This window comes from Microbulbifer sp. TB1203 (genome assembly GCF_030997045.1).
GTDB lineage: Bacteria > Pseudomonadota > Gammaproteobacteria > Pseudomonadales > Cellvibrionaceae > Microbulbifer.
The window spans coordinates 3000001-3115343 of the sequence record NZ_CP116899.1 but is presented as its reverse complement, the minus strand read 5'-3'; the positions used below and the strand labels follow the sequence as shown (position 1 = coordinate 3115343).

The window sequence follows — 115343 nt, the reverse complement described above, 5'->3', positions numbered from 1 at the left end:
CCAGGCGGCGGTCGATGCCGTCGCGGGACAGACGGCCACCGACCGGGCCAACATCTTCATCGCGCCGGGCACTTACAACGAGATTCTCACCGTCGGCAAGCCCTATGTCAGCTTCGTCGGCCAGGGCGCATCACCCGCTGATGTCACGGTTGCGTTTACGCGCACCCCTACGATGGACGCTACTGGTCAAGGCGAGGTGGTGAGCATCCGGGCGAGCGCCACCGCCTTTATGGCCCGCAATGTCACTTTCGAAAACACAACGCCTGATCAAAATGTGACCCAGGCCTTAGCAGTCCGGTCCAGGGCGGACAAAACGATCTTTGACAACGTGCGGTTCCTCGGCTACCAGGACACGATCCTTATTGACGGCAATTCGCGGCAGTACTTCACCGATTGCTTCATCACCGGCGACACCGATTTTATCTATGGCGATGCCACGGCTGTCTTTGATCACTGCCTCATCGAGAGCACCAATCGCGGCTACATCACCGCGGCCAATACCAAGCGGACCACGGCCAATGGCCTGATCTTTCTCGACAGCACATTGGTCCCGGGCACTGACCGCAATGAGCTCGACGACGGTACGACGGCTGGAGATAACTCGGTTTTTCTCGGAAGGCCCTGGCATTGGTATGACGAAGACACCATGCCAAGCGTGATCTTCATCCGCACGAAGATGGACTCACACATCCGCATCGATGCGTGGGATCCCTGGAATGGCACCGGTGATGCCACCGTGGACCCCGACGAAGATCGCGACCCGCACACGCGTTACTCGGAGTTCGCCCCCATGGATCTGGAAAGCAACCTGTGGCCTATCGACCCCGTGACGGGGCTGCCCGAGGGCCGCGTGGAGTGGGCTGACGCCATGACCGACGATCACGCCCAGCACTACACCCTCGACAAGATCTTCGGCACCGTCGACTTCTGGAACGACAATCCATTAGCCCAGCCGGAAGGCACCGGCCAGACCTATCTGCCCCAGGGCGATGGCCTCGCGTGGGATCCCCTGGCCCAGTTGGCGTTGCTGCCCGACCCGGTTTTTCCCGAGCCCGGTTCGTGGAAGCACAAGAGAAACAACAGGAACTCGTGCGCCGAGAATTGAGGCGATCTTCTTTTCGGGGCGTTTCAGGTTTGGCCTGAACGAATCCACCTCATGGATGGCCGCGCATGTGGTGCGGATCGCTTGTGGGCCATGCGGTTAATTCGGTAACCAAAGCACACAGGCTCCAGGGCAAGGCGAAAAGGCGCAGGACTGGCAGCGCTAGTTCAAGCTTTTTCAACGCAGCACTGGGGCCTGTGGCAAAGTGATCGGTTACAGAATTTGCCGCATGGCCCACTGGGCGACCGGCCAAACGCATCGGTCCGCGTGCCCATCAAGGCCCGGAAAATGGGCAAATCGCTGCGCTCCGATCCCCGCTGTAGGGTGCGCCGTGCGCACCATCCCTGAGTTGACGCGAACTCCAGCTCCCATGGTGCGCACGGCGCACCCTACGTTCGAAATTTATAGAGATCCTTGATTACTCTTTCTGCAGATTTAGCCGCCATTTTGCGAAATATTTTCCGGGCGCTCGCCGTTGAGGGTGAAGCGGCTCGCTTCCAACCATCTCGGGTGTAACTCCACGCCAACAGGCTTTACAAGTTTATTACACAGGACTAGCCTCTCAAATGAATTTGGCTTTGCCAATTTATCTTGTTGGCAACCAGATTCCTCCAGCGGTACAGCGATGATGCCGCGGCAGTCCCCTCCCGCGGCCCCTATTCAATAATTGAAAATAAATAAGGACCGTATCATGAAAGTACTCTCCAGAGCGCCGGCCCTCCTGGGCCTGGTGGCAGCGGGCATGCTATCCGTCGCCGCCTGGGCACAGCCGGTGGGTTATGCAACTTTAAACGGAGGCACTACCGGCGGCGCGGGCGGCCAGGTCGTCTACGCAACCACCGGCACCCAGATTCACGCGGCATTGTGCAATCGCGCATCCAGCGACACTCCCATCATCATTCAGGTGGAAGGTACCATTAATCATGGCAACACCAGCAAAGTCTCGGGTGACAGCTGCAATACCGCCGACGACAAAATCGAAATCAAAGAGGTCAGCAACGTTTCGATCATCGGCGTCGGCAGCGGTGCCCTGTTTGATGAGCTTGGCATCCATGTACGCAGCGCGTCCAACATCATTCTGCAGAATCTGCATGTGCGCAACGTGAAGAAGTCCGGCTCGCCGACTTCCAACGGCGGCGACGCCATCGGCATGGAAAGCAATGTGTACAACGTATGGGTGGACCACGTCACACTGGAAGCTTCCGGTGGCGAGAGTGAGGGATACGACGGGCTGTTCGATATAAAAGCCACCACCAAGTACGTGACTCTTTCCTACAGTATCCTGCGCAACTCGGGCCGCGGCGGCCTGGTCGGCTCCAGCGACAGCGACAGCACCAACGGGCCGATTACCTACCACCACAACCTGTTCGAAAACCTGGACTCAAGGGTGCCGTTGTTGCGCCATGCAACCGCGCACGCGTTCAACAATTACTATCGGGGAATTTCCAAGTCCGGCATGAACCCTCGCATCGGCGGGCGGATCAAGGCGGACAACAATTATTTCGAGAACTCCAAGGACGTGTTGGGAACCTTTTATACCGACGATATGGGCTATTGGGATGTGAGCGGAAATATCTTTTCCAATATCACCTGGTCCTCGGAGGGTTCAGACAATCATCCGGCAGGCCCGAACCCTGTGTCGACAACATCCATCAGTATTCCCTACAGCTATACGCTGGACGACGGCGGTTGCGTGCCGCAGGTGGTGTTGGCCACCGCGGGGGCCAATACCGGCCTGCTGGAATCCGACGGCAATTGCCAGGGCGGCGGCGGTTCTTCAAGTTCCAGCAGCAGTTCTTCGTCCAGCAGCTCCAGTTCCTCCAGCAGCTCATCCGGCGGTAGCGGTGAGCTGGGCCCCAACCTCTCCATCGGCGCCGGCTCCGATGGCAGCAGCAAAGCCAACGGCACCAGCTACGGCAATGTGCGCGACGGGGATCCGCAGAGCTACTGGCAGCCCAGCTCCAGCAGCGGCGAGCGCATTTCCGTGAAGTGGACCAGCGCCACCTCCTTCAATACCGTGATCATCCGCGAAATCGGCAATGCGGTGCAGAACTGGCGGCTGGTAAACCACGACAATGGCCAGCAACTGGCCTCCGGTAACGGCATCGGCTCCGCCCTGCAGGTAGTTCTCGGCGATGTGAGCATGAATAAGATCAATCTAATGATCGACAGCGCCAGCAGCGCGCCGCGAATCGCCGAGTTCGAGGTCTACAGCGCCAGTGGCAGTGGTGGCGGTGGCAGCACCGGCACCATCACCCTGGAGGAAAATGCCAGCGGCTTCTGCTCGGTGGACGGCGCGGTGGAAAACGAGTGGGCCGGCTACACTGGCGGCGGTTACGCCAACACCGACAACGCCTCCGGTAATGGAGTGAACTGGGCGGTATCCGCCCCCGCCAGCGGCGTCTACACCCTGCAGTGGCGCTTCGCCAACGGCGGCAGTGACAGGCCGGCGAATATACTGGTGAATGGCAGCATCGTCGCCAGCCTCACCATGGGCACCACCGGTGCCTGGAACAATTACGCCGACAGTGGCACCGTGGACGTAGGCCTGAATGCCGGCAGCAATCAGGTGCGCCTGCAGGCCACCGGTAGTGCGGGCCTGGCGAATATCGACCATCTGGATATCACCGGAAACGGTCCACAGCCGGGCAGTTGCAACTGAGGCTTCCTGATCTCACTCCATCCTCACAGGATGCGGGCGCCCCTCGCGGGCGCCTGTTTCATTGAGGCAGCCAGCTCACCCGACTGCGCTCAGAGGGGCAAGATTATGATCAGGCTCGAGGGCGAGGCCGGAGGCGAATTCAGCGGGCTTCATTCCTCCGCCGGGTATAGGATCGGCCACTCGGACGGTGCCACTGGTTCGCCCCCGCATTCACGGGCACGAAACTCGACAAGTTGAAATGTGCCGGTGCGCAAGAGCCACTTGCCCATGGAGCCGCAGTCGCCAATCCCGCGGGCTTTGTTGAAACTGGTCAGCACACCACTCTCCGGATTGAATTCGACGTTGACCAGGACTTCCGTTGGTGTGCGTTTACCATCCGGCAGATATTCGTCAAACGTAACCAGCTGCGGTTCCCCACCCTGTGCCTCCGTCATGAAAACCAGGCTGCCGAGATTGTAGGCGCCAGCCCAGCAGGGGACGATATGAAGTAGTTGGCCGGCGCCGAGGGAATGGGTCGTCGGCTCAAGTCCTTCCGGGAGTTCTTCGTGTCGGCATTCCGCGTGGCTGTCGCGAAGCTCGAGAGGGAATCCATCGGTGGAAGCGTTGTCGGTTTTGTTCCCTGGGTTGGCGTAAGTGGCCGCTGCGGCCGCAGCGAAGGCTACCGCGACGGCGATGAAAAGAACAAAGTTTCTATTGGAAATCATAATGGGTATCTCTTCTTCCATGTCACCCGCGTAGTATCGGATCTCTGTCCAGAAAATTCTTTCCCTACTATAAACTGCCTGTCATCGATAGGCATCCGCAACAGTTATTTGTCTTTGGTAATCAGCACCTGGGACTGACGCAGGCAGCCGTCAGCGCGGAACTGGTCGTGAGCCAGCTAACTGGAAAAAATACCGCGGCCATTGATACCGCGCCGTTTAGCGTTGACAGGTTTTAGAGGTATCGGCAGAACCGAAAAACACTGGGACAAAAAAAGGCGCCCCGAGGGCGCCCAATAGATCCTGTGAGAGAGAGGATTTTACTGTTGACCGGCGCTGTACCGGCGCCGGGTGGTGGGATGAAAGCCCCGGCCGTTTACTGGCATGACACCTTGCCCAGTCCCAAAATGAAGGCCTGGTCGTTGGCCAGCGGCGAGTTGAACGGCATTTCGCCGTATTTGCCCGCGGTGGCGCTTACGTAGTCGGCCAGGTCCTGGCCGGCAGCGGTTTTCTGGACACTGATCACATCCCGCGATGCCTGTGAGTAGTTCTGGGAGAGATCGCCTACGGTGCCGGAGGCGTTCAGGATGTCCCGGGATGAAGTCGTATTCAGGTTGCAGGCGCTGTCGGAGAACCACAGGCGCACGCCGTCGGCGCGGAAGTTACCGTCGGTGATATCGCGTGCCAGCTGGGCCTGCAGGCCATCCAGGGATGCATCCAGTGTGTCCCCTTCCATATGTGTTTCGTTCACCAGGAACATATTGTCTTCCCACAATACGCTGGCGCCGACCCGCACACTCAGCACATCTTTGCGGTAGTTCATAAACAGATTGTTGAACATATGCGAAGTGCCGCGGCGGATCAGCGGTACCCGACGGGCGGTATTGCCGAAGGTGAAGTACTTGTCATCGCGGGTGACGAATGCGTTGTGATGCATGGTGGTGGTGATCTGCTCGTTGATGGTCCGGCTGTCGCTGGAACCATGGAGGCTGGAGCGTTTCACATCCGCCACCCGGTTGAAGGAGATGGTGATGTCATGCGCACCCACTTTCACATCGAATGCCGCATCGCCGGTGAGATCGAAGTTGTTCTTGTGAATCCAGATATCGTGGGAGGCGCCGGTGGAGCGGATCATATCCGGGTCCAGGCCGTGGTCCTCGGTGTGTCCCGCACCGCGGAATTCCAGATGGGTGAGAATCACACTCTCGGCGGTCTGGGTGGGAGTGCCGGAGCTGTCCTTGCCGATGGCGAAGCCGCTGAAGCGGAAGTAGGCGTTGCTCAGGCGGCCGTCGATGGTGGTGTTGGAACCGATCACCGGGTTGCGGATGGGCAGGCTGTTGTCGTTCAGGCGGTTGTTGAAGAATTCCGTCAGGCAGGAGTCGCCGGAGCCGAAACCATTGTCGGCGCACCACTGCTGGTAGTCGATACACTGTGCCTCGGTGCCGCCGATGGCGCTCTGTACTGAGGAATCGCCACAGAAATTGCGGTACATGGCGACTTCGGTTTCATTGGCGAAATCGAATTTGTCGAACACGATCCAGTTGTGTTCGTCGCCGGTGATGGCGTCGAGGACCTGCTGCTCCACCGAGCGGCCCTGGGAATCGTTCTTGGTGATCACCGTCAGCACGCTGTTGCCGTTGGGGTCATAGCCGCCGAGTGCGTTCTCGCCGTAACCCACAGCGCGACCCAGGGTCTGCGACAGGCACTCGACAATTTCCTGGTCGGTATCCAGGGTCGCGGAGTCGCGCCAGTTGACATTGGGGTCGGTGGCCAGGGTTTGGCACTCGGTGCTGATACCGGCCGAACTACCGCCGGAAGAGCTGCTGCTGGAAGAAGAGCTGGAGCTGGAAGAGCTGGAACTGGAAGAGCTGGAGCTGCTTGAGGAAGAGCCGTCGTCACTCAGGTTGTAGACCTCGAGTTCGGCTATCTGCGGCGCGCTGCTGGCGCTGTCGATCATCAGGTCGATTTTGCTCATGCTCACGGTGCCGAGGGAAACCTGCCGCTCCGAGCCAATGCCGTTGCCGGAGGCCAGTTGGTCGCCGGTGTCGTGATTCACCAGCCGCCAGTTCTGCGCCGCGCTGCCGATTTCGCGCAGGATCACTGTATTGAAGGTTGTGCTGCTGCCCCATTTCACCGAAACACGCTCGCCGCTGCTGGAGGCGGGCTGCCAGTAGCTGGCCAGGTTGCCGTCGCGCACATTGCCGTAGCTGGAGCCGCTGGCTTTGCTGCTGCCATCGGACCCGGCGCCTATGGCGAGATTGGTCTGCGCCAAAAGGTTGGTAGACAGAAGTAATCCGCCCAGCAATGCGCCGAGCATTACGGACTTTTTCGTGTTGCTGTTCATCTAGTAGTGTTCCGATTTTATTTTGGAAGGTCAGAAGCGTCCGGCAGTTGGCCGCGGTGGGGAAGCCCGCTGGGGGTAACTGGCCGCCGATCATCGCTTAACCGTTGCTTCAGATTTCGGCCTGCCCGATCCTGGAATTGGCAATACCAAAATCAGGAAAAAGGTTAGTCAGGTGGTGAATTTTTGTAAAGTCTGTTATTGGAAGGAATATGCAAATTGGCAGGAAAGCTGAGAGAGTTGCGCGCTGGTGCACGGTAATAGGTTGATTTTCGCGCCAATGGCACAAACGGAATCTGACGTCTAGTCTTCGTAGAGTGGCGTATTTTTCGCCCGGTACCTTACCGATTGACACCGATTGACCAGTAGTTCCGAGAGAGGTAGACCATGACCAAGGCCGCCAAGAGAGAAGTGCACCGGAAAGAGCCCCCGCAGCTCAAAACCCCCACCGCCCTGGGTGAGAACGCAAGAGAGGATATTTCCGCGGCAGTCAATGCCCTGCTCGCCGACACCTTCGCCCTCTATATGAAGACAAAGAATTTCCACTGGCATGTAAGCGGTCCCCATTTCCGGGACTATCACTTGCTGTTCGATGAGCAGGCGGGGGAGATTCTGGAGACGACAGACGAGTTGGCCGAGCGCGTGCGCAAGCTCGGTGGCACCACCCTGCGCTCCATTGGCCACATCGCCAAGCTGCAGCGGTCCTCGGACAATGACGCGGACTTTGTCGATCCGCAGGACATGCTTGCGGAGTTGCGCGAAGACAACCTGACGCTGGCCGAGCGCCTGCGCGAGACCCACGAATTGTGCGACGAGCACCGGGACCTGGGCACCAACAATTTGTTGGAAGAACTGATCGACCAGGCCGAAGAGCGCGCCTGGTTCCTGTTCGAAGCCAGTCGCGAGGGCCCTGTAATTCGACACTGACGGGTGTGGCGGCTGCGATACCAACAAGGAGTAGTATGAGACATCACTGATATGTCACAGCGAGATGACCTTCTGCTCTGGATCGGCGGCCGCTATACCTCCGCCAGTGGCGGGAAATTCTTCGATACCCTGAACCCCGCCACCGGCGAGGTGATCTGCCGGGTCGCCGAGGCCAGCGCCGAGGATGTGGACCTGGCGGTGGAAGCCGCGGCGCGGGCGCAGCCCGAATGGGCCGCCATGGGCGGCGCCGCGCGGGGCCGGATACTGGCGCGGGCCGCGCAGTTGCTGCGCGATCACTGTGACGAACTGGCGCGGCTGGAATCCCTGGACGGGGGCAAGCCGCTGGTGGAGACCCCGGAAGCGGATGTAGGCTCCGCCGCGAACTGCCTGGAATTCTTCGCCGGCCAGGCATCCTCCCTCGCCGGGAAATACCAGCCTGTGCCCGGCGGTTTTTTCTATACCCGCCCGGAGCCCCTGGGTATCTGCGCCGGCATCGGCGCCTGGAACTATCCGCTGCAGATCGCCGCCTGGAAGTCCGCGCCGGCCCTGGCGGCGGGCAATGCGATGATTTTCAAGCCGGCGGAACTGACCCCGCTGTCCGCATTGCGTCTGGCGGAGCTGTTCCGCGAGGCGGGCCTGCCGGACGGGATCTTCAATGTGGTACAGGGGTTTGCCGAAACCGGCCGCGCGCTTACCCGTCACCCGCGCATCGCCAAAATCTCTCTTACCGGAGAGGTGGGCACCGGCAAGGCGGTGATGCGCGACGCCGCCGAGGGCCTGAAGGCGGTGACGCTGGAGCTGGGAGGCAAGTCGCCGCTGATCGTGTTCGAGGACGCCGACCTGGACAACGCCGTGGGCGCGGCCATGCTGGGTAACTTCTACACCCAGGGGCAGATCTGCACCAACAGCACGCGGGTATTTGTGCACGAGTCGGTCAAGGATGCCTTCGCGGAAAAACTGCTAGCGCGCACTGCAAAGCTCAAAGTGGGCGACCCCCTGGACCTGGATACCGACGTGGGACCGCTGATCAGCGCCGAGCATATGCAGAGTGTCCTGAATTACATCGACAAGGGGCGTCAGGAGGGCGGAAAACTACTGCTCGGTGGGAGCAGGGTCAGGGTGCCGGGCTTCGAAGAGGGGAATTTTGTTGAGCCCGCCATCTTCGACGGCCTCGATGACGATATGACCATCGTGCGCGAGGAGATCTTCGGGCCGGTACTGTCGCTGCTCAGTTTCCGCAACGAGGATGAGGTGCTCGCACGGGCCAATGACACCGCATTCGGCCTCGCCGGCGGTGTGTTTACCCGCGATATTCAGCGCGCCCACCGGGTGGCGGACAACCTGGACGCGGGTATCGTGTGGATCAACCACTACAACCTGACCCCGGTGGAAATGCCCTTCGGTGGATTCAAGCAGTCCGGTATCGGTAAGGAGAACAGCCGCCGGGCCTTTGAGCACTATACGCGGCTGAAAACCGTATATGTCGCCCAGGGGGATGTGGAAGCGCCTTATTAATGCGGAATGCGGAATGCGGAATGCGGAATGAACGGGTGCGTGGATGTCCCGGGAACGCGGAGCTCCAGCTCCGCAAGCGGGCCGGAGGCCCGCCTGAATAAAGGTTCGGTCTTCGCCGGTTATTCCGATCGCGGCCAGCGGCGGATGGCCGCCCCGCCACTCCTACAAAATCTTCGAAATTAATTTACTTCGGCGACCGATCCGGTTCCCTTTCTCTCTGGGTATTTTCCCAATTCTCTGCCACATAGCTCTCCGCGGAAGAAGGCTCCAGTAACTTTTTCCCCAGAATATGATCCGCCGCTTTCTCCGCGATCATAATCGTCGGTGCATTGATATTGCCGTTGGTCAGCGTGGGCATGATGGAGGAATCCACCACGCGCAGGTTTTCCACCCCGCGCACCCGGCACTCCGGGTCCACCACTGCCATGTCGTCGGTGCCCATGCGGCAGCTGCCGGCTGGGTGGTAGGCGGTTTCGCAGCTCTCCGCCAGCCAGTTGTCAATTTCGTCGTCGCTCTGCACCTCCGGCCCGGGGGATATTTCGCGGCCGCGGTAGGGGTCCATGGCCTTTTGCGCGAAAATCTCGCGGGTGAAATGCAGGCCGGCGCGGAAGGCCCGCTTGTCCTCTTCGTGGGAAAAATAGTTGAACACCATCTCCGGCGGCTCCTCCGGACTGGTGGATTTCAGTTTTACCCAGCCGCGGCTCAGGGGTTTGTTCGCCCCCAGGTGCACCTGGAAGCCGTGTCCCTTGACCGCGCTGGAACCGTCGTAGGCGATGGCGCCAGCGAGAAAATGATACTGGATATCCGGGTACTTGAGTCCGGCGCGGCTGCGGATATAGCCGTTGGATTCGAAGTGGTTGGAAGTGCCGAGTCCGCGCTTGAAGAACAGCCAGTTGGCGCCGATCCAGGCCTTGGCCAGTGGATTAAGCCAGCCGTTCAGGGTGATTTTCTGCGTGCACTTCTGCTGCACCCAGCATTCCAGGTGATCCTGCAGGTTCTGGCCCACCCCGGGCAGGTCCTGTACCACCTCGATGCTGTGCTCCTTTAAATGCTCCGCCGGCCCTATGCCGGAGAGCATCAGCAGTTTTGGGGAGTTGAATGAGCTGGCGGAGAGGATGACTTCTTTTTCCGCCTTTGCCCTGAAAGTTTTACTGCCCTGACGGTATTCCACGCCCAGGGCTTTTTTCCCCTGCATGATCACCCGGGTGGTGAGCGCATGCATTTTCAGTTCGAGATTTTTGCGCGAGTAGGCGGGCTTTAAATACGCCAGCGCGGTGGAGCAGCGCACGCCGTTGCGCACGGTCATATCCATGCGCCCGAAGCCCTCCTGGCGGTAGCCGTTGTAATCCTCGGTAAAGCCGTAGCCCGCCTGCTCACCCGCCTCGATAAAGGCGCGGTACAGCCGATTTTTCATATTGTTACCGTTGCAGATGGTCAGCGGCCCCTCTGTGCCGCGGTATTCGTCGGCGCCGTAAACGCAGTCCTCGGCGCGTTTGAAATAGGGCAGCACGTCCGCATAGCCCCAGCCGGTCGCACCCTGTTCCACCCACTCTTCGAAATCCCCCGCGCAGCCGCGCACGTACACCATGCCATTGATGGAAGAGGAGCCGCCGATTACCTTGCCGCGGGCCTGGTGGATGCGACGCCCGTGCAGGCCGGGCTCCGGTTCGCTGTAAAAACCCCAGTCGAAGCGCGGCATATTCAACGGAATGGAAAATGCCGTGGGCATTTGGATATAGATGGAATTGTCCTTGCCGCCGAACTCCAGCAGCAGCACGGTATTTTTGCCGTCTTCACTGAGGCGGTTGGCGAGCACCGCACCGGCGGAACCGGCGCCGACGATGACGTAGTCGAATGCGTGGTCGAAACGGATTGCGTTCATTACCGGTTTCCTATGTCGGGCCGGGTTGGCCCTCTTCCCCCGGCGTGCGGGTGGCCCTCTCGCGGCGCGTATACAGATACTGCAGATGGGCTTCGAAGTGATCGACGATATCGCCGATGACCTGGTCTCTGGTGTAACCCATAAGGTTGTAGGTGAGGCCGCCCTCTCGCAGGTGCGGCTCCAGTCGGTAGTAGCTGGAGCGCGGTTTCTCCGCGAGCAGGGTAAAGGCGGGCATGGAGCATTGACGCGGCCACACCTGATAGGTGAAATCCACCTCCTCTCCCAGGTCCACGTCCAGTTTCAGATGCAAATCGTCACCGGTTCCGCCGCTGATCCGGACGGGATAGCCTTTTTCGGTGAGTTCCTCCTTTACCGCCTCGAAGGCCGGCTGCACTTCGCGCTGGATGTACTGCTCCACTTGCTTCAGGGTTGGGCAGCTTATCGCCCGCGACAGCCGCTGGGCCCAGTTGCTGGGGCCTTCCCGGGAGATGGTGCGGCCCGATAGATGGCCGGAGAGGGCCTCCTGCATGCTGGCGGATTTCAGCCCCTCCAGACTCAACGCCCTGTACAGGCTGAGCATGATCAGGATCAGCACAATGGCGAATGGCAGGCCCATGATCACCACCGCGCTCTGCAGCGCTACCAGCCCGTCGGCCATCAGCAGAGCCACGGTCACTATGCCGATGATCGCTGCCCAGACGATGCGCATCCACGGCGGCGCGTCGTGGTTCGGGTCCTTTAGGCGGCTGGTGAGGTTGGACAGTACCAACGAACCGGAATCCCCGGAGGTGACGAAAAACACAATGGACAGGATGGTGACTGAAATCGTAGTAATCAGCACCCAGGGCAACTGTTCCAGGAAAAGATAGATCGCCGAGCCCGGGCGAGCTATCGCCTGCTCGCCGAACGCGGTGGCGCCGCCCATCACCATGTCGATCGCCGAGTTGCCCATGATCGCCATCCACGCGGCCATAAAGGTGAATGGCAGTATCAGGGTGCCGGCGACAAAGGCGCGGATGGTGCGCCCGCGGGATATCCGCGCAAGGAAGAGCCCCACAAAGGGCCCCCAGGCGATCCACCAGGCCCAGAAGAACACCGTCCAGGCGTTCAGCCAGTCGGTGGGCGGGTCGAAGGCGTAGGTGTTGAAGGAGAGCTGCACGAAATGCTGCAGGTAGTCCCCCAGGTTGGTGACAAATGCGTCGAGCAGGAAGCGGGTCTTGCCGCTGACCAGCACGAACAGCATCAGCAGCACCGCCAGCAGCATATTGAACTCCGACAGGCGGCGGATACCCCGCTCCACCCCGGTGGCGGCGGAAATGGCGGAAAACAGCACAATCATCACCGCCAGCGCCGCCTGGGTGGCGGTGCCCTCCGGGATGCCGAACATATAATTGAGGCCGAAGTTGAGCTGGATAATGCCGATGCCCAGGCTGGTGGCCACCCCGAACACCGTGCCCAGCACCGCGGCGATATCCACCGCGTTGCCCACCGACCCGTAGATCCGCTTGCCGAACAGCGGATAGAGCGCGGAGCGGATGGTGAGCGGCAGCCCGTGGCGGTAGCTGAAAAAGGCCAGTGCCATACCCACCAGGGTGTAGACCCCCCAGCCGGACAACCCCCAGTGCAGGAGGGTCAGCTCCATCGCGTGGCGCGCCGCTTCCACGGTACCACCCTCCATCTCCGGGGGCGTCAGGAATTGGGTCACCGGCTCCACGATGCAGTAGAAGATGAGATCGATGCCGATACCGGCGGCGAACAGCATCGCCGCCCAGGTGACCACATTGAACTCCGGCTCCGCGTGGTCCGGCCCCAGCTTGATATCGCCAAACTTGGACACCGCCACCACGATCACGAACACCAGGTAGGCCACCACCGCGAGAAAATAGAACCAGCCGAAGCTGCTGGAAATCCACGACAGCACCAGGCCGATCACCTCGTTGGCCTGCTCGGTAAAAAACATGACCCAGAGGGAGAAGAGCACTATGCCGATCACCGAGCCGTAGAACACCAGCGGCTTGATATGGGCTTCTTCTTCTGTGGCTTTGGACGTCTCTGGTGAGGACTTCTCGGCGTGCATGGCACATTCCTTTGCCGTGATCCGTTGATGGACGCTCATAGGATAGACGACTGGAAATAACGGGTCATTCTTCAGCCTTGTTGTGCACTATATGTAGATCATTAAAGGGATATATGATCTACATATAAGCCAGAAAGCTTTACAGTCGTTGAAATGGATATTAGTGTTCCATCTATAGAGCGTAAAAAGGGTTCATGAATTATGTATGGAGCATTACTCATGCCGAAATCCAGCCCCAGGACCTATTCCAAGCACAGTCAGGCCGCGGTCGCTCTGCTCGGCGAATTGATCCGGGCGGCTCGGATCGAACGCAAAATCCCCGCCCAGGAACTGGCCGACAGGATAGGTATTTCCCGCGGACTGCTGCAGCGGATCGAAAAGGGAGATATGAAATGCGAGATAGGCGCCGCCTTCGAGGCGGCCGACATTTTGGGGGTGGCGCTCTTCGATGCGGACGAGCGCACCCTGGACAACTATGCCCGCCAGGCCCGGGCCCGTCTCGCTCTGCTCCCCAAGGCCGCGCGCAGGCCGGCCAGGAAGATCGACGATGAATTCTGAAAGGCGCTACCGGGAAGCCTATGTATGGATCTGGCTGCCGGGGCAGACCGAGCCCGTTGTTGCCGGGAAGCTGGAAGCGGATCGCGGCCTGGTGCACTTCAACTACGGCCGGAGCTACCTGGACCGCGCCGACGATCCGGTGTCCGCAATACCGATCTACCTGCCCGAGCTGCCGCTCAAAGCGGGGCGAATCTCGCTTCAGGACGATCTCCGCGAACCCGGGTGCATCCGCGATGCCGCACCGGATGCCTGGGGCCAGCGGGTTATTCTGAACAAACTGATGGGCGCCAGGGGAGCCGGAGCCGACACCGCGGAATTGGGGCTTCTGGCCTATCTACTGGAGTCCGGTTCGGACCGGATCGGGGCTCTGGACTTTCAGGCGTCCCCCTCGGAGTACCTGCCGCGGACCGCGGATGGCGCTCCCTTGGAAGAACTGATGGAATCCGCGCACAAGGTCGAACAGGGAATTCCACTTTCCAGCCCATTGGACCAGGCACTTTTTCACGGCAGTTCCATCGGGGGCGCCAGGCCAAAGGTGCTGATACAGGATGAAAGCGGCAAGTATATCGCCAAGTTCTCATCCACCAGTGATCTCTACAACGTGATCAAGGCGGAATATATCGCCATGCGCCTGGCCGCCCTGGCTGGAATTACCACCGCAAAGGTGAAGCTGGTGAAAGCTGTAAACAGGGAGGTGTTGCTGGTCGAGCGGTTCGACCGGGAGAAAACCCCGGCGGGGTGGACCCGTAAAATAATGATTTCCGCCCTGACCCTGCTGGGCCTTGACGCCATGCGCGCCCGCTACGCCAGCTACGCCGATCTCGCCGAGATCGTCCGTCACCGATTCGACAACCCGAAGGAAACGTTGCGCGAACTGTACCGCCGCCTGTGCTTCAATATTCTCTGCGGCAACACCGACGACCACGCCAGGAACCACGCCGCCTTCTGGGACGGCAAGTCGCTGCAGCTCACCCCCGCCTACGATATCTGCCCGCAGTCCCGCACGGGCCAGGAGGCCTCCCAGGCGATGGAAATATCCGGCGGAAACCGGATGAGCTGCCGCAGCGCCTGCGTTGAGGCCGCGGCGCATTTTCAACTGGAGCCCGCGGCGGCGGCAGCCGTGTTTAATGATATGGTGGGAGTGATTGAGGGGGCCTGGAAGGCCGTATGTGATGAAGCAGAGTTGGGAGAAGTCGATCGCAAGTTGCTTTGGGGTAGGCAGTTTCTGAATCCGTTTGCCTTTGGCTGAGTTGTCTCACTTGCAGACTTGTCAGTGCCATACAAACGGGAACGCCTTATTCACCGTTGAAAAGGCGGTCGTCAAATATATCCTGTATGGATTCGACGAGGGTAAGATCGCCGGCACCTGAGTGGTCCGGGTTGAGCAATAGGTTGGTGCAGGCTCCCAAGGGTTTGGCTACCACGCTCGGGACGCGTAGCAGGCAGCATTCCATGAGACTCGAATCCCCTAATTTTTGTATCTCGGCCAGCCTGGGTATGGTGGCCCACCTTTCGTTCGTGCGATTCGCCTGCTCAACCGTGATCTCGCGAGTGAGTAGAGAGTCTGGGGCCTCATAGGCTCCGAGGCGATAATCATCGGGAATGAGCTTTGGGCTGGGCAGATAGTTACCCATTTCCAGCATGGCTGTTGCCGGGCTGTCAGAGAAGTACACGACAGGTGTTCCGGGCAGATTCCAGCGGCCGCCACGGCGGAAACTGGTGCCTTTGCCGCTGAGATCCGCCAGGTAGCGTTCCGGGGCTATCCGGTAAAGCCTCACGCAAAGTCACCGGTAGCGATTCGATCCAAGGCCTCATCCACCATTCTGCGTCCCTGGGCATACCGCATCAGCTCCGCCGGCGTGGCTCCCTCCAGTGCGGGCACCTTACTCTGCATCCAGGCGTTGGCCTTCTCCTGTGTGCCGAAGACCTCCGCGGCGCGAAGCCACAAGCGAACCACGTCCAGAACCACCTCCGCCTGGGACTGGGTGAGCTTCTTCCTTCGAAAGACTCTGCTCAGATTGGATGAGGTCAGCCCCAGAGCATGCTCCAGAATGACCCTATGCATGTGGGACTTCAATACCACCTTCTTGGCATCGGGCCCGGAAATCCCCTTTTGGACGGCTTTCACTTGGGCGGCGGGCGACAAGAAGGTGATAGGGTCTTGGTGCAGAACCTCGGCGGCCTGTTCATAGCTAAGGACGGCGGTCATCACTCTACCTCGTATCCATTGCGCTGATTATCATAATGATAGCTTTTGATGCTCATATTGACAATCATGGTTGCAGCTATACAGATCGCCAGTCCCGAGAAAATCCTCTTCCCTGCCGGCGAGCACTGTTCTACCAGAAGCACTGCCCCTGTGGGCGCTGCTGTGCGCGTACGTGGAGGTGGGGAAAGCAGTCTGATCGCGGTGGCGGATGCCGCGGACCTGGGCGCTCTGGTGCAGATGGACGCAGTTTCACAGTTGGAGGCTGCCGCCTGGACCGGCTGGTGCTAAGGCTTTTTGCTTTGGATTTGGGCCTCCGTCAACTGAAGAAACCATAACTATCTGAAAATTTATGTATTTTCTGCTCTGTCTGGTCAGTATGTGCCCCCAAAAGAGCCCCCGAAAATGCAGGCCTGATGCGAATGAAGATCCAACTTTGTATAAAAAGCGATCGATCGCTCCTCGTCATTAATTGCAATCTACAGTGAAAGGGCTAGGATATCGCCACACAATAATGAGCTGCCAATAGGCGGCCTTTTCTTTCTGATCAAAATTTATCCGGGATGGCTGGCAGGCAGTGATTCGTGGTGGTATGAAAGTGTCTGCAAGTTCCAACGTCGCTGTGACGATGGCTACTTAATAGGGAGCGTGTTCCAAGTGAATTTGTTAGGGATAAGGGTACAGCCTCAAAAGGCGAACTTTGTAGTTGTCGATAGCTCCGGAGAGCAGTCAGAGATCATAAATAGTGAGCTATTAAAAATTCCGGCAGCTTTGGATTTCCCCGAGAAATTAAAATATGTGCGGAATAGTGTGCTGGATATTATTTCCGAATACTCTATCGAAATTGCAGGGATTAGAGTTGCAGAAGGCAACTCTAAGAACCTGAATATAACTAGGCTTCACATTGAGGGGGTGATCCAGGAAGCATTTTCTAGTAGCTCTGTTGGCTCTTACTTTGTGGGAAGAAAAAGTTCAATAGCGTCACGGTTAAACGTAAGCGTGAAAGACCTAGGGAACCTCTGATCAACTCGCCATTCCCTCGGGAATTAACCGGGAGGGTCAAAAAGTCGATCGCTTTATAGTCAAATTTCCGATGTTTTCACGTAATTCTCCCAGTTTTCCTTGCCTGAAGCCCGCTATCCGCGGATTTCAGGCGCACTGCCCCTAGGCGGGCAGGTATTTTCTCCCGATTAACAGGTTGGTGAAGCCTGCCAACAGACACAGGCGTTCGGTATTCTTCTCCAGCCCACGATAGCGTACCTTATCGTAGCCAAACACGCGCTTGATATAACGGAAGGGGTGCTCCACCTTCGCCCGAATTTGAGCTTTGATCTTTTCCATTTTCCGAACGGCGTCTTGTCCGGGAAGGGTTTTCTGCTTGCTCGGTTTAATCGCTATATGCCATTCGACTTCCCGATATTTGAGCTCTTCCCGGTTCTCTGCGCCGGTGTAGCCAGAATCACCCCAAACTCTTTTTTCTTCTCCGTGGAGAACCTGCTCAGTCGCGGTAATGTCATGCGTATTTGCGGCGGTTGTGTCCACGCTATGAATGATTCCCAACACGTCATCGACGCCAATATGCATCTTCATACCAAAATGCCACTGGTTGCCTTTCTTGGTCTGGTGCATCTCTGGATCTCGAGCCTTCTCCCGGTTCTTGGTTGAGCTCGGCGCAGCGATAATAGTGGCATCCACGATACTGCCTTCTCTCAACAGCATGCCATGACTCTTGAGATGGCTATTGATCTCCTCAAATAGCTGGCGACCAAGTTGATGCTGTTCAAGTAGATGGCGGAAGTTAAGGATAGTGGTTTCATCCGGAATTCGGTCTGTCAGTGTCAATCCGCTAAAATGGCGCATGGACTCAATCTCGTAAAGTGAGTCCTCCATCGCGGGATCACTGAGGGCGTAGGACAGCTGCATACAATGGATTCTCAGCATGACCTGTAGCGGGTACGGTTGGCGACCGCGCCCGGCCTTCGGATAAAAGGGCTCGATCTTCGCTTCCAGGCGCTCCCAGGGAACCAGAGATTCCATCTGCTCTAGGAACTTCTCGCGGCGGGTCTTGCGGCGCTTGTTGCGGTATTCGGCTTCGGCAAAGCTGACTTGGTGCATGGCTTGTGCTATTTTCGTTGGCTCAATGCTATTTTACCCCATCTGGCTGGGACTTATTCAGAGGTTCCCTAGAGCAGTTTTTTTCCGGAAAGATGATCTTTGATTTGTTAGGTCGTTGGTCTGAATTAAAAGATTCCAGCTCTCGAGAAGCGGCGTTGGTGGCTATGGGAGCTTTAGGATGATTTTTCCATATCAGAGAGCGCAAGTTTCATTTAAAAAAATTGAGGAAATCGGGCAGGAAGGGCGAAACTCTAGAGTCTACCGCGCCCATGACGAGCACCTTGATGCAGAGCTGGTCATTAAAGAAATAGATTTGAAGGGTAGGGACCCGCGAGAGTTCTTTTCTGAGGCTCAATTGCTTTACCGGGGGGCACACCCGAATATCTTGGAAGTCAAATATGCATGTCTAGATAAAGAAAGAATCTATATAGCGACGCCATTTTATAAAAATGGCTCTTTAAAAAAATTTATGGCGCATAGATTCATAACTGTTCGGGAAATAATCCGTTTTTCAACTCAAATTTTGAATGGATTGCATCATATACACTCTAAGGGTTTGATACATTTTGATGTTAAACCGGATAATGTGCTTCTATCCGACAGAAATGAGGCGCTTCTTTCAGATTTTGGCATGACGAAATTAATGGGTGAGGAGGGGGAGGCAACTCCTAATGGCTTTTATAGCAAGCATGTCCCGCCAGAAGTGTTCTCGGATACGCAGATTTCTTTTGATAATAGATATGACATATATCAAGTAGGGCTGACGATGTATCGGATGTGTGTCGGTGACTGGCAGTTTGATGCCCAGTTTGGTGAATTGATGCGAGGGGTAAAGAGTCAGGATGAGGCCAAAGTAGTGCTTGCGCGTGCCACTAGAAAAGGGGTTTTTCCTGACAGGCGGTCATATCCGCATCATATTCCACGTAAGTTGATTTCTGCTATTAGTAAATGCCTTAAGCCAAATCCTGGAGAGAGGTTTGGGTCGGCAATCGCGGTTGTCAATGCAATTTCTGATATTGATGGACCTATTCTGCATTGGCAATTCGTGCCTGATGAAAAAGTAATGCGCTGGGAGCAGTGTGTTGATGGGGCCAGGAAGGTATTAGAAGTTTGTAATACGAAGCGAGAGTCAAAGGCTTACAGGCATAGAAATGGTGCCGATCCTCGCAGAGTAGCGAAATTTTGTAAAGAAGAAATTTCAGATAAGGAAATTGTGGAGTTCTTAGAGTAATGAAGAAAATAAATGATAAGCCCGGCGTGAATTTTTTGACAAGATCTCAGTTAATAAATCAGAGGCGGAAAAGCTCTGAGCGAGAAACCCTTTCTAAGGGCTTTTCCGTTGAGCATGTAAAAGGTGGCCCCGCTTTGGATTTTACAAAGGGTCAGCACTTTGAATTGTGTTTAAAGTAAATTTTTTGAGTTATTGTTAAGTCGCAAATTTAGAGTTTCTCTTGGGTTGTGCTAGGTCTAGGGGCTCAACGAGAATTGCAAAAAACATAGCAGACTGCATGTTTGGCACGCGGGTGAATCACCTTCTGAGAGGAGAGGCGTGCCTGATGGAGCCCCTCGGAACTACCGCCAGACAATGGCACTTGAGTTGGAATTCTGGCCTGCCTAGGCCCAGTTTGCCTGGCAGCTAAATTGTTAGCAAGCGTTGTAAAGCGGCATTGTCGCAGGCTCAAAGTGCGACTTCACTAATGGAATAAGGAAACAGTGGCGCCAGATCGTATTCGAGTTCTGCAGCGCGTAACTTGATTTGTTGAAGCTTCTCTTCAAGGTTGCCGCCTTGCCTGTTTAAGGTTTCCTGTCGACTTTTCAGTTTGTCCGCCTTGGACAGAATTTCCTCTATCCCAAGTTCTAGGCGCTTCCGGAATCTAGCATCATAGGCGGGGCCGATTCCTGCATCGGCCCATGAATACCAAAGATAAAGGACAGCGATGCAGGATAAGGTTATCGTCGTTCCGGTTGCGAGCGTCTTTTTTCCTGAAAAGAACAAGAATAAATAAATGGCTGGAAGTGCTACGGCCGACGCAACTGCCACCCATTTTCTTCGGGTGCGGGCCAATTTTCGAGCCCTGTCTTTGGCTTCTTGAGCGGCCTCTTCAGCAACCCTTTCAATACGAGAAATTTCTTCTTCTGCCTCTTGTAGCTGTCTTTTTAGCGATTGGCTTTCGGCCTGGTCGCTGCTCGCCAGTCGAGATTCTAGCTGCGCGAGCTCGCTTTGAAGCTTGATATAGTTGGCAATTTTCTCTTTGTGTTCAGTGAGCTGTTCAGCACGATGCCGGATGTAATACGCCTTCGCTTTTCTCTCGTCGAAATCGGAAAAAGCGTGGGCCTTGGTCCAGAGTCCTTGCAGGATCGCGCCGTTTTCCACTTCCTGGGCAACCAGGCTATAGATCAGTTCGTCATCGTGGGTGTGCAGGTTCAGCTTGGCATGTAGTTTTTTTAAAATATTCATAGTTTGGGCACTGGCTGCTCTATCTGTTTTTCAATTTACCCATAAGGCCATCGTTGATGGCGATACCTAAGGATATTTTCAGTAGGTATCATCAGCCTGCGATGGCTTTTACGCTGGCCCTTTTCCGTCGCGTTTTCTTTCCCGGCTTGGCCATGGCCTGGATGCGCTCCAGCAGCAACGCCGCGCTGTTGTCGCCATTGATCAGATTCGGATTGTCCCGGCGCCACTGCTCGGTGAGTTCACCGCGGAAGGCCTTGGCGAGAATGGACTGGGTGAGGTCCCCCTGTGTCAGGATAGTTGTCGCCTCTACTGAACCGAAGAAGCCAAGACAGGGGGCGGTAAAGAGGAGCAAATGCCCCGTTATTCCACAGAACGCAAAGCCTCAGTGTTGAAGAAGCTGCTGCCGCCGGAGAACCGGCCCATCCCGGACGTCGCGGCGGAAGAAGGCATCAGCGAAGGCACCCTGTACAATTGGCGCCAGCAAGCCAAAGAGAAGGGTATACCGGTGCCGGGTAGTGGTAAACAGAGCGAAGATTGGTCGGCGGAAGCCAAGTTCGCGGTCGTCGTTGAAACCGCCAGCCTCAGCGAAGCCGCGCTGAGTGAGTATTGCCGCAGCAAGGGGCTGTACCCGGAGCAGGTACAGGCCTGGAGGGCGGCCTGTATTCAAGGCACGTTGACCGATGCCGAGCGCCGCAAACAGGAGCGGGAAGAGGCGCGGCGGGCCAAGAAGCGCATCAAGGAGTTAGAGAAGGATCTTCACCGAAAGGAAAAGGCCCTCGCGGAAACGACAGCGCTGCTGGTGTTGAGAAAAAAGCTGAATGCCCTCTGGGGAGAGGACAGCGGGGAAGAATGACCCCGGCCCCGGAGCGGCGTCAACTGATTGGGTGGATAGAAGAGGCTGTGGCTGCGGGTGCCCGCAGAGGCCGGGCCTGTGCGGAGGTTGGGATCAGTCTGCGGACCCTGCAGCGCTGGACTGCCCAGGGGGCGCCGCAAGAAGACCGGCGACCCGATGCACAGAGGCCAGAGCCACACAACAAACTGGCGGAAGAGGAACGGCAGGCGATCCTGGCCGCGTGCAACAGTCCGGAGTTTGCCAGCAAGCCACCGGGCCAGATAGTGCCCACGCTGGCGGACCGCGGCGAGTATATTGCGTCAGAATCGAGCTTCTACCGAACGTTAAGGGATGCGGACCAACTGCATCATCGCGGACGGTCGAAGTCCAGGAAGAAACGCAAGGCCCCCGCCACCTTTGTGGCCGAGGCGCCCAACCAAGTGTGGACCTGGGACATCACCTATTTGCCGTCATCGGTGAAGGGGCTGTATTACTACCTGTATCTGGTGGAAGACATCTATAGCCGTAAGGGCGTGGTCTGGGAAGTACACGAGAGCGAGTCCGGCGAACATGCGGCGGTGCTGATACAGCGGGCTATGCTGCGGGAGCAGTGTTTTTGCAGTCCCCCGGTATTGCACTCCGACAACGGCGCGCCGATGAAGTCGCAGACCTTGCAGACCAAGCTGTACGATCTGGGCATCCAGGCTTCGCACAGTCGCCCACGGGTGAGCAACGATAACCCCTACTCGGAATCGTTGTTCCGCACGGTGAAATACTGTCCACGCTGGCCCTCGGAGGGCTTTGCTTCACTGGACGAGGCGAGGCAGTGGGTAGAGAGATTTATGCACTGGTACAACCACGAGCATCTGCATAGTGGCATCAAGTATGTCACCCCGGCGGACAGGCATGACGGCAAGGATGTGGCCCTATTATCCGAGCGGGAGAAAGTCTACAAGCTGGCGAGGGAAAGAAATCCATCGCGCTGGTCTGGAGAGACAAGGGACTGGACACCGGTTGGTGCAGTGGCCCTAAATCCACAGAAAGAAGAACCAGAAACCAAAGTCGCAGCGTAACGAAAAAAGGCGACAACTATCTTGAAAAACGCCGAGGTGGTCGACCCGCGCCAGGGCGTTGTTAACCTGTTTTTCGATGGTGTCGGCGTAGGTGAAGAGTTGCTCGACCTGCTGTACGATTTTTTCTTGTTCCTCGAGTGATGGAATTTTGACCGGGAATGCTAAAATTTGCTTGCCGCTGATGTGAGGGATGTCGCTGCCCGTTTGATTTGGCTGTATGTAATTTGTAAACGCCAAATCGCTTAGTAGAAGGTATAAGTAATCTGCTGAAAGATCGGAAAAATCTTTAAATCGTGCGACTCGTTGAACAAGAACGCATGGGAGATCGATTGGTTTCACTCGGCCTAGCTTCAACCCCGTTGAGATTATCGGGCGGTCCATAGCCAGGATAACGTCATTTTCGCGAAGGAAAAGGTGTGAAAACTCATCAAGTTTCTGCTCAGGAAAGTACTTTGTCTCTTTCCACTTTAGTGCGCCAGGTTCAATGTTTTGGCCTCTAAGTAGGCGAATCCCGGTGTCAGTAAACTCTTTGCTTTTGAAGGCATGGCCCACATCGATCGCCACGAAATCTTTCAAAGCCCCTGCTTTAGATGCGAATTCTGACCGCCCGCGCCAATCCTCCGTCAGTTTGCCGGTAACTGCTGTCGCCAGCACAGACTGCCGGAAGCGCTTAAGGATCTGGGGGATGCGCTCGAGGCGGGCTTTGGTGTTTTCCACCTGGACTAGCAGGGTGTCGAGTTTGTCGGCGATGACTTTTTGTTCGGCTATTGACGGTAAAGCAATTGGGGCTTTGGAAAATTTTCCTTTGTTAATAATGGCAACCGTTGTTGCTGAAGCCTCAGATTCGAGCCATGGTTTCAATGTGCACAATTGATGATATAGGAATCTATAATCCAGCAGTTTGCTTGGGATAATAGAGTTTATCTGCTGATTCGTGGCTGAAATCGAAGTAGTAATGCCGACTTTTCCCAAGTTCCCAATACATGTGACAGCGATAGAATATTCTGGCAGTGTAGGAACGGAGCTGGCTCCGTTTTTAGTTAAGCTGTCAGCGGTATGCCGTATGTATCCTCCAGCATCCAAGTCGCCCGGTTTTATAAAAGGTATATCTCCCCCAAAGTTATCTGGGTTCTTCGTGCTGGGGGTTTTTCCAGTGACGATTTGACCAAGCTCGTGTAATTCAGTTGTGCACCATCCCGCCGAGAGCTTTTTGCCGGCCATTACTTAACCTCACCCAGCATTTCACCAAGCAATACCTTTTGAGCATCTGCCTCCTCCCCGGCCCCCAGCTCCCGCATCAGACCGTCCAGCTCTCCCAGTGCCTGCACCAGCTCGCCCATCGCTTCACCGGCTAGTACGGCAGGTTCTGGCAGGTTCGCCGCGTCCACGCTGTCGGCGTCCTTGAGCCAGCTGATATCTAGCGAGTCGCTCTTGTGCTCGGCGATCCACTCGCGGCTGAAGCATCGCCAGCGGCTGTGCGCCAGTCGCTCGTCCACGTCCTGATTTTCGTCGGCTCTCTGGGCTTCGGGCGCCAGATCGATCTCCTCGGCGCCGAAGCTCCACTCGCCTTCGCTGCGCTTGCTTGTGCCGTCCGCTTTCTTGCCGTACACGGTCTCGAACGGCTTCAGGTGCAGCTCGCCGAACGGGGTGCGCTTGCCGAAGCTCGGCATATTGGTGCGCAGGTCGTAGACCCACACATTCTCGGTGCTGTTTTCTTCCTGAAGCTTGTCGGTGGCACTGCCCTTGGTGAAGAACAGCACATTGGTCTTCACCCCCTGGGCGTAGAAGATGCCGGTGGGCAGGCGCAGGATGGTGTGCAGATTGCACTTGTGCATCAGGTCGCGGCGCACCTCGGTGCCGACGCCAGCTTCGAACAGCACGTTGTCCGGCAGTACCACCGCGGCGCGGCCGCCGGGCTTCAGGTTGCGGTAAATATGCTGCAGGAAGGCCAGCTGTTTGTTACTGGTCTTGTAGGTGAGGTCGTCGCGGGTGATGCTGGCCTCGCCGCCCTTGGCAGTGCCGAACGGTGGGTTGGCGAGGATAATGTCGGCTTTGGGCAGGCTGGCACCGACCTGGCCGAGGGCGTTGCCCAGGTGCACGACGCCCTCTTCGTCGCCTTCCATACCGTGTAGCAGGCAGTTCATCAACGCCAAGCGGCGGGTTCCGGGTACCAGCTCGATACCGACAAAGGCCTGGTTCTTCTGGAATTTCTGTTCCCGGGGCTTCAGGTCGAACAGCTCGTCGGTGTTGTCCTTGATATAGCGGTCGGCGGCGATCAGGAAGCCGGCAGTGCCGGCGGCCGGGTCCTGAATCACTTCACCCGGCTGAGGCTGGATACAGCGCACCATGGAGTTGATCAGCGCACGCGGGGTGAAGTACTGGCCGGCGCCGGATTTGGTTTCGTTGGCGTTCTTCTGCAGCAGTCCCTCGTAGAGGTCGCCGAGGCCGTCTTTCTGTGCGCTGAACCAGTCGATCTGGTCGAGGGATTTGACCATCTGCTCCAGGTGGCGCGGTTCGCGCAGGCGGGTCTGGGCGTCGGCGTAGATGGCGCTGATCAGCGGGTCCTCGTGCACGACGTTGCCGTAGCCGTCCTTGCCGGTGGAGAGTGTCAGCAGTATGCGCTTGTAGTCGTCCAGCAGGTTGATACCGGACTTGCCGTTGAGATCGCTCCAGCGGCAGCCCTCCGGCAGCGGGTGCTTATGCAGGGTGCCGGCCTCGGTGTTCTCGTGCACCATTTTGATAAACAGCAGCAGCACCAGCTCGGTGACGTAGTCCGAGTAGTTGATGCCGTCATCCCGCAGCACGTCGCAGAGGTTCCATAGTTTCTGGACGATGTCGTTGTTGGTCATTGGGTACCTATCAAACTTTTGAATTTGGGGGCGCTCAGGCCTGCTCGATGAGCAGGGCGCAAAGGGATTGGTTGATGTAGTAATTGCTGCGGCCGACCTTCTCCTTTATGAGAAAGCCGTATTCCACCAGCTGGTCCAGATACTTGGTGGCGGTGATACGGGTGACATCCAGATCTTCCACCACATATTCGATCTTGGTGTAGGGGTGCTTGAACAGGTTGTTCAGCAGCTCCTGCCGATAGATCTTCGGCAGTTCGTCGCGCATGCGGTGCTTGTAGGCACCCATCAGCTGTTTCATCTGCTGGATCAGGGTGATGGTGGCCTGTGCTGTATCGATGACACCGTCGAGCATGTAGATTAGCCAGGGCTCCCAGTCGCCGGTATCGCGCACTTGCTGCAGCTGGTGGTAGTAGCCGCCCTTATTGCGGATAAAGTAGCGACTCAGATACAACACCGGCAGGTTGAGCAGGTCCTGCGCCACCAGGTACAGGATATTCAGGATACGCCCGGTGCGACCGTTGCCGTCATAGAAAGGGTGAATGCTCTCAAACTGGTGGTGGATGATGGCCATCTTCACCAGCGGATCGGCGTCGCAGAGGTCGTTGTCGTTGATGTATTCCACCAGGTTGGCCATCAGCAGCTCGATCTCTTCGGCGTGCTGCGGCGGCGTATAGACCACTGCACCGGTGCGGGCATTTTTCAGGTCGGTGCCAGGCAGGCGGCGCAGGCCCGCGTTATTGCGCTCCAGGTGCTGCTGTACCGTCAGTATGTCGCCCAGGCGGATAACCTTCTGCCGGCGCACTACTGCAAAACCCTCGCGCAGGGCATAGGCGTAGTCCTGCACTTCCTTGGTGGCGGGGGTAACTGCAGCTTCGGTCAGCAGGCTGGCTTTGTAGAGTTCATCGTGGGTGGTGACGATATTTTCGATCTCGGAGCTGTCTTTGGCTTCCTGCAAACTGAGGGTGTTGATCAGGATTGCCTCGTTGGGGATGGTGGCGGCGACCCCTTTCAGTTCGGCCAGATAGCGGTGTGCCTCCGCGGTCTTCTTGAGCACGGCCCGGGTTTCCAGTGCCTCTATGTCGCTGAGCGGTAGCTTGGGGATCGTGTGATTGCTCATGTCCGGCGTCGCAGGCTCCAGGGAGGTGTCAAAAGGGCTAAATATCGGCAGTCCGGGAGAGGCTATGCATATCCGTCCCGACATGTATAACAATCGCCAACCACTATGCGCGTCGCGCGCATTGTATATAGAAAATCCATATTTCTATACATAAGGCGGCCAAAATGCGGTCTATCACGCATGCTGTGCCTCCTGTTCTGGCCAGAGAGAGCTGTTCAGCGCCCCGAGAACCGTGTCTAACTGGTCACCCAGCACCTTGTCCAGCCGTCTGGCGCCGCCTTCAAAGGCGGGCATCTGGTTGATGGTGTTGCGGTCGATGATGACCTCGTGGGTGAGTTGTTTGGCCAGGCGGCCCAGCCATCGGCGCTGGGCGGGCGTCCAGCTCTGGTGGGTGTAGATGGTGTCCATCGCCTTGGCGACTCGTTGCTCGAAGGGCACCAGCGCCTCCCCCAGCGCAGCGCGGCGGATATGGCCGATAATGCTGGCGGCGATGTCCTGGTTGGTCTGGTTGCGCACGGCGCTTTGCAGGTTGGCTTCCGAGTAGCCGTGGTTGTCCAGCAGCAGCTTCACTTCCTTCAGTTGCTCGCGAGTGAGGTCGCGGGGCCGGTTCACCACTACCGCCAGGGCGGCGGACTGGTTGAGCTGGTCTTTGATGAACTGGTTGAAGCTATCCAGGTAGTCATCCGGCCGCTGGTGCGCGCCATAGCTTTGGGTGCGCTCGCGGATCTCGTCTTCGTGCTCGGAGATCAGCGGCATCTTTTCGCTGCCGAGCAGGGTTTTGACTTCGGTGAGTTGATTTAGCAGGCCGGCGTGCTGGCGTATGAATTCGGCTGCCTGTGTGGGCCCGAGGTCGCGCAGGTGCTTGTGCAGTGATTTGGGCGCGATGCCCCACTGGTGTTCCAGATCCCCCAGTTTCTGCTTGAGTGCAGGCTTGCCGTCGGCTTTCTTGTCCGCCTTGCGCAGTACCCGCATCAGCTTTTGGCTGAGCTGGCTCAACACCACATCCGCGTGGGATTCGCCTTTCTGCTCACCGGGACTGTTCAGCGCCCGCTCAAGTTGCTCCGGATCGGTAAGTTCGTCCACCAGCTGCTCAAGACTGATGTTGGGGTCCTTCACCAGGGGTTTCATGGTGTTTACGTCCTGCAGCGCCGCGTAGATATCCACCGGGTCGTAGATGCGGAACACCGTCTTGCCGATCTCGTCGCAGCGGCGGGTGGCGCGGCCGATCATCTGCTCGTACAGGATGCGCGAACGCACCCGGCGCAGGAACACCAGGTTGCAGATCCTGGGGACATCGATGCCGGTGGTGAGCAGATCCACAGTAATGGCGATATTGGGGTAGCGCTCGTTCTTGTACTCGCGGATCAGCTGGTTCACTTTGTCGCTCTGGCCGGTGATCTTGGCTACCGCGGCTTGGTTGTACTCGCCGTTGTAGAGGTCCTTGAAGGCGTCATCCAGCAAGCGCTTGACCATGTCTGCGTGCAGGTCGGTGGCGCAGAAGATCATGCTCTTCTCGTCGCCAAAGGGGTCTAGTTCCTGCACCAGCTGCTCGCAGATTACGCGATTGAAGTTCTCGTTGATCACCCGGCGGTTGAAGGCCTCGACATCGAAGTTCAGTTCGTCTTCCAGCTCGGCCGCTTCCACGGCTCCGGTCTGGATGTTGATGGCCTGGACTGCGGCGCCCTTCTCGAATTGGATACCGTTCTGGGTCAGCAGGGTTTCGTAGCGGATGGGCGGCTCGTGGTCGATCAGCCAGTCGTCGGCCACTGCCTCGCGGTAGGAGTAGGTGTACACCGGTTTGCCGAAGATCTTGCTGGTGTGCTTGGCCGGTGTGGCAGTGAGGCCAACCTTCACCGCATCGAAGTAGTCCAGCACGCGGCGGTAGGCGGACAGGTATTGACTGGCATCGCGGGTGGCCAGCTCTCCCTCGGTCATTTCCTGGTCGAGCGTATAACCGCGGTGAGCCTCGTCCACGATGATACAGTCGAACTGGTCCACCGGCGGCGGGGTATCGCTCATGAAGACGCGCTTGACCATGGCCTGCACGGTAGCCACCTGCACGCGGGTCTCCGCCTCCGCGGCCATATCGCCCAACTCGGCCACGTTGTAGATCTTGGACAGGGTGTGGTTCTGCTCCAGCGGCGCTTCGTTGAAGGCGTCGATGGCTTGCTGGCCCAGGGCGGTGCGGTCCACCAGAAACAGGATGCGCTTGAAGCGCTCGGCTTTCAGGAAGCGGTACATCAGGCCGATGATGGTGCGGGTCTTTCCGGTACCGGTGGCCATGGCCAGCAATGCCTGGCGGACGCCGGCGGCAAGCGCGTTCTCGGTGGCGACGATGGCCTTCTCCTGGTAGTCGCGCAGCTTGAGATAGCCGAAGGGTTCCTGCTGAAGTTTCTGCTCCGCCTGTTCCTTGCTGCGCTTGAGCAGGTCGAGTAGGCCGTCCGGGGTGTGGAATTTGGGTAGCGCGCGGCGGGTATTGCTGGGTTCGCGCACATCGCGGAACCAGGTGCCGGATTGCTCCTCTAGCTGCGGGACATAGGGGCGGCCGTTGCAGGAGTAGGCGAACGGCACCAGGTAATGGCCTTCCGCCTCATCCGGCCACGCCACGGTACGGCCGGCCAGCTCCCAGGCGCCGATTAGTGGGGCGGCAACTTGAATGCCCCGGCTATAGCGTTCCGCCTGGCGGATCTTGCCGGCAACATTGGTGTTCTCTTTCTTGGCTTCCACTACCGCGATGGGCGTGAGGCCGACGAAAAGGACGTAGTCTGACCGGCCACCTTGGGTAGGCCATTCTGCAATGGCTCGATTGATGCCCTTTTCCGGCCGGGCGCCTTTCTGGTAAGTCAGCTCCTGGCTGTCGGCCTCCCAGCCGGCTTCTACCAGCTGCTGATCGATCAGAATGCGGGTTAGCTCCTCGTTCAGCACGATGTGCTGGCTGGCGGCCTGGGTCCGCTTGGCGACCTTCTGGCGCTCGGCGGTGATAGTCTTGTCGCCCTGTGCGGTCAGCTGTTGCTGTAGCGCGTTGATCTTCTGCTCGTATTCCTGCCGCTGATGCGCCAAAGCCTGCTCGTGGGATGCTGCCTCTTCGGCTTTGGCCCGGGACTCCTCGTCCATCGCCACCGCCAGGGCCTCGTATTCTGCCTTCTCCTTGGCAATCAGGTCGTTGAGCTGTTGGCTGGAGTCCAGTTGGACGTTGGCCTCCTGCAGATCGTGCTTGAGCTTCTCAATCTCGGTCTGCAGCTGGCGAAGCTGTTGGCTTGGATCAGTCGGGGGAACAAAGGGGCCGGGCTTGAACTTGGTGCCCGAGCTGCTGAAGGACTGATGGAACCAAATAGCCAGGGCCCGGGCGACTTTGAGGCCGTCCAGCGCTTCTCTGTGTTGGGTCCTGAATTCGTGAGTGGCCTTGTTACCTTCGATACGCAGGGTGTGGAACAGCTCCCGCACTACAGGCTCCAGGCGCAGCTCCCGATTGAGGCGGTAAAGCAGGTCGGCCTGGCTGGTCTGCTCATCAATCTCGACGCCCACCCGGGCTGCGATGTGCTGTGCCAGGGCTTCGCCAAGCTGGCGCAGCTTGATCAGGGTGGTGTTGGGATCACTGGAGAAGGCGCGCTCGGCGGCACCAGCCAACTGGACGAACAGCTCATCGTGCTCGGCCAGGAAGCTGAAATTCATCGACAGTCCGGTATTGGCGTCCCTCACTGCTTCCCCTTTCTTATTCTGTTGATATACCGAGAAGCCTGCCTGGCTAGGGCACCAACTTCCGTGCGCATAGCGCAATGACTCAGCCGAGCGCTGAAGCCCCTTCCTGGGGCCATGACGCCTTTGTCGGGTTATCTCAGACAACTGGATGATTCTACCGGGGAATGTGAGGGAGTTCACGCCATGAAAGCGGATACCAATTGACCAAATAGGGTTTTATAGAATCGGTCGACGCTGTTCGCTGAGCGACCAGATTCCAGAGTACCGGGTCAAAGACGAAGTAGTTCGCGATATGGCTCGTCCCCAGCGTTCAAGTCGAGGTGGTGAGAGCTGATTTGAATGTAGGGTTTTGTAAGGTGTTGTTTTTTGAGCGCATTGGGCGGGGAAGGGCTTCCGAAATTGGTGTTTCGCCTTTAAGTCCCCAATAACCGTCACTTCACAAAAACCTCTCGTGACCCCCTTGCACGAATCCGAACAGGAGCATGGTAGATATCTATAAGCCTCGTCGCGTCTTGCGGGCTTTCTTGAGGCTGGTTTCCGGGTACACACCTAGGGCGAGCTGTCGCTCTCTTCTGGTGTGGGGGTGGCGATACTTGAACCTCCAGTATTTGGCGCCGGTCTTCTTCAGCAGCAGGTCCGTGCTCTTTTCGTCGGACATCTTGTAGTCCTTGTCCTTCGGTTTTGCTTGCTTACTTGCAATTCCGTCAGAGCCATAGCGCTAGCCCTGTGGCGGCGGCTGAATTTGAGGGCACCTACTGGTGCGAAATTGCGGGGTGCACCAGATGCGCCCCCAGACCCCCGGCTTTGCGAGGGCACAGACTGGGCGCCTACCACAATATGAGAGACCGCCTACGAAGGGTTGTTTTTGGAGCGCAGGCATATGAGGAAGCCGACGGCCTTATTGCGCCGCATTGAGGCGCTAGAGCAGAAGCGGGGCGCTACTGCAAATAGGCCCCTGGTCCCGCGTTTAATGTCCTGTGATGAGTGGGAGGCGCTGGCAGTGGAGCGGCAGCAATGCCCCGGGGCGTTGTCGTATGAGCTGAGCGGTTACGGCTCGATAACGTCGTCGCTGGTGCTCAGTACCGATTCATCGAAAGCTTTTAACGCTTCCTCTTTTATCCAGCGCTTAAAGCCGCGAAGGTAGACAACGTCATTGCTGGCAAAGACTACCTCATCACTTTCTTCGTCGCCGTTCTTGATGATATCGAGCAACTTCTCTTCTCTGTCACACAGGGCGCGCCAGATTACGTTGACGTTAGTTGCATCGAGAGAAAAATCATGGCTTCTCATGTTCAGGCGCTCTTCTTCTTAAATACTTTGGTGCAGCGTAATGCCAGTTCTTCGAGTAGTCCGACGTACTTATGGTAGGGCATGTTATGGGCGGCGCAAACGTGGTAATGGCCTGCAATCTTGGGGTCTTTCCATAATCTCAGCCCCGGGGGCAGAGCTGTTCCCGTTTTGATCTCGTAGACCCAGCCGGACAGCGGTGCGTCATCCAGCCCGGTCTTGTTGTACAGGCTCACACCTTGGTCATTTGCGACAACCGTCTTAATTCCGCCCACCTCGACAATCCTTACCTCGCCCTGTCGTACGTCAGCAAGTTTGGAGGAAGATGCGTTGCCGATGCGGTACAAATCTTCTTGGGTGAGGTACAGCGTTTCCGTGTTGCTCATCAGTATATCCCTATTGGTTGTTTCGGCTGGTCATCTTGCCATAGAGCAGTCTTCCTTTACTTAACTTTGTTCACATTGCTGGTGCAGAAGGGTTAAGCGCACCGCTCCGGGCCGCAGGCCGCGCACCCTGGCGGCTACTGTGCCCTCTGCGTGGCCATGTACGCCTGTGTCAACAAATTTTGAGGGGGCCGGTCTTTGGGGGAGATGCGCTACAGCCCGCATGGTACGGGGCTTTGAGTGGTGGGCCCGGACAGACTTGAACTGTCGACCTGCCGATTATGAGTCGGATGCTCTAACCAACTGAGCTACGGGCCCGCAATTTTCAAAATGCTTACATGGTGCGAACACGGAGCAACATTGCGTTGCTGGAGGTCACTGTAAGTCGTTGTTTTTTAATGTGTTTTTTCCGCTCTGCCTTACCGTGGCCCTCCCCGATTATGAGTCGGATGCTCTAACCAACTGAGCTAAGGGCCCCCACGGCGCCCGCGGCGAGACGCGCGAGCGGGTTGGCAAATTACTCGATTTTTCCTTGTGGATCAACGCCTTTCGGCACCCGACGGCGGCCGAAGCGGCAGGCGCCATTGCGCCGGGCTGGATCGCGGGTGTCGGCAGAGAGGGAAAAAAGGCAGGGGCCTTCCGGCCCCTGCCGCAGGCGGTTACTCGAAGTCGTGTGCGTGAGGGTGGGTGTCCCGGCCCTTTTCTTCGCTGGGCCTGTCGGCCACCATCACTTCCGTCGTGAGCATCAGGCCCGCAATTGACGCGGCGTTCTGCAGCGCGGAGCGGGTGACCTTGGTGGGGTCGATAATGCCCAGCTCGAGCATATCGCCGTATTCACCGGTCTGGGCGTTATAGCCGTAGGCGTTGCTCTCTCCGGTGCGGACCTTTTCCAGTATCACGCTGCCGTCGACGCCGGCGTTGGCGACTATCTGGCGGAAGGGCTCCTCCATCGCACGCAGGGCGATGTTGATACCCAGCTGTTGGTCGTCATTGGCGCCCTTCAGGCCGGATTTGCGCAGTTGGTCCGCGGCGCGCACCAGGCTGATGCCGCCACCGGGCACTATGCCCTCTTCGACGGCGGCGCGGGTCGCGTGCAGGGCGTCGTCCACCAGGTCCTTTTTCTCCTTCATTTCCACCTCGGTTGCCGCGCCCACCTTGATCACGGCGACACCGCCGGCGAGCTTGGCCACGCGCTCCTGCAGCTTTTCGCGGTCGTAGTCCGAAGTCGACTCCTCGATCTCGGCACGGATCTGGGCCGTGCGCGCGTCTATGTCGGCCTTCTTGCCGGCGCCGTCGACGATAGTGGTGTTCTCCTTGCTGATCACCACGCGCTTGGCACTGCCCAGTTGCTCCAGCTCGACTTTCTCCAGGGCTAGGCCGACCTCTTCGGAGATCAGGGTTCCGCCGGTGAGGGTGGCGATATCCTGCAGCATGGCCTTGCGGCGGTCGCCGAAGCCCGGTGCCTTGACCGCGGCGGCTTTGAGTATGCCGCGCAGGTTGTTGACCACCAGCGTTGCCAGCGCCTCGCCCTCGATATCCTCGGCGATGAGCAGCAGCGGGCGCCCGGCCTTGGCCACCGCCTCGAGCAGCGACAGCAGGTCGCGGATATTGCTGATCTTTTTGTCGAACAGCAGGATATAGGGGTTTTCCAACTCGACCTGCATCTTGTCCTGGTTGGTGATGAAGTAGGGCGACAGGTAGCCGCGGTCGAACTGCATACCCTCGACGACTTCCAGTTCGTTTTGCAGCGACTTGCCTTCTTCGACGGTGATAACCCCGTCGCGGCCCACTTTCTCCATCGCCTCGGCGAGAATCTCCCCTATGTCGGTGTTCCAGTTGGCGGATACCGTCGCCACCTGGCCGATGGACTTACTGTCGTCGCAGGGCTTGGACAGCTCGGTCAGCTGTTCGGTGGCGGCCCTGACGGCGGCGTCGATACCGCGCTTGAGGTCCATCGGATTCATGCCCGCGGCGATGGCCTTGTGGCCTTCGCGAACCAGGGCCTGGGCCAGCACGGTCGCGGTGGTGGTGCCGTCGCCGGCCACGTCGGCGGTCTTGGATGCGACCTCCTTCACCATTTGCGCGCCCATGTTTTCGAACTTGTCTTTCAGTTCGATTTCCTTGGCGACGGATACGCCGTCTTTGGTGACCCGCGGTGCGCCGAAGCTTTTATCGAGCACGACGTTGCGGCCCTTGGGGCCGAGTGTGGCCTTTACCGCGTTCGCCAGAATGTTGACGCCGGACAACATGCGCTCGCGGGCATCGTCGGAAAATTTTACGGTCTTCGCACTCATGCTGCTTGCTCCTGTACGCTGGTTTGATCCAGTACCGCCAAAATGTCGGATTCCTTGATGATCAGGTAGGTCTCGTTGTCGATTTTGACTTCCGGGCCGGAGTACTGGCCAAACAAAATGCGATCGCCGGCTTTAACCGCCAGCGGCCTCAGTTCTCCATTGTCCAGTAGAGCACCTTCACCCACCGCGTAAACCTCACCCTGGGTGGACTTTTCAGCGGCCTTGTCCGGAATAACAATGCCGCCTTTGGTGACGGTTTCTGCAGGAAGACGTTTGACAACCACCCGGTCGTGGAGCGGTCTGATACTCATTGGATTTCCTCCTATAAGTAAACGCAACAATTGCAGGTAAAAGCAGAAATCATAAAATGGATGCAGGAAAGCTGGGGAATGCGGTATATATTCCTCCCGGCCTCCTGAACGGCAAAATAGGATCGACCCGATGCTTTTCAAGAGAGGCCAATGGGTAATTTTTATAATTTTTTTTTATTAAAAGTGACCCAATGAAAATGGAAATTTTCTAAGCTTGGTTTATAGTTTTTAAAAGGCTTCTAAGCGAGCCTGAAGAGCCCGAGGAGGTCCCAGATGTCCCTGGTGCAGCAACAAAAATTTGCAATGACCCTGGCCGACTACTTTCGCGAGCGACTGGAGGAGCACGGACAGCAGCTGACGCCCCCGCCGCACAAGGACACGCTCTGGTATATGGCCACTATGCTCGCCCGTTTCGGCGACAGTGACCAGCTCTTCAGCTACGATCGGGGCGAGGTGAGTATCCGTCCCCTGGCCCTGCTCTACAAGGACGCCTGGGAGGCCGTCGATCCCGGGGAGCGCTGCCTGATCCTGCGGCAGTTGGGTGACCTGGCGTTGTTTCTCGGGGCGCTGTTTCCGGAGAGTTTCGCCCGCCGCGGCATTCTCAAGGATTACTTTATCGGCATGGGTGGCGGTGCCTATGACTATCTCTCTGAAAATTCGCGGCAAAACCGCCATATCTTTTCCGAACTCGCGGCGATGTTTGCGCGTATGCTGGAGCTCGTTGCGCAGGTATGCGCCCGACAGAAGCTGTTCGACGCCGCCGATGTCCTGAACCTCTACCAGCGCTGGCGCCAGAGCCGGGACCCGCGACTCGCCGGCCAACTGTTGGCCCTGGGAATCAGTCTGCCCGAGTCGGACTTGCCGCATTAGTGTGGTGTAAGGTACTAAATGCGGTTATCAGAGCCCCCCAAAATGTTCACAGCAAGGCGCCGCTCGCAGGGAATGGCTCGCCCTTTTCAAGAGCGGCAACGCGGCTGTGGACATTTTGGGGGGCTCCCTTCGGGCGGGCCGCTAAGCAGCCATCTGCGGCGTTGCATTTGCACGGCTACCAGCGCCAGTCGAAACCCAGGTTGGCGCTGCCCCCCTCCCAGTCCAGGTCGTCGATGGAGCGCTGGTAGCCGATATTGGCGAAGGCGCTGCCGCCGCGCCTTTCCAGCCATACAAAGCCTGCCCCTATCTCCGCCCAACTGGCGCGGCGCTCGCCGTCCAGGCGGGTCTTGCCGAACAGCAGTTCGTCGTTGCCGCTGAGGGTGTGCCAGAGGTTGGTGAACAGGTAGTAGCGGTTGTTCCCGCGGCTGTTGTAGCCGCGCAGACCGGCGCGCAGGGTGGCTTCCGGGGTCATGTCCGGTTCCGCGAGGGAGATGCCGTCCTGAAAGGCGCTGAGGTTGGTGTAGTTGGCCACAGCCTGGAGCTGGGGCTCCAGGTTGATGCCGTCGGTGGCGGCGAAGGTGAAGCCTTTCTCCACCGAGATCGTCAACTGGGGGCCGCGCACGGTGTCGCCGATATCCCGGGTGGAGAGGCTTTCCAGTTCCAGTAAGGCGGCCCTGAATACTATGTCCAGGTAGCCTCGGTCCGCCCGGTGGTGGGTCATATAGCCGCCCAGGTAGTAGCTGTCCAGTTCGTTGTGGCCTGCGTGGTAGTCTTTGAAACCCCGGGCGAATCCGCGCACGTCGCCCCCGGTGCGGCTGCCGCCGAAAAACAGACCCCACTCCCGCAGGCCGGCATCGGTAGGCCAACTGAAGAGATTGGCCCCCAGTTGAAAGCCGCTGGTACGGCCATCGAAGCGATTTTCCACTGCGCCTCCCCAGCCGAGCCGTCCGTCCTTGTGGTGCAGGCGCACCCAGGCGCAGCTGTTCGCTTCGGTCCAGTTGCCCTGGTCGCCGCAGCGGTCGTGGTAGCTGCCGACCTCCTCAAGGGCGACCCGGTGGGCCAGGGGTTTGGCCTGGGCGTAGAGGGGGATTTCCGGGCGGTAGAGTGGCAGCGGGGCCGCGCCCGGCGGTGGTGCCGGTGCCACCAGGGTGGGAGAAGAGGTTCCGGCGGCCGGCGGTGCGCTGCCCGGTAGCACACTGGAGCGCAGGTACCAGTTGTTCTCCAGGGACCGGTTTCCGCCGGCGCCGCGAAACAGGAAGTATTCGTAGGGGCCGGCGGACAGGGAGCCCTGCATGTGGAAGGCGCCGTCTGCGGTGGAGCCGTCGCCAGTAGCCTCTACCAGGAGTATGCCGGTGTCCGTCTGCTCCCCCCTGCCGCCCGCCCAGTTGACCTGGATTTCGGTGCTACCGGTGGCGTGGCCGCCATCGATGACGAGTCTGTCCGCCGGGGAATCGTCGCCCAGGAGCACCGCGTCCAGGTGCAGGGTGCCGCTGCCGATGTAGTCGCCGCCGATGGTGAGGTGGTTCGCGGTATTTCCCCGCAGATCGATGCTCCCGCGATTTTCCACCAGCAGATGTCGTCCGGCGGGAGGGGCGATACGGGCATTGAGCTCCGGTATCCGCAGTACGCTGCCGGGGCCGACGATCAGGCGGGTGGGCAGTGAGTCGCTGTCGGCGGAGAGGGCGATTTTCGGGTCGCAGTAGCCGGCGCAGAGCGTTAAGAGGAGAACGGCAGCGCGGCGGATACGGGAAATACGCGGGCGCGTCATAAACCTGTCCCTGGTTTATAGCGGTATTGGTACTTTAGTGCAGGAAGTCTAGTGGAGTCGGGGGAAGGTGGTGGCTGCAGCGGCGGATAAAGCTCTGGATTGGGGCAGGGGGCACTAAGTTAAGATGGGGCGGGCCTGCTACCGGGGGTTCTTTGCGGGACACGCCGTGAATACGTCCTTGTAGGCTTGTCTGCGAGGTCCCTCTCGCAAACAGTCCCGCAAAGAACCCCCGGTATCAGGCCCTTCGCATCACGTCTATCGCTTAACTCAGTGTCATCCAGATCAGAGCCAGCGAGGCAGCAGGATGCAGCCCCAGGTGGTGAGCCACAGCAGGAGGGAGAGGGAGACGGCGGCGGAGCCGGTGTCCTTGGCGATTTTCGACAGCGGGTGCTTTTCCGGACCCACCCGGTCCACCACCGCTTCCACCGCGCTGTTGAGCAGTTCCACAATCATCACCAGCAGGGTGACGCCGACCAGCAGTGCGCGCTCGAGGCCGCTCTGTCCCTGCCACAGGGCCATGGGGATCAGGAAGATTGCCAGGGTTACTTCCTGGCGGAAAGCGGCTTCATTGCGCCAGGTGGCGGCGAGGCCGTGCCAGGAGTAGCTGGTGGCGTCGATCAGGCGGGCGACACCGGTTTTGCCGGGTTTGTTGACGAACTGTTCTTGCATGGGCATTTCTTTGTGTCATCTCCTTACCACCCTCTCCCGGCCCCTCTCCCGCAAAGCGGGAGAGGGGAGGGTACGGATGGCGGATTAACCTTCGTCCAGGAAACTGCGCAGGTGTTCCGAGCGGGACGGGTGGCGCAGCTTGCGCAGGGCCTTGGCCTCGATCTGGCGGATGCGCTCGCGGGTCACATCGAACTGCTTGCCCACTTCCTCGAGGGTGTGGTCGGTGTTCATGTCGATTCCGAAACGCATGCGCAGCACCTTGGCCTCGCGCGCGGTCAGACCGGAGAGCACGGAGCGGGTGGCATCGTGCAGGCCGGTCTGGGTGGCGGTGTCAATCGGCGAGGACTGGTTCTGGTCCTCGATAAAGTCGCCCAGGTGCGAATCCTCATCGTCGCCGATGGGGGTCTCCATGGAGATGGGCTCCTTGGCGATCTTCAGCACCTTGCGCACCTTGTCTTCCGGCATCTCCATGCGCTCGCCCAGCTCTTCCGGGGTGGGCTCGCGGCCCATCTCCTGGAGCATCTGCCGGCTGATGCGATTGAGCTTGTTGATGGTCTCAATCATGTGCACCGGGATGCGGATGGTGCGCGCCTGGTCCGCGATGGAGCGGGTGATGGCCTGGCGGATCCACCAGGTGGCGTAGGTGGAGAACTTGTAGCCGCGGCGGTATTCGAACTTGTCCACCGCCTTCATCAGGCCGATGTTGCCCTCCTGGATCAGGTCCAGGAACTGCAGGCCGCGGTTGGTGTACTTCTTGGCGATGGAGATCACCAGGCGCAGGTTGGCCTCCACCATCTCCTTCTTGGCGCGGCGGGAGCGGGCCTCGCCGATGGACATGCGGCGGTTGATCTCCTTGACCTGGCCGATATCCAGGCCGGCGCGCTCCTGGCACTGGGCCAGCTTGCGCTGGGCGCGGATGATGTCCTCGGCCACCTGGCGCAGGGCGTCGGAGTAGTCGCGCTTCTTCTTGATGATGCCCGGGATCCAGTCCTCGTTGGTCTCGTTGCCGGGGAACTCCTTGATGAAGGTCTTGCGCGGCATCTTCGCCCGCTTGATGCACAGGTTCATCACGGTGCGCTCCTGCTCGCGCACGTCGTCGAGAATGCTGCGCACTTCGTTGTACAGCGGGTCGAACTGGCGCGGGGCCAGCTTGAAGTAGCGGAATACCTCGCCCACGTCCTCCAGGGCCTCTCCGGCCTGTTTGGAGTCGCGGCCGTGCTTCTTGATCGCGGCGTCCGCCTTCTTCTGCGCGGCGATCAGCTTCTTCATACGCTCGGCCAGCTCTTCCGGGTCGATGCCGCCGGTGTTCTCCTCTTCCTCTTGGGTAGAGTCGTCGTCGTCATCGTCGTCGTCGGAGCTGCTGTCCTCGGCTTCGCTGTTGGTGTCGGCGCCCTGGCCGGTCTGTGCCCCCGGGGGCACGTCCTCAGCCGGGTCGAGCCAGCCGGCGATCACGTCGGGGATACGGCGCTCTTCCTTCTCGATCAGCTTGTACTCGTCGATGACATGCTGCACGGCGCCGGGCCAGTACGCCAGGGCGGCCATCAGCTCGCGCAGGCCCTCTTCGATGCGCTTGGCAATGGCGATCTCACCCTCGCGGGTGAGCAGCTCCACGGTGCCCATTTCGCGCATGTACATGCGCACCGGGTCGGTGGTGCGGCCCACGTCGGATTCCACCGCGGCCAGGGCGGCGGCGGCCTCGGCGGCGGCGATTTCATCGGCGGAGCTGTCGCCTTCGGCCATCAGCAACTCTTCGGCATCCGGTGCGGTTTCGTACACCTTGATGCCCATGTCGTTGATCATGCCAATGATGTCTTCCACCTGATCCGGATCGGAAATGTCCTCCGGCAGGTGGTCGTTTACTTCTGCGTAGGTCAGATAGCCCTGCTCTTTGCCGCGGGCGATCAGTTCCTTAATACGGGAAGTCTGCTGTTGGGTGTTGTCGGTCATGCACAACCCTGAAAAAATTTGGTGGGATAATAACGGGACAAAGACTCGGGATTATAGCGTATTTGCGATAGCAATAACCACTCTGACTGTCAAGCGACGTCTGGGTTCGGTGTCTGGAGTGCTCGGGTTTCCCGGCCCCGCCCGGGGTTGACTGGATATGGTGTTGCGTCGCGGGTTTTCAAGGGCTGCGCCGGGGTTATTCGCGACTGCGCCGCCAGTGTGCCAGCAGCGCCATCTGCTCCTCCGCGCTGAGCTGGCCGCTGCCGCCTTTCAACTGCTCCAGCAGGTCGCGGTTGCGCTGCTTCTGCTCGGCCAGCTCCAGGCGTTGCAGGCAGTCGGAGAACTCCGCCTGGGGATCGTATTCCATTTGCCTGTCGTGGTTCCCGGCAATCGGGTGGCTGGAAGACAGCCGGGTCAGGATATCCAGTGACTGCTTGTCCTTGTGCGCCATCCAGTGGCCGAAGAACTGGTTCTGGTTGCAGTTCGGGCGCTGGTGCATGACCTGAAGCACCTCGCCGAAGAGTTGCAGGTCGGGGTGATCGCTATCGAGAAACCGGCGGCTGTCGCCGATCTGCTGCGCCAGTTGGGGGTGGTGCAGCAGTAGGGCGATCAACATCCGCTCCGCGGGCAATCGATACTGGCCGCTACGGCGGGGTTCGGGGGAGGGTGATCGCCGGGGCTCGCGGGCCGGTTCGTATCCCGGCGGCGGTATATCGCCGGGGTCCTCGGGGTTGGGGGGCGGCTCGGCCCCGGCCTGTTCCGGCTGCGGTTCGCGCTGGGCCTGGGCCCTGGCCTTTTCCGCGATGATCACTTCTTCCAGGGTGTCCCTGTCCAGGCCGGTGCGCGCGGCCAACTGCTGGAACATCAGTTGGCGGTAGACGCCAGGGGGCAGCAGGTCGAGCAGTGGCGCGGCCAGTTTGGACAGACGCGCGCGGCCGTCCATGGTCTGCAGGTTGATGCCCTCGGCGAGCAGGTCGAACAGGAAGTCCTCCAGGGGGCGCGCCTGCTCTTCGATCAGCCGGGTAAAACGCTCCCCGCCCAGTTGGCGCACCAGGGTGTCCGGGTCCTCGCCCTCCGGCAGCAGCAGGAAGCGCAGGCTGCGCCCGTCCTGCATCTGCGGCAGGGCGGATTCCATGGCGCGGCGGGCGGCGCTGCGCCCGGCGCGGTCGCCGTCGAAGCAGAACACCAGCTCCGGCGCGTGGCGGAAGGCCAACTGGATATGCTCCTCGCCGCAGGCGGTGCCCAGGGTGGCCACAGCGCAGCGGATGCCGAACTGGGCCAGGGCCACCACGTCCATATAGCCCTCCACCAGGATCAGCCGCTCCAGTTCGCGGTTGGCCTGGCGGGCCTCCCAGAGGCCGTAGAGCTCGCGGCCCTTGTGAAAGATGGGGGTCTCGGGGGAGTTCAGGTATTTGGGTTTTTCGTCTCCCAGCACCCGCCCGCCGAAGGCGATGGCGCGCCCCTGGCGATCGCGGATCGGGAACATGATGCGGTTGCGGAAGCGGTCGTAGTGGTGGCGCGTGCCGGGCTTGGTGGTGCCGTCGCTGTCCTGGCGGCGGATGGCGAGGCCCGCGAGCTCCAGCTGGTCCGCCTTCTCGGCGCTGTCGCCCAGGTGGTTGAGCAGGTTGTCCCAGCCCGGCGGCGCCAGGCCGATGCCGAAGTCCCGCGCTATTTCGCCGGACAGGCCGCGCTGCCGGAGGTAGGCGATCGCGCGGCCGGCGGCCGGATGCTCGCGCAGCTGCGCGCGAAAGTAGTCCGCAGCCTTTTCGGTGACCTGGTACAGCGACTGGCTCCGACGCTGGCGCTGCTCTTGACCCGGGGCCAATTGCTCTCGCGGGACTTCCAGCCCCTGGCTGGCGGCCAGTTTTTCCACCGCCTCGGGGAAGCCCAGGCGGTCGTACTCCATCAGGAAACCGACCGCGTTGCCATTGGCGCCGCAGCCGAAGCAGTAGTAGAACTGCTTTTGCGGGCTGACGGTAAAAGACGGGGTCTTTTCATCGTGAAACGGGCAACAGGCGGAATAGTTTTTCCCGGTCTTGCGCAGTTTGACCCGGCTGTCGATCACCTCGACGATATCCGCCCGCGCGAGCAGGTCGTCGATAAAGTGCTGGGGGATCTTGCCGGCCATAGTTTCTCGATGTGTGTAAGTAAGCCCTAGCCGAGCTGCGCCTTGACCAGTCTGCTCACCGCGCCCATGTCCGCGCGGCCCTGCACCTGGGGTTTCACCAGGGCCATCACCTTGCCCATGTCCGCCATGCCGCTGGCGCCGGTTTCTTTTACCGCGGCGGCGACGATTTCACTGATCTCCGCCTCGGAGAGCTGCTCCGGCAGGAATTCCTGGATCACGTCGATTTCCGCCTGTTCCACCGCCGCCAATTCTGCGCGGCCGGCTTTCTCATACTGGGCGATTGAATCGCGGCGCTGTTTGGTCATCTTGTCCAGCAGGGCGAGAATGCGCGCGTCGTCCAGCTCGATGCGCTCGTCCACCTCCACCCGCTTGATCTCCGCATTGATCAGGCGCAGGGTGGCCAGGCGCTCCTTGGCGCGGGCTTTCATGGCGTCCTTGGTGGCTTGGGTGATGGAGTCCTTCAGTGTGCTCATGGTTCTTATTTCCGGGTGGGGTTGCACTGATTCTGTAGGAGCGGCCCATGGCCGCGATCGGGCTTTACGTTGGCAGGGAGCCCGATCGCGGCCATGGGCCGCTCTTACAGGAGGCGGCAAGCTTGTGAGTGAGTGCCAAGAATAACGCTTTCCCCAACAACAAAAAACGGCGCGCGGGTTCGGCCCGCGCGCCGTTTTTTGTTCTGTTCCGGGCCTCTGGCTTCTGGCCAGTGGCGCCTGCAGCCTCTTAGTGGTGCTGCAGTCCTTAATAAAGACGCTGGAACTTGCGGTTCTCGCGCTGCAGCTTCTTGGCGTGGCGTTTCACAGCCGCGGCCGCCTTGCGCTTGCGCACAGCGGTGGGCTTTTCGTAGAACTCGCGGCGGCGCACTTCAGACAGTACACCGGCTTTTTCGCAGGAGCGCTTGAAGCGGCGCAGGGCGATGTCAAAAGGTTCGTTGTCTTTCAGTCGTACTGATGGCATTTGTTTACCTGTAATTCGTTTCTCTCGGCCTTTCCGGCAATTGCGTCTCGCAGCTGCATTCCGGAGGCCGGTCCAGAGCGAGGGCGCAAATTCTATACACTCGCCCCGGCGATCGCAAGCCTCATTTCGGGTATGATAGCCGGCCTCGAAAATGGTCCCCAACGGAGTCGAAGTGCGAGTCCTCGGTATTGAAACCTCCTGCGATGAAACCGGCGTCGCGCTGTACGACAGCGAGCAAGGACTGCTCGGTCACGCGCTGTTCAGCCAGGTGGACCTGCACGCGGACTACGGCGGTGTAGTGCCGGAACTGGCCAGCCGCGACCATGTGCGCAAGCTGCTGCCGCTGGTGCGCCGGGTGATGGAGCAGACCGGCACCCGCCCCGGCGACCTGGACGGCGTCGCCTATACCGCCGGGCCGGGGCTGATCGGCGCATTGATGGTGGGCGCCTGTGCCGGCCGTGCCCTGGCCTACGGCTGGAATCTGCCGGCGGTGGCGGTGCACCATATGGAGGGGCACCTGCTGGCGCCCATGCTGGAGGAGAACCCCCCCGCCTTCCCGTTTGTGGCCCTGCTGGTCTCCGGCGGCCACACTCAATTGGTGGACGTGTGCGGCCTGGGGCAATACCGGCTCCTGGGGGAATCCCTGGACGACGCCGCCGGCGAGGCCTTCGACAAGGCCGCCAAGATGCTCGACCTGGACTACCCCGGAGGCCCGCGCCTGGCGGCGCTGGCGGAAAAGGGCGACCCGCGGCGTTTCACCTTCCCCCGCCCGATGACCGACAGGCCGGGCCTGGATTTCAGCTTCTCCGGGCTCAAGACCTACACCCTGAATACCGTGCGCGATCACGCCCTCGAAGACGGCCTGCCGGACCCGCAGACCTGCGCGGATATCGCCGCCGCCTTCCAGGAGGCGGTGGTGGATACCCTGGTGATCAAGTGCCGCCGGGCGATCCGGGCCACCGGGCGCAAGACCCTGGTGGTGGCCGGCGGCGTGTCCGCCAACAGGCTGCTGCGCGAGCGGCTGGAGGCACGCCTGGCGCAGGAGGGCGCAGGCGTCTACTACCCGCGTCACGAATTCTGTACCGACAACGGCGCGATGATCGCCTACGCCGGGTGCCTGCGCCTGAAGGCGGGCCAGCGCGAGAACCTGGACATCACAGTGCGGCCCCGCTGGCCGCTGACGGAACTGGCGGAGAGCTGATTGGATGGAGAGTTGAGTTGGATATCGTCTATATACGCGATTTGAAGGTGGATACCATTATCGGTATCTACGACTGGGAGCGGGAAGTGCGCCAGACGGTGAGCCTGGACCTGGAGATGGCGTTCAATATTGCCGAGGCCGCGCGCACCGACAATATCGAGCACACCCTCAACTACAAGGCGGTGGCCAAGCGCCTGATCGCCTTTATCGAGGGCAGTGAGTTCCTGCTGGTGGAGACCATGGCGGAAAAGATCGCGGCCATAGTGCGCGACGAGTTCGAGGTGCCCTGGCTGCGCCTGCGCCTGTCCAAGCCCGGTGCCGTGCGCGGCTCGCGGGATGTGGGGGTACTCATAGAGCGCGGCTCATTATCAGCCTCAGCCGCGGGCGCTTTATCGGCCGCAGGCGCCAAACCGACCGGGGCCGGATAACCGTGGCACAAGTATTTCTGAGTCTGGGCAGCAATATCGACCGCGAACGCCATATCCGCGCGGGGCTGGACGCGCTCGCAGCCCAATTCGGCGAATTGCAGATTTCCCGCGTCTTCGAGAGCGAGGCGGTGGGTTTCGAAGGCGACAACTTCTACAACCTGGTGGTCGGAGTACACACAGATTTGCCAGTGGGGCAGCTGGCGCTGCGCCTGCGCGAAATCGAGGACGCCAACGGCCGCCTGCGCAGCGGCCCAAAGTTCAGCGCGCGCACCCTGGACATCGATATCCTCACCTACGATGACCTGAGCGGCACCGTCGACGGCGTCAAACTGCCCCGCGCCGAAATCGAGAAAAACGCCTTTGTACTGCAGCCGCTGGCGGAGCTGGCGCCGGACGTCGTGCATCCACTGACCGGCAAAACCTTTGCGCGGATGTGGGCGGAGTACGACAAGTCGAAGCAGAAACTCTGGCCGGTGGAATTTATCTGGCCGTAGCCTCGTCTTTTCTCCCCTCTCCCATTTATGGGAGAGGGGCCGGGGGAGAGGGCCAGGCCGGGCCCCATTTTCTGTAGGAGCGGCCGTTGGCCGCGATCGATATTTCAGGTTTGCTCCAAGCCTGATCGCGGCCATGGGCCGCTCCTACAGGGACTATTGAGCTTCGTAGCTCCCGGCCTGCGCCAGCAGCCGGACAAGATCCAGCGATTTGCCTATCTCGCCGCGCATGGCGGCCACTATGCCGTGCATCGCCAACAGCCGCCGGTCGATGGCCTCTCCTTCTTGTTGTTGCATTTGCTGCAGCTTTTCTCCCGCCGTTGCCCTTCCCCGTTGTTCATAGGCCAGCAGTATTTCCACGGTATTTTCCGCTGGCGTGATTGCGCGCGGAACCGGCTTGTAGCCCAGCGCCGTCACCATCGCCTCCGCCACGGGCCAGGTGGACCAGGGATTCTGTCCCGTCAGCAACTGGCCGTCGATACTGACCTGCTTCAGGTAGGCCGGCCCCGGCTCGAAAATCGCACCGCTGTTGCGCAGCCGGTCTTCCAGCAAATAGGGAAATATTTCCCGCGCATCGGGAATTAGGAACAGCTCCTCTTCATTGGTGAAGCCCGTCACCCGACGGTTGGACACCAGCGATTCGCCGTTTTCCAGCGTGACATTGGCCAGCGCCGCCGGCCCGTGACACACGGCGCCGATCACCTTGCCGTCCCGGTATAGCTCGCGCACCAGGCGCTGGATCGCCGGGTTGTCGGGAAAATCGAACATGGCACCCTTGCCGCCGACAAAGAACACGGCCCGGTAATTTTCTTCGGCTACCTGATCTACCGGGATGCTGTTGTGCAGCTTCTCCTGTGCCTGTGGATCGTTGAGAAAGGCGTAGTCGAAGGGACCCATATCGTCGTTGTCGATAACGACTGGCGGCAGGCCGCCCTCGGGGCTGGCGATATCCACGTCAAAACCGTTGGCGACAAACACATAGTAGGGCCGGGCCAGTTCGGTCAGTTCGTAGCCGGTGGACTTTCCAGTGCTACCCAGGGTGCCGGTGCTGGTGACCACCGCGAGTATTCTGCCCCGGCTTTCCGCCGGCCTCTGCCGCAGGTAATCCAGGTCGGCGGGGACGGTTTGCGCCAGTGCGTGGTGATCCTGCGGCGGTGGGATCAGGCTCTTTAACCAGAACCCGGTTGCCAGCAACAATAAAAGAAAAGAGGAAAATATAAACAGCAGTTTTTTACCCATGGTGCAGTTCTCCTGATTGACAGGAGAACCTTACAAACCACCGGGTAAAATTCCGGTGAAGGATGGATACCTTCAAGCCGCAGCCGGATAGACAGCGCAGGTGAACAGCTTTTCATCGCACTTGGTGGACAAGTCCCAGCCCAGTGCATCGGCTATTCTTTTGACCAGGTAAAGGCCCTGGCCCATGCCGTCGTTCTGTTCACTTTTTTCTCCCGGGAGCAGGGAGGTATCCGTATCGAAGGGCTCGCCAATCGGGTTCTCGAAAACCAGGGCAGACCCATCTTCCCGGATGTGCAATTGCGGCCGGGACGCGTGTCGGACGGCGTTGTTGAGCAGGTTGTCGATCAGCAGGGTCGCCAAGTGGCTATTGCCGGCAATCGGGTAGCTGTCCGGTATCTCCAGCCGCACCTGGAACCGCCTTTCCGGAACTCTACGGTGCAGGGCGAGTATGCGGTTTTCCAGCAGTGGGCGGAGGTCGAATGGCCTCTGTTCGACGGACTCGGCGCGCGCCAGTGCGAGCAGCGCAGAGATGGTGTTCTCCATGGCTTCTACGGTAGTGCGCAGCTCTTTCGTCTCCTGTGGTGACAGGTTTCGCAGGTGGGAGAGCGCCAGGGTGTTTTTGACAATGGTGATCGCGGTGCGCAATTCGTGGCTGACGTCTCGGGTAAATTCGGATTCGCGCCGCAGTGCGAGTTTCAGTTGATTGAATGATCTTTCCAGGGTCCTGGCCAAAAAACCGATCTCATCCCCTGCGGAACAGGAAGGTAGAGACAGTGGCGTGTCGGCGTACTGCTGGTTTTTGACTTCCCTGGCGAGTGCGATCACCGGTCGGATGGTTCTGGATGACAGCCGGTAGGCCATCCAGATCGCCAGCGCCGAGGTCGCCAGCAGCGCGGCAACCAATAGCCATAGCAGCTCGCCGGACTGGCGGGAAACCGTCAACAGCCGGCCGACCTCCGCGGCGAGTATCGGCGAGGTATCGCCGTTCAGATTCAGCTTGCGCAAGTGGAAGTGCCGCACGCCGTCGCTGAACCACTCGGCTTTTGTCGCGCCTTCGGGCAGTGCCGCGAGGACATCGGCCGGGGGCGGGTTGCTCTCGGAATAGAGCTCGATATAAGGAAGCCGCGGCGGGGGAATTTTTCCGCTGGCCCGAAACCGCTGTTCGATATAGTGGGCCTCATCGGCTAGCAGGTTGTCCAACACCTGGTCCTCGATGATATAGGCCACCAGCACGCAGATGCCGGTGTAGACGAGGCAGAGCAGCAGGGTGAAAGCGCCGAAGGTGGCAAACACGCGCCGCTGGATGCTGCGGTCAATTTTCACCGGCTGTTTCCAGTTGGTAGCCCACATTGGTGATGGTTTTAAGCATGGGTGTGGCGAAGGGTTTGTCCAGGGACTGGCGCAGGCTGTAGATATGGGATTTCAGCGCATCGGTTTCCGGCGGATTGTCCCCCCAGAGCTGGTGCGTGATGGCCGAGCGGCTCACCGCTTCCGGGTAGGCGCGGGCGAGGATGATCAGTATGCGGAAGCCGGTGGCAGTGAGTTTCAGCGGCCGTCCGGCCCTGTGTGCAAACTGTTCGCGGTGGCGAATGGTCAGTTCGCCGATACAGATCCGGTTGCTCCGATGCAACTGGTTTCTGCGCGCCAGGGCGCGGCAGCGCAGCGCCAGTTCCCGGGGGTCGAACGGTTTGGTGAGGTAGTCATCGGCGCCGGTATTAAAGCCCTGTGCCTTGTCCGCAAAGGCGTCCCGCGCGGTGAGCATCAGCACCGGTATGTTCACCTGGGCTCCCTCCCTGATCTGCCGGCAGACATCCAGGCCGTCGATATCCGGCAGGTTGAGATCGAGGATGACCAGGTCGTAGATCTGTTCCAGTGCGAGTCCGATGCCCAGGCGCCCATTGTGGGCGAAGTCCAGTTGCCAGCCGTGCGCCTGGAGGAATTCGCCGACCTGGCGGGCGATGGTGGGGTTGTCTTCGATCAGTAGTATTTTGAGGGGAATCACCGGCGCGCTTCTTTATTTGTCATCTGCTCGCCGGGTCATTGTGACAAGGTGCGGGTGAAATTGAAGTGAAATCTGTAGCGGCCGCGGGGTAAATCTGAAGGCGCGATCGCGGCCATGGACAGATTTTTGCTCCTGCAAAATCTGCATTTCCGCCATCCCTGGCGGTCGCCGCTCCTACAGGGCAGCCATTTCTTCTTCGGGGTTTTTAAGCCTGCTCAGCAGCTCCAGGTGCTTTTGCAGGGCGGGTTTGTGCCGGGCGATTTCCTGCGGAGTGAGGCCCTTGAGCTCATGGGGAAACACCAGCCACTCGTCGGTGCGGTGCAGGTAGTAGTCGGGCTTGCGCCCGGTCTGGTTGCGGCCGGGTTTGTAGTAGGGGCAGGCCACACGGATATCCGGGGTGTTTTTCTTGCAGGCGTTCCGCAGGTCGCTGATCGCCTGTTGGATGCTCAGGCCGGTGTCGTAGACGTCGTCGACGATCAGCAGCGATTCGTGGGACTGCACCCGCTTGATCAGGTAGGTGAGGCCGTGCACCCGGACCTCTTTGCGCCGCTGGTCGATGCCGTGGTAGGAGGAGGTGCGGATGGCAATATGGTCGGCGTGCATGCCCAGGTAGTCGAACATCTCCTGCACCGCGATGCCCACCGGCGCGCCGCCGCGCCAGACGCCGACGATATAGTCGGGTCGGAAGCCGCTCTCGAATACCTGCAGGGCCAGGCCGTAGGAGTCTTCCAGCAGGGTCTGGGCGTCGATAAAGGTTTTGCTGTTCACTCCGCTTGCTCCCGCTTCAAATATTGAGGCTGCGGCCGCCGTCCACCGCGATGACCTGGCCGCTGATATAGGGCGCCTCGCTCACCAGGAAACGCAGGGTGCGGACTATATTCTTCTCACCGCCGGTGCGGGCCAGGGGAATGCGCGAGAGTATCCGCGCCCTGGCCGCGTCGTCCACCCTTTCCTGCTCCGGCCACAGAATCGCGCCGGGGGCGATGGCATTCACCCGCACCCGCGGTGCCAGTTCCAGCGCGAGGCTTTTGGTCAGCATCACCAGACCGGCTTTGGCGGCACAGTAGAGGGTGTGGCGGGGCATGGGACGCTCGGCATGGATGTCCGCCATATTGACGATGCAGCCGTTGTCCCGGGCCAGTGTCTCTGCCAGGGCCTGTGAGAGAAAGAAGGGCGCCTTCAGGTTGCTCCCGATCATCTGGTCCCACTGTTCCTCGTTCGCATCGCCGATCGGTGTCGGGTGGAAGGCGGAGGCGTTGTTGACCAGGGTATCCACTCCGCCCCAGAGGTCCACCGCTTCCGCGGCCAGCCGCTCGCAGTCGCCGGCGCCGGCCAGTTTGCTGTGCAGGGCCGCTGCGGAGTCGGGGCGAATCCCGTTGAGTTCGTCCACCAGCCCCCGCGCCGTCGCGGCGGAGTGACGGTAGTGCACTATCACCCGGTGATCCCGGTGCAGCTCGCGGGCCATGGCGCGGCCGAGGCGGGCGGCGGCTCCGGTGACAAGGGCGTTACGCATCGTAGGTTTTCCTCAGCCGGGTGAGGGCGGCGATGCGCTCCCGGTCCAGGGCTTTGCCCAGTTCGGCGCCCTCGAAGCCCTGCGCCATCAGCGCCTCCGCGGAAACTGCCGCGGCGGCCTCGCGCACCGCGCGCAGGTAGTCCACCTGCGGGTAGTCCCGCTCCCGCAGCCCTGTGCGCCCGCGGGCGTCGGCTTCGCAGGAGAGCAGGAACTGCTCGAAACGTTCCGGTCGTCGGAAGGCGTCCAGGGCCCGCAGGATCTTGAGCAGGGTTTTCGGGCGCAGTTCGAAGGCCTTGTGGCAGTGCAGGTGGTATTCGCACACGCCCAGGGCCAGGGCGGTGAGGTGCCGGGGGACGCGCAGCCGCCGGCACACATCCCGCACCAGCGGCAGGCCGGCCTGTTCATGGCCGCGGTGGCTGGGCAGTATTTCCTTCGGGGTCACCCCCTTGCCCAGGTCGTGTACCAGCACCGCGAAGCGCACAGGCAGCTGCGGTGGAGCCGCGCGCAGGGCCAGGAGTACATGTTCACCGGTGTCGATTTCCGGGTGGTGCTGTGGCGGCTGGGGCACGCCGAACAGGCGGTCCACCTCCGGCAGCAGGATTGCCAGTGCGCCACAGTCCCGCAGCACGCGGATGAATACGTCCGGGTCGGGCTCGGTGAGGGCGCGGCTCACTTCCTTCCATACCCGCTCCGCCACCAGGTGCTGGACTTCCCCTGCATCCACCATGCGCCGCATCAGCGTCATAGTGTCGTCGGCGATGGTAAAGCCCAGGTGGTGGTAGCGGGCGGCAAAGCGGGCCACGCGCAGGATGCGCAAGGGGTCTTCGGCGAAGGCGGGGGAGACGTGGCGCAGCAGGCGTGCCTCCAGGTCGGCGCGGCCGCCGTAGGGGTCGATCAGTTCGCCGTCCTCGCCCTCCGCCATGGCGTTGATGGTGAGGTCGCGGCGCAGCAGGTCCTGCTCCAGGGTGACGTCCGCCGCGGCGTGCACGGCGAAGCCGCCGTAGCCGTGGCCGCTCTTGCGCTCGGTGCGTGCCAGGGCGTATTCCTCGCCGGTGTCAGGGTGCAGGAATACCGGGAAGTCGCGGCCGACCGGAGTAAAGCCCAGGTTGCGCATCTGCTCTTCGTCGGCACCCACCACGACCCAGTCGCGCTCCTGTACCGGGCGCCCGAGCAGTTTGTCGCGCACTGCGCCGCCCACCAGGTAGACCTTCATGTTGCAGTTCCGCGGGAGGGAGTGGTTTGCCGGGTAGCGCTGTGAACTGCCATAGATTCGCTGGTACTGGCGCCCCAGAGGGGCGAAGGGAGGGAATTGGAAGAATCCGGCAAGATAAAAAAAAGGCCCCGAAATTGCAAGGGGGCCCAGGGTCTTAGGGTAATCGCTAGGGGAATATCCACTCGCCGTTCAATATAGGCTATTCTATTTAACCTGTCATAACTGTCAACTCTATCTTTCGAGGTTTTTTTGAGGGGCTTGGCTTTCTGTTCGTCACACAAATAGCAAGGCCGAGCTAAAGTCTGGTTTTGCAGTATTGAGCAGCATAATTTATAAGGTTTGTGCGGAATAACAGAATTTTTTGTGACAAAGTGCCGGTTTTGGTCATTTGCACAAAAAAATACTATCGCAATGACTTATTTAGCAATCGCAGGATGTTTGGGGGAGAAATAATAAGATGAACGAACTGCACGTGCTCACCACTGGAGAGGCGGCCAGATACTGCGGGGTGAACTTTCGCACCGTAATCCGCTGGATCGAGCGGGGCCAGTTGAAGGCCTACAAACTGCCTGGGCGCGGCGACCACCGTATCTGTGTCGAGGACTTTGTCGGCTTTCTGCGCGACAACGCCATGCCGGTACCGAACGAACTGGCCGCCGCCAGTCGCAAGGTGCTGATTCTGGCTAGCGATCCGGAGCTGACCGCCGCCGGGCGCCAGGCGTTGCAACAGGCGGGCTGTGATGTGGATGTCGCCGGTGACATCTTTGTGGCCGGCACCCTGATGGCCGGCTGCAAGCCGGCGCTTCTGGTGCTGGACGCCGGACTGGTGGGGACGGACGGCTTTCGCATACTGGACCACCTGCGCTCGCGCAGCGAGTACTCCACGGTGCGCGTACTGGTGATAACCCCGGCGGGGGAGTCGGACAGGCAGCGCTGGCTCGATGCCGGTGCCGATGCGCTGGTGGCGCACCCGGGGGAACGCAGCGAGTTGGCGGCCAAGGCCAAGTTGTTGCTGGAGGTGTAATCAGTCCATCAGTGACCAATGGCCAATAGCCGGTTCTCCGCTTTTGGTCATTAGTCAAATCGGCTTAGGTACCAGCATCGATTCCTCTTCCCCTTCCATTCTGTCGCGCCCCAGCTCCGGGCAGTGGTGACTGGCGGTGATTTCGTCCCCGTGCAGGCTGTGCAGGTGGACGTCGAACCCCCACAGCCGGTGCAGGTGGCGCAGTACTTCGCCGGTGTCCTTGCCCATGGGGCGGCGGCGGTGCTGGGTGTGGTGCAGGGTCATTGAGCGGTCCCCGCGGGTATCCACGGAGAACACCTGGATATTCGGCTCGCGGTTGCCCAGGTTGTACTGCCCCGCAAGATTGGCCCGCAGCTGGCGATAGCCGTCTTCGTCGTGGATGGCGTTGACCACGATTTCGTTTTCGCGGTCGTCGTCGCTGATGCAGAAGAGTTTCATGTCGCGCATCACCTTGGGAGAGAGAAACTGCAGGATAAAGCTCTCGTCCTTGAAGTCGCGCATGGCGAATTGCAGTGTTTCCTTCCAGTTGCTGCCGGCGATGTCCGGAAACCACTCGCGGTCCTCTTCGGTGGGGTTTTCGCAGATGCGTCTCAGGTCAGTGAAAATACTGAACCCCAGGGTGTAGGGGTTGATGCCGTTGTAATAGGGGCTGTCAAAGGGCGGCTGGTAGATCACACTGGTGTGACTCTGCAGGAATTCCATCATGAAACCTTCGGTCACCCGGCCGCGCTTGTACAGTTCGCTCAGCAGGGTGTAGTGCCAGAAGGTGGCCCAGCCTTCGTTCATCACCTGGGTCTGCCGCTGCGGGTAAAAATACTGTGCCAGTTTGCGCACGATACGCACCAGTTCCCGCTGCCAGTTTTCCAGTAGCGGTGCATGCTTTTCCACGAAATAGAGAATATTCTCCTGGGGTTCCTCGGGGAAGCGCTGCTGTTCCTTTTCCTCTTCCGCACCACCGAGGTTGGGGATGGTGCGCCACAGATCGTTGAGCTGGCGCTGGCGATATTCCTCCCGTTCTTTCTGTCGACGCTCCTCTTCTATCGCGGAAATGGGATAGGGGCGCTTGTAGCGGTCCACGCCGTAATTCATCAGCGCGTGGCAGGAATCGAGGATTGCTTCCACCTCGTCCACTCCGTGGCGTTCCTCGCAGCGGGCGATGTAGTTTTTGGCAAAGATCAGGTAGTCGATGATGCTGCTGGCATCGGTCCAGCTGCGGAACAGGTAGTTGCCCTTGAAAAAGGAGTTGTGGCCGTAACTGGCGTGGGCGATCACCAGCGCCTGCATGGTCATGGTGTTCTCTTCCATGAGGTAGGCGATGCAGGGGTTGGAATTGATCACTATTTCGTAGGCCAGACCCATGAGCCCGCGCTGGTAGTTGTTTTCCACGCTGATAAATTGCTTGCCGAAGGACCAGTGGTTGTAGCCCACGGGCATGCCCACCGAGGAGTAGGCGTCCATCATTTGCTCGGAACAGATCACTTCGATCTGGTTGGGGTAGGTGTCCAACCCGAACTCTTCCGCCAGCGCGGAGATTTCCCGATCGTATTCCTGAATCAGTTCGAAGGTCCACTCGGAGCTGGTGGAGATGGGCCGGCGCTCGGTGGGTTCTGAGGTGGTGAAGGTATCGAGCATCAGGCGGCCACCTTCTGGCTGAACAGTTGGCGAAATACGGGGTAGATGTCCTGCACGTCGACAATCTGTTCCATGGCGAAGTGATCGGGGAACACCGCCCGCACGCTCTCGTATTCCTCCCACAGTGCCTGGTGGTCCCGCGGGGTGATTTCCACATAGGAGTAGTACTGCACCTGGGGCATGATGTCGTCGATCAGTATCTTGTGACAGGTGCTGGAGTCGTCGTTCCAGTTGTCGCCGTCGGAGGCCTGGGCGCCGTAGATATTCCACTCGCTGGCGGGGTAGCGCTCGCGCATGATGCGGCGCATTAATTTGAGTGCGCTGGAGACAATGGTGCCACCGGTTTCCCGGGAGTAGAAAAATTCCTCTTCATCCACTTCCTTGGCGCTGGTGTGGTGGCGGATAAACACAACTTCGGTGTACTCGTAGCTGCGTTGTAAAAACAGGTACAGCAGCAGGAAAAAGCGCTTGGCCATATCCTTGGTGGCCTGGTTCATGGAGCCGGAAACGTCCATGAGGCAAAACATGACGGCGCGCGAGCGGGGTTTTGGCTGGCGTACCAACAGGTTGTACTTGAGGTCGAAGTCATCGAGAAAGGGTACCCGGCCGATGCGTGCGTGCAGTTCTTCGATCTTGCAGTTCAACTGGTCGATTATACGCTGGTCGCGCAGGGTGGGGTCCTTGCTTTCCTCCAGCGCGAGTTCCTTTTCCAACTCGCGGATACTGCGCCGCTTGCTGCCGGTTAGCGCGATGCGCCGGGCGTTGGCGGCGCGCATGGAGCGCACCACATTGAGTCTGCCGGGGGTACCCTCGTTGCTGATGCCGGCGCGTACCACCTGGAAGGATTCGTTGCCGGCCAGGCGGCGCTTGATCATGTTGGGCAGGCGCAAGCCTTCGAACATGAAATCGAGGAATTCTTCCTGGGATATCTGGAAGACAAATTCATCCATTCCCTCGCCGCTGTCGCTGGCGCCGCTGCCGTTGCCTCCCCCGCCGCCTTGTTGTCCCTGGCGGGGAATACGGTCGCCGGCGATGAATTCCCGGTTGCCGGGTAGCACCCGCTCCACATGACCGCCGGGGCCGTGGGTGAATACCGGCTCGTTGATATCGCGGGTGGGAATGCTGATGCGCTCCCCCTTGTCCATATCGGTAATGGAGCGGCTGTTCATCGCCTCTCCTACAGCTTTCTTGATATGGGCCTTGTAGCGGCGCAGAAACCGCTGCCGGTTGACAGTGCTTTTCTTCTTGCCGTTGAGGCGGCGGTCGATGATATAGCTCATATTACTGCCTCGCGATCTGAATGGTACTCGGCCTGCGTAGTGGCGGCCCTGCTGCCGGGCAGCATTTTGCGAGACACGCCGTGAATACATCCCTGTAGGCTTGTCGGCGAGGTCCCTCTCGCCGACAGTCTCGCAAAATGCTGCCCGACATCAGGACCTTCACATCACGGTTCGAATTCAATCAAGCACCATTACCGTCGGACCGCTCCGTTACATTACTGCGACTTGCGCACTCTCAGATACCACTCAGAAAGCAACCGCACCTGCTTCTCGGTATAGCCCCTCTCCACCATCCGCGCGACAAAATCCGCGTGCTTTTTCTTGTCGTCGGCGGAGGCCTTGGTGTTGAAGGAGATTACCGGCAGCAGGTCCTCGGTGTTGGAGAACATCTTCTTCTCGATCACCGCGCGTAATTTCTCGTAGGAGCGCCAGTCCGGGTTCTTGCCCTGGTTGTTGGCGCGCGCGCGCAGTACGAAGTTGACGATCTCGTTGCGGAAGTCCTTGGGGTTGGAAATGCCGGCGGGCTTTTCGGTCTTTTCCAGTTCTTCGTTCAGGGCGCCGCGGTCGAGAATTTCGCCGGTTTCCGGGTCGCGGTATTCCTGGTCCTGGATCCAGAAGTCTGCGTAGGTGACATAGCGGTCGAACAGGTTCTGGCCGTACTCCGCATAGGATTCCAGATAGGCGGTCTGGATTTCCTTGCCGATAAACTCCACGTAGCGTGGCGCCATGTATTCCTTGATGAATCCCAGGTAATTTTCCTGCACTTCCGGGGGAAACTGCTCCTGCTCTATCTGTTGCTCCAGGACGTAGAGGAGGTGCACCGGATTGGCGGCGACTTCGGTGGCGTCGAAGTTGAATACTTTGGACAGGATTTTGAACGCGAAGCGGGTGGACAGGCCATTCATGCCCTCGTCTACACCGGCGTTGTCGCGATATTCCTGGATGGTTTTGGCCTTGGGATCTGTGTCCTTGAGGTTTTCGCCGTCGTAGATGCGCATTTTGGAGTAGATGCTGGAGTTCTCCGGATTTTTGATCCGCGACAGTACCGAGAACTGCCCCAGCATACGCAGGGTGTCCGGCGCGCAGGGCGCCTTGGACAACGAGCTGTTTTCCAGCAGTTTTTGGTAGATTCGGATCTCTTCCTGCACCCGTACACAGTAGGGCACCTTGACGATATAGATACGGTCGAGGAAAGCCTCGTTGTTGCGGTTGTTGCGGAAGGTCTGCCACTCGGATTCGTTGGAGTGCGCCAGGATGGTGCCATTGAAGGGGATGCAGCCCAGGCCCTCGGTGCTGTTGTAATTGCCCTCCTGGGTGGCGGTGAGCAGCGGGTGCAGCACCTTGATCGGCGCCTTGAACATCTCCACGAATTCCATCAGCCCCTGGTTGGAGCGACACAGGCTGCCGGAGAAACTGTAGGCATCCGGATCGTTCTGCGGAAAATCCTCCAGCTTGCGGATATCCACCTTGCCTACCAGCGAGGAGATATCCTGGTTGTTCTCATCCCCTGGCTCAGTCTTGGAAATGGCCACTTGGTCGAGTATCGATGGGTGAACTTTCACTACCCGGAACTGGCTGATGTCCCCCTGGTATTCGTGCAGGCGTTTTACCGCCCAGGGAGACATGATGGTGTTGACGTAACGCCGGGGAATACCGTAGTCCTCTTCCAGGATCTGGCCGTCCTCATTGGGGGAGAAGAGGCCCAGGGGGGATTCGAATACCGGCGAACCCTTGATGGCGTAGATGGGAATTTTCTCCATCAGCGCTTTCAACCGCTCGGCCAGGGAGGATTTTCCGCCGCCCACCGGCCCCAGCAGGTAGAGGATCTGCTTCTTTTCCTCCAGCCCTTGGGCGGCGTGGCGGAAGAAGGAGACGATCTGTTCTATCGCCTCCTCCATGCCGTAGAATTCGCTGAAAGCTTCGTAGCGTCGAATCACTTTGTTGGAAAAGATGCGAGACAGGCGCGGGTCGCGGGAGGTGTCCACCAGTTCCGCCTCGCCGATTGCCATCAGCATACGCTCTGCGGGCGAGGCGTAAGCGCTGCGGTCGGTTTTGCACAGCTCCAGGTACTCCTGGATACTGAGCTCCTCTTCCTGAATGGATTCGTACCTTTCCAGGTAGTGGTTGAAAATCGTCATGACGGTAAACTCCCTGTCGCGTGTTCGGCAGCTCACGGCGTCCATTCCCGGAGCGCCATCTGCACAACTGCACTTATGAATCTCGCCGAGGCCTCTGGCCAGGCTGCAGTGCCAGCTTCCCGTGCTGGCGTCTCGACCGGGCTCCGGAGACCGGACTCCCGTAATACTGGAGGGCGCTCGCGCGCGGGAAACTCTATCTTTATCGCCGGCGGCGTGCCGCCGCCGTTCCATGCCCGGGAAAAAACTGGGTTTCCTCCCGTCTATTGAGCATAGCTTTCCTGTCGCCTATGGCGTCCAATAGTGGTTGAATTTCGTGGCAGTTTTGCGCTCTACTTGACACCCTCGAAAAGCGCCATGGGTTTATAGGGAGTAGCTATGACAGTCCTGGTTACCGGCGGTGCCGGCTATATAGGCAGCCATACCTGCGTCGAATTGCTGGCTGCCGGGCAACAGCCTGTGGTGGTGGACAACCTGGTCAACAGCAGCGAGGAGTCGCTGCGGCGGGTGGAGGCGATCGCTGGGCGCGATGTGCCTTTCCATCGCGCGGATATCTGCGATGCCGACGGATTGCGCAATATTTTTCGCAAGCACTCCATCGACGCGGTAATTCATTTCGCCGGTCTCAAGGCGGTGGGGGAATCCGTTTCCCAGCCGCTCCGTTATTACCGGAACAATGTGGCCGGTACCCTGGCCCTGTGTCAGGTGATGGAGGAATTCGGCGTGCGCCGGCTGATTTTCAGCTCCTCCGCCACTGTCTACGGTGACCCGGCCAGCGTGCCCATCCGCGAGGACTTCCCCACCGGCGCCACCAACCCTTACGGAGCGAGCAAACTGGCGGTAGAGAATATCCTGCGGGACCTGTGCGCGGCGCCGGACAGCTCCTGGAAGGTGAGCCTGTTGCGCTATTTCAATCCCATCGGCGCCCACGCCAGTGGCACTATCGGCGAGGACCCGCGGGGCATCCCCAACAACCTGCTGCCCTACGTGGCCCAGGTGGCGGTGGGTCGGCTGCCCCGACTGCAGGTGTTTGGCGACGACTACCGCACCGTCGACGGCACGGGCGTGCGCGACTATATCCACGTGGTGGACCTGGCCCGCGGACACCTGGCGGCGCTGGAGAAGCTGCGCCGGGGGGAGACTGCCGACGGCTGTTACACCTACAACCTGGGTACCGGTCGCGGCAGTTCAGTGCTGGAAATCGTGCGTGCCTTCGAGACGGCCAGCAGCCGCGAGATTCCCTACCAGATCGCCCCGCGCCGCCCTGGCGACATCGCGGAATGCTACGCCGATCCAACGCTGGCGGAGCGCGAACTGGGCTGGAAAGCCGAATACGATCTGGCGCGCATGGTGGAGGACACCTGGCGCTGGCAGTCACAAAACCCTAATGGTTACGTTGACTCTTAAGTTCAGATTAATTCGTCCTGAATTAATCTGAATACACCGAGTGCGGCACATGTGTTAGTCCCATCCCTGGGACTAACCCTTCGGGGCAGTCAGAGACTGCCTAAATTCGCTCCCGGCGAATTTATCCGCACTCGGCTTCCGCGGTCTGCGCCCGCGCTGGCACCTCCCTGTGCCAGCCATAATAACCCTGTAATGCAGGGTTAATATGAGCGTCACAAACTGCCGCAAGAATGATCCTCGAAAGACGATTTCGAGGGGGCTAGTGTGAACGTAACCATCTTTGGCGTGGGCTATGTGGGCCTGGTCACCGGTGCCTGCCTGGCGCAGGTGGGCAATCGGGTGACCTGTGTCGACATCGATGCGACCCGTATCGACGACCTGTGCAACGGCCGCTGTCCCATCTTCGAGCCGGGCCTGCCCGAGCTGTTGCGCGAAGGTATGCAGAACGGGCGGCTGCAGTTCACCACCGACAGCGCCGCGGCGCTGGAAAAAGCCGAACTGGTGATGATCGCCGTGGGTACGCCGCCGGACGAGGATGGCAGTGCCGATGTGCGCCACGTGCTGGCGGTGGCCCGCACATTGGGGCGCCAGCTGCGGCATACGGTGACCGTTGCGGTGAAATCCACCGTGCCGGTGGGCAGTTGCGATCGGGTGGTGGCGGTGATTCGCGAGGAACTGGACAAGCGCGGAGCGAACTTCCCCGTGGAGGTGGCCTCCAATCCGGAATTCCTCAAGGAAGGGGCGGCGCTCAAGGATTTCAACAAGCCGGACCGCATCGTGGTGGGCAGCGACAGCTCGCAGGCACAACGCCAGTTTCGCACTCTCTATGCGCCCTTCAATCGCAATCGCGACCGGCTGATGTTTATGTCGGTGCGCTCTGCGGAACTCACCAAGTATGCGGCCAATGCCCTGCTCGCCACCCGCATCAGCTTTATCAACGAGATTGCCAATATCGCCGAACATATGGGGGCGGATATCGAGGAGGTGCGCCAGGGCATAGGCTCGGACCCGCGCATCGGCCACCATTTTATCTACCCCGGCTGCGGATACGGCGGCTCCTGTTTTCCCAAGGATGTACGCGCCCTGGCCGCCGCCGCCCGCAACAGCGGCTACCGGGCGGGGCTGCTGGCTGAAGTGGAAAACGTCAACCAGCGGCAGAAGCGCACGCTGTTCCACAAGCTGGAGGAGCTGTTCGACGGCGATCTGCGCGGCAGAACCATTGCTATCTGGGGGCTGGCGTTCAAGCCGGAGACCGACGATATGCGCGAGGCGCCCTCACGGGAACTGATGGAACAGCTGTGGCGTGCGGGCGCGAGGGTGCGCGCTTACGACCCGGTGGCCATGGAGCAGTGCCGGCGTATCTATGGGGAAAGGGAGCCGTTGGTTCTCTGCGACAGCGCGGAGAAAGCCGCGGACGGAGCCGATGCGCTGGCCATCTGCACCGAGTGGCGCTGCTTCTGGGCGCCGGATTTCGCCGAACTCAAAGAATGCCTGCGGCGACCGCTGATCGTCGATGGCCGCAACCTGTTCCAGCCGGACTATATGCGCGACCAGGGTTTTTCCTATCACGGTATCGGTCGCGGCGAGTCCCTCGCGAGGCGTGAATTGCCCCGGAGGGAAGCACTTTCCGCGGTTTAACAAAATGGCAGGACTGCCATTTTGCGCAGCCGAAGGCTGCCCGTAGGGTGAGGGCCAGGGACGGCCCCAATAAAAAAACGGCCGTTTCCGGCCGCAGAGCGAGCGAAAAAAATTTACTGAATCTGGCTGATTTTCTGCGCCAGGGCCGGATCATTCATTACCGCTTGGGCTATCTCATTGTATTTCTCGCGGGAGAGGCCGGCGGCTTCCACGGTGGCGACCATCTTTACATTGGCTTCCTCCTGCAGCTTCTGGGTCTCCTGCGGGTCCTGGGTATTCTGCAGTTGGGCGGATATTTCCGCGCGAATGGCATCCACACTCTGACGCGCCTGGACGAAGGATTTCAGCTCTATATCGCTGAAGCTGGCCGCCGTGGCCGCGGGCTGCGCATAGTCCTGCGCGCCGGCGGTTGGATCGGGCTGCTGGGCCTGGACGGCGAGGCTCGATGCCAGCAGCAGAAGGGCGATCAGTTGGCCAGAGCGAAAGCTAATCCATTTGTGCATTGGTTGTACTCCTGAACGATTTTGTAGAATGATGATGTCCATCACTGATACCAACAGGAGCCATTGCCGCTCAGTTCCAAAAAATGTCCGTTTTCATAAAATTTTCCCGATTTGGGAACCCGCAACCTCTATGCGTTGTTGGCAATGCGCGCTGAGCCTCTGCGGTGATCTGCGCGACAGTGCGCTTCCAGCTGTTAAAAAAAAGCGGCCGTTTCCGGCCGCAGAGCGAGCGGAATAAAATTTACTGGATCTGGCTGATTTTCTCGGCCAGGGCCGGGTCACTCAGTGCGGCGCGTGAAATTTCGTTGTAGCGCTCCCGCGTCAGCCCGGCGTTCTCTACCGCGGCGATCATCTGCATATCCGCCTCTTTCTGCACCCGCTGTACTTCCTCGGGGTCCTGCAGGCTGCTCAATTTACTCGCGAGCTGCATCCGTACCTCATCCACCTTCTCACGCGCTTCCGCGAATGACTGCAGTTCGATGTCGGTAAAGCTGGCAGCGGTGCCCGAAGGCTGGGCGGCGGTGCCCGCGGAGTAGGGTTGTGTCTGGTCGCTTGCTCCGCTGTCAGTCTGGGCGGTTAGGCTTGCCGGCAGTAGCAGAAGAGTGGCGAGTGCGCTGCTGAGGGTGATTGTCCTGTTAATCATCGGTGTTGCTCCTGACTTTGTTTGCATGACGGCGAATAGTTGTGTCACCACTCATACAAACAGCACCCAATACCGGCGGGTTCCCTGGTGGTCGTCTGTTTGTTCAACTCGGAAAACTCCGCCTGCCGGTGGAACTTTCTCGCCCCCACCGCTGTTATTTAAATTGAGTGAAAATAACGCGCATAACGGTCAACCATGAGTTTTGAACAAAAAGTCTGCGATCAGATTCCCCATCTGCGCCGTTATGCGCGCAGCCTGTGTGGCGATGTCACCGAAGCGGAAGACCTTTTGCAGGATTGCCTGGAGAGGGCGCTGCGCAAGGGGCATCTCTGGCGCACCAGCGGCGCCATACGCTCCTGGCTGTTCCGGCTGCTCTACAATATCTACCTCAATCAGCGCGTATCCGCGCGGGCGAGACGCGAATCCACGGCCCCCGACGCGGGGGCCGCGTTGACCGTCGATCCGCGCCAGGAGTCCCACGTGCAATATTGTGATGCGGTGGCGGCGATCGATATCCTGCCACCGGAGCAGCGCGCCGCGCTGATGTTGATAGTGCTGGAAGGCCCCAGTTACAAGGAGGCAGCGCAAATCCTGGGTATCAATATCGGGACTTTGCGCTCGCGGGTGTCGCGGGCGCGGGAAACCCTGCGCCGGCACTGTGAACGGGACGTGGATAGAGCGGAAGATGCCCACCTGAGGAGGGTCAAATGATGATACGTCGAGAAAAGCAGCGCAGTGTGACCCGGGAGGATCTGAGTGCATTTGCCGACGGACAGTTGTCGCGGGGGCACAGTGCCCGGGTGGCCGCTCACCTGCGCGCGAATCCGGAGGACGCGGATCGCGTACACGCCTACTGGAAACGGGAGGCAGAGCTTTACCGCACTTTCACTTCCGCCCGCGAGCAGGCGGTGGAATCTTTTGCCCTTCCGGGCGAGAGGCGATTTCCACTCTATGTCGGAGTGGCGGCCGCGCTGCTGGTGCTGGCAATCAGTGTGCCCTGGCTTTGGCGGGACGGCAGTGGGCAACTGCCTGTAACCGCGGGGATGGGAGCGGCGGGAGTGCAGCCGGGAGGGGAGGTCGCGCCCGCTTACGCCGGCCTGGAGCTGCAGCCGCAAGTTGATGAGAGCTTTGCCCTGAACGGGAACACACTGGAGTATCATTTTACCGCCGCGGATGGTACCAGCCTGACATTCTATGAGACCGACTTACACGGCAACGCTGCCAATACTGTTCCGCCGGGTGGCATCGCGATGGTGGAATGGCTGGATGGTGGCAGGCACTACGCGCTGACCGGGCCGGAAAACGATGCGCGGCTGATCGCTATGGCCGTTCTCCTGCGCCGGCAACTGACTGTACCGGCGGCTGTCACTTCCAGCGCCAGCGCTCTCCCCGAGGCTCCCGCTGCCGATCCGGCGCTGCAACCGATGCAGGAGGAAATTTTGCCCGCCGGGGTCAGCAGAATGTAATTTATTCCACCCCTGGCCAGCGTAACAGCAGGGAACCGCTGTCCCGATCCTCTATCAGCTCTGAACCCAGCCGGCGGCATTCGCGTTTCAGGGTGCGGTGCAGCCACTCCCGCTGCTCCGCCGAAACCCGCCGCAGGCGAAAGCGATACATTTCAAACGGAATCAGTTCCAGGCGCCGCAGCGCGCCGCTGTCCCGGTCCAGGTCGACGCAGTAGAGCAGGCGCAGTTGTGACCGGTATTCCTCGTGGCCGCCGATGCCTTCGTAGTCGTTGATAAGGTCCCCGCAGCCGTAGAGCACAGCGCGTTCGCGGTAGATCTCGTTGCCCTGGGGATGGTGGGAGGAGTGCCCGAAAACCAGGTCCACTCCCGTGTGGTCGATCAATGCGTGAGCAAAGTCGCGCTGGGCCTGAGCAATCCGGTAGCCCCAGTTACCGCCCCAGTGGATGGACATCACAGTGAGGTCCCCCGGGCGGCGATAACAGTCCACCTCGTCGGCCAGCTGTTGTGCGCTCTTCTCCGACAGATCCTGCAGGACATTGACGCCGGGTTTGTCCGCCCGCGCCCTCCACTCGTCGGGGACGCCGCTGCTGGGGTGCCCGAAGGCGAACAACAGCACTCTGCGGCTGTTATGGGAGAGCACCGCGGGGGCGCCCGCCGCAATTGAATTTTCCCCGGCGCCGGCGGTTTCTATATCCGCGTTGCGCAATGTCGCAACCGTCTCCGCCAGCCCCTCGTAACCCCAGTCCAGCACGTGGTTGTTGGCCAGGCCGCAGGCGTCGATGCGGGCCGCCTCCAGGCAGGAGACATTGTCCGGGTGCATGCGGTAGTTGATACCCTTGCCCGGCCAGTAATCCTCGCTGCGAGTGACTGCGGTTTCCAGGTTGATGATTCTGAAATCAGGGGCACGGGCGTCCATTGCCGCCAGTGCATCGCCCCAGAGGTAGGCGGGTTCAGCCGGTTGGGGGATCGGGCCGCTGTGCTGTTCGGCGAGCGCTACATAGCCCTGCGCCGAGCGCATATAGGGCTCGTAGATCTGCGCTGGGGAAGGGTGCGGCAGTATCTGGTCCACACCGCGGCCGGTCATCACGTCGCCGGCCAGGATCAGACGCACCGTCTCTTCGCTCATGGCTTTATCCTCCAGCAGGATTGGCTCCCTGGGAGCGCCGAGCTCCAGCTCGGCTTGCGGGCCCTAGGCCCGCTATCGCAGCCAGCGGCCGCTCCTACAGGGGACATCCGCCGCCGGTTGGTGGATGCGCTGACGCTTATCTACCCTACAATCCTGCCCTGGTCCCGATCAAAGGGTACAGTCGCTGCAGAAAAATTTCTCGCTGCCCAGGCGCATGGCGGTGAGATAGCCGCCCCAGACACAGCCGGTATCCAATGCATAGACATTTTGGGTATCGGCGCGGCCTTCGAGGGCGGCCCAGTGGCCGAAGATGATTTTATCCTTTCGGGTCTTGCGCTCGGGGAAGCTGAACCAGGGTTTGAATTCGCCGTGGGCCGCCTGGGGACCGCGCTTGGTGACCAGGTCGAGGGTGCCGTCGGCCTTGCAGAAGCGCATACGGGTGAAATAGTTGGTGATGGAGCGCAGCCGCTCGATGCCGATCAGGTGGTCGCTCCAGCAGTGAGGTTCGTTGCCGTACATGCCGTAAAAGTAGGCCTTGGCCATGGCGTCGTCGGCGAGGGCCCGGTGTACTTCGCGGGAAAGTTCCAGGGCTTTGCTGACGCTCCAGATGGGCGGAATGCCCGCGTGCACCATGGTATAGCCCTTTTTGTGCACCGCCAGCGGCAGGCCCTGCAGCCAGCCGAGCAGTTTGTCGGCATCCTTGGCGAGCAGTATTTTTGCCAGGTCGTGCTCCTTGTCATTCAGGCGCTTGGCGCCGTGGGCCAGGGCCAGCAGGTGCAGGTCGTGGTTACCGAGTACCGCGGTGACCTGGCTGCGGTGTTCGTAGAGAAAACGAAGGGTGCCCAGGCTGTCCGGGCCGCGGTGCACCATATCGCCGGCGAGCCACAGTTTGTCGCGGTCCGGGCGAAATTGGATTTTTTTCAACAGTTGCTGCAGCGGCTCCAGGCAGCCCTGGATATCGCCGATGGCGTAGGTGGCCAAGATCAGTCCTTAGTCAATGTCTCGCAGTAATCCGCCAGTTGTACAAATTCCTGTACGCTCAGAGTTTCGGGCCGGCGCCCCGCATCCACCGGCAGTTGTGCCGGGTCCAGTTCAGGATACAGAGGTTTCAGCGCATTGCGCAGGGTTTTACGGCGCTGCTGGAAAGCCACGTTGACGATGCGCTCCAGCAGTTGCTCGTCTTTTGCCGGGTGGGGCGGCGCGGCGTGAGGCACCAGACGCACGATTGCGGATTCCACCTTCGGTGCCGGGCGGAAGGATTGCGGCGGCACCGGAAAGAGCCCCTGTACGCGGCAGTGGTACTGCACCATTACACTGAGGCGGCCATAGGATTTGCTGCCGGGGGTGGCACTGAGTCTATCCACCACTTCCTTTTGCAGCATAAAGTGCATGTCCTGCACCGCACCCCGGAAACTGAGCAGGTGAAACAGCAGCGGTGTGGAGATGTTGTAGGGCAGGTTGCCGACGATACGCAGGGGACGGCCGCCGGCCCTGATATCTCCGGCAAGTGTGCCGAAATCGAATTTGAGCGCATCCTGCTCGATGATGTTGAATTCCGGGTAGTCGCGAAACTTGAACTTCAGCATCGGGATCAGGTCCCGGTCCAATTCCACCGCGGTAAGCGAAGGGCAGCGCTGGAGCAGCAGCCGGGTAATTGCGCCCTGGCCGGGGCCGATTTCCACCAGGTTGTCGCTCTCCTTGGGGGCGATGGCGCGGACGATGCGCTCGATAATATTTTCGTCCACCAGGAAATTCTGGCCGAAGCGCTTGCGCGCTTTGTGTTGGAAAAAGTTGTCCATAGAGAAATCTGTGATTTAAAGGTGGCGCAGTTCGGCCAGTTGGATCGCCTGTGCCAGTGCGGCTTGCAGGCTGCCGCAGTGGGCGGTGCCCAGGCCGGCGATATCCAGTGCGGTGCCGTGGTCCACTGAGGTGCGGATAAACGGGAGGCCCAGGGTGATATTCACCGCGTGCCCAAACCCTTTGAATTTTAACACCGGCAACCCCTGGTCGTGGTACATGGCCAGCACCGCGTCGCAGCGGGCGAGCTGCGGTGGGGTGAACAGGGTATCCGCGGGCAGGGGACCGGTCAGTTGCATGCCCAGGGCGCGCAGTTTGTCCAGCGCCGGCGAGATGATATCGATTTCCTCGCGCCCCAGGTGGCCGCCCTCGCCGGCGTGGGGGTTGAGCCCGCAGACACCGATACGCGGTTGCTCGATACGGAACTGGTCGCGCAGCCCGCGATGCAGGATGGTGAGAACCTGTTCCAGTGACTCGCCGCTGATCGCCGCGCTGACGTCCCGCAGCGGCAGGTGGGTGGTGGCCAGCGCCACGCGCAGTTCGTCGGCGGCGAGCATCATCACCACCCGCTCGACGCCGGCGAGTCCGGCGAAAAATTCCGTGTGGCCGCTGAACGGGATGCCGGCATCGTTGATCACCCCTTTGTGTACCGGACCGGTTACCAGGGCGTCGAAGCGCCGGGAGAGACAGCCCTCGGCGGCGGTGCGCAGGGTTTCCAGCACATAGGTGGCATTGGCGGTGTCCAGCCGGCCTGGCCGCGCCGGCCGCGGGATTGGCACCGGCTGGATATAAAGGCTCCCGGCTGGTGTGCTGGCGGCGGGCGCCTGCGGATCGAAGGGGAGCAGTTGGAGCGGCAGGCGCAGTTGGGCGGCAGCCTGTTCGAGCAGTTGAGGGGCGGCGATAGCGATTATCTGCGCGTGGCTGCCGGAGCCGGCGAGTTTGACGGCCAACTCCGGGCCTATGCCTGCGGGTTCACCGGGGGTGAGGGCGATTCTGGGTATCATGCCTGTGTCAGCTTTGGTCGCGGCCATGGCCCGGCCCGGGGCCGGTGTGCGGAGCTTCGGGATCAATAGCTCCGCGATCCGATGGGTTACTGCTGTCCGGAGTCCTCGGACTCTTCCTGCATATCCGGCAGCTTGATATCCACGAAGGCCTGGTCGCGGATCTCGCGGCGCCAGTTTTGCGCCTCTTCCTCATAGCGGCGGTTGCGCAGCAGGTTGGCGGCCTGGTTGCGGATGTACTGATCCGTCATGTCCTGTTTGCGGCGGCCGTCCACGCGCAGGATATGCCAGCCAAACTGGCTGCGGAACGGCATGCTCACTTCACCCACCGGGGTGTTGTCCATGGCCTGGGTGAACTCAGGGACAAACTGGCCGGGCGTGGACCAGCCCAGGTCGCCGCCCTGGAGCATGGTGCCGATATCTTCCGAATTCTCCCGCGCCAGCTTGCCGAAGTCCGCGCCGTCGAGAATCTTCTGGCGCAGTTCGACCAGCTTGTTGTAGGCGTCGTCGTCGCTGACGATGGCGGAGGTCTTGATCAGGATATGGCTCACCTTGGTCTGCTCCACCACTTGCTCGGTAGAGCCGCGCTGGGCGTGGATCTTCAGCAGGTGGAAACCGGCATCGCTGCGGAAAGGTTTGGTGACATCGCCCACTTCCAGCCCGTCCAGTGCGTCGGCGAACAGGGTGGGCAGTTCCACGGTTTTGCGCCAGCCCAGGTCGCCGCCGGAGAGAGCATTCTGGCCGGCGGAGTTGGCGATCGCCAGGCGGCGGAAATCGGCGCCCTCAGTGGCCTGCCGGGCCAGTTGTTCGGCTTTTTCGCGGGCCTCGGTCACTTCGTTGGCGGGCGCGCTGGAGTTGACCGGGATCAGGATGTGGCCCAGTTCGTACTGGGGGGATTTCCAGAACTCGCCCTCTTTGGAGCGCAGGAAGTTGTCGATGTCCTGGTCGGTGATCTGGATGCGGCGGTTGACACTGCCTTGTTCCACCCGGCGGATCAGCAGCTCCTGGCGGATCTGCTGGCGGAAGGCTTTCATGGACAGGCCGTCCGCCTCCAGGCTTTCGCGAAACTCTTCCGGGCTCGCGCCCATATTCTGTTGCACCCGGGCGATCGCCTGATCCAACTCCGCTTCGGACACGGTGACTCCGGCGCGGTTGGCCATCTGCAGCATCAGCCGCTCGACGATCAACTGCTCCAGCACCTGGCGGCGCAGGATATCCATCGGCGGCGCCTGTACCTGTTGCGCCTGAATCTGCGCGACGATGGTGCTGAGGCGCTGTTGCAACTCGCTGGCCATCACTACATCGTCGTCCACCACCGCGACCACGCGGTCGAGTGCCTGCACCTGGCCGTGGGCGGTGCCGGTGGTCAGTGTGAAGGTGGCCACCAGTGCCAGCAGGGCTCGTGCGGCCATAAACTTACTCGTTATTCTCATCACTGTTTCAGTACTTCTCTCTGGTCAAAGTTGGGGATGCCCTGGCTGAGCATACGGGTGACCGTGGTGCCCAGGCCGGCGAGGCCCTTCAGTTGTACTTCAAGATAGATCCCTTCGTCGTATTCCAGTTCTTCCGGGGTGACTACATCCGCCAGATCGTTGTCCAGCGTGCGGCGCCACACCAGGCGGGCGCGATAGCAGCAGCTGTCGTATTCGATACCGGCCAGGTACTCCAGTTCCCGATCAAAGGTTATATCGTAGTTGGCCCGTGCCAGTATGGAGGTATTGGTGTTGATTGGCACGACGGCGGAGGCGTCCGCCTGCTCGATTGGGCCCCGGAGCAACTGGCCGCTGCTGTCTTCAAACCTCTCGCGGCGCAGGTAGCGGTAGCCCAGGTTGAATAAGCGGAAGTCGTCGTCCAGGTAGCGCAGGCTGAAGTTGCCGCGGTTGAGGTCGCCCTCTGTGTCGTCGTAGATCAGTTCGCTGCCGATGCGCAGGTACTGGATGGGGCGGCTCTCCAGGCGCGCGGCGAATTCCGAGCGGGGCGCCGCATCCTCTATTATCTCAGCGCGATCGATGCGCGTGTCATTCGAATAGAAGATCTGCCCGACGCTGGCGGTGAGCAGGTCGCGGCCGCTCGAGGGATCTATCAGGCGGCTGGTCAGGCCGAAGGCCACCCGGTCGGCGTCGTCGATGCGGTCGTTGCCGGTAAAGCGGCTGTCGCGGAACAGCTGGTCGTAACTGAAGGTGAACAGCGAGGTATCGAACAACAGGTCGTTGCCGCCGTCAGAGGGGCTCTGGCTGACGTTGAAAAAATCCTTCTGGTCCGCGGTGGAGCTGACCAGGGTGAACAGGCGCGGCTCCAGGGTCTGCACATAATCGCGGCCGAAGGCGTTGCCATCGCGCTCGAAGAAAAGACCGGTATCCAGGGTAAACTGGCCGGCGGAGGCCTCCGGCGAGTTGCTGCTCTCCGGGTTGAGGAACTGGTCGTCCAGGCGGTAGGAGAGGTAGCGGGCCGCCAATCCCGGCTTGAAATAGCCCCACAGCCACTGCTTGTCCCAGTCCAGTTCGTAGTCCACGCGGAATCGTTCGCCGGTGACGAAGTTGCTGGTCCGCTCGGTGATGCTGTCCGGGTCCCCTGTGTCCCGGATAAACTGGATCGTCTGGGTGGGCTCGTGGTCCCAACTGACGACTTCGTGGTCCATCGCCAGCAGCCAGTCGCCCCACTGGTAGTCGCCGTCCACATCCAGGCGCGGCAGCTGGGCGTAGGTGTCGAACCTGTCCTTTTCCAGCAACTGGTAATCCTGCCCGCGCAGGGTCGCCTGCCAGTGCTCGCCGGTGAGGCTGCCCTGCACCCTCTGGTTGACCTGCCTTTCCGCGGAGACGCTCAGGTTGGCGGTATCCAGGTCGCGGAAGTAGTCCGGATCGCTCACTCTGGTGTAGTCGATATCGGTGCGCCAGGGGCCGCCGCTGCCGCCCTGCTGCTCGAAGTTGACCAGCCAGCGGTCCTCTCCTTTGGAGGGGTTGACCAAGTCTTCGGGGAAGCCCTCCTCGATCAGTTTGCGCTTATCCTCATCGTCGCCGCCCTTATCGTCCGGCAGACCGGCCATGCGCAGTTCGGTGTTGAACAGTGTGCTCAGGTGGCGCACTTCGAGTTCCGCCCCAGTGCCCCGGTGCTCGATATAGCGGGGCACTATGGTGGCGTCCATCTGCGGGGCGATGTTCCAGTAGTAGGGAACGGCGATATCCCAGCCGTTCTCGTCGCTGTTGCTGATGCTCGGGAACAGCAGCCCGGACAGCCGCGCGTCTCCCACCGGAAAGCGCAGGTAGGGGAAGTAAAATACCGGTACGTCGAGAATCTCCAGGCGCACGTCCCGCGCCACTCCTTGACGCTCCACATTGTCGATGGTGATCTCGCCGCCGCTGACGCGCCAGATTTCCTCGCCGGGCTCGCAGCGGGTATAGCTGCCCTCGGTCAGGGTCAACTCGCCGCTGGCCTCGCGGGCGGCGTGGCGGGCGGCGCCGTGAACGAAGTCGTCGTGGATCACGTAGGTGGCATCCTCGATCGCCGCCGCCTCGCTGTCGGTGTGCACCTCCGCCGCCACACCGCGCACAAGCAGGTTGGGCTCGCGCATCTCGATGGCGCCGCTCAGGTAGGCGGTGTTCTCGTTGCGGTTCACATCCACCCGGTCGGCGAACAACTGGCGGTAGCCCTGGGTGATATGCACGTTGCCGCGCAGCCGTGCGGTACCGTCGTCGAGCCACTCGGATTCGTCCGCAGTGGCGCGCAGCGGGGCCTCGTCCGGTAGCAGGTTCGCGTCGTGATAGTCGCGGGGCGGCGCCACGAAAGCGCCGGAGCAGACCGCCGGCATGGCCGCGCGCTGCTCAGGCGTCAGCTGCCAGCGGGGCAGCCAGTCGAGATAGAGGTAGGGGTTGTAGTCGCCCGCTGCGGGCGGCTCGGCTTCGGCGGCCTGCCCCCACAGCGGTTGTGCGGCTATCAGACCGATGGCGAGCGAGCGCGGGCGTGAAATTTGTGCAATCGCCAGTGTGAGACGACGCCACCGGGAAGCTTCCAGCATCAGGTGATATGTTCCGGCTATCTTTAGAGTTCCGTACGCGCTGTGTGCCGCGCAAAAATCAGCGGTCGATTCTACTTGAATGCAGAGACCGTTAACACTGATTGCGGGTTCCCGGTGCCCGGTTGAGGGAAATAAGCGGCCGCGGCTGGACGGCGGCGCCGGCGCCGTTACAATGCGGCCGGTAATCACTGGAGTAGTATCGGCGCATGAGTGAGCGTCCACTGACAGACGGGACAGACAGGCGGCGCGAGGAGTTGTGCCTGTGGGCCGGCCGCGCGCTGCGGTCGGGCGAATCCGTGGCGCTGCAGACCCTGGCCGGGGACGCGGGCTTTCGCCGCTATTTCCGCACCCTCGACGCGCCCAGCCTGATCGCGGTGGATTCACCGCCGGAACGCACCAATCCCGGGCGCTTTGTCGCCGTGGCCGATTACCTGCGCCGCCACGGCATCCACACCCCAATGGTGGTAGCGGCGGATGTGGAGCGTGGCTATATGCTGCTGGAGGATCTGGGCGACCGGCAGCTTTTGGGCCTGCTGAACGAGGATTCCGTAGAGGGGCTCTACGCGGAGGTATTGAGTGAGCTGCTGTGCCTGCAGCAGATCCCGCCGGAGGACGACCTTTTCCCGCCCTACAACCGGGAGTTGCTGCTGGCGGAAATGCGCATCCTGCCGGAGTGGTTGGCCGGCAGACTGCTGGGCCACTCCCTCAGTGAAGAGGAGAACCGGCTTCTCGAAGACACTTTCAGCCTGCTGTTGGATTCTGCCACTGAGCAGCCCCAGGTGCTGGTGCATCGGGACTACCACAGCCGCAACCTGATGGTGCGCGACGGCGAGCGCCCCGGGGTGGTGGATTTCCAGGACGCGGTCTGGGGCCCGGTCACCTACGACCTGGCCTCTCTGCTGCGCGATTGCTATGTGCGCTGGCCTCGGGAGCGGGTGGAACACTGGGCGCTTTGCTATGCCGACACCGCAGAATCCGCGGGCATACTGGAGTCGGTGCCGCCGCAGACTTTCCTGCGCTGGTTCGACTGGATGGGCCTGCAGCGACATATCAAGGTGTTGGGCCTGTTTCCGCGCCTCTACCTGCGCGACGGCAAACGGGGTTACCTGCCGGACCTGCCGCTGGTGATCCGTTACACCTTGGAGGTGGCCGGGCGCTATCCGGAATTGAAACCCTTCGCCGACTGGTTTCGCAGCGAACTGCTGCCGCTGGCCGAACGCCAGGACTGGTACCGGGACTACCGCAACGCCGGCGAACGGCGCACGCGAGCCGGTGAGATGGCGGAGCAGAGAGTGCCAGAATGAGCAATACAAACAAAATACCTGCCGCCATGGTGCTGGCTGCCGGTTTCGGCAAGCGCATGCGCCCACTGACCGAGCAGGTCCCCAAGCCACTGTTGCCGGTTGCGGGCCGGCCGCTGATCGAATACACCCTGGAGCGGCTGGCGAATGCCGGCGTACGCCGGGTGGTCATCAACCTGAGCCACCTGGGGGAGAAGATCCGCGACCAACTGGGGGAGGGCGCCCGCTGGGGCCTGGATATCCGCTACTCCGTGGAGACAGAGCCCCTGGAAACCGCCGGCGGCATTCTCAAGGCGCTGCCGCTGCTGGATGACACCCCCTTCCTGGTGGTCAACGGCGATGTCTGGTGTGATTTCGACTTCTCCCATTGGCTCGCGCGGCCATTGCCCGAGGGCTGTCCGGGGCGCCTGCTGATGGTACCCAACCCGCCGCACAATCCGGAGGGTGACTTCGGCATCGAGAATGGGCTGCTCTCCGGCACCGCCAAACCCCGCTATACCTTCTCCGGCATCAGCTGGCTGCGCCCGCAGACCCTGAGCGAATACCCCCGAGTGCGCACCCGCTTCGGCCTGGGGGAAGTGTTCACCCACAACGAAGACGGGCTGCAGGCGGAGCTCTACGAGGGTGACTGGTGCGACGTGGGTACTCCCGAGCGCCTGCGGCGACTGGACGAACGCCTGCAGCGGCTGGACGAGCGCCCAACCGGACACAGTGAATAATCATCGAAACAGGAAGCCATATGCCGGACTACAAGATCGCCCCCTCCATTCTCTCCGCCGACTTCGCCCGCCTGGGTGAGGAAGTGGACGCGGTGCTGGCCGCCGGCGCCGACTGGGTGCATTTCGACGTAATGGACAACCACTATGTGCCCAACCTCACCATAGGGCCCATGGTGTGCAGCGCGCTGCGCAAGCACGGCGTCGAGGCCCCTATCGACGTGCACCTGATGGTGGAACCGGTGGACGAAATGATCCGTATGTTCGCCGACGCCGGCGCCACCTCCATCACTTTCCACCCCGAGGCCTCGCGCCACGTGGACAGGTCCCTGCAGCTGATCCGCAGCCTCGGCTGCAAGGCGGGCCTGGTTTTCAATCCGGCCACTGGCCTGGAGGCGGCCAAATACGTGATGGACAAGCTGGACATGATCCTGCTGATGTCGGTCAACCCGGGTTTCGGCGGCCAGAAGTTCATTCCCGCTACCCTGGACAAGCTGCGCGAAGCCCGCACCCTGATCGACGACTCCGGCCTGGATATCCGCCTGGAAATCGACGGAGGCGTCACCTGCGGCAATATCGCTGAAATCGCCGCTGCCGGTGCCGACACCTTTGTCGCCGGTTCGGCCATCTTCAGTAAAAAAGACTACGCGGAAGTCATCTCTGTAATGCGCCGGGAACTGGCTAAATAACTTGAATCCTTCCTCCAAGTGACTCCCTCTCCCACTCGCGGTCCTTCAGGCAGATGTCGCTCGTTGATCGGCGCCTGCGGGACCGCGACCTGATTCCGCTCCGCTCTCAATTCCATGCAAATGCCGCTTATCCGGCGGCGCTCTCGCGAACAGTGCTGCGGTGGATGCATTCGCCGATGTATCTGTTTCCGGCTTTGTTTCCTTCAGGCTGACCCAGGAGCATGAGGATGCTCGAGCCGATTCCTTGTAGCCAGCCGGATAGAGCGGGGGGGCGGTCGGCCCTTCGGCGGCAACGATTACTTTGTTCCTTTTCAGGGTGCGGGCGATGGCAGCGGCCGCGAGGCCCATTCCTGCGCCCCACCCGCTTCGCGGGCAGCCTTCGGCTGTGCAAATTTGTTTTTTCAAGGGGAGTTGCCCCCTTGCCAATGGATTTGTAAACTTGGCCGCCTGCAACGAGGGAATACCCGTGACTCACAACGCCTGCAACAACTGGGCCCCCCACAACACCAGCTGGCGATGGCGCCACTGATCCGCTGATGAGGCCAGAGCCGGTACCCGATACCGTCCGGCCACTCCGTGGGCAAGTCCCCTGTACCGGGGTATTGTCGCCCACCAACCGAACTCCCTGAAACTCTCAGTTTCAAAACCTAGCCGGAGTCACCATGACCCCAAGTGAATACGCCCAACTTGCGTCCGCGGGATACAACCGCATACCGCTGGTGCGCCGCGTGCTGGCGGATATCGAAACGCCGCTCTCCACCTACCTGAAACTGGCCAGCGGCCGCTACAGCTACCTGCTGGAATCGGTGCAGGGGGGCGAGAAGTGGGGCCGCTACTCCATTATCGGGCTGCCCGCGCGCACCCTTCTCCGCGTCCGTGGGAATGCAGTTACCGTAGAGCGTGACGGCGACGTGGTGGAGCAGTGCGAATCCGACGATCCGCTGGCTTTCGTCGAGGAGTTCCAACGCCGCTACCGGGTACCGGAACTCCCGGGCCTGCCGCGATTCAACGGCGGCCTGGTGGGCTATTTCGGTTACGACTGCGTGCGCTATATCGAATCCCGCCTGGCCCACAGTGCGCCGCCGGACACCCTGGGCAACCCGGATATCCTGCTGATGGTCAGCGATGAACTGGTGGTGTTCGACAACCTGGCCGGCGCGGTGATCTTTATCGTACACGGGGACCCGACGAAAGAGGACTCCTATGGCCGCGCCCAGCGGCGCCTGGACGAACTGGTGGGCAGACTGGCACAGCCGCTGCCGAATACCGTGCCCCTGGACCTGGACGGCAACGCCATCGACGAGTCCGCCTTCAAGTCCCATTTCGGCGAAGCCGCCTTCAAGCGGGGCGTGGAGCGGGTGAAGGAATACATACTCGCCGGCGACGTGATGCAGGTGGTGCCGTCCCAGCGCTTGTCGGTGCCCTTCGACGCCCCGCCTCTCAACCTTTACCGCGCCCTGCGCAGCCTCAATCCCTCCCCCTACATGTACTTCCTCGACCTGGGCGACCACCAGGTGGTGGGCTCCAGCCCCGAGATCCTGGTGCACTTGGAGGCGGGGGATATGACGGTGCGGCCGCTGGCCGGCACCCGCCGCCGCGGCGTCAGCGAAGAGGAGGATGCGGCGCTGGAGCGGGAGCTGCTGGCAGACCCCAAGGAACTGGCGGAACACCTGATGCTGATCGACCTGGGCCGCAACGATGTGGGCCGGGTGGCGGAGACCGGCAGCGTGCGGGTCACCGAAAAGATGGTGGTGGAGCGCTATTCCCACGTCATGCACATCACCTCCAATGTGACCGGCAGGTTGAAATCCGGACTCACCGCCATCGACGCCCTGCGCGCGGCGCTGCCCGCGGGCACTCTCTCGGGGGCGCCGAAGATCCGCGCCATGGAGATCATCGACGAACTGGAGCCGGAAAAACGCGGTATCTACGGCGGCGCCGTGGGCTACCTAGCGTGGAACGGCAATATGGATACCGCCATCGCGATCAGAACTGCAGTCATCAAGGATGGTCAGTTGTTTATCCAGGCCGGCGCCGGCCTGGTGGCGGACTCGGACCCCCAGGCCGAGTGGGAAGAGACCATGAACAAGGCCCGCGCGCTGTTTCGCGCCGCGGCAATAGCGTTGTCCAGTAGCAGTGACGCAGAGAAGATTGCCAGCAATGAACGAAGTTAGGATTGCGCAGAGCCCGTCTGTGGCGGAACAGTGCGGACGCCTGGTGGCGGCGCCCTTGTTCAGTCAATTCATAATCGGCCTGATCCTGCTCAACGGCGTGGCCGTGGGCCTGGAGACTTTTCCATGGGTGACCGAGCGTTTCGGCGGCTTGCTGCACGGCGTCAACCGGCTGATTCTCGCCGCTTTTATCGCCGAGGCGGCGATAAAGATGGCCGCCCACGGCAGCCGCCCCTGGCGCTACTTCGCCAGCGGCTGGAACTGCTTCGATTTCACCGTCGTCGCTCTCAGCCTGATCCCCGCCGCGGGGCCGCTGGCCACACTGGCGCGCCTGGTTCGGGTGCTGCGCGTGTTGCGCCTGGTGTCCGCCTTCCCGGAACTGCGCCTGCTGGTGGATACCCTGCTGAAAAGCCTGCCGAGTATGTTCCACATTGCGCTGTTGATGAGCATTATTTTCTATATCTACGCAGTGGCCGGGTATTTTTTGTTCCATGAGATCGATCCCACCCACTGGCGCAGCCTGCCCATCGCCCTGCTGAGCCTGTTCCGCATCGTCACTTTCGAGGACTGGACCGATATCATGTACACCGCCATGGAGAGCATGCCCTGGGCCTGGGTCTACTTCGTCAGCTTTGTGGTGATGGGCGCTTTTGTGATGATCAACCTGTTTATCGGCGTGGTGCTCAACAACCTGGAGGAGGCCAAGCTGCGACGCCTGGACGAACTGCAGCTGCCCCCCAGCCAGACCGAAATCCTGCGCGAACTGCGCGCGACGCAAGAGGCGTTGGCGCGCCTGCAAAGGCGTATGGAAAAATCCGAGAGAGGAGCCGGACAATGATTCTGATGATCGACAACTACGACTCCTTCACCTGGAACGTAGTGCAGTACCTGGCCGAATTGGGCGCAGAGGTGGTGGTTGTACGCAACGACGAAATTTCTGTGGCGGATATCGATGACATGGCTCCGGAGAAAATCGTGATCTCTCCCGGTCCATGCACGCCCAACGAGGCGGGTATTTCCATGGCCACCGTTCGCCGCTTTGCCGGGCAGGTCCCGATCCTGGGTATCTGTCTCGGCCACCAGAGCATCGGCCAGGTATTCGGCGGTCGGGTGGTGCGCGCGGGCCAGGTGATGCACGGCAAGACCTCGCAAATCGTGCACAACAACCTGGGGGTGTTTCACGGGCTGTCCAATCCGTTCGAGGCCACCCGCTACCACTCGCTGGTGGTGGAAAAGGGCAGCCTGCCGGAGTGCCTGGAGATCACCGCCTGGACGGAAACCGAAGACGGCGAAATCGATGAGATCATGGGCCTGCGCCACCGGGAGCTGGCGGTGGAGGGGGTGCAGTTCCATCCGGAATCGATCCTCACCCAGCACGGTCACGATATGCTGAGAAACTTTCTGGAGTCGTAGGAGCCATGGGTTGCGCCGAGGCGGCCCTGCTGCCGGGGGCTTTTTGCGAGACACGGGCTAGGCGCCCCCCCTAAATACGTCCCTGTAGGCTTGTCGGCGGGGTCCCTCCCGCCAACAGTCTCGCAAAAAGCCCCCGGCATCAGCGCCTTCGCATTTCGCTTCTAGTCTTATCGGAGTCTTGGGGAGAAAGATAATGAATATTCAACAGGCCATCGCCAAACTGGTGGACGGCGAACACCTCAGCCGCGCGGAAATGCGCGAGGCCATGGGCCAGATCATGCGCGGCGAGGCGGAGGACGCGCAGATAGGCGCGCTGCTGGTGGCGCTGCGTATCCGCGGCGAAACCGTCGACGAGATCGCCGGCGCCGTGGAGGTGATGCGCGCGCTGGCGAAGAAGGTGGAACTGGACCTGACCAATACCGTCGATATCGTCGGCACCGGCGGCGACGGCGCCAACCTGTTCAATGTCTCCAGTGCCGCCAGCTTTGTCGCCGCCGCCGCCGGCGCGCGGGTGGCCAAGCACGGCAACCGCTCTGTGTCCTCCAGCAGCGGCGCGGCAGACCTGCTCGAGCGCGCGGGCATTTTTCTCGAGCTGACCCCGGAGCAGGTGGCCCGCTGTGTTGACACCATCGGCGTCGGCTTTATGTTTGCCCCCAGCTACCACAGTGCCGTGCGCCATGTGGGTCCGGCGCGCAAGGCGCTGGGTATGCGCACCATCTTCAACCTGCTCGGCCCGCTGACCAACCCGGCGGGCGTCAAGCGCCAGGTGATCGGCGTCTACGACAAGTCCTATTGCCGGATGCTCGCGGAGGTGCTGCAGACCCTGGGGTCCGAGCACGTGCTGGTGCTCCACAGCGAGGACGGCTTGGACGAAGCCAGCCTGGCGGCGGATACCTATGGGGTGGAGCTGAAAGACGGCGAACTGCACGAGCGGGTGATTCGCCCGGAAGATTTCGGTATGGTGCGCCGCAGCCTGGAGGGCCTCTGCGTTTCCGGTGCCGGGGAGTCCCTGGCGCTGATCGGAGAGGCGCTGGGCAAGCGCGAGAGCGAGGTAGCGCAGAAAGCTGCGGATATTATCGCCCTCAACGCCGGCCTGGCGATCTATGTGAGCGGTGTGGCGGATAGCCCGGAACAGGGCGTTGCCATGGCGCAGGACGCTATCCACAGCGGCCTGGCGGGAGAGAAGATTGCGGACCTGGCGGCCTTTACCGGCGCCTTCCGGCCGGAGGAAATACAGCCATGAGCGCAAATACAGCCATGAGCGCGAAGGAGATACAGCCTTGAGTACGCCCACGATTTTAAAGACCATTGTCGAGCGCAAATGGGCGGAGGTGGCGCAACGCAAACAGCAGTGCCCGCTTGAGGAGATACAGGTTCGGGCGCTTGATCAGCCCCCGGCCCGGGGTTTTGTCACCGCGATCGAGAACAAACTGAAGGCGGGCGAGGCGGCGGTGATCGCGGAGATAAAAAAGGCCTCTCCCAGTAAGGGGGTGATCCGCGCGGATTTTATTCCCGCGGAGATCGCCACCAGCTACGAGAAGGGTGGAGCCGCCTGCCTGTCGGTGCTCACCGATGTGGATTTCTTCCAGGGCTCGGACGCCTACCTGCAGCAGGCCAGGGGGGCGGTACGCCTGCCGGTGCTGCGCAAGGACTTTACCGTGGACCCCTACCAGGTGCACGAAGCCCGCGCCATCGGCGCCGACTGCATACTGCTGATCGCCGCCTGCCTGGAAGACGGGCAGATGCGCGATCTCAACGAACTGGCCCTGGAGCTGGGGCTGGACGTGCTGGTGGAGGTGCACAACCGCGCGGAGCTGGAGCGCGCTCTGGTGCTGCCCAATCGCCTGATCGGCATCAACAACCGCAACCTGCACACCTTCGATGTGCAGTTGGAAACCACATTCAAACTGCTGGACCTGATTCCGGAAGATCGTATCGTGGTGACCGAGAGCGGCATCCACACCACCGACGACGTGGCGGCCATGCGCGGGCACGATGTGAATGTGTTTCTGGTGGGGGAGGCGTTTATGCGCGAGGCGGAGCCGGGGCGGAAGTTGATGGAGATGTTCAACTGAGGTGGAATTCCCGGATTCCGGCACTGCGTACCTGCATCCGGGCTGCTCCTGATATCGGGTATTGCCGGGCGTAGCCCGGATGGAGCGAAGAGCAATCCGGGAGATTCACTGAAGTCCGATGTGAAGGCCCTGATGCCGGGATTCGCTTGTGAAACGATTGCCGATGAGGCTGTTGAGCAAGCGAATCCCGGCAGCAGGGCCGTCCCGGAGCCCGCTACAGCCCGGAAACTAAAAAGGGCGAACGGTGCACATGGTTCGCCCTTTTTATTGCGTTCTTGGGAACAGGGAATCAGCGCGTCCCGTAAACCACCATTGTCTTGCCCTTCACCGACACCAGCCCCTGCTCTTCCAGGGTTTTCAGTACCCGCCCGACCATCTCCCGCGAACAGCCCACGATGCGGCCGATCTCCTGACGGGTGATCTTGATCTGCATGCCTTCCGGGTGGGTCATTGCGTCCGGCTCGTTGCACAGGTCGAGCAGGGTGCGCGCCACGCGTCCGGTCACGTCCAGGAACGCCAGATCGCCCACCTTGCGGGTGGTGTTGCGCAGGCGCACGGCCATCTGGGTGGCCAGCGCGAAAAGGAATTCCGGGTGCTGGCGGCTGAGCTCCTGGAACTTGCTGTAGGAGATTTCCGCCACCTCGCACTCGGTCTTGGTACGTACCCAGGCGCTGCGGGTGTCCTGATCGAACAGACCCATCTCGCCAAAAAAGTCACCGTCGTTCAGGTAGGCCACGATCATCTCGCGGCCCTCGTCGTCCTCGATCAGCACGGTCACCGAGCCGCGCATAATAAAGTAAAGCGATTCGCAGCGGTCGCCCGCGTAGATGATTGTGCTCTTGGCTGGGTAGCGTCGCCGGTGGCAGTGGGCAAGGAAATCTTCGATATTGCCGATAGCGATGTTCTCTTCGGTAGCAACCGTCACGGATCTACTCCTTATTTTTTTCGGATTATGGCGCTAAAAACCTGCTCCTGACAGGGGGCCCGGCCGGGAAACTCCCGCAGTGTGATCTACGGCACCTTCCCTTTGCCAACTGCCCTTATAGCGGCTGTGCCGGATGCTGGCAACCGGCGCCTCTCCCACTATACCGGAAATCGTCGACACCGGGAGTGTGACGTGCAAGGGCCTGTCAACGCTATATTCATTGGCTGGCCATTGAAACTGGTGTTGACAGGCCCTAAGCTCTGCGGCCGCGAAATTTGAAGGAGTACAGCGATGCAGGCCACAGTAACCTGGGTGGACGATGTGACTTTTGTCGGCGAGGCCGGCAGCGGCAATTCGGTGGTGATGGAGGGCGGGCACAAGAACAACGGCATACGCCCCATGGAGATGATACTGCTGGGTGTGGGCGGTTGCGCCTCTTACGACGTGGTCTCCATTCTGAAGAAAGCCCGCCAGGATATTCAGTCCTGTCATTGCGAACTGGTGGGCGATCGCCCCGACGCCACCCCGTCGCCCTTTACCCGTATCGAAATGGAGTTCGTGGTGCGCGGCAGGAACCTGAGGGAAACCCAGGTGGCGCGGGCGGTGGAGCTGTCGGCGGAGAAGTACTGCTCGGCGTCGATTATGCTCAGGAATGCTGGCGTGGAGATAGTGCACAGTTACCGGGTCGAGAATGTGGAATGATGAATGGGCGGCTTTACTCCGCATCCATCATTCCGCATTTCAAACCCTGTAGCTGGCCGAAGTCATCACCTTCGACACCAGCGACATCAGCCCTTTGACCGGTGCCGGGAAGCGGGCACCGCCGGCGGCCAGGGCCGTGTGTCCGTGTTTTTCCTCATCGATCAGCATCTGCTCTACCACCGCGCGGCTCTTCCGGTCCCCCTCCGGCAGGCGATTCAGGTGACTCTGCAGGTGGTCGCACACCCGTTCCTCGGTGGCGGCGACAAAGCCCAGGCTTACCCTGTCGCTCACCTTGCCGGCGGCGGCACCGAGCCCGAAGGACAGGCCGTACCAGAGGGGATTCAGCAGGCTGGGTCGGCTGTCCAGCTCGCGAAGCCGCTGTTCGCACCAGGCCAGGTGGTCTATCTCCTCGTCCGCGGCCCGCTCCATCTCGCCGCGCACTTCCGGCAGCTTGGCTGTCAGCGCCTGGCCCTGATACAGCGCCTGGGCGCAGACTTCGCCGCTGTGATTCACCCGCATCAGTCCGGCGGCATGCTTGCGCTCCGTCTCCGTCAGCTCTGCCTCTTCCTCGACTCTGGCCGGCGACGGGCGCCCGTGGGCCGGGGCGCCGGGGCTCAGGGTGCGCAGGGCGCGGTCCGCCTGTAGCAGCAGGCGATCGAGGCCGGTCAGTTTGCGTTCACTCATCTCTGCTCTCCCGCTGTTTGGTTTCATGTAGGAGCGGCGGGGCGGCCATGGGCAGATTTTTGCTCCTGCAAAATCTGCATTTCCGCTGGGCGGCATTCCGCTGGGCGGCATTCCGCTGGGCGGCACCCCGCCATCCTTGGCGGTCGCCGCTCCTACAAGGGGGGATCTACTGCTCGCTGGCCACGGCCTCTTCCCGCGCTATTGCACGATAGCCGATATCCTTGCGGTAGAAGACCCCGTCCCAGTAAATGGCGCGGGCGGCGGCGTAGGCGTTGGCCTGGGCCTCGGCCACGGTATCCCCCAGGGCGGTGGCGCAGAGCACACGGCCGCCGCTGGTGACCACCCGCTCGCCGTCCAGGGCGGTGCCGGCGTGGAAGACTTTGGCGTTTTCGCCGTCGGCCCGCTCCAGGCCGCTGATGGCGTCGCCCTTGCGGTAGCTGCCGGGATAGCCGCCGGCCGCCAGTACCACACCCAGGGCCGGCCGTGAGTCCCAGTCGGCAGTGACCTCATCCAGGCGTCTGTCCAGCGCCGCGTGGCAGAGTTCCACCAGGTCGGATTTGAGGCGCATCATGATCGGCTGGGTCTCCGGGTCACCGAAGCGGCAGTTGTACTCGATCACCTTGGGGGTGCCATCCATGTCGATCATCAGCCCGGCGTAGAGGAAACCCGTGTAGGGCATGCCCTCTTCGGCGAGGCCCCGCACCGTGGGTTCGATAACCTCTTTCATGATGCGCCGGTGCACGGCGTCGGTCACCACCGGCGCCGGGGAGTAGGCGCCCATGCCGCCGGTGTTGGGTCCGGTGTCGCGGTCACCCACCCGCTTGTGGTCCTGGCTGGTGGCCATGGGCAGTATGTGCTCGCCGTCCACCATCACGATAAAACTGGCTTCCTCGCCGGTGAGGAATTCCTCGATCACCACCCGGCAGCCGGCCTCGCCGAAGGCGTTGCCGGAGAGCATCTCGCGCACTGCCAGTTCCGCCTGCTTCTCGGTTTCGGCAACGATCACCCCCTTGCCCGCGGCCAGGCCGTCCGCCTTGACCACGATTGGGGCGCCCTGCTCGCGGATATACTCGATAGCCGGCTCTATCTCGGTAAAGTTGCGATAGGCGGCGGTGGGAATCTGGTGGCGTTCGAGAAAGTCCTTGGTGAAGGCCTTGGAGCCTTCCAGTTGCGCGGCGTCCTTGCCCGGGCCGAAGATGGCCAGATTGCGGCTGTTAAAAAAGTCGACGATGCCGCCCACCAAAGGTGCCTCGGGGCCGACGATGGTCAGCTCCACGCCCTTGTCCTCGGCGAACTCCGCCAGTGCGGAAAAGTTGTCCACGCCGATGGCGACGTTCTGCAGCTTGGGCTCGCGCGCAGTGCCGGCATTGCCGGGTGCCACGAAGACGGTGTCGACGGCGGGGTTTTGCGCGGCTTTCCAAGCCAGCGCGTGCTCGCGGCCGCCGGCGCCGATAATTAGTATGTTCATGTTCGTTCCCTGTGCGTGGCTTTGCAGTTGGGGGAGTTTAACAGACGGGCCCGGGGATGACGGTGTTCTGTAGGAGCGGGCCATGCCCGCGAACGGGGCCGGCTCCCCTCTCCGGGCTCCGATCACTTTCGAGTTTTGAGTCCCGAATAGCGGGCCTGCGGCCCGTGTGCGGAGCTGGAGCTCCGCGGTGACTCGCGCCATCCCTGGCGCTCGGCCTGCGGCCAGCTAAAGCTGTCCAAATCGGCAATCCTGCCGATTTGTCCCAGGGCTCTAGTGCCGGAAATGGCGCATACCGGTAAACACCATCGCCATATCGTGCTCGTCCGCGGCGGCGACCACCTCCTCGTCGCGCATGGAGCCGCCGGGTTGGATCACCGCGCGGATGCCCGCGGTGGCGGCGTTGTCGATACCGTCGCGGAAGGGGAAGAAGGCGTCGGAGGCCATCACTGAGCCTTTCACCTCCAGGCCCGCGTGCTCCGCTTTGATCGCGGCGATGCGCGCGGAGTTGACCCGGCTCATCTGGCCGGCGCCCACGCCGATGGTGCGGCCGCCCTTACCGTAGACGATGGCGTTGGACTTGACGAACTTGGCCACCTTCCAGGTGAACAGCAGGTCGCGGATCTCCTCTTCGCTGGGGCGGCGTTTGCTGACTATCCTGAGGTCGGACTCGGCGACGAAACCATCGTCGCGGTCCTGCACCAGCAGTCCGCCGTTGACCCGCTTGTAGTCCAGCGCGGGTACCCGCTGCTCTCCAAGCTGGCCGCAGGCGCTCCCCCACTGGCCGCACGCCAGCAGACGCACATTCTTCTTCTCCGCCACCGCGGCCCTGGCCTCTTCGCTGACTGAAGGTGCAATGATAACTTCGACGAACTGGCGCTCGACGATGGCTTTCGCGGTGGCGCCGTCCAGTTCGCGGTTGAAGGCGATAATGCCGCCAAACGCCGATTCACTGTCAGTGGCGTAGGCCAGTTCGTAGGCTTCGCCGATGTTGGCGGCGATGGCCACGCCGCAGGGGTTGGCGTGCTTGACGATCACGCAGGCCGGCTCATTGAACGATTTTACGCACTCCAGAGCAGCGTCGGTGTCGGCGATATTGTTGTAGGAGAGCTCCTTGCCCTGCAGCTGTTCGGCGGTGGCGATGCCGGCCTCGACCGGATTGGCCTCCGCATAGAAGGCGGAGCGCTGGTGCGGATTTTCGCCGTAGCGCAGGTCCAGTTTTTTGGTGAACTGGCTGTTGAAGGTGCGGGGGAAGGTCTGCCTGCCGCTGTCTTCGGTCGCTCCCGTGATGGTGCCCAGGTAATTGGCAATAGCGCCGTCGTAACCGGCGGTGTGCTCGAAGGCTTTCACCGCCAGGTCGAAACGGCTGGCCTGGCTCAGGGCACCCTTGTTGGAGCGCATCTCGGAGATGACGCTGTCGTAGTCGCCGGCATTGACCACGATCGCCACGTCTTTGTGGTTCTTGGCCGCCGCGCGCACCATGGTGGGGCCGCCGATATCGATATTCTCGATGGCGTCCGCGAGGGTGCAGTCGGGCTTCGCGACTGTCTGTGCGAAGGGATAGAGGTTGACCACCACCATATCGATAGGCCGGATGCCGTGCTCGTCCATGACCGCATCGTCGGTGCCGCGACGGCCGAGGATGCCGCCGTGGACTTTGGGGTGCAGGGTTTTGACCCGGCCGTCCATCATCTCGGGAAAACCGGTGTAATCGGAGACCTCGGTGACCGGGATACCGGCTTCCTGCAGTTGGCGGAAGGTGCCGCCGGTGGAGAGGATTTCCACGCCCATATCGGCCAGTTGGCGGGCAAAGTCGACGATTCCGGTCTTGTCCGACACGCTGACCAGCGCGCGGCGAATGGATTTTTGATCGCTCATTGGAGTTCCGTTCGGATTTGGAGGTTTGTTTGAAGTTGGGTGGTATTTGGCTAAGTTTAGGTTCGGGGCCTGTGGCGGATGCGCCCCTAAAATGAAAGGCCGCGCTCCGCGCGGCCTCTATCGTCTGTTCTCAGCTTTCTGTTTCCCGAACTAGAGCAACCCGTAGCGCTTCAGTTTCTTGCGCAGGGTGCCGCGGTTCAGGCCCAGCAGTTGGGCGGCGCGGGTCTGGTTGTGGCGGGTGTACTTCATCACCACTTCCAGCATCGGCGCCTCTATCTCGGACAGCACCATGTCGTAGACGTCGGTGACCATCTGCCCGTCCAGGTGGCGGAAATAGTTCTCCATCGCCTGCTCCACAGCGTCGCGCAGAGACTGTTGCTGCGGCTCCGCCAGCTGTGTCTGCCCCCCGCTGGATACCTCATCGCTGCCGGTATCCGGAATAAGTGCTTCGTTATTCATGCCGCTTGTGCCCCTCTCGTTATTCGGCGTTCAAACCAGGTTTGAACGCTGGCATGTTGTGCTTCTGCGCTTTCCAGTTGGAAAAAGGTCTTGCGGAAGGACTCGCTCCCCGCGAGTGTCTTCAGGTACCAGCCCACATGCTTGCGGGCGATACGGACCCCCATCACTTCACCGTAGAAACGGTGCAATTCGCCCAGGTGGGCGAGCAAAATATCCCTGACTTCTTCCAGTGAGGGCTCGGGCAGCCGCTCGCCGGTGGCGAGGTAGTGGGCTATCTCCCGAAGTATCCATGGCCGTCCCTGTGCTGCACGGCCAATCATGACTGCAGCGGCACCGGTGTAGTCGAGCACCTCACGGGCCCGCTCCGCACCGGTGATGTCGCCGTTGGCGAAAACCGGAATTCCAACCCTGGATACAATCTCGGCAATGGTATCGAATTCGGCCTGGCCGTGGTAGCCGCAGGCGCGGGTGCGCCCGTGTACCGCCAGGGCCGAGATGCCGATATCCTCGGCCATTCTGGCCACAGCGACGCCGTTGCGCGAATCGGTGCACCAGCCGGTGCGGATCTTCAGGGTCACTGGTACTGAGACGGACTGGACCACGGCTTCCAGAATATCCGCCACCAGCTTTTCGTCCCGCAGCAGGGCCGATCCCGCCGCTTTTTTGCACACCTTCTTGGCCGGACAGCCCATATTGATGTCGATGATCTGGGCGCCGCGGCGCACGTTCTCCCGCGCTGCCTCAGCCATCATCTGCGGGTCGCCGCCGGCGATCTGCACCGACACCGGCGCCGCTTCGCCCCGGTGGTCCAGGCGCAAGCGGGATTTGCGGCTGTTCCACAGGCGCGTATCCGCCGTGACCATCTCCGATACCACCAATCCGGCCCCCAGGCGCCGGCACAGCTGTCGGAAGGGGCGGTCGGTTACCCCGGCCATGGGCGCCAGGATTACCGGCGCGCCGATAACGTAGGGGCCTATGGCGATATCGCTGGGCAAACCTTGCTCCACTCGGGGGGTCAGAGAGGGAGCCCTCAGCCCAATATAGGACCTTCCGCTCCAAATAAACGGGGCTTTCGGCCCCGGAACAAAGAGCCGCCTATAATAGCCGCTGCCCCGGTGTTGGAAAAGCGAAAAAGCGTGCAAATTGGTCGCAAACTACACGTTTAGCTTGAGGTTTGCGCAGTTTTTGCTGTTTTAAACGCCGTTCTTTGGACCGCGAAGAGACTCAGGGGGAGATGTGCAACTCGTAGTTCACCGCCTCGCGGCCCGGATCGACGATCTCGATGGCGATATGCACCGGGCTTCCCTGCGGCATCTTTTTGCGCCCGGCCAGTTCTCCCTGTAGGTATTCCCTGGGGGTGAAGCGGCGGCTGGCCACCGGCCTGTTCTTGATGTCGGTGAAGGTGAGCAGCAGGCCGGGGAAGGGCTGCGCGAAGGGCGCCGTGTTGAGCAACACGGCGTCCACCATCAATGCGCCCTGGGTTTGGGGGTGGCTGCGCACCACCAGGTTGGAGGTGCGGATCGCCCGCGGGTCCACCAGCGCCGGCAACTGGCAGCCGAGGAGAGGGCAGGCTGCGGCGTAGAGGCCGCGCCAGGGCTCCTGCCTGCTCAGGCTGTCGAAACGGAAATAGGCCAGTTGGGCGGCGAGGGCAGCACACAACAACAGGGCCAGCAGCGTCCAGGCCCAGCTGGGTAGGCGGTGATCGCTAGCCGGGCGCCAGCTGACTTCCAGGGGCGCCGGTTCGATGCCGGAGATCAGCCGCTCGCGCTCGGGAGTCACGGAGAAATCCGGGGGTTCGCTGCTGCGGGCGGTTTTCGCCCGCTGCCCGGTCCGCTGCGGGCGCCGGGGAGGCTCGTCTGTGGGGAGACCCTCATCCCAGCGGGCGGAGAATACGGGCTCGCGCCTCTGCGGTGGCTCGGGGGATTCGTCGGCCCAGGGGTCGTCGCTAAGGCCCGCCGTCAGGGGGTCGCTGTGATCGTCTTCATCTTCATCGGCGTCGGGCTCCGCGCCGGATTCCAGTTCCTGCCACTGGCTGTCGCCGAAGGCTTCGTCGATCAGGGGTTTGTCCCGCTTTTCTTCCGGTTTTACTTCGGGCTCCGGCTCGGTCGCGGGTACGGTGGGCGGTTCCCCCTCGTCGTCCAGGTCGATATCGTCGTGAATCAGGAAGTCGTCGTCTTCCAGCAGTGCCTCCAGGTCCCGGCGCGTGCCTGGGTCACTCTCGGTGAAGACGATATTCTCGTCGGCGCGGAAAACCTGCAGGCAGGAACCGCAGCGCACGGCACCGCGGGCGGCGCGCAGCTGCTGTTCGTTGACATGGAAAGAGGTGCTGCAGTGGGGGCAGCGGGTAACCAGTTGCGACATTCGGCTTCGGCAGTTTTTGTTCGGCCGCCAAGTTTAGGCGGCCATCGATACCTTGGGCAAGGGCGGGCTTCCAGGGGTGAGTGGGTGCTAGCGAACACGGGTGCCGCTGAGGCGCACCCATTGCTCCCGTCGCCCGTCTTCGTCGAAGTCCACCCACTGGCGATAGGCGGCTTTCACCGCTTCCGCCTGGGTGGCGAGCACACCGGACAGGCACAGGCGACCGCCGGTCCTGGTCAGTTCCACCAGTTGTGGCGCCAGCTCCACAAGAGGACCGGCGAGAATGTTGGCCAGCAGGATATCCGCCGGCTCCCGCGGCAGCTGGTCCGGCAGGTAGACCGGAAAGCGCTCCGGATCTATGCCGTTGCGCTCGGCGTTGTCGCGGCTGGCGAGCAGCGCCTGGGGATCGATGTCGGTGCCCATGGCGCGCTCCGCTCCCAGCAGCAGCGCGGCGATGCCGAGGATGCCGGAACCGCAGCCGAAATCGATTGCAGCCCTCCCCGCCAGCGGCTCGGCGGCCAGCCACTGCAGGCACAGGAAGGTGGTGGGGTGGGTGCCGGTGCCGAAGGCCAGCCCCGGGTCCAGCAGCAGGTTGACCGCCTCCGGCTGCGGCGGTTCGCACCAGCTGGGGCAGATCCACAGGTTGCCGGCGCATTGGATGGGCTTGTAGTGGCTCATCCACTCCCGCTCCCAGTCCTTGTCTTCCAACTGCTCCCAGCGGGCATTGGGCAGTGGTTCGCAGAGGAAGGAGGCGGCCCTGGCCTCGGTGACTCTGGTGTCCACGGCGGCGTCGAACAGGCCGGTGACGCGGGTGTTATCCCACAGGGGGGTCTCCCCCAGACCGGGCTCAAGTATCGGCTGGTCGGCGTTGTCCTGCAGGGTGACGGAGGCGGCGCCGGCAAACAGCAGCGCATCTTCAATTTTTTCCGCCTGTTCGCGGCTGGTGTCTACGCGGAGTTGTAGCCAGGGCATAGTTGGGTGGTCTGTGTGTAGGAGCGGCCCATGGCCGCGATTGAGGTCCGGGGTTTTCGGGTGGCCCGCAAAGGCTACGCGGGCGGCCCTGCTACCGGTGGCCGTTTGCTCAACAGCCTCATCGGCAATCGTTTCACAAACGGCCCCCGGCATCAGGGCCTTCCTATGAAGTTTGGGTATTCTTTTCGAGTCCCGAGTCCCGAGTCCCGAGTCCCGAGTCCCGAGTCCCGAGTCCCGAGTCCCGAGTCAAAGCCCCAGCTTCTTCTCGAGGTAATGAATATTCACTCCGCCCTCCGCAAAGGCACTGTCGCGCACCAGGTCTTCCTGCAGCGGGATATTGGTCTTGATGCCGTCGACGATCAGTTCCGAGAGGGCCACGCGCATGCGCGCCAGCGCCGTCTCGCGGTCTTCGCCGTGAGTGATGACCTTGGCGATCATCGAATCGTAGTTGGCGGGCACCGTGTAGCCGGAGTAGAGGTGCGAGTCCACCCGTACGCCCAGGCCGCCGGGGGCGTGGAAGTTGCTCACCTTGCCGGGGCAGGGGAAGAAGGTCTTGGGGTCTTCGGCGTTGATCCTGCACTCGAAGGCGTGGCCGCGGATCTGGATATCCTCTTGCCGCAGCGACAGCTTCTCGCCGGCGCATACGCGGATCTGCTCCTTGATCAGGTCCACGCCGGTGACCATCTCGGTGACCGGGTGCTCCACCTGGATGCGGGTGTTCATCTCGATAAAGAAGAAGCGCTCATCCTCGTAGAGGAACTCGAAGGTGCCGGCACCGCGGTAGCCGATATCGATACAGGCCTGTACGCAGGACTGCTGCACCTGCGCGCGCACTTCGTCGGGAATGCCCGGCGCGGGGGCCTCTTCCAGCACTTTCTGGTGGCGCCGCTGCAGCGAGCAGTCGCGATCGCCCAGGTGCACGGCGTTGCCCTGGCCGTCGGACATCACCTGGATTTCCACATGGCGCGGGTTCTGCAGAAACTTCTCCATGTATACGGTGCCGTCGCCGAAGGCCGCCTGGGCCTCGGACCGGGTCACCGAGATGGCGTTGAGCAGCGCCGCTTCGGTGTGCACCACGCGCATGCCGCGCCCGCCGCCGCCGGCGGCGGCCTTGATAATCACCGGGTAGCCGATTTTGTGCGCTATCTCCAGGCAGCGCTGGCCGTTGGCGGGGAGCGGGCCGTCGGAACCGGGTACCGTGGGCACGCCAGCTTTTTTCATCGCGGCGATGGCGGAGACCTTGTCGCCCATCAGGCGGATCACGTCCGGGTCCGGGCCGATAAAGGTGAAGCCGCTTTTCTGCACCTGCTCGGCGAAGTCGGCGTTCTCCGCCAGGAAGCCGTAGCCTGGGTGCACTGCCACCGCGTCGGTGATCTCCATCGCGGAGACAATCGCGGGGATGTTCAAGTAGCTCTGCGGCGAGGGGTTGGGGCCGATGCACACCGCCTCGTCCGCCAGGCGCACATGCTTCAGGTCGCGGTCCACCTGGGAGTGCACCGCCACGGTGGAGATACCCATCTCCTTGCAGGCGCGCAGTATGCGCAGCGCGATTTCGCCCCGGTTGGCGATCAGTACTTTGTCAAACATGCTGTTTCACCCCGCTCAGACGATGGTCACGAGCGGCTGGTCGAACTCCACCGGCTGGCCGTCCTCCACCAGAACGGCCTCGATGGTACCGGCTTTGTCTGCCTCTATCTGGTTCATCATTTTCATCGCCTCGACGATGCAGATCACGTCGCCGACCTTGACCTGCTGGCCCTCCTTGACGAAGGGCTCGGCGCCGGGGCTGGAGGCGGCGTAGAAGGTACCCACCATGGGGGATTTGACCTGGTGGCCGCTCAGCGCGGGCACGCTTTCCGGTTCCGCCGCCGCGGGTGCCGGTGCGGGAGCCGGCGCAGCCGCGGGGGGCGGCGCTACCGGCGCAACGGCTGCCTGGGCAGCCAGGTGGGCGGAGCCGCGGCTGATGCGCACGGATTCCTCGCCTTCCTTGATCTCCAGCTCGCCGATATCCGATTCCTCGAGCAGCTCAATCAGTTTTTTTATCTTGCGGATATCCATAGTTTCTCTCGCAGTTCTGGTTGAATACCGTTAGTTATTGGGGTTGTTCAAAGTGTTGTATTGCCGCCTGGATTGCCAGGGTGTAGCTGAGTGCGCCGAAGCCGCACACCACCCCCCGGGCCAGGTCGGAAAAATAGGAGTGGCGGCGGAATTCCTCCCGCGCGTGGGGGTTGGACAGGTGCACCTCGACAAAGGGGATGCCCACCGCCGCCAGTGCGTCGCGCAGTGCCACGCTGGTGTGGGTGAAGGCGGCAGGGTTGATCACGATAAAGTCCACCTTCCCGGCGGCTGCCTGGATTCGCCCGATCAGTTCCGCTTCACTGTTGCTCTGCAGGGTTTCCAACTGGTGGCCGGCGGCGGTGCACTGGGCGAGGGCATCGCTGTCGATCTGTGCCAGGGTGGTGGCACCGTAGATCTGCGGCTCGCGGGTGCCGAGCAGGTTGAGATTGGGGCCGTGCAACAGAAGGAGATTTGCCATAGGTTGCCTGCAGAAAAAGCGCGAAAGGTGACAAAAATCAAACGAAAATTGGCTATCTTGCCGACAAACTCGGATTTCCAGTGAGAAATCCCGAGTGCCGCGGCGAGTGTGCCGCAAAAGTGACCCCCTGTCCATGCCTAGCGCACAGTTTGTTGAAGTTAGCCGCAGTTCGGCGAAGTTTCCTTGAAAATCCCCGCAAAACGATTGGAGAGGTGGCCCGATTGCCGGGAAAATTGGCTACAAAGGCTGTTGGTGGAAGAGTTTGGGCGGCCTGGCCGCCGGGAGCGTTTTAGGGGCGCGTTGTGCGCGTCCATCCGTGGCGCAGTGAAGTCCCTGCAAAAAGCTCCCCGGCAGCAGGCCTTCGCATCGCGTTTATCTCGATACGGTTTCCTGCTTTCGCTCACCTGCTCCCTGGCTCGCAGCCGCGCGGAGTTCCGACAGTAGTCCATCGCGAGTGAGTACCTGGGGCAGTATCTTGGCCTCGCCACCGCCGGCGGGGTAGAGGAGGTAGAGGGGCACGCTGGTGCGCCCGTAGCGGGCCAGCAGTTCGCTGATCTGCGGGTCCTGGTTGGTCCAGTCGCCCTTGAGCGCGACCACGCCCAGTTCCTGCACCGCACCGGAGATGGTATCGCTGGCCAACACCATCTTGTCGTTGGCCAGGCAAGTGATGCACCAGGCCGCGGTCATATTGGCGAGCACCGGGCGGCCCTCGGCGCGGGCGCTCTCCAGCCGCTCCGGAGAATAGGCCTGCCAGTAGCCGGCGGTCTCGGGAACCCCGCCGCCGGCGGGTAGCCGCGGCAGCAGCAGGACTGCGGCGGCCAGCGCGGTTACCGCAACCGCGCCCTTGCCCCAGTGCCAGTCCGGCCGCGGCCACAGCCACAGGGCGAAGGCGATGCCCACGCTCCCCGCCAGCACCAGAGCCACGCCGTCGCTGCCGGTCTGCCGGCCCAGTACCCACAGCAGCCATACCGCGGTGAGATACATGGGGAAGGCCAGCAGCTGTTTCAGCTTGTCCATCCAGGGGCCGGGGCGCGGCAACCGGTCCGCCAGCGCCGGGATATAGGTGAGCAGCAGGAAGGGCGCCGCCATCCCCGCCCCCAGGGCGGCGAAGACCGACAGCGCCACTGCGGCGGGCTGGGTTACCGCGAAACCGAGCGCCGAGCCCATCAGCGGAGCGGTGCAGGGGCTGGCCACCACTGTGGCCAGCACGCCGCTGGCGAAGGAGCCGCCCAGGCCCCTGCTGGTACCGAGGCTGCCGCCCAGCCCCATCAGCCGCCCGCCGAATTCCGCCACCCCGGACAGGCCGAGACCCATGGCGAAAAACAGGTAAGCCAGTGCCGCGATCAGTACCGGGGACTGCAACTGGAAGCCCCAGCCCACCGCCTGGCCACCGGCGCGCAGGGCCAGCATCAGTGCCGCGATCAGCACAAAGCTCAATACCACGCCGGCGCTATAGGACCAGCCGTGCCGCTGCCGCCCGCCGGGCAGTTGGGCGATCGCCAGCAGTTTGATGGAGAGCACCGGAAAGACGCAGGGCATCAGGTTCAATAACAGGCCGCCGGCAAATGCCAGCAGCAGCGCCAGCGGGAGGGCCAGGCTGGAACTACTCCCGGTTGTCGGGGGCGGGCTGGCACCGCCCCCGGTCCCCGGGGCGGATACCGGTTCGGCGGTGCCGGTGGCGGGGTCGAGGGAGAAATGGCGCACCTGGGGCGGATAGCAGAGGCCGGCGTCGGCGCACCCCTGGTAGTGCACTTCCAACTGTAGCTGGCTGTCTGTCCGCGGTATCGCCAGCGGCACTTCCAACTGTATCCGGTAGACTTGGGTTTCCTTCTCGAAGTAGTCATCCCAGATGACTTCGCCCTCCGGCAGGGTCAGCGGCAAGGGCGTCTTTTTGTTCCCGTCGATCCGGTACAGGGCCAGTTTGTCGCGGTATAGATAGTAGCCGGGGGCTATCTGGAAGATGGCGCTGGTTCCCTGCTCCGAAAACAGGAAGTCCTGTTGGTAGGCCTCATCCACCGGCAGGAATTCAGCGCCCTGCGCGGCCCCCGGCGACTGGCCGGAGAAGGGGGACTGCGGCTGCGCGGTCGCGCCGCTGCCGAGGAAAAAAATCAGTACAGCCAGTGCGCCGAGGAAATTTTTGTGGAAACTGCCGGTCTTCACAGCCATGGGAATAAAAATTCATTATAGTCGGGTGCGTACAGGTTCGACTGCCCGGACCCGGCTGGGGTTCATTCTGGCCCGCTGAGGGCCGCCGTGCCGGCAGTATAGCGAGCAACATAACAACAGTGGAGGGGCAGGGTCTTGTCGTCGGCGAATATCTTCCGCAGTGGTGGTCTTGTGCTGGCGTGCCTGTTGTGGCTGGCCGGCTGCGGCGGCAGTGCCCCGCCGCAACCCCAGCCGGCGCCGCAACCCCAGCCGGTGAAACCGCGGGGGCCGTCGCCGGAGGAGATCCGCCAGCGGGCGGTGAATTACTTCCTGCAGCGCGCCGAGGAGGCGGAGCGGAAGGGGTTCCTCACCGAGCCCGCAGGAGCCAGCGCCTACGATCACTACCTGAGAGTGCGGCAACTGGACCCGGGCAACACCCGCGCCGCCAGCGGCATCCAGAGCATCGTGCTGGAACTGGTGGCGAGCGCCCGCGACGCCCTGCGTCGGCGCGCCTTCGGCGAGGTGAACAGTTTCCTGAACCGCGCTGAAGAGCTGGCCCCGGGCAACCCCTTGACGGCGGAAGTGCGCGCACAACTGGCCCGCGAGCGCAGTCGCGCCAGTGTAAGCCTGCCCGAGGGGGAATCGGTGCCCCTGCCCGCGGCGCAACTGGCGGCCCGCTCCGACGCGATAGTTGAACTGCTGCGCAATACTGCGCTGCGCATTCGCCGCGACGAGCTGCGGGTGATCATCGTCGCCCGCAACGATGCCGAGGGCCGCTGGGTCTACCAGCAGCTGCGCGAAGCGGTGCCCGGCTACCGGGTGCGCGGGGATATCAAACTGGGCGCTTCGCCCCAACTGCTGCTGACACAGCCAGCGCGGGAGGCGGGACAGTGAACCGGATCGCCGCGCTCCTGCTGGCTACCCTGTTGCTGGCCGTCGTCGCCGGCGCGGAGGAGAGGCAGGAGGAGGGAAAGAAAACCTCGCTGCAGGTCGAGGGCTATGCCCGCGAGACGCCGCCCGCTGTGAAAATGAGTGCGGCCTACCTGACCCTGCACAACCATGGCACCTCGGCGCGACGCCTGCTCGCGGTGGAACTGCCGGGGCAGGGCCAGGCCTCAGCACACCTGCACACCACCGTCGAGGAGGACGGCATCAGCCGAATGCGCCCGCTGGAACTGCTGGAGGTGCCCGCTGGCGGCAGCATACGCATGGCGCCGGGGGGCGTGCACCTGATGCTGCACGGGGTGCGGCTGCGTGCCGGCGACCAGTTGCCGCTGCGGCTCCGTTTTGCCGATGGCCAGGTGATCGAGATTTCGGTGCCGGTGCGCAAGCTGCGGGCGACTGCAGACCCCCATCGCCACCATCACGGATAATTTTTTACACTGGAGGACGTCATGAAAAAAATGCTGCTGTTCCTGGGAGCCATCGCTCTCGCCGCCTGTGCCCACAGCCCGCTGCAGATCCGCTTGCAGCCCCAGGTGGAAGTGGCGCCGGATACCATCGGCGCAGGCCACACGATCAACGTGCGCGGCGCCAACAAGCTGCCCGGCGGTGGCCTCGGCTCCCTGGGCGGTATCTATGCGGACACCTCCAACGTCACCCTGGCCAACAACGTGGAAACCGCCATGGCGGACGCCCTGAGCGAGGGCTTTGCGGCCTGGTCCTTCCGCCCGGTGGAAAGCGGGGCGGCGGATGTCCATGTAGTGGCCAACCTGACCGGGCTCAGCTACGACAGTCCGAACAAGCTCTACACCAGCAAGGTAAACACCTCCGCCGAGGTGCAGTTGCAGGTGACTATCGGCGGCGCCACCTACTATGGCAATTACAGTACCAGCGGCGTGGACCGCAGCCTGGTCAAGCCCGACCGCGCGGAAGTGGAAGCACGGGTCAACGGCCTGCTCAGCACTACCCTGCAGCGGGCTTTCGCCGACGAGAAGCTGAAGAGCTTCCTGCGCCAGCATCTCTGAGCCCGTGCCTAGCGAAGGCTGTGTTTTATGTTGTGTGACGGAGTTGGCAGAGCTGCGGTATCGCCGGTCGAACAGGGCTTCCGGTTTCTATACTCGTTCCCCCTCGTCCGACACAAGATACAAGAACAAGGCGTGGACTTGCACCTTTGACTGAATTTGATCCGAAATCCGTCGAGTACCTCGGCCTGCTGACCCAGGTTGAGGACGAGCTGCTGCCCGGCGGGCAACTCAGCCTGCAGGCGGCGGAGGTGGCGCTGGGTGAGATCGCCGACGGTGTGATAGTGACCGACGCGCGGGGCCGGGTGACCTACAGCAACCCGCTGGTGAGCGAGATGACCGGCGACCTGGTGGGATTGCTGCCGGGTCAGTTGCTCAACGACAGCCTGCAGCTCACCGATAGCAATGGCGCGCCGCTGCCGCCGCTGCTGCCCGCCGCCGATACCGATCCCGCCGATCTGCCCAGTGTGCGCGAATTCCGCGCCTGTATTCTGCGTATCGACGATGGCGCCGAACCGGTAGAGGTGAACGTGCAGGTGATCGCGGTGCGCGAGGCCGCGGTGCTGAAGAATTTCGTGCTGATACTGCGCCACACCACCGCCGCGCGGCGCATCTCCTCCCGCCTCAGCTGGCAGACCAGCCACGATCCCCTCACCCGGCTGCCCAACCGGCAGTTTTTTGAGAGCGAGCTGCAGCGGGTGCTGTCCCTGTGTACCGACAAGCGCCAGCACCATGTGCTGTTGTACCTGGACGTCTATCAGTTCAAGGTGGTCAATGACACCCTGGGCTACAGTGCCGGCGACCAGTTGCTGGTGCAGTTGGCCCAGTTGCTGCGTCACTGCCTGTCCGGTGGTGATCTTTTTGCCCGTGTGGGCAGCGACGAATTCGCCATCCTGCTGCGCGACTGCACCGTGGAGGAGGCGCGCCGCGTGGTGCTGCGCCTGCGCGATGCGGTGAGCGGCTTCGCCTTTCGCTGGGAGGGCAACGACAGCCGTGTGGCGTTTTCCATCGGCGCGGTGACCGCGGACTGCCACGCGCCTCCTGCGAGCCAGTTGCTGGCCTCCGCCAACGATGCCTGTTGTGCCGCGCGCGACCAGGGGCGCAACCGGGTCAAGCTGTTCAGCGACTCCCGCAAGGTGCTGGAGAAGCGCCGCCAGACCACCTGGGTGGCGGAGATCAACGCCGCGCTGAGGGAGGATCGCATGCTGCTCTACCGCCAGCCGGTGGTGGCACTGCAGGAGGGACAACGTATCCACCACTACGAGATACTGGTGCGTATGCGCGGTCGCAACGGCGATATCATCTCCCCCGGAATGTTCCTGCCGGCGGCGGAGCGCTACGGCCTGATCGAGGAGGTGGACCGCTGGGTGATCCGCAAGGTTTTCGCCTATATGGCCCTTGAGCAGCGCCTGGGGGAGGGAGGTTTCAGTTACGCGATCAATATTTCCGGCATCAGCCTGGGGGACGAGACCTTTGCGGACTATGTGCTGCAGGAACTCACCGAGGCCGGTGTGGCGCCTTCACGGGTGCAGTTCGAGATCACCGAGACCAGCGCCATCGACAACCTGGAGCGGGCGCTGATCTTTATCCACAAACTGCGCGCCGCCGGTTGCAGCTTTGCCCTGGACGACTTCGGCCGCGGCGTCTCCTCCCTGGCCTACCTGCGCCAACTGCCTGTGGATTTCCTGAAAATAGACGGCAGTTTCGTGCGCAATATGCTCGAGGATGAGATCGACAGCGCCATTGTCAGCACCGTCGACCACCTGGCCAAGCGCATGGGCATCAGCACCATCGCCGAATACGCGGAGACGCCGGAACTGCTGGAGAAGCTGCGCCTGATGGGGGTGGACTACGCCCAGGGCTTCGGCATCGCCGCGGCCTCCTGCCTGCCGGAAATACACGGTAACAATGCGGAATGATCAATATTCCGCATTCCGCATTCCGCATTCCGCATTCAAAAGCTCGCCGTGCTGTTCCGGGCGCAACCGCGGCCCGTACTGGCTCACCACCCGAGCCGCCGCGCGGCAGGCCAGTTCGCCCGCCTCGGCGAAGGGCATGTCCCGGTTGAGACCATAGAGAAAAGCCCCTGCAAACATATCCCCGGCGCCATTGGTGTCCACCGCATGTACTTTCGGAGACGACACCCGGTACTGCCGCCCGCCGTCCCACAGCAGGGCGCCCTCGGCGCCCAGGGTGATGGCGAAACTGCGGCAGTGGTCGCGCAGGGCCAGCGCGGCGCTCTCCACCGAGTCGGTGCCGGTGAAGCCCAGGGCCTCGTCGCGGTTGCAGAACAGCAGGTCGACACCGCCGCCGATCATCGTCCCCAGGCCGTCGCGGAACAGGTGCACCATCGCTGGGTCCGAGAGGCTGAGGGCGGTTTTGACCCCCGCGGCCTCCGCCTGCTCCCGCAGGGCGATGGCGGCGGCGCGGCCGGTGTCGGAGGATACCAGGTAGCCCTCGATATAGGCCCAGCGGGAGGCGGCGAGGGCCGCGTTGTCCACCTCGGCCACCGACAGCCGCTCGCTGATGCCCAGGAAGGTGTTCATGCTGCGCTCGGCGTCCGGCGTGATCAACACCAGGCACTTGCCGGTGGTGCCGCCATCGGCGCTATCCAGCACCCGCGGATAACCCACCCCGGCGGCATCCAGGTTGGCCAGGTAGAAGTCGCCGTTGTCGTCCGACGCCACCTTGCAGGAATAGAAAGTGCGCAGGCCGAAGTAGCTGGCGGCGATCACGGTATTGGCGCCGGAGCCTCCGCAGGCGTGGCTGGCGGTCACCAGGTGGTCGGTAAGGTCGTCCACCAATTGGCGTTGGCGGGTGTCGTCCACCAGAGTCATCACCCCCTTTTCGACCCCCAGAGCCTCCAGGTCGCGGTCCGAGACTTCGATTTCCGTGTCGAGCAAGGCGGCGCCGATGCCGTAGAGATCGTACTGATGCATGTTTTCCCCTGGGGTTTTCTTTCAAAAGGCGCATTATGGCGGCCCGCCGGTCGAGTGCAACAATTGACAGTTTGCTCTCAAGTCTTATAAAAGGCGCCGGTGAACCAATCGGCAAGCCTCCTATCTATAGTTCATTTGATAAGTCTGGTATTTCCTTAATATATGGCATCCACAAAGCGCCGGCGCAGCAAAGCGTCCAAACCCGGAAGATTTCGCCGCTGGATGGTCCGTCTGGGCCTGCTGGGGCTGGTGGGCGCGCTGGTGCTCGCGGGCTATATGGTGTTCCTCGACGTCCAGCTGCGCGAGCGGCTGGATAGCCGCCAGTATCAGCTGCCCGCGCGGGTGTTCGCGCGCCCGCTGGTATTGAAAGAGGGCATGGTGATGCGCCCGGACGAACTGGCGGCGGAATTCGAGGCGCTCAACTACCGGGAAAAGGACCAGTTGAGCGAACCCGGCCAGTGGTCCCGCGAGGGCATGGACTACCGGGTATGGCGGCGGGATTTCGTGCATGCGGACGGGCGAGAGCCGGCGGCCCAGGTCAGCTTCCGCCTGCGCAATGACGAGCTCAGCAACCTGCGCGGGGAAAACGGAGAGCGGCTGAAACAGTTCCGCCTGGATGCGGCGCCCATCGGCACCCTGCTGGGGGGCGGCGACGACCGCACCCCGGTGCGCTTCGCGGATATCCCGCCGCTGCTCGGGGCCACCCTGATCGCGGTGGAGGACAAGGATTTCGTACATCACTTCGGTGTCTCGCCGCGGGGTATAGCCCGCGCCATGGTGGCCAACATAAAGGCCGGCCGGGTAGTTCAGGGCGGCAGCACCATTACCCAGCAGTTGGTGAAGAATATCTTCTTCGATCACGATCCCAGCCTCTGGCGCAAGTTCAATGAAGCGCTGATGGCGATACTGATCGAACTGCATTACGACAAGCCCTACATACTGCAGGAGTACGTCAACGAAGTGTGGCTGGGCCAGCAGGGCAGCCGCGCCATCTACGGCTTCGGGCTGGCCTCCGAGTTCTATTTCCAGAAGCCGCTGGACACCCTGGAGCCGCACGAGATAGCCCTGTTGGTGGGCCTGGCCAAGGGCGCGTCCTACTACAATCCCTGGCGCAATCCTGAGCGTGCCCTGGAGCGGCGCAACACCGTGCTGGACGTGATGTTGGAGGAGGGGCTGATCTCCGCCGGGGAATACAAGACCTATACCGCCGAACCCCTGGGAGTGGCAACCGCCGGCGCCTCTGCGCAGAACCCCTATCCCGCGTTTACCGAACGCCTGCTGGAAGAGATGCGCCCCTACTACTCCTACGAGGAACTGCGCACCGCCGGTCTGAGGGTCTATACCACCCTCGCACCCTCGGTGCAGAAACTGGCCGAGGATGCAGTGAGCGAGGGAGCCGAGAGGCTGGAGAAGGATCGCGGTATCCAGGCGGACTCCCTGCAGGCTGCCACCGTGCTGCTGGACAGCTACAGCGGCGACGTGCTGGCCATGGTGGGCGACCGCCGCCCCAGCTACCCGGGCTTCAACCGCGCTCTGGAGGCCCGGCGCCAAGTGGGTTCGCTGATCAAGCCGGCGGTGTACCTCACCGCCCTGGAACGCCCGCACCGCTACAACCTGGCCACCCTGATCGAGGACGCGCCCATACGTGTCGAGGGCGACAACGGCAAGGTGTGGATGCCGGCCAACTTCAGCAACCGCAGCCACGGGCAGGTGCCTCTCTACGTGGCGCTGGCAAACTCCTACAACCAGGCCACCGCTCGCCTGGGCCTGGACCTGGGGCTGGAAAACGTGCGCCAGACCATCCGCCGCCTGGGGGTGCAGGCGAACCTGCCGCGGGTGCCGTCGCTGTTTTTGGGCGCAGTGGAACTGACTCCGTTCGAAGTCGCGGGCATGTACCAGACCATCGCCAACGCCGGTGAACACGTGGAGCCCCGCACCCTGTTGGCGGTGTCCGATGCCGAGGGCGAGCAGGTGCAGCATTTCCGCCGCCGCACCAACCGCGGCGTGGACCCGGTGCCGGCCTACCTGCTGCGCTACGGTCTGGAGCAGGTGATGCGCGAGGGCACCGGCAAGAGCGCCTACCGGCGGCTGCCGGGCAGTGTGCACTTCGCCGGCAAGACCGGCACCACCAACGACTACCGCGACAGCTGGTTTGCGGGCTTCTCCCCCGGCGTCACCGCGGTGGTCTGGCTCGGCCGCGACGACAACGAGCGCACCAGCCTCACCGGTGCCACCGGGGCGCTCACCATCTGGACCGAGATTATGCGCCAGCTGCCCCACCGCCACGGCCGTATCGAGCCGCCGCGGGGGGTGGAGTTCAAGTCGGTGAATGCCCGGGGGCAGTACATGGACCCGCGCTACTGCCAGGGAGGTATCGAGCTGCCCTTTTCCTATGAGACCCAGTTGGAGCCAGCTCCCGAATGTGTCGGCCGCGACCGCTGGCGCTGGTTCCGCGACCTGTTCGGCCATGAGGAGGGGGAGGCAGCACCTCGGGAAGAGATGACACCCGGCTGGGGAATAGATCCGCGGGAGCAGCGGCTCCGTGAAGAGCGCGAGCGCCAGTTGCGGGAACAGCTGCGCGGCGACGACGAAATGCAGTGGCCGGAGGAGGAGGAACCCCTGGATATGCCGGGCACTGAGGAGGACCAGCTAGAGCGCCTGCGGCAGGAGGAGCTCTACCTGGAGGAGGAGCGCCTGCGCCGCGAAGAGGAATTACGCCGCAGCCAGCAGCCGGGCGCCCCGGTGGAAGAGGCCGAGCCTTGGCCGCCGGTGGAAGAGGCCGAGCCTTGGCCGCCGGTGGAAGAGGACGAGCCCTGGCCGCCGGAGGAAGAGGAACAGTGGCCCTGATTGCGCCGGGGCCAGCCGAGCGGGGGCAGCGGTGAGCGAATTTCTGTCATCCGCCACCGGGCTGCTGCTGGTGGCAACTACCACTTTCAGCCTGGTCGCACTCTACCTTTTGCCGAGCCTGCTGGCCCGCTGCGCCTTTCAACCCTATCGGGTCTGGCGCGGCGAGCAACTGGGTTCGCTGGTCCTGGCGGGTTTCGTGCACACCAACCTGCTGCACCTGGCGGTAAACATGTGGTGCCTGTGGGTGTTCGGTCCGCCGCTGGAGCGGCAGATAGGCACGCCCGCATTCGCGCTGCTCTACGGCTTGGCGCTGGTGGGCAGCCACCTGCCGACGCTGCTCAAGGAGCGGCAGAATCCCCAGTACGCCAGCATCGGCGCTTCCGGTGCCATCTCCGCGGTGGTGTTTGCGTTTATCGTCTACTACCCGCAGGCGGAACTGTTTCTGCTGTTTCTGCCGATCCCCATCCAGGCCTGGCTGTTTGGCCTGCTCTATCTTGCCTACAGTTATTACGCCGGTCGGGACCGCACCCGGCGTATCAATCACGATGCGCATTTCTGGGGGGCGCTGGTGGGGCTGGTCTTTGTGGCAGTGATCGATCCGGGTGTCTGGAAACGGCTGCAGCTTTAATCCTGCAGTAACCGCGCCGCCTCTTCGGCGAAATAAGTCAGGACCCCGTCCGCCCCGGCGCGCTTGAACGCCAACAGGGATTCCATAACCACCGCCTCCCGCGCCAGCCAGCCGTTTTCGAAAGCGGCGCAGTGCATGGCGTATTCGCCGCTCACCTGGTAGGCGAAGGTGGGTACGCGCAGTTCGTCCTTTACCCGCCGCACCACGTCCAGGTAGGGCATGCCCGGTTTGACCATGATCATGTCCGCGCCCTCCTGAATGTCCAGGGCGCACTCGTGCAGCGCCTCGTCGCTGTTGCCCGGGTCCATCTGGTAGCTGGACTTGCTGCCGCCTTTCAGGTTTGCCGCGGAGCCCACCGCGTCCCTGAAAGGCCCGTAGTAGGCGGAGGCGTACTTGGCCGCATAGGACATGATCAAAGTGTTTACACAACCTTCCCGCTCCAGCGCGCTGCGGATGGCGCCGATGCGCCCGTCCATCATGTCCGAGGGCGCTACCACGTCGGCGCCGGCGGCGGCGTGGGACAGGGCCTGCTGCACCAGCACTTCCACGGTGTCGTCGTTGACGATATAGCCGCTGTCATCCATCAGCCCGTCCTGGCCGTGGCTGGTAAAGGGGTCCAGGGCCACGTCGGTGATCACGCCCAATTCCGGCGCCGCATCCTTGAGTGCACGCACCGCGCGCTGGGCCAGGCCATCGCTGTCGTAGGCGGCGCGGGCGTCGTCGGATTTGTGCGCGGCGTCCACCACCGGGAACAGGGCCACCGCGGGAATGCCCAGCTTCACCATCTCGCGGGCTTTTTTCGCCAGCAGGTCCACGGTGAGGCGCTCCACTCCGGGCATGGAGGCCACACGTTGGGTTTCACCTCGCCCCTCTATAACGAACAGGGGCAGGATCAGATCGTCGACGCTCAGGCAATTTTCGCGCACCAGGCGGCGGGAGAAATCCTGCGCGCGCAGGCGGCGCAGGCGGGTGTTTGGGTAGGTGCCGCGATGAAGGCTGATACTCATAGGAAAAATCACTCCAGCTGGGGAATGGGGTGCGCTTTAGTTGAAGATTCGGGCGACCCCGCTACCGGAAGCTTTTGGGGGACGCGGGCTGGGCGCCCCCCTTTAATACGTCCCTGTACGCTCGTAATCGGCATCCATGCACCCCCAAAAGCTTCCGGTAGCGGGGTCTTCGCATTGCGCAATTACATAGGGTCAAGGTCACTTGAATCGGCGGCAATCATAACAAACAGGCCGCCGCTCAGCTCAGATGCTGTCTAGCCCGGATATTGCACCACGGGCCACGCCCTCGCTTGATCTCTGCACGCTCAGCACATTTTTGCGGCTAATACGTGCAATAAGCATGCATCTACGCCGCAAAAATGCACTGAGCGCACAGATCTCGGCGCGATCATCGCGGCCCCTGGCGCAATATCCGGGCTAGTGCCCGTCCGGCGGCGGCGATATGCCGTTCGAGTATTTCCGCCGCCTCCTCCGTATTTCCCCGCTGCAGCGCTTCCAGCAGTGCGTAGTGCTCCCGTTGGCTGGTGTCCTGGTAGTCGAGGTTGCGGGTCTGGTAGCCGATATAGCGCTCGCACTGGCGGTGCAACTGCTCCACGGTGGCGAACAGGGTGGGGCGGTCGGCGGCGCGGTAGAGGCAGGCGTGGAACTGCCAGTTGAGCGCGCCTATTTCCGCGGCGGAGAGCGTTTCCTCCCCTTCCATCCTGTCCAGAATGTCCCTGGCCCTGCCCAGGATTTCGGCGTTGAGCTTCGGTGCCGCCAGGGTCTGCAGCAGCGGCTCAAGGCGCATGCGCATCAGGTAGATGTCCTCCACCTCGAGCGGATCGAAGCGGGGCACGGCGACGCCGCGCTTGCCGTGGGCGGTGAGCCAGCCCTCGTTTTTCAGGCGCTGGATCGCGTCCCGCACCGGGATGCGGCTGACGCCGTACTGCTCGGCCAGCTCCGTCTGTTTGAGCACGGTGCCGGGAGGGAAGCGCCCGCTCTGCAGATCCGCCTTGAGCTGCTGGTAAAGACTCACTTATCTGCCTCTGTCGAACAGCCGGTAGGCCAGCATGCCGCCCGCCAGGCCCCAGAAGGCGGCGCCTATGCCCCAGAAGGATATCCCGGAGGCGGTGATCAAAAAGGTGATCAGTGCGGCTTCCCGGCTGTGCTCGTCCCCGGTGGCAACCGACAGGCTGGCGCCGATGGTGCCGATCAGGGCCAGGCCGGCGAGGCTGGCGACCAGGGCCTCGGGGAAGGCGTTGAACAATGCCACCACGCTGACGCCGCAGAGCCCGGCCAGCAGATAGAAAACCCCGGCGGCGATGCCGGCGGTGTAGCGTTTGGCCGGATCCGGGTGGGCCTCCGGTCCGGTGCAGATGGCGGCGGTGATGGCAGCGAGATTGAACGCGAAGCCGCCGAAAGGGGTCAGCAGCAGCGAGGTCAGGCCGGTGCCGCTGATCACCGGCGAGATGGGCACATCGCCGTAGCCACTGGCCCGCAGGGTGGCGACGCCGGGAATATTCTGCGAGGTCATGGTGACAATAAACAGGGGCAGGCCGACACCGAGCAGGGTGGACCAGCGGAACTCGGGGGACACCCACACCGGCTTGCCGAGCGTCCAGTGCAGCTGTTCGAAGTGGATCAGGCCCAGCAGCCAGCTGGCCCCGAAGCCGGCTGCCAACACCAGGATAATTGCGTAGCGGGGGAACCAGCGCCGGCCGGCCAGGTAGCAGGCCAGCATAATGCCTACAAGTGCCGGCTGGGTCTGCAGTGAGGTGAACACCGACAGGCCGAACTGCACCAGGATTCCCGCGAGCATGGCGCTGGCGATGGGCATGGGGACTTTGTTCATCAGCTTTTCGAAGTTGCCGGACAGTCCCAGCAGCAGGGTGAGCAGGGCGCTGAACAGAAAGGCGCCGACCGCCTCCGCCATGGGGACGCCCACCAGGCTGGTGGCGAGCAGGGCGGCGCCGGGCGTGGACCAGGCGGTAATCACCGGCGCCTTGTAATACCAGGAAAAGGCGATGCAGGTGAGTCCCATACCCAGGCCCAGGGCGCCGATCCAGGACACCATCATCTCTTCGGTAGCCCCCGCCGCCTGGGCGGCCTGGAAGACGATGGCCACTGAGCTGGCGAATCCCACCAGCACGGCGACGAAGCCGGCGCTGATCGCGGACAGACCGATATCGGAACGGAGGGAGCGGGACAAAATGTATACTCAATTAAAAATGTATACATTTATCATAACCACAACGGACCCGAATACAACCCTCGCGGTTAAGTGGAACGTAGCAGCGCTTTGCCCATCCCTACACAGTCAGCCCGCCGCAGGATCAGTCGGCCAGTTCGGCAAACACCTTTTGTGCGGCGGCGATGGTGCGGTCTATATCCTCGTCGCTGTGGGCCGCGGACATAAAGCCCGCTTCGTAGGAGGCGGGTGCCAGGTAGACGCCCTGCTCCAGCATTCCGTGGAAGAAGCGGTTGAAGCGCTGGTTGTCGCAGGCCATCACCTGCTGGTAGTTGCTCACCTGCGCCTCTTCGGTAAAGAAGAAACCGAACATGCTGCCGACTTTGTTGGCAGTCAGCGGAATACCCGCTGCTTTCGCCGCGTCCAGCACGCCCTCCACCAGGCGCTTGGTGTTGGCCGCGAGCCGCTCGTAGAGGCCGGGCTCCTGGATCAGTTTCAAGGTTTCCAGCCCCGCGGCCATGGCCACCGGATTGCCGGAAAGGGTTCCAGCCTGGTAGACGGGCCCCAGGGGAGCGATCTGTTCCATCACCTCGCGCCGGCCGCCAAAGGCCCCCACCGGCATGCCGCCGCCGATCACCTTGCCCAGGGTGGTGAGGTCCGCGCGCACGCCATAGTAGCCCTGGGCGCCGGTGAGGCTCACCCGGAATCCGGTCATCACCTCGTCGATAATCAGCAGCGCGCCGCTCTTGTCGCAGACCTCGCGCAGGGTTTCCAGAAAGCCCGGCAACGGCGGCACGCAGTTCATATTGCCGGCCACTGGTTCGACGATCACACAGGCGATTTCATTGCCCATCTTTGCGAAGCAGTCGCGCACTGCGTCGGCGTCGTTGTAGCTCAGGGTGATGGTGTGGTCGGCGAGCGCCGCGGGCACGCCGGGGGAGGAGGGCACGCCCATGGTCAGTGCGCCGGAGCCGGCCTTCACCAGCAGCGAATCGGAGTGGCCGTGGTAGCAGCCTTCGAATTTGACGATCTTGTCGCGCCCGGTAAAGCCCCGTGCCAGGCGAATGGCGCTCATGGTGGCCTCGGTGCCGGAGTTGACGAAGCGCACCAGGTCCAGCCCGGGCCACAGGCGGCAGAGTTCTTCTGCCAGTTGGGTTTCCAATTCCGTGGGTGCGCCGAAACTGAGTCCGGAGCGGGCCCGCTCGATCACCGCCTCGATCACCCGCGGGTGCGCGTGGCCCAGCACCATGGGACCCCAGGACTGCACATAGTCGATATAGCGTTTGCCGTCGGCGTCGAAGAGGTAGGCACCCTCGGCACGCTCGATAAACAGCGGCGTACCGCCCACCGCGCGGAAGGCGCGCACCGGTGAGTTGACGCCGCCGGGGATGAATTGCTGGGCCTCGGCGAATAGTTGCTCGGATTTGCTCATAGGAATCGGAATTGGCTTGGGGATTTGGCGGCCTATTATCGCGGCCGGGGGGCGTCTCTACAATGTGCCTTGGATGGCTTGGTGGCGGTCCTGCTGCCGGGGGCTTTTTGCGGGACACGCTGTGAATACGTCCCTGTACGCTCTCCGCGGCCGTCCATGGCCGCAGAAGGTCCCGCAAAAAGCCCCCGGCATCAGGACCTTCGCATTGAGGTTGGTTATTCTTTCCGAGTCCCGAGTCCCGAGTCCCGAGTCCGCGCTCCCGGGTTACTTCTTCGTCCAGAACAACCGATTCGGTATCGGCCGTCCCATACCCAGGCGGCGGCTGTCGGCAATGGCGCTCCAGGTGAATTGCTGGCTGCGGCTGACGGCTTCGATCACTGTGAGGCCGTGGGCGATATGGCAGGCGATGGCGGTGGCCAGGGTGCCGCAGGAGCCATAGGCGGCGGGGGGCAGTTGCTTCCAGTGGAACTGGCGCACCAGGCCGCGTTCATCGTAGAGGCGGTTTTCCAGCTGTTTGTCGCAGGCGGGCACGCCGGTGAGTAGCAGGTAGCGGCAGCCGCTTTCCAGCAGTTCCTGGGCCATGGCGTCGAACACATCCGCCTCCACCGCCATGGCGCGGGCTTCGCGGCGGTTGGGGCAGACCATGGTGGCGTACGGCAGCAGGAGGGAGCTGGCGGCCTCCCACAGCGGCGGCGCCAGCAGGCTTTCCTTGTCCGCCAGGGTGGCGTCCGGGTCGATTATCACGGGAATCTCGGGGTAGTCCCGCAGCACGCTGTGCAGCGCGCGGACGTTTTCCACTGAGCCGAGGTAGCCGATCTTGATCGCTGCAATCGGCATATCCTCCAGGATCGCACGGGCCTGTTCCACCAGCAGACTGTCGTCCACTGGCGCGACGCCCAGTAATTCCCGGGTATCCCCCACACTGATCGCGGAGACCACCGATGTGATGTGGCAGCCGAGGCTCACTGCGGTCTCTGTATCCGCGGTGAGGCCGGCACTGCCGCTGGGGTCGTGGTGGGTTACTGTCAGGACGATGGGTTGGGATGTGTCCATGTCGCTTCGCGGGGTAGCTGCTGGTTGGATAATTCTAGCAGCCCGGCGGCCCCGGCCGACGCTGCAGGGGATAGAACAGTGTCCGCCTAGAAGGGTTTCACTATCACCAGTATTGCGATGACCACCAGCGCTATCACCGGCAACTCGTTGAAGACCCGGAAGTAGCGCCCGCTGCGGGTGACGGTGCCGGCGGCAAACCGGCGCACATAGACGCCGCAGGCGTGGTGATAACCGATCAGCAGCAGCACGAACACCAGCTTGGCGTGCAGCCAGCCGGCGCTCTTGTAGTAATCCCAGTTGAAGCTCAGCAGCCAGATGCCCAGCGCCAGGGTGGCGATCATCGACGGTGTGGCGATGCCGCGGTAGAGCCTGCGCTCCATAATGCAAAAGCGGTCGCGGCTGACCGCATCGGTGGCGTCCTTGTGATACACGAACAGGCGCGGCAGGTAGAAGAGCGCGGCGAACCAGCAGACGACGGCGACCAGGTGGAAAGCTTTGACCCAGAGCATTATTCGGATCCTTGGCGGTTATTTACGGTAAAAGTTGTCGATATGCTGCGGCAGGATAATGCCGGCGACATTGTTGTCCAGTGTTCCGCCGTGGCCGCGATCGATATAGAGGGCATCGGCGCCGCTGGATTCCAGGTGCTGCTGGGCCTCCAGCAGGGTGGCGCGCCAGTTGAGCGGTGCCAGTTGCAAACGCTCGCCGGGGAGTTTGAGCAGGTCCACCGGCGGCTTCTCGCCGGTAGTTTTCTGCTCCCTGCCCTGTTCCCGCGCCTCCGCCAGCCGCTGCATGAAACTGGCCAGGTCCGCCGCGCGCAGCAGTTGCGTTGGCTCCCCGGGGAGATAGATCACAATCCATTGGGGATGCCGTTCTATCAGGCGCACCGCGTCCTCCTCGACGATCTCCCGGGGCGTCACCGCGAAGTCCCGGTCCATGACGCTGGCCACTCCCACCCGACTCAGCATCTGCTGGCGCCAACTGGGAGTGCCGCTTTTGCCCAGTGCGCGCAGGGTTTCCTGGAAAATCCCTTCTGTGCCCAGGAGGTGCCGGGCTACCACGCAGGCCACCACGATCATCATCATCCCGGGGAAAAGCACATTGGGGTTATAGGTGAGTTCGAGAATCGCCAGCAGTGCCGCAAGGGGGGCATTGAGCAGCGCGGCCATCATCGCCGCCATGCCCACCATGGCATAGAAGCCGGGGCTGGCGGTGGCGTCGCCTAAAAAGAGGTTGGTGAGGCCGCCGGCGATTCCGCCCATGCAGGCGCCGAGAAACAGGCTGGGGCCGATCACCCCGCCGGGAATGCCCAGGCCGCTGGCCAGGGCGGTGGCCACCAGCTTTGCCGCCACGATTGCGATCAGCGCGCCGAGCCCCAGCTTGCCCAGCATTGCCATTTCCAGGGTGTCGTAGCCGGTGCCGAGAATCTCCGGTACCCAGATGGCCAGTGTGCCGGTGACCAGGCCGGCGGCGAGGAAACGCAGCAGAGGCGACTTGCGCTGCAGCGGCGCCAGCCGGCGCTGGGCGCGGATAAACAGCCCCGCCAGCAGGCCGATCGACAGGGCGCACAGGAACAACAGTGGAAGCTCCGCCAGGGAACTGAGCTGGATTGCGGGTACATTGAACGCCGGCTGGCTGCCGAAGGTGATCCGCGTGACGGCGCTGCCGGCTACCGCCGCCAGTATCACCGGCAGGAAGCCGGCTACGGAGTACTCCATCATCACCACCTCCATCGCGAACACCACGCCCGCCAGCGGCGTGTTGAAGGAGGCTGCAATGGCGGCGGCCACGCCGCAGCCCAGCAGGCTGCGCACGGAATTGTTGGGCAGCTTCAACCTGCCGGACACCCAACTGCCGCTGGTGGCACCCAGATGTACCGCCGGACCCTCGCGCCCCACGGAGTGGCCGCTGAGGAGCGCGATGGCACCGGCGAAAAACTGTAGCAGGGCGTTGATGCCGGGCATCTGCCCCTGGTGGTTGTGCAGCCGGTCGAGCACGTGAACCACGCCCACGTAGCGGCGGTTTGGCTCGAGCAGGCGGTATATGCCCGCCAACACCAGAGCGCCGATCAGCGGCAGTGCGAAACACCAGTGCGGCGGCAGGGATTCAAAATGTCCCGGCGCTGTCAAAAACCATTCCGCGGGCCATTCGCTGAGGTAGCGAAAGCCGATGGTGACCGCGCCGGCGCAGAAACCGATGAGCAGCGCCATCGCCAGCAGGGGCGCCAGTGCATCCTGGGAGGAGAGTTCCAGGCGGAGTTTTTCCAGGCCGCGCTCCCCGAGCGGCCAGTTCGGCGGTTTGTTTTTGACGGAAATCCGGGGGCGCTGTGACACCGCACATCCTTATCGGATAGAAGCTTGTGGTAGAGTGCCGAACCATTATACAGATAGCTTCAGCAAAGGAGTTTTGGACAAGGTGATCAAGGTAGCAATTGTGGGCGGTACCGGCTACACGGGAGTGGAGCTGCTGCGCCTGTTGGCCGGGCACCCGCAGGTGGAGTTGACCGCTATCACATCCCGCGCCCTGGCGGGCACTCCGGTGGCGGAGCTGTTTCCCAGCCTCCGCGGCCATTGCGAACTGGCCTTTTGCGAGCCGGATATCGACCAGTTGTCCCGCTGTGACCTGGTGTTTTTCGCCACTCCCCACGGTGTCGCCCAGGCCCAGGTGCCGGAGCTGATGAAGCGCGGTGTGCGCGTGATCGATCTGTCCGCGGATTTCCGTATCACGGATGTCCCCGCATGGGAGCAATGGTACAACCAGCCCCACGGCGCGCCGGAACTGGTGGAGATGGCGGTTTACGGCCTGCCCGAGGTCAACCGCGACGCCATCGCCGGCGCCCAACTGGTGGCCTGTCCGGGCTGTTATCCCACTGCGATCCAGCTGGGCTGGATTCCCCTGTTGGAGGCGGACGCGGTGGACCCGCAACAGCTGATCGCCAACGCCGCCAGTGGCGCCAGCGGGGCCGGTCGCCAGGGCAAGACCGAGCTGCTGCTGGCGGAGACCAGCGACAACTTTCGCGCTTACTCCGCTGGTGGCCATCGCCATTTGCCGGAGATCGAACAGGGCCTGCGCCGGGCGCAACCCGCCGGCAGTGCGGAGGCGCGGGTGACCTTCGTGCCGCACCTGCTGCCCATGATTCGCGGCATTCACGCAACCCTCTACTCCACCCTGCGGGGCGGTCGGGAGTTGGAAGAGCTGCAACAGCTGTTCGAGCAGCGCTATGCCGATGAGCCCTTTGTGGATGTGATGCCCGCTGGCAGTCACCCGCAGACCCGCAGTGTACGCGGCAGCAACATGTGCCGGATTTCCCTTCATCGGCCCCAGGGGCGGGATACCCTGGTGGTGCTCTCGGTGATCGACAACCTGGCCAAGGGCGCTTCGGCGCAGGCGATGCAGAATATGAACATCATGTTTGGCCTGAATGAGGCGCTGGGGCTGGAGAGCCCGGCGTTGCTGCCTTAGAATCGGCAGACTCCGACGGGCGATAAACGATAACAACACAGCGGATTCCAATGGCGCGGAAAAAAGTCAAAGGCAGCAAGCAGTACCGCATGAAGGTGGTGCCCCACCGCCCCTTTTTCGGAGTCTTTTCCGTATTGGGGGTGGCGCTGCTGGTGCTCGCCACATCGGCCGCTGCCTACTTCGCCGGCCAGCACAAGATGCGGCTCGGCCTGGACCGGAAAACCCAGGCGCACGAGGAGGCGGAGAGCCATCTGGACAAGTTGCGCAGAGAGAACGAGGAGCTTCGCATGCGCGTGGCGACCGCGGAGCAGTCGGTGGCCATTGGCGAGCAGGCCAATGAGAAAGTGCGCGCGGAGCTGGTGGAGAAGGAAAGCCTCATCGCCGAACTGCGCCAGGAAATCTCTTTCTACCGCGGCATCATGGCCCCCGCCGACGGCAGCGAGGGTGTCTCCATCGGCCGCTTCAGTATTTCCCAGACCGGCGATGTGCGCCGCTACCAGTACAAGCTGCTGGTGCAGCAGTCGGCGGCCCGTCACAATGTGGTGACCGGCAGCGCCACTTTCACTGTTGTCGGTACGGAGGCGGGGCAGCCCAAGCGCTATCCGTTGAGCACGCTGTCGCAACAGGTGGACAGCGAGTCGATACCGCTGCGTTTCAAGTATTTCCAGAATATCGAGGGAGAGCTGCAACTGCCTCCGGACTTTGAACCGGAAGGGGTGGAGTTGACGCTCAAATCCAGCGCGCGCAAAGGCTTCAATATCGAGCGGCGTTACGGCTGGCTGGTGCAGAAAACATAGATAGCGGAGTAAACCAGACTCCGTGAAATGAGAGGTTTCATTTGACTTATGTTGAGAAAAAAAGAGAAGGCAGTTATGGCGAGCTCTGGTGGTAACAACACAACACTGATCGCGCGGCACACCGAGGTGGCGGGCGATCTGCACTTCCGCGGCAATCTGGTGATCGAGGGCAAGGTGCGAGGCAATGTCAACGCGCACAGCGACAGCGATGCGCGCCTGCAGATCGTCGAGGGCGGTATCGTCGAGGGTGAGATCCGCGTGCCCCACGTGGTGATCAACGGCAACGTCAAGGGCGATGTACATGCGACGCGTCACCTGGAGCTGTCCTCCAAGGCGATGGTGGAAGGCAATGTGCACTACAAGCTGATCGAGATGGTCAAGGGCGCCCAGGTGAACGGCTCCCTGGTCTCCAATGTAGAGATGGATTCCGCCGGTGAGCCGCGCATGCTGGAATATTCGGAAGAAACGATAGTGGATGTAGACTAAGCTCGTTTACCAGCGCACCCAGCAATACTTGACTGTATTGCTGGGATTTAAGGATAATGGCCTCCAATTCGCACTGTATACTTTTTGTTCGGTGCGACCTCTTATTGGTGCCGAGAAAAACCTATGTCAGAAGCTGTTTCCTTTTCTCCCGAGCCGGTTGTGGTGACCGACCAGGCGGTAGCCAAGGTCAAAAGCCTGCTGGAAGACGAGGGCAACCCGGAACTCAAATTGCGGGTTTTCGTGACCGGTGGTGGCTGCTCCGGTTTCCAGTACGGATTTACCTTCGACGAACTGGTAGCCGAGGATGACGCAGTAGTCGAGAAAGACGGCATCCAGGTGCTGGTGGACGCCATGAGCTATCCCTACCTGGTGGGCGCCAGTGTCGACTATGAGGAGGGGCTGTCCGGCTCCCGCTTTGTGGTGCAGAACCCCAACGCCTCCTCCACCTGCGGCTGCGGCTCCTCTTTCTCCATCTAGCTGGTACACATCTCTGTGGTGTGGTCGGACTTCCCCTGTAGGAGCGGCCGTTGGCCGCGATCGGCCTATGTTAACCGACCCGACTTCCGTAGCGGGCTGGTGGCGGCTCTGCTACCGGTGGCTGTTTGCGGGACACGGGCTGGGCGCCCCCCTTAAATACATCCCTGTACCTCTCCGCGGCCGTCCCTGGCCGCAGACAAAACGGCAGGATTGCCGTTTTGAACGCCGAAGGCGCCCGAAGGGCGAGGGCCATTGATGGCCCGAGTTACCGTCCCGCAAAAAGCCACCGGCATCAGGGCCTACGCATTTAACTCCAATGTTCTTTTCGAACCCCGCCTTGAGCCCCGCCAAATCAAGCCGGATAAACGCCCCCCAGCACCGTCTCTTCCCGCGCGCCGGTCACACTCGGGCAGTTGCCTGGCAGCCCGCGCAGCGTCTGTCGCGCCAGCCAGGCGAAACCCACCGCTTCCAGCCAGTCGGCGTCTATGCCGTAGCTGCCGGTACAGGCGATGGACCAGGTGGGCAGGCGCCGGCGCAGGCGCGCCAGCAGATCCTTGTTTCTGGCCCCGCCGCCACATACCAGCAGCTCACCGCCATCTGCGAACTGGTGCACCGCCTCGGCAATACTGGCCGCGGTCACCTCCGCCAGCGTGGCCTGTACGTCTGCCGGCGCCAACTCCAACCCGGCGCTGGCCTGCTCAAGCCAACTGGCGTTGAAAATTTCACGGCCGGTGCTCTTGGGGGGCTTGGCGGAGAAATAGGGGTCTGCCATCAACCGGCTGAGCAGCTCCATCTGCACCCGACCACTGGCGGCCCATGCACCGTCGCGGTCGAACGGCTGTCCTTGATGCAGGGATATCCAGTAGTCGAGCAGGACGTTGCCGGGACCGGTGTCGTAGCCGTAGACGGCCCCATCCGCGGCCAGTTCGGTGATATTGGCCATGCCGCCGATATTGACCACCGCGCGGTTGCGGTCGGTGGCGAAGACGGCGCGGTGGAAGGCCGGCATCAGCGGTGCACCATGTCCCCCTAGGGCCATGTCGCGGCGGCGGAAGTCCGCTACCGTGGTGATTCCGGTGAGGGCGGCAATGGTGTTGGGATCGCCCAGTTGCAGGCTGAAGGGCGCGGTAACCGTGCCCGGCGGGCGGTGGCGCACCGTCTGCCCGTGGCTGCCAATGGCGGTGATATCGCCGGCTTCGACGCCGGCTCGCGCCAGCAGGGTGTTGGTGGCATCGGCAAACGCCTGGCCGATCTGTCGATCCAGTTGACCCGCGCGGTCCAACTCGGAGGGGCCGGGGGCGCAGAGAGCGAGAATAGCTTCCCGAAGCGGTGGGTCAATGGGATGGCCGAGGGCGGTGATGATCTGTGGCTTGAGGGTGTCACCGCTGCCGAAGTCGACCAGTACCGCGTCGATGGAGTCGACACTGGTGCCGGACATCAGGCCGATATATAGATCGGGCATCTGGGAGCGTCCTGTCTCGTGCTAAATAATGAAAAGCGGGCCCACTGGCCGGCCAGATGCGAGGCGCATTTACGCCAGCGTAGTTATTCTACGTCAAGCAAGTCAACGAGATGGCCCGGGTTGAAAATGGAATGGCCGCTCCCTGCGAGCTGCGTTAGCAGGCCCTAGTACGAGACGGGGCGCTAGTTAACGCTTTGCTTGTCGCTGTCCTCTTCTTCGCGGTGCTGGGCCAGGGCCGGCTGCTTGAAGCGCTCCAGCTGCGCCAGCAGCGGCTGGGTCTGGGTCTTGAAGCGGGCCATTTCCGCGGAGGGGATCGATTTGGCCTTGGGCAGTTTGCGCACGATGGTGGCGGGATTGCGGTGGCGGCCGTCGACCAGGAATTCGTAATGCAGGTGCGGGCCGGTGGCGTAGCCGGTGGAGCCGACCTTGCCGATCACCTGGCGCTGTTTCACGCGCTGTCCGCGTTTTACCAGGCGCTTGCTCAGGTGCAGGTAGCGGGTGACGTAGCGCTCGCCGTGCTGGATAAACACATAGTTGCCGTTGGACTTGCTGTAGCCGGCCCGGGTCACGCGACCGTCGCCGGCGGCGTACACCGGGGTGCCGGTGGGCGCCGCGTAGTCGGTGCCGTTGTGCGGGCGCCGGGTCTTGAAAATGGGATGCAGACGTCGGGGGTTGTAGTGGGAGCTGATGCGGCCGATATCCACCGGGGTGCGGATAAACGCCTTGCGCATGCTCTTGCCGTCCGGTGTGTAGTAGTTGGTGTCGCCGTTGACGTCGGTATAGCGCACGGCACTGAAGGCCTTGCCCTGGTTGGTGAAGGTCACCGCCTGGATGGGGCCGTCGCCGATCTTTTCCCCGTCCAGGAACTCTTCATCGAAAATCACGCTGAAATGGTCGCCTTTGCGGATGTCCAGGGCGAAGTCGATATCGGAGCTGAACACGTCCGCCATGGCCATGATCAGGTTGTGGCTCAGGCCTGCGTCGCTGCCGGCCACGAACAGGGAACTCTCGATCTCCCCCTGGCGGTAAGCGGTGTAGCTGTCCGCCTGGCGCTGGTGCAGGGTGTACTGGAAGTCGTCGGATTCGCCGCGCTTGAACTCGATCCGGTTGAGCCGGTCGCGGTACAGCTCCAGACTCTGCAGTGCGCCTTCGCTGTCCGTGCGGAAAGTCAGTTCTTCCCCGGGGGTCAGTTTGGCCAACTGGCGGGCCTCGTCGCCGCTGGCCAGCAACTGGTACATCTCCGCACTGCTGACGCCGGCGCGCTGGAAGAGGTCGGACAGGGTGTCGCCGTTCTGTACTTTCAGGTTCTGGCTGCGCAGTTCCCGGCCGGCGGCCCCGTTGTCGACGAAATCTGCTCTGGCGGCATCGCTGTCGATGGAGGACAGGGTTACCGGCAGTGAGTGCCTCTTCGCCTCCACTTCCGGGGTGGAGACAAACAGGGTCAGCGCCAGGGCAAAGCTGGCGGCGCCGGCAGCCAGGGCGTGGGTGCGCGGAAAGTGCTGGCGTAGGACGCCGAACAGACGCGGCGGCGATTTGCGATGGTTCTGCATGGTCTTAACAGGTGGCGCTATTTGTGATTGTTATCCGAGCTCGCGGCGTCCAATGCCTAAAAAACGAACACTGAGGCGGCTTTATAACAAAAATTCTGTCGCCGTTC

At 61.7% G+C, this 115343-nt stretch carries 101 protein-coding genes and 2 tRNA genes (1 of these 103 running past the window's edge); 38 read left to right on the top strand and 65 right to left on the bottom strand.

All coding sequences use genetic code 11. The annotated features are described in order from the left end of the window. Positions 1-1105 carry the 3' portion of a pectinesterase family protein gene (locus PP263_RS13140; RefSeq protein WP_308363979.1) on the top strand. 113 nt of this gene lie to the left of the window's left edge, so only the last 1105 of its 1218 coding nucleotides appear in the window; the start codon falls outside the window, past its left edge; its stop codon occupies positions 1103-1105. A 688-nt stretch (positions 1106-1793) separates the two neighbouring features. Continuing rightward, entirely contained in the window at positions 1794-3764 is a 1971-nt protein-coding gene (locus PP263_RS13135; RefSeq protein WP_308363978.1) for a CBM35 domain-containing protein, read from the top strand. Positions 3765-3913: 149 nt separating this feature from the next. Here the strand turns inward: PP263_RS13135 and PP263_RS13130 are convergent, their stop codons facing one another. Both PP263_RS13130 and PP263_RS13125 read right to left on the bottom strand, forming a co-directional pair. Continuing rightward, the gene (locus tag PP263_RS13130; protein WP_308363977.1) at positions 3914-4489 is read right to left on the bottom strand and encodes a DUF1176 domain-containing protein; all 576 of its coding nucleotides are present in this window, start codon (positions 4487-4489) and stop codon (positions 3914-3916) included. A 352-nt stretch (positions 4490-4841) separates the two neighbouring features. Further along, positions 4842-6809 carry a pectate lyase gene (locus PP263_RS13125; RefSeq protein WP_308363975.1) on the bottom strand — a complete coding sequence of 656 codons (1968 nt, stop codon included), beginning with the start codon at positions 6807-6809 and terminating at the stop codon, positions 4842-4844. A gap of 384 nt (positions 6810-7193) precedes the next feature. Here PP263_RS13125 and PP263_RS13120 point away from each other — a divergent pair, with 384 nt between their 5' ends. Together PP263_RS13120 and betB are read left to right on the top strand one after the other, a co-directional pair. Then, positions 7194-7733, top strand: a complete 540-nt coding sequence (locus PP263_RS13120) for a DNA starvation/stationary phase protection protein (RefSeq protein ID WP_308363974.1) — start codon at positions 7194-7196, stop codon at positions 7731-7733. 51 nt (positions 7734-7784) lie between these two features. Beyond that, a complete protein-coding gene (gene betB / locus PP263_RS13115) occupies positions 7785-9248 on the top strand; it encodes a betaine-aldehyde dehydrogenase (protein ID WP_308363973.1) in 1464 nt (487 codons plus the stop codon). 184 nt (positions 9249-9432) lie between these two features. Here the strand turns inward: betB and betA are convergent, their stop codons facing one another. Further along, positions 9433-11130, bottom strand: a complete 1698-nt coding sequence (gene betA, locus PP263_RS13110) for a choline dehydrogenase (RefSeq protein ID WP_308363971.1) — start codon at positions 11128-11130, stop codon at positions 9433-9435. Positions 11131-11140: 10 nt separating this feature from the next. Next, positions 11141-13207 carry a choline BCCT transporter BetT gene (gene betT, locus PP263_RS13105; protein ID WP_308363970.1) on the bottom strand — a complete coding sequence of 689 codons (2067 nt, stop codon included), beginning with the start codon at positions 13205-13207 and terminating at the stop codon, positions 11141-11143. Between the two features lie 219 nt (positions 13208-13426). Between betT and PP263_RS13100 the strand changes: the two genes are divergently transcribed. Next, a complete protein-coding gene (locus PP263_RS13100; RefSeq protein WP_308363969.1) occupies positions 13427-13765 on the top strand; it encodes a helix-turn-helix transcriptional regulator in 339 nt (112 codons plus the stop codon). Beyond that, complete coding sequence (locus tag PP263_RS13095; protein WP_308363968.1) at positions 13755-15014, top strand: type II toxin-antitoxin system HipA family toxin; 1260 nt, start codon at positions 13755-13757, stop codon at positions 15012-15014. Before PP263_RS13100 ends, PP263_RS13095 begins: the two co-directional genes overlap by 11 nt. A 46-nt stretch (positions 15015-15060) precedes the next feature. Here the strand turns inward: PP263_RS13095 and PP263_RS13090 are convergent, their stop codons facing one another. Together PP263_RS13090 and PP263_RS13085 are read right to left on the bottom strand one after the other, a co-directional pair. Next, positions 15061-15543, bottom strand: a complete 483-nt coding sequence (locus PP263_RS13090; protein WP_308363967.1) for an RES family NAD+ phosphorylase — start codon at positions 15541-15543, stop codon at positions 15061-15063. Then, a complete protein-coding gene (locus tag PP263_RS13085) occupies positions 15540-15974 on the bottom strand; it encodes an antitoxin Xre/MbcA/ParS toxin-binding domain-containing protein (RefSeq protein ID WP_308363966.1) in 435 nt (144 codons plus the stop codon). Before PP263_RS13085 ends, PP263_RS13090 begins: the two co-directional genes overlap by 4 nt. Before the next feature lie 162 nt (positions 15975-16136). On the opposite strand from PP263_RS13085, the gene PP263_RS13080 reads away from it, so the two are divergent. Next, positions 16137-16262 (top strand): hypothetical protein, encoded by a 126-nt coding sequence (locus tag PP263_RS13080; RefSeq protein ID WP_308363965.1) that lies wholly within the window; start codon positions 16137-16139, stop codon positions 16260-16262. A gap of 366 nt (positions 16263-16628) precedes the next feature. Beyond that, positions 16629-16994 (top strand): hypothetical protein, encoded by a 366-nt coding sequence (locus tag PP263_RS13075; protein ID WP_308363963.1) that lies wholly within the window; start codon positions 16629-16631, stop codon positions 16992-16994. A gap of 141 nt (positions 16995-17135) precedes the next feature. Here PP263_RS13075 and PP263_RS13070 read toward each other — a convergent pair whose 3' ends face one another. Further along, on the bottom strand, positions 17136-18086 hold the full coding sequence (locus PP263_RS13070; protein WP_308363961.1) for an IS5 family transposase: 951 nt from the start codon (positions 18084-18086) through the stop codon (positions 17136-17138). A gap of 178 nt (positions 18087-18264) precedes the next feature. Between PP263_RS13070 and PP263_RS13065 the strand changes: the two genes are divergently transcribed. Then, positions 18265-19317: a serine/threonine-protein kinase gene (locus PP263_RS13065; protein WP_308363959.1), complete on the top strand. Its 1053-nt coding sequence runs from the start codon at positions 18265-18267 to the stop codon at positions 19315-19317. A 447-nt stretch (positions 19318-19764) separates the two neighbouring features. On the opposite strand, the gene PP263_RS13060 is transcribed toward PP263_RS13065, so the two are convergent. Together PP263_RS13060 and PP263_RS13055 are read right to left on the bottom strand one after the other, a co-directional pair. Next, positions 19765-20544 carry a hypothetical protein gene (locus PP263_RS13060; protein ID WP_308363958.1) on the bottom strand — a complete coding sequence of 260 codons (780 nt, stop codon included), beginning with the start codon at positions 20542-20544 and terminating at the stop codon, positions 19765-19767. A gap of 91 nt (positions 20545-20635) precedes the next feature. Continuing rightward, positions 20636-20896, bottom strand: a complete 261-nt coding sequence (locus PP263_RS13055) for a hypothetical protein (RefSeq protein ID WP_308363957.1) — start codon at positions 20894-20896, stop codon at positions 20636-20638. On the opposite strand from PP263_RS13055, the gene PP263_RS13050 reads away from it, so the two are divergent. Continuing rightward, positions 20897-22449, top strand: a protein-coding gene (locus PP263_RS13050) for an IS3 family transposase (protein ID WP_308363956.1) whose coding sequence is annotated in 2 segments (ribosomal slippage) — positions 20897-21350 and positions 21350-22449 — 1554 coding nt in all. Because the reading frame shifts where the segments join, the coding sequence is not laid out codon by codon here. Here PP263_RS13050 and PP263_RS13045 read toward each other — a convergent pair. The 11 genes from PP263_RS13045 to PP263_RS12995 all read right to left on the bottom strand — a co-directional run bounded on the left by PP263_RS13045 (position 22405) and on the right by PP263_RS12995 (position 34389). Continuing rightward, the gene (locus PP263_RS13045) at positions 22405-23670 is read right to left on the bottom strand and encodes a restriction endonuclease subunit S (RefSeq protein WP_308363954.1); all 1266 of its coding nucleotides are present in this window, start codon (positions 23668-23670) and stop codon (positions 22405-22407) included. The two genes, PP263_RS13050 and PP263_RS13045, sit on opposite strands and share 45 nt — an antisense overlap. After that, the gene (locus tag PP263_RS13040) at positions 23670-25298 is read right to left on the bottom strand and encodes an N-6 DNA methylase (protein ID WP_308363953.1); all 1629 of its coding nucleotides are present in this window, start codon (positions 25296-25298) and stop codon (positions 23670-23672) included. The genes PP263_RS13045 and PP263_RS13040 overlap by 1 nt, the downstream gene beginning before the upstream one ends. A 34-nt stretch (positions 25299-25332) precedes the next feature. Beyond that, positions 25333-26415 carry a Fic family protein gene (locus tag PP263_RS13035; RefSeq protein ID WP_308363952.1) on the bottom strand — a complete coding sequence of 361 codons (1083 nt, stop codon included), beginning with the start codon at positions 26413-26415 and terminating at the stop codon, positions 25333-25335. Positions 26416-26589: 174 nt separating this feature from the next. Beyond that, entirely contained in the window at positions 26590-30114 is a 3525-nt protein-coding gene (gene hsdR / locus PP263_RS13030; RefSeq protein ID WP_308363951.1) for a type I restriction-modification system endonuclease, read from the bottom strand. A 493-nt stretch (positions 30115-30607) separates the two neighbouring features. After that, positions 30608-30814 carry an integrase arm-type DNA-binding domain-containing protein gene (locus PP263_RS13025; RefSeq protein ID WP_308368610.1) on the bottom strand — a complete coding sequence of 69 codons (207 nt, stop codon included), beginning with the start codon at positions 30812-30814 and terminating at the stop codon, positions 30608-30610. A gap of 347 nt (positions 30815-31161) precedes the next feature. Next, entirely contained in the window at positions 31162-31404 is a 243-nt protein-coding gene (locus PP263_RS13020; protein ID WP_308363950.1) for a hypothetical protein, read from the bottom strand. A gap of 2 nt (positions 31405-31406) precedes the next feature. After that, complete coding sequence (locus tag PP263_RS13015) at positions 31407-31787, bottom strand: hypothetical protein (protein ID WP_308363946.1); 381 nt, start codon at positions 31785-31787, stop codon at positions 31407-31409. Between the two features lie 238 nt (positions 31788-32025). Further along, positions 32026-32102 (bottom strand) — tRNA-Ile (locus PP263_RS13010). A 51-nt stretch (positions 32103-32153) separates the two neighbouring features. Further along, positions 32154-32255, bottom strand: a tRNA-Met gene (locus PP263_RS13005). A 188-nt stretch (positions 32256-32443) separates the two neighbouring features. Continuing rightward, entirely contained in the window at positions 32444-34078 is a 1635-nt protein-coding gene (groL, locus tag PP263_RS13000) for a chaperonin GroEL (RefSeq protein WP_308363944.1), read from the bottom strand. Then, positions 34075-34389, bottom strand: a complete 315-nt coding sequence (locus PP263_RS12995) for a co-chaperone GroES (RefSeq protein ID WP_308363941.1) — start codon at positions 34387-34389, stop codon at positions 34075-34077. The genes groL and PP263_RS12995 overlap by 4 nt, the downstream gene beginning before the upstream one ends. A 273-nt stretch (positions 34390-34662) precedes the next feature. Between PP263_RS12995 and PP263_RS12990 the strand changes: the two genes are divergently transcribed. After that, entirely contained in the window at positions 34663-35259 is a 597-nt protein-coding gene (locus PP263_RS12990; protein WP_308363939.1) for a hypothetical protein, read from the top strand. Between the two features lie 175 nt (positions 35260-35434). Here PP263_RS12990 and PP263_RS12985 read toward each other — a convergent pair whose 3' ends face one another. The 6 genes from PP263_RS12985 to rpsU all read right to left on the bottom strand — a co-directional run bounded on the left by PP263_RS12985 (position 35435) and on the right by rpsU (position 42725). Continuing rightward, positions 35435-37027, bottom strand: coding sequence for an autotransporter outer membrane beta-barrel domain-containing protein (locus PP263_RS12985; protein WP_308363938.1), 1593 nt, complete (start codon positions 37025-37027; stop codon positions 35435-35437). A 282-nt stretch (positions 37028-37309) separates the two neighbouring features. Beyond that, positions 37310-37696, bottom strand: coding sequence for a diacylglycerol kinase (locus PP263_RS12980; protein ID WP_308363937.1), 387 nt, complete (start codon positions 37694-37696; stop codon positions 37310-37312). 84 nt (positions 37697-37780) lie between these two features. After that, positions 37781-39643 (bottom strand): RNA polymerase sigma factor RpoD, encoded by a 1863-nt coding sequence (gene rpoD, locus PP263_RS12975; protein WP_308363936.1) that lies wholly within the window; start codon positions 39641-39643, stop codon positions 37781-37783. A gap of 196 nt (positions 39644-39839) precedes the next feature. Next, positions 39840-41771, bottom strand: coding sequence for a DNA primase (dnaG, locus tag PP263_RS12970; RefSeq protein WP_308363935.1), 1932 nt, complete (start codon positions 41769-41771; stop codon positions 39840-39842). 26 nt (positions 41772-41797) lie between these two features. Continuing rightward, positions 41798-42244: a GatB/YqeY domain-containing protein gene (locus PP263_RS12965; RefSeq protein WP_308363933.1), complete on the bottom strand. Its 447-nt coding sequence runs from the start codon at positions 42242-42244 to the stop codon at positions 41798-41800. A 265-nt stretch (positions 42245-42509) separates the two neighbouring features. Further along, positions 42510-42725, bottom strand: a complete 216-nt coding sequence (rpsU, locus tag PP263_RS12960; protein WP_183461320.1) for a 30S ribosomal protein S21 — start codon at positions 42723-42725, stop codon at positions 42510-42512. A 172-nt stretch (positions 42726-42897) separates the two neighbouring features. Between rpsU and tsaD the strand changes: the two genes are divergently transcribed. Genes tsaD through folK form a run of 3 tightly spaced genes read left to right on the top strand, consistent with a single transcriptional unit; the run spans position 42898 to position 44848 of the window. After that, entirely contained in the window at positions 42898-43926 is a 1029-nt protein-coding gene (gene tsaD, locus PP263_RS12955; protein WP_308363930.1) for a tRNA (adenosine(37)-N6)-threonylcarbamoyltransferase complex transferase subunit TsaD, read from the top strand. A gap of 17 nt (positions 43927-43943) precedes the next feature. Continuing rightward, positions 43944-44354 (top strand): dihydroneopterin aldolase, encoded by a 411-nt coding sequence (folB, locus tag PP263_RS12950; protein ID WP_308363929.1) that lies wholly within the window; start codon positions 43944-43946, stop codon positions 44352-44354. Between the two features lie 2 nt (positions 44355-44356). Continuing rightward, the gene (gene folK, locus PP263_RS12945) at positions 44357-44848 is read left to right on the top strand and encodes a 2-amino-4-hydroxy-6-hydroxymethyldihydropteridine diphosphokinase (protein ID WP_308363928.1); all 492 of its coding nucleotides are present in this window, start codon (positions 44357-44359) and stop codon (positions 44846-44848) included. A gap of 153 nt (positions 44849-45001) precedes the next feature. Here the strand turns inward: folK and PP263_RS12940 are convergent, their stop codons facing one another. The 6 genes from PP263_RS12940 to PP263_RS12915 all read right to left on the bottom strand — a co-directional run bounded on the left by PP263_RS12940 (position 45002) and on the right by PP263_RS12915 (position 50812). Continuing rightward, on the bottom strand, positions 45002-46084 hold the full coding sequence (locus PP263_RS12940; protein WP_308363927.1) for a type 1 glutamine amidotransferase domain-containing protein: 1083 nt from the start codon (positions 46082-46084) through the stop codon (positions 45002-45004). Between the two features lie 72 nt (positions 46085-46156). Further along, positions 46157-47407: a HAMP domain-containing sensor histidine kinase gene (locus tag PP263_RS12935; RefSeq protein ID WP_308363926.1), complete on the bottom strand. Its 1251-nt coding sequence runs from the start codon at positions 47405-47407 to the stop codon at positions 46157-46159. After that, positions 47397-48086 carry a response regulator transcription factor gene (locus PP263_RS12930; protein WP_308363924.1) on the bottom strand — a complete coding sequence of 230 codons (690 nt, stop codon included), beginning with the start codon at positions 48084-48086 and terminating at the stop codon, positions 47397-47399. The genes PP263_RS12935 and PP263_RS12930 overlap by 11 nt, the downstream gene beginning before the upstream one ends. A 174-nt stretch (positions 48087-48260) precedes the next feature. Beyond that, positions 48261-48854, bottom strand: a complete 594-nt coding sequence (locus PP263_RS12925) for a phosphoribosyltransferase family protein (RefSeq protein WP_308363923.1) — start codon at positions 48852-48854, stop codon at positions 48261-48263. 16 nt (positions 48855-48870) lie between these two features. Next, positions 48871-49599, bottom strand: coding sequence for a pteridine reductase (locus PP263_RS12920; protein ID WP_308363922.1), 729 nt, complete (start codon positions 49597-49599; stop codon positions 48871-48873). Continuing rightward, positions 49592-50812, bottom strand: coding sequence for a multifunctional CCA addition/repair protein (locus tag PP263_RS12915; RefSeq protein ID WP_308363920.1), 1221 nt, complete (start codon positions 50810-50812; stop codon positions 49592-49594). Before PP263_RS12915 ends, PP263_RS12920 begins: the two co-directional genes overlap by 8 nt. Before the next feature lie 457 nt (positions 50813-51269). Here PP263_RS12915 and PP263_RS12910 point away from each other — a divergent pair, with 457 nt between their 5' ends. Further along, complete coding sequence (locus tag PP263_RS12910) at positions 51270-51836, top strand: response regulator (RefSeq protein ID WP_308363918.1); 567 nt, start codon at positions 51270-51272, stop codon at positions 51834-51836. Between the two features lie 54 nt (positions 51837-51890). On the opposite strand, the gene PP263_RS12905 is transcribed toward PP263_RS12910, so the two are convergent. The 3 genes from PP263_RS12905 to PP263_RS12895 form a co-directional block, all read right to left on the bottom strand. Continuing rightward, entirely contained in the window at positions 51891-53468 is a 1578-nt protein-coding gene (locus tag PP263_RS12905; RefSeq protein WP_308363916.1) for a SpoVR family protein, read from the bottom strand. Further along, entirely contained in the window at positions 53468-54748 is a 1281-nt protein-coding gene (locus PP263_RS12900; RefSeq protein WP_308363915.1) for a YeaH/YhbH family protein, read from the bottom strand. Before PP263_RS12900 ends, PP263_RS12905 begins: the two co-directional genes overlap by 1 nt. Positions 54749-54963: 215 nt before the next feature. Further along, on the bottom strand, positions 54964-56886 hold the full coding sequence (locus PP263_RS12895; RefSeq protein ID WP_308363914.1) for a PrkA family serine protein kinase: 1923 nt from the start codon (positions 56884-56886) through the stop codon (positions 54964-54966). 375 nt (positions 56887-57261) lie between these two features. Between PP263_RS12895 and galE the strand changes: the two genes are divergently transcribed. Further along, complete coding sequence (gene galE, locus PP263_RS12890) at positions 57262-58290, top strand: UDP-glucose 4-epimerase GalE (protein ID WP_308363912.1); 1029 nt, start codon at positions 57262-57264, stop codon at positions 58288-58290. Between the two features lie 264 nt (positions 58291-58554). Beyond that, positions 58555-59928 (top strand): UDP-glucose/GDP-mannose dehydrogenase family protein, encoded by a 1374-nt coding sequence (locus tag PP263_RS12885; protein ID WP_308363911.1) that lies wholly within the window; start codon positions 58555-58557, stop codon positions 59926-59928. 113 nt (positions 59929-60041) lie between these two features. Here the strand turns inward: PP263_RS12885 and PP263_RS12880 are convergent, their stop codons facing one another. Both PP263_RS12880 and PP263_RS12875 read right to left on the bottom strand, forming a co-directional pair. Beyond that, on the bottom strand, positions 60042-60431 hold the full coding sequence (locus PP263_RS12880) for a DUF4168 domain-containing protein (RefSeq protein ID WP_308363910.1): 390 nt from the start codon (positions 60429-60431) through the stop codon (positions 60042-60044). A gap of 241 nt (positions 60432-60672) precedes the next feature. After that, a complete protein-coding gene (locus tag PP263_RS12875; RefSeq protein ID WP_308363909.1) occupies positions 60673-61074 on the bottom strand; it encodes a DUF4168 domain-containing protein in 402 nt (133 codons plus the stop codon). Positions 61075-61269: 195 nt separating this feature from the next. Here PP263_RS12875 and PP263_RS12870 point away from each other — a divergent pair, with 195 nt between their 5' ends. Continuing rightward, positions 61270-61785: a sigma-70 family RNA polymerase sigma factor gene (locus PP263_RS12870; RefSeq protein ID WP_308363908.1), complete on the top strand. Its 516-nt coding sequence runs from the start codon at positions 61270-61272 to the stop codon at positions 61783-61785. Further along, positions 61782-62540 (top strand): hypothetical protein, encoded by a 759-nt coding sequence (locus tag PP263_RS12865; protein ID WP_308363906.1) that lies wholly within the window; start codon positions 61782-61784, stop codon positions 62538-62540. The genes PP263_RS12870 and PP263_RS12865 overlap by 4 nt, the downstream gene beginning before the upstream one ends. A 1-nt stretch (position 62541) precedes the next feature. On the opposite strand, the gene PP263_RS12860 is transcribed toward PP263_RS12865, so the two are convergent. From PP263_RS12860 to PP263_RS12835, 6 genes are all read right to left on the bottom strand, one after another. Beyond that, on the bottom strand, positions 62542-63666 hold the full coding sequence (locus PP263_RS12860) for a CapA family protein (protein WP_308363904.1): 1125 nt from the start codon (positions 63664-63666) through the stop codon (positions 62542-62544). A gap of 168 nt (positions 63667-63834) precedes the next feature. Further along, the gene (locus tag PP263_RS12855) at positions 63835-64647 is read right to left on the bottom strand and encodes a symmetrical bis(5'-nucleosyl)-tetraphosphatase (RefSeq protein ID WP_308363902.1); all 813 of its coding nucleotides are present in this window, start codon (positions 64645-64647) and stop codon (positions 63835-63837) included. A gap of 2 nt (positions 64648-64649) precedes the next feature. After that, on the bottom strand, positions 64650-65465 hold the full coding sequence (rsmA, locus tag PP263_RS12850; RefSeq protein ID WP_308363901.1) for a 16S rRNA (adenine(1518)-N(6)/adenine(1519)-N(6))-dimethyltransferase RsmA: 816 nt from the start codon (positions 65463-65465) through the stop codon (positions 64650-64652). Positions 65466-65480: 15 nt separating this feature from the next. Beyond that, positions 65481-66467, bottom strand: coding sequence for a 4-hydroxythreonine-4-phosphate dehydrogenase PdxA (gene pdxA, locus PP263_RS12845; RefSeq protein ID WP_308363900.1), 987 nt, complete (start codon positions 66465-66467; stop codon positions 65481-65483). An 86-nt stretch (positions 66468-66553) separates the two neighbouring features. Continuing rightward, positions 66554-67897 carry a peptidylprolyl isomerase gene (locus PP263_RS12840; protein WP_308363899.1) on the bottom strand — a complete coding sequence of 448 codons (1344 nt, stop codon included), beginning with the start codon at positions 67895-67897 and terminating at the stop codon, positions 66554-66556. After that, positions 67897-70476 (bottom strand): LPS-assembly protein LptD, encoded by a 2580-nt coding sequence (locus PP263_RS12835; protein WP_308363898.1) that lies wholly within the window; start codon positions 70474-70476, stop codon positions 67897-67899. The genes PP263_RS12840 and PP263_RS12835 overlap by 1 nt, the downstream gene beginning before the upstream one ends. 206 nt (positions 70477-70682) lie before the next feature. Here PP263_RS12835 and PP263_RS12830 point away from each other — a divergent pair, with 206 nt between their 5' ends. From PP263_RS12830 to trpC, 8 genes are all read left to right on the top strand, one after another. Continuing rightward, positions 70683-71780, top strand: a complete 1098-nt coding sequence (locus PP263_RS12830) for a phosphotransferase (protein ID WP_308363897.1) — start codon at positions 70683-70685, stop codon at positions 71778-71780. Then, positions 71777-72496: an N-acetylmuramate alpha-1-phosphate uridylyltransferase MurU gene (gene murU / locus PP263_RS12825; protein ID WP_308363896.1), complete on the top strand. Its 720-nt coding sequence runs from the start codon at positions 71777-71779 to the stop codon at positions 72494-72496. The genes PP263_RS12830 and murU overlap by 4 nt, the downstream gene beginning before the upstream one ends. Before the next feature lie 20 nt (positions 72497-72516). Next, on the top strand, positions 72517-73182 hold the full coding sequence (rpe, locus tag PP263_RS12820) for a ribulose-phosphate 3-epimerase (RefSeq protein ID WP_308363895.1): 666 nt from the start codon (positions 72517-72519) through the stop codon (positions 73180-73182). A gap of 662 nt (positions 73183-73844) precedes the next feature. Beyond that, complete coding sequence (trpE, locus tag PP263_RS12815; RefSeq protein WP_308363893.1) at positions 73845-75356, top strand: anthranilate synthase component I; 1512 nt, start codon at positions 73845-73847, stop codon at positions 75354-75356. Further along, complete coding sequence (locus PP263_RS12810; RefSeq protein ID WP_308363891.1) at positions 75343-76191, top strand: ion transporter; 849 nt, start codon at positions 75343-75345, stop codon at positions 76189-76191. Before trpE ends, PP263_RS12810 begins: the two co-directional genes overlap by 14 nt. Then, positions 76188-76766 (top strand): aminodeoxychorismate/anthranilate synthase component II, encoded by a 579-nt coding sequence (locus tag PP263_RS12805; protein ID WP_308363890.1) that lies wholly within the window; start codon positions 76188-76190, stop codon positions 76764-76766. Before PP263_RS12810 ends, PP263_RS12805 begins: the two co-directional genes overlap by 4 nt. A gap of 193 nt (positions 76767-76959) precedes the next feature. Then, positions 76960-78009 carry an anthranilate phosphoribosyltransferase gene (gene trpD, locus PP263_RS12800; RefSeq protein WP_308363889.1) on the top strand — a complete coding sequence of 350 codons (1050 nt, stop codon included), beginning with the start codon at positions 76960-76962 and terminating at the stop codon, positions 78007-78009. A 37-nt stretch (positions 78010-78046) separates the two neighbouring features. Then, positions 78047-78841, top strand: a complete 795-nt coding sequence (trpC, locus tag PP263_RS12795; protein WP_308363888.1) for an indole-3-glycerol phosphate synthase TrpC — start codon at positions 78047-78049, stop codon at positions 78839-78841. Positions 78842-79130: 289 nt separating this feature from the next. On the opposite strand, the gene crp is transcribed toward trpC, so the two are convergent. Further along, a complete protein-coding gene (gene crp / locus PP263_RS12790; protein ID WP_183461255.1) occupies positions 79131-79766 on the bottom strand; it encodes a cAMP-activated global transcriptional regulator CRP in 636 nt (211 codons plus the stop codon). 291 nt (positions 79767-80057) lie between these two features. Between crp and PP263_RS12785 the strand changes: the two genes are divergently transcribed. After that, the gene (locus tag PP263_RS12785; RefSeq protein WP_308363885.1) at positions 80058-80468 is read left to right on the top strand and encodes an OsmC family protein; all 411 of its coding nucleotides are present in this window, start codon (positions 80058-80060) and stop codon (positions 80466-80468) included. 39 nt (positions 80469-80507) lie between these two features. Here the strand turns inward: PP263_RS12785 and coq7 are convergent, their stop codons facing one another. The 11 genes from coq7 to PP263_RS12730 form a co-directional block, all read right to left on the bottom strand. Continuing rightward, positions 80508-81152 (bottom strand): 2-polyprenyl-3-methyl-6-methoxy-1,4-benzoquinone monooxygenase, encoded by a 645-nt coding sequence (coq7, locus tag PP263_RS12780; RefSeq protein WP_308363883.1) that lies wholly within the window; start codon positions 81150-81152, stop codon positions 80508-80510. A 166-nt stretch (positions 81153-81318) separates the two neighbouring features. Further along, positions 81319-82620: a phosphoribosylamine--glycine ligase gene (gene purD / locus PP263_RS12775; protein WP_308363882.1), complete on the bottom strand. Its 1302-nt coding sequence runs from the start codon at positions 82618-82620 to the stop codon at positions 81319-81321. 270 nt (positions 82621-82890) lie between these two features. Next, positions 82891-84495, bottom strand: a complete 1605-nt coding sequence (purH, locus tag PP263_RS12770) for a bifunctional phosphoribosylaminoimidazolecarboxamide formyltransferase/IMP cyclohydrolase (protein ID WP_308363881.1) — start codon at positions 84493-84495, stop codon at positions 82891-82893. 150 nt (positions 84496-84645) lie between these two features. Continuing rightward, complete coding sequence (fis, locus tag PP263_RS12765) at positions 84646-84954, bottom strand: DNA-binding transcriptional regulator Fis (protein WP_183461245.1); 309 nt, start codon at positions 84952-84954, stop codon at positions 84646-84648. After that, complete coding sequence (gene dusB, locus PP263_RS12760) at positions 84951-85949, bottom strand: tRNA dihydrouridine synthase DusB (protein WP_308363880.1); 999 nt, start codon at positions 85947-85949, stop codon at positions 84951-84953. Before dusB ends, fis begins: the two co-directional genes overlap by 4 nt. A 229-nt stretch (positions 85950-86178) precedes the next feature. After that, complete coding sequence (locus PP263_RS12755; RefSeq protein WP_308363879.1) at positions 86179-87315, bottom strand: DUF3426 domain-containing protein; 1137 nt, start codon at positions 87313-87315, stop codon at positions 86179-86181. Between the two features lie 87 nt (positions 87316-87402). Next, entirely contained in the window at positions 87403-88284 is an 882-nt protein-coding gene (prmA, locus tag PP263_RS12750) for a 50S ribosomal protein L11 methyltransferase (protein ID WP_308363877.1), read from the bottom strand. 246 nt (positions 88285-88530) lie between these two features. After that, on the bottom strand, positions 88531-89871 hold the full coding sequence (accC, locus tag PP263_RS12745; protein WP_308363876.1) for an acetyl-CoA carboxylase biotin carboxylase subunit: 1341 nt from the start codon (positions 89869-89871) through the stop codon (positions 88531-88533). 15 nt (positions 89872-89886) lie between these two features. Then, a complete protein-coding gene (gene accB, locus PP263_RS12740) occupies positions 89887-90342 on the bottom strand; it encodes an acetyl-CoA carboxylase biotin carboxyl carrier protein (protein ID WP_308363875.1) in 456 nt (151 codons plus the stop codon). A 34-nt stretch (positions 90343-90376) separates the two neighbouring features. After that, positions 90377-90820: a type II 3-dehydroquinate dehydratase gene (aroQ, locus tag PP263_RS12735; RefSeq protein WP_308363874.1), complete on the bottom strand. Its 444-nt coding sequence runs from the start codon at positions 90818-90820 to the stop codon at positions 90377-90379. A 372-nt stretch (positions 90821-91192) separates the two neighbouring features. Then, positions 91193-92986, bottom strand: coding sequence for a protein-disulfide reductase DsbD (locus PP263_RS12730; RefSeq protein ID WP_308363873.1), 1794 nt, complete (start codon positions 92984-92986; stop codon positions 91193-91195). Between the two features lie 135 nt (positions 92987-93121). Here PP263_RS12730 and PP263_RS12725 point away from each other — a divergent pair, with 135 nt between their 5' ends. The 4 genes from PP263_RS12725 (at position 93122) to PP263_RS12710 (ending at position 96848) form a co-directional block, all read left to right on the top strand. Beyond that, a complete protein-coding gene (locus tag PP263_RS12725) occupies positions 93122-93859 on the top strand; it encodes an N-acetylglucosaminyltransferase (protein ID WP_308363872.1) in 738 nt (245 codons plus the stop codon). Continuing rightward, entirely contained in the window at positions 93856-94338 is a 483-nt protein-coding gene (locus tag PP263_RS12720) for a copper chaperone PCu(A)C (RefSeq protein WP_308363871.1), read from the top strand. Before PP263_RS12725 ends, PP263_RS12720 begins: the two co-directional genes overlap by 4 nt. A gap of 21 nt (positions 94339-94359) precedes the next feature. Further along, a complete protein-coding gene (locus PP263_RS12715) occupies positions 94360-94932 on the top strand; it encodes a YajG family lipoprotein (RefSeq protein WP_308363870.1) in 573 nt (190 codons plus the stop codon). 146 nt (positions 94933-95078) lie between these two features. Beyond that, complete coding sequence (locus tag PP263_RS12710) at positions 95079-96848, top strand: EAL domain-containing protein (RefSeq protein WP_308363868.1); 1770 nt, start codon at positions 95079-95081, stop codon at positions 96846-96848. Here the strand turns inward: PP263_RS12710 and PP263_RS12705 are convergent, their stop codons facing one another. Beyond that, positions 96849-97868, bottom strand: a complete 1020-nt coding sequence (locus PP263_RS12705; RefSeq protein ID WP_308363867.1) for an adenosine kinase — start codon at positions 97866-97868, stop codon at positions 96849-96851. Between the two features lie 162 nt (positions 97869-98030). On the opposite strand from PP263_RS12705, the gene mrcB reads away from it, so the two are divergent. Both mrcB and PP263_RS12695 read left to right on the top strand, forming a co-directional pair. After that, a complete protein-coding gene (gene mrcB, locus PP263_RS12700; protein ID WP_308363866.1) occupies positions 98031-100715 on the top strand; it encodes a penicillin-binding protein 1B in 2685 nt (894 codons plus the stop codon). Between the two features lie 31 nt (positions 100716-100746). Further along, positions 100747-101343, top strand: coding sequence for a rhomboid family intramembrane serine protease (locus tag PP263_RS12695; RefSeq protein ID WP_308363865.1), 597 nt, complete (start codon positions 100747-100749; stop codon positions 101341-101343). On the opposite strand, the gene hemB is transcribed toward PP263_RS12695, so the two are convergent. From hemB to PP263_RS12660, 7 genes are all read right to left on the bottom strand, one after another. Then, complete coding sequence (gene hemB / locus PP263_RS12690) at positions 101340-102350, bottom strand: porphobilinogen synthase (RefSeq protein WP_308363864.1); 1011 nt, start codon at positions 102348-102350, stop codon at positions 101340-101342. The two genes, PP263_RS12695 and hemB, sit on opposite strands and share 4 nt — an antisense overlap. A 388-nt stretch (positions 102351-102738) precedes the next feature. Further along, complete coding sequence (locus tag PP263_RS12685; protein WP_308363863.1) at positions 102739-103365, bottom strand: GntR family transcriptional regulator; 627 nt, start codon at positions 103363-103365, stop codon at positions 102739-102741. Beyond that, the gene (locus tag PP263_RS12680) at positions 103366-104538 is read right to left on the bottom strand and encodes a benzoate/H(+) symporter BenE family transporter (RefSeq protein WP_308363862.1); all 1173 of its coding nucleotides are present in this window, start codon (positions 104536-104538) and stop codon (positions 103366-103368) included. Positions 104539-104662: 124 nt separating this feature from the next. Beyond that, entirely contained in the window at positions 104663-105949 is a 1287-nt protein-coding gene (hemL, locus tag PP263_RS12675; protein ID WP_308363861.1) for a glutamate-1-semialdehyde 2,1-aminomutase, read from the bottom strand. Between the two features lie 264 nt (positions 105950-106213). Next, entirely contained in the window at positions 106214-107002 is a 789-nt protein-coding gene (locus tag PP263_RS12670; RefSeq protein ID WP_308363860.1) for a hydroxymethylpyrimidine/phosphomethylpyrimidine kinase, read from the bottom strand. Between the two features lie 86 nt (positions 107003-107088). Beyond that, on the bottom strand, positions 107089-107511 hold the full coding sequence (hemJ, locus tag PP263_RS12665) for a protoporphyrinogen oxidase HemJ (RefSeq protein WP_308363859.1): 423 nt from the start codon (positions 107509-107511) through the stop codon (positions 107089-107091). A gap of 18 nt (positions 107512-107529) precedes the next feature. Beyond that, positions 107530-109335, bottom strand: coding sequence for a chloride channel protein (locus PP263_RS12660; RefSeq protein ID WP_308363858.1), 1806 nt, complete (start codon positions 109333-109335; stop codon positions 107530-107532). A gap of 82 nt (positions 109336-109417) precedes the next feature. Here PP263_RS12660 and argC point away from each other — a divergent pair, with 82 nt between their 5' ends. The 4 genes from argC to erpA all read left to right on the top strand — a co-directional run bounded on the left by argC (position 109418) and on the right by erpA (position 112224). Continuing rightward, positions 109418-110464, top strand: a complete 1047-nt coding sequence (gene argC, locus PP263_RS12655) for an N-acetyl-gamma-glutamyl-phosphate reductase (RefSeq protein WP_308363856.1) — start codon at positions 109418-109420, stop codon at positions 110462-110464. 50 nt (positions 110465-110514) lie between these two features. Then, complete coding sequence (locus PP263_RS12650; protein WP_308363855.1) at positions 110515-111261, top strand: DUF6776 family protein; 747 nt, start codon at positions 110515-110517, stop codon at positions 111259-111261. A 75-nt stretch (positions 111262-111336) separates the two neighbouring features. Continuing rightward, on the top strand, positions 111337-111747 hold the full coding sequence (locus PP263_RS12645; protein ID WP_183461207.1) for a polymer-forming cytoskeletal protein: 411 nt from the start codon (positions 111337-111339) through the stop codon (positions 111745-111747). Between the two features lie 123 nt (positions 111748-111870). After that, positions 111871-112224 (top strand): iron-sulfur cluster insertion protein ErpA, encoded by a 354-nt coding sequence (gene erpA / locus PP263_RS12640; RefSeq protein WP_183461206.1) that lies wholly within the window; start codon positions 111871-111873, stop codon positions 112222-112224. Positions 112225-112576: 352 nt separating this feature from the next. Here the strand turns inward: erpA and PP263_RS12635 are convergent, their stop codons facing one another. Continuing rightward, complete coding sequence (locus PP263_RS12635; RefSeq protein ID WP_308363854.1) at positions 112577-113686, bottom strand: anhydro-N-acetylmuramic acid kinase; 1110 nt, start codon at positions 113684-113686, stop codon at positions 112577-112579. Between the two features lie 182 nt (positions 113687-113868). Then, positions 113869-115236 carry a peptidoglycan DD-metalloendopeptidase family protein gene (locus PP263_RS12630; protein WP_308363853.1) on the bottom strand — a complete coding sequence of 456 codons (1368 nt, stop codon included), beginning with the start codon at positions 115234-115236 and terminating at the stop codon, positions 113869-113871. Positions 115237-115343 lie beyond the last annotated feature (107 nt).

Excerpts from the sequence above, each read along its gene's own strand:
- PP263_RS13135 (WP_308363978.1), top strand. The coding sequence starts at position 1,794 with ATGAAAGTACTCTCCAGAGCGCCGGCCCTCCTGGGCCTGGTGGCAGCG.
- PP263_RS13130 (WP_308363977.1), bottom strand. The coding sequence starts at position 4,489 with ATGGAAGAAGAGATACCCATTATGATTTCCAATAGAAACTTTGTTCTT.
- PP263_RS13125 (WP_308363975.1), bottom strand. The coding sequence starts at position 6,809 with ATGAACAGCAACACGAAAAAGTCCGTAATGCTCGGCGCATTGCTGGGC.
- PP263_RS13120 (WP_308363974.1), top strand. The coding sequence starts at position 7,194 with ATGACCAAGGCCGCCAAGAGAGAAGTGCACCGGAAAGAGCCCCCGCAG.
- betB (WP_308363973.1), top strand. The coding sequence starts at position 7,785 with ATGTCACAGCGAGATGACCTTCTGCTCTGGATCGGCGGCCGCTATACC.
- betA (WP_308363971.1), bottom strand. The coding sequence starts at position 11,130 with ATGAACGCAATCCGTTTCGACCACGCATTCGACTACGTCATCGTCGGC.
- betT (WP_308363970.1), bottom strand. The coding sequence starts at position 13,207 with ATGCACGCCGAGAAGTCCTCACCAGAGACGTCCAAAGCCACAGAAGAA.
- PP263_RS13100 (WP_308363969.1), top strand. The coding sequence starts at position 13,427 with ATGCCGAAATCCAGCCCCAGGACCTATTCCAAGCACAGTCAGGCCGCG.
- PP263_RS13095 (WP_308363968.1), top strand. The coding sequence starts at position 13,755 with ATGAATTCTGAAAGGCGCTACCGGGAAGCCTATGTATGGATCTGGCTG.
- PP263_RS13085 (WP_308363966.1), bottom strand. The coding sequence starts at position 15,974 with ATGACCGCCGTCCTTAGCTATGAACAGGCCGCCGAGGTTCTGCACCAA.
- PP263_RS13070 (WP_308363961.1), bottom strand. The coding sequence starts at position 18,086 with ATGCACCAAGTCAGCTTTGCCGAAGCCGAATACCGCAACAAGCGCCGC.
- PP263_RS13065 (WP_308363959.1), top strand. The coding sequence starts at position 18,265 with ATGATTTTTCCATATCAGAGAGCGCAAGTTTCATTTAAAAAAATTGAG.
- PP263_RS13060 (WP_308363958.1), bottom strand. The coding sequence starts at position 20,544 with ATGAATATTTTAAAAAAACTACATGCCAAGCTGAACCTGCACACCCAC.
- PP263_RS13045 (WP_308363954.1), bottom strand. The coding sequence starts at position 23,670 with ATGGCCGGCAAAAAGCTCTCGGCGGGATGGTGCACAACTGAATTACAC.
- PP263_RS13040 (WP_308363953.1), bottom strand. The coding sequence starts at position 25,298 with ATGACCAACAACGACATCGTCCAGAAACTATGGAACCTCTGCGACGTG.
- PP263_RS13035 (WP_308363952.1), bottom strand. The coding sequence starts at position 26,415 with ATGAGCAATCACACGATCCCCAAGCTACCGCTCAGCGACATAGAGGCA.
- PP263_RS13020 (WP_308363950.1), bottom strand. The coding sequence starts at position 31,404 with ATGAGAAGCCATGATTTTTCTCTCGATGCAACTAACGTCAACGTAATC.
- PP263_RS13015 (WP_308363946.1), bottom strand. The coding sequence starts at position 31,787 with ATGAGCAACACGGAAACGCTGTACCTCACCCAAGAAGATTTGTACCGC.
- groL (WP_308363944.1), bottom strand. The coding sequence starts at position 34,078 with ATGAGTGCGAAGACCGTAAAATTTTCCGACGATGCCCGCGAGCGCATG.
- PP263_RS12995 (WP_308363941.1), bottom strand. The coding sequence starts at position 34,389 with ATGAGTATCAGACCGCTCCACGACCGGGTGGTTGTCAAACGTCTTCCT.
- PP263_RS12990 (WP_308363939.1), top strand. The coding sequence starts at position 34,663 with ATGTCCCTGGTGCAGCAACAAAAATTTGCAATGACCCTGGCCGACTAC.
- PP263_RS12985 (WP_308363938.1), bottom strand. The coding sequence starts at position 37,027 with ATGACGCGCCCGCGTATTTCCCGTATCCGCCGCGCTGCCGTTCTCCTC.
- PP263_RS12980 (WP_308363937.1), bottom strand. The coding sequence starts at position 37,696 with ATGCAAGAACAGTTCGTCAACAAACCCGGCAAAACCGGTGTCGCCCGC.
- rpoD (WP_308363936.1), bottom strand. The coding sequence starts at position 39,643 with ATGACCGACAACACCCAACAGCAGACTTCCCGTATTAAGGAACTGATC.
- dnaG (WP_308363935.1), bottom strand. The coding sequence starts at position 41,771 with ATGGCCGGCAAGATCCCCCAGCACTTTATCGACGACCTGCTCGCGCGG.
- PP263_RS12965 (WP_308363933.1), bottom strand. The coding sequence starts at position 42,244 with ATGAGCACACTGAAGGACTCCATCACCCAAGCCACCAAGGACGCCATG.
- rpsU (WP_183461320.1), bottom strand. The coding sequence starts at position 42,725 with ATGCCATCAGTACGACTGAAAGACAACGAACCTTTTGACATCGCCCTG.
- PP263_RS12940 (WP_308363927.1), bottom strand. The coding sequence starts at position 46,084 with ATGGGTAAAAAACTGCTGTTTATATTTTCCTCTTTTCTTTTATTGTTG.
- PP263_RS12920 (WP_308363922.1), bottom strand. The coding sequence starts at position 49,599 with ATGCGTAACGCCCTTGTCACCGGAGCCGCCGCCCGCCTCGGCCGCGCC.
- PP263_RS12915 (WP_308363920.1), bottom strand. The coding sequence starts at position 50,812 with ATGAAGGTCTACCTGGTGGGCGGCGCAGTGCGCGACAAACTGCTCGGG.
- PP263_RS12910 (WP_308363918.1), top strand. The coding sequence starts at position 51,270 with ATGAACGAACTGCACGTGCTCACCACTGGAGAGGCGGCCAGATACTGC.
- PP263_RS12905 (WP_308363916.1), bottom strand. The coding sequence starts at position 53,468 with ATGCTCGATACCTTCACCACCTCAGAACCCACCGAGCGCCGGCCCATC.
- PP263_RS12900 (WP_308363915.1), bottom strand. The coding sequence starts at position 54,748 with ATGAGCTATATCATCGACCGCCGCCTCAACGGCAAGAAGAAAAGCACT.
- PP263_RS12895 (WP_308363914.1), bottom strand. The coding sequence starts at position 56,886 with ATGACGATTTTCAACCACTACCTGGAAAGGTACGAATCCATTCAGGAA.
- galE (WP_308363912.1), top strand. The coding sequence starts at position 57,262 with ATGACAGTCCTGGTTACCGGCGGTGCCGGCTATATAGGCAGCCATACC.
- PP263_RS12880 (WP_308363910.1), bottom strand. The coding sequence starts at position 60,431 with ATGCACAAATGGATTAGCTTTCGCTCTGGCCAACTGATCGCCCTTCTG.
- PP263_RS12875 (WP_308363909.1), bottom strand. The coding sequence starts at position 61,074 with ATGATTAACAGGACAATCACCCTCAGCAGCGCACTCGCCACTCTTCTG.
- PP263_RS12870 (WP_308363908.1), top strand. The coding sequence starts at position 61,270 with ATGAGTTTTGAACAAAAAGTCTGCGATCAGATTCCCCATCTGCGCCGT.
- PP263_RS12865 (WP_308363906.1), top strand. The coding sequence starts at position 61,782 with ATGATGATACGTCGAGAAAAGCAGCGCAGTGTGACCCGGGAGGATCTG.
- PP263_RS12860 (WP_308363904.1), bottom strand. The coding sequence starts at position 63,666 with ATGAGCGAAGAGACGGTGCGTCTGATCCTGGCCGGCGACGTGATGACC.
- rsmA (WP_308363901.1), bottom strand. The coding sequence starts at position 65,465 with ATGGACAACTTTTTCCAACACAAAGCGCGCAAGCGCTTCGGCCAGAAT.
- pdxA (WP_308363900.1), bottom strand. The coding sequence starts at position 66,467 with ATGATACCCAGAATCGCCCTCACCCCCGGTGAACCCGCAGGCATAGGC.
- PP263_RS12840 (WP_308363899.1), bottom strand. The coding sequence starts at position 67,897 with ATGAGAATAACGAGTAAGTTTATGGCCGCACGAGCCCTGCTGGCACTG.
- PP263_RS12835 (WP_308363898.1), bottom strand. The coding sequence starts at position 70,476 with ATGCTGGAAGCTTCCCGGTGGCGTCGTCTCACACTGGCGATTGCACAA.
- PP263_RS12830 (WP_308363897.1), top strand. The coding sequence starts at position 70,683 with ATGAGTGAGCGTCCACTGACAGACGGGACAGACAGGCGGCGCGAGGAG.
- murU (WP_308363896.1), top strand. The coding sequence starts at position 71,777 with ATGAGCAATACAAACAAAATACCTGCCGCCATGGTGCTGGCTGCCGGT.
- rpe (WP_308363895.1), top strand. The coding sequence starts at position 72,517 with ATGCCGGACTACAAGATCGCCCCCTCCATTCTCTCCGCCGACTTCGCC.
- trpE (WP_308363893.1), top strand. The coding sequence starts at position 73,845 with ATGACCCCAAGTGAATACGCCCAACTTGCGTCCGCGGGATACAACCGC.
- PP263_RS12810 (WP_308363891.1), top strand. The coding sequence starts at position 75,343 with ATGAACGAAGTTAGGATTGCGCAGAGCCCGTCTGTGGCGGAACAGTGC.
- PP263_RS12805 (WP_308363890.1), top strand. The coding sequence starts at position 76,188 with ATGATTCTGATGATCGACAACTACGACTCCTTCACCTGGAACGTAGTG.
- trpD (WP_308363889.1), top strand. The coding sequence starts at position 76,960 with ATGAATATTCAACAGGCCATCGCCAAACTGGTGGACGGCGAACACCTC.
- PP263_RS12785 (WP_308363885.1), top strand. The coding sequence starts at position 80,058 with ATGCAGGCCACAGTAACCTGGGTGGACGATGTGACTTTTGTCGGCGAG.
- coq7 (WP_308363883.1), bottom strand. The coding sequence starts at position 81,152 with ATGAGTGAACGCAAACTGACCGGCCTCGATCGCCTGCTGCTACAGGCG.
- purD (WP_308363882.1), bottom strand. The coding sequence starts at position 82,620 with ATGAACATACTAATTATCGGCGCCGGCGGCCGCGAGCACGCGCTGGCT.
- purH (WP_308363881.1), bottom strand. The coding sequence starts at position 84,495 with ATGAGCGATCAAAAATCCATTCGCCGCGCGCTGGTCAGCGTGTCGGAC.
- fis (WP_183461245.1), bottom strand. The coding sequence starts at position 84,954 with ATGAATAACGAAGCACTTATTCCGGATACCGGCAGCGATGAGGTATCC.
- PP263_RS12755 (WP_308363879.1), bottom strand. The coding sequence starts at position 87,315 with ATGTCGCAACTGGTTACCCGCTGCCCCCACTGCAGCACCTCTTTCCAT.
- prmA (WP_308363877.1), bottom strand. The coding sequence starts at position 88,284 with ATGCCCTGGCTACAACTCCGCGTAGACACCAGCCGCGAACAGGCGGAA.
- accC (WP_308363876.1), bottom strand. The coding sequence starts at position 89,871 with ATGTTTGACAAAGTACTGATCGCCAACCGGGGCGAAATCGCGCTGCGC.
- accB (WP_308363875.1), bottom strand. The coding sequence starts at position 90,342 with ATGGATATCCGCAAGATAAAAAAACTGATTGAGCTGCTCGAGGAATCG.
- aroQ (WP_308363874.1), bottom strand. The coding sequence starts at position 90,820 with ATGGCAAATCTCCTTCTGTTGCACGGCCCCAATCTCAACCTGCTCGGC.
- PP263_RS12730 (WP_308363873.1), bottom strand. The coding sequence starts at position 92,986 with ATGGCTGTGAAGACCGGCAGTTTCCACAAAAATTTCCTCGGCGCACTG.
- PP263_RS12715 (WP_308363870.1), top strand. The coding sequence starts at position 94,360 with ATGAAAAAAATGCTGCTGTTCCTGGGAGCCATCGCTCTCGCCGCCTGT.
- PP263_RS12705 (WP_308363867.1), bottom strand. The coding sequence starts at position 97,868 with ATGCATCAGTACGATCTCTACGGCATCGGCGCCGCCTTGCTCGACACG.
- mrcB (WP_308363866.1), top strand. The coding sequence starts at position 98,031 with ATGGCATCCACAAAGCGCCGGCGCAGCAAAGCGTCCAAACCCGGAAGA.
- hemB (WP_308363864.1), bottom strand. The coding sequence starts at position 102,350 with ATGAGTATCAGCCTTCATCGCGGCACCTACCCAAACACCCGCCTGCGC.
- hemL (WP_308363861.1), bottom strand. The coding sequence starts at position 105,949 with ATGAGCAAATCCGAGCAACTATTCGCCGAGGCCCAGCAATTCATCCCC.
- PP263_RS12670 (WP_308363860.1), bottom strand. The coding sequence starts at position 107,002 with ATGGACACATCCCAACCCATCGTCCTGACAGTAACCCACCACGACCCC.
- hemJ (WP_308363859.1), bottom strand. The coding sequence starts at position 107,511 with ATGCTCTGGGTCAAAGCTTTCCACCTGGTCGCCGTCGTCTGCTGGTTC.
- PP263_RS12650 (WP_308363855.1), top strand. The coding sequence starts at position 110,515 with ATGGCGCGGAAAAAAGTCAAAGGCAGCAAGCAGTACCGCATGAAGGTG.
- PP263_RS12645 (WP_183461207.1), top strand. The coding sequence starts at position 111,337 with ATGGCGAGCTCTGGTGGTAACAACACAACACTGATCGCGCGGCACACC.
- erpA (WP_183461206.1), top strand. The coding sequence starts at position 111,871 with ATGTCAGAAGCTGTTTCCTTTTCTCCCGAGCCGGTTGTGGTGACCGAC.
- PP263_RS12635 (WP_308363854.1), bottom strand. The coding sequence starts at position 113,686 with ATGCCCGATCTATATATCGGCCTGATGTCCGGCACCAGTGTCGACTCC.
- PP263_RS12630 (WP_308363853.1), bottom strand. The coding sequence starts at position 115,236 with ATGCAGAACCATCGCAAATCGCCGCCGCGTCTGTTCGGCGTCCTACGC.